At 72.5% G+C, this 112,724-nt stretch carries 105 protein-coding genes, 1 pseudogene and 2 riboswitches (2 of these 108 running past the window's edge); of the genes and pseudogenes, 51 read left to right on the top strand and 55 right to left on the bottom strand.

Translation table 11 applies throughout. The annotated features are described in order from the left end of the window. Positions 1–547: the 5' portion of a methyltransferase gene (locus ACIRNI_RS10955; RefSeq protein WP_403550320.1), read on the bottom strand. Its footprint begins 212 nt before the window's first position; only the first 547 of its 759 coding nucleotides appear in the window; the start codon lies at positions 545–547; its stop codon lies off the left edge, out of view. A gap of 65 nt (positions 548–612) precedes the next feature. Next, on the bottom strand, positions 613–1,104 hold the full coding sequence (locus ACIRNI_RS10950; RefSeq protein ID WP_403550318.1) for an SAV_6107 family HEPN domain-containing protein: 492 nt from the start codon (positions 1,102–1,104) through the stop codon (positions 613–615). Between the two features lie 335 nt (positions 1,105–1,439). Between ACIRNI_RS10950 and ACIRNI_RS10945 the strand changes: the two genes are divergently transcribed. From ACIRNI_RS10945 to ACIRNI_RS10930, 4 genes are all read left to right on the top strand, one after another. After that, entirely contained in the window at positions 1,440–2,135 is a 696-nt protein-coding gene (locus tag ACIRNI_RS10945) for an ATP-binding cassette domain-containing protein (protein ID WP_403550845.1), read from the top strand. Beyond that, the gene (locus ACIRNI_RS10940; RefSeq protein WP_356643448.1) at positions 2,107–4,194 is read left to right on the top strand and encodes a YhgE/Pip domain-containing protein; all 2,088 of its coding nucleotides are present in this window, start codon (positions 2,107–2,109) and stop codon (positions 4,192–4,194) included. The genes ACIRNI_RS10945 and ACIRNI_RS10940 overlap by 29 nt, the downstream gene beginning before the upstream one ends. A 23-nt stretch (positions 4,195–4,217) precedes the next feature. Then, positions 4,218–4,829 (top strand): TetR/AcrR family transcriptional regulator, encoded by a 612-nt coding sequence (locus ACIRNI_RS10935; protein ID WP_403550315.1) that lies wholly within the window; start codon positions 4,218–4,220, stop codon positions 4,827–4,829. 374 nt (positions 4,830–5,203) lie between these two features. Further along, on the top strand, positions 5,204–6,721 hold the full coding sequence (locus ACIRNI_RS10930; protein ID WP_403550313.1) for a phytoene desaturase family protein: 1,518 nt from the start codon (positions 5,204–5,206) through the stop codon (positions 6,719–6,721). 9 nt (positions 6,722–6,730) lie between these two features. On the opposite strand, the gene ACIRNI_RS10925 is transcribed toward ACIRNI_RS10930, so the two are convergent. From ACIRNI_RS10925 to ACIRNI_RS10905, 5 genes are all read right to left on the bottom strand, one after another. Beyond that, positions 6,731–7,588 (bottom strand): hypothetical protein, encoded by an 858-nt coding sequence (locus ACIRNI_RS10925; RefSeq protein ID WP_403550311.1) that lies wholly within the window; start codon positions 7,586–7,588, stop codon positions 6,731–6,733. A gap of 51 nt (positions 7,589–7,639) precedes the next feature. Continuing rightward, on the bottom strand, positions 7,640–8,557 hold the full coding sequence (gene metF / locus ACIRNI_RS10920) for a methylenetetrahydrofolate reductase [NAD(P)H] (protein ID WP_403550310.1): 918 nt from the start codon (positions 8,555–8,557) through the stop codon (positions 7,640–7,642). 120 nt (positions 8,558–8,677) lie between these two features. Next, positions 8,678–9,328, bottom strand: coding sequence for a thiamine phosphate synthase (thiE, locus tag ACIRNI_RS10915; protein ID WP_403550308.1), 651 nt, complete (start codon positions 9,326–9,328; stop codon positions 8,678–8,680). 97 nt (positions 9,329–9,425) lie between these two features. Further along, complete coding sequence (locus ACIRNI_RS10910) at positions 9,426–9,791, bottom strand: Rv2175c family DNA-binding protein (protein ID WP_355366961.1); 366 nt, start codon at positions 9,789–9,791, stop codon at positions 9,426–9,428. A 135-nt stretch (positions 9,792–9,926) separates the two neighbouring features. Continuing rightward, the gene (locus ACIRNI_RS10905) at positions 9,927–11,147 is read right to left on the bottom strand and encodes an NAD(P)/FAD-dependent oxidoreductase (protein ID WP_403550306.1); all 1,221 of its coding nucleotides are present in this window, start codon (positions 11,145–11,147) and stop codon (positions 9,927–9,929) included. Between the two features lie 112 nt (positions 11,148–11,259). Beyond that, positions 11,260–11,372, top strand: a riboswitch (TPP riboswitch). Here ACIRNI_RS10905 and thiO point away from each other — a divergent pair. From thiO to ACIRNI_RS10875, 6 genes are all read left to right on the top strand, one after another. Further along, positions 11,370–12,623, top strand: a complete 1,254-nt coding sequence (gene thiO / locus ACIRNI_RS10900; RefSeq protein ID WP_403550304.1) for a glycine oxidase ThiO — start codon at positions 11,370–11,372, stop codon at positions 12,621–12,623. It overlaps the preceding riboswitch by 3 nt. Next, positions 12,620–12,820 (top strand): sulfur carrier protein ThiS, encoded by a 201-nt coding sequence (gene thiS / locus ACIRNI_RS10895; protein WP_355366970.1) that lies wholly within the window; start codon positions 12,620–12,622, stop codon positions 12,818–12,820. The genes thiO and thiS overlap by 4 nt, the downstream gene beginning before the upstream one ends. A gap of 3 nt (positions 12,821–12,823) precedes the next feature. Next, a complete protein-coding gene (locus ACIRNI_RS10890; RefSeq protein ID WP_403550302.1) occupies positions 12,824–13,618 on the top strand; it encodes a thiazole synthase in 795 nt (264 codons plus the stop codon). 121 nt (positions 13,619–13,739) lie between these two features. Next, positions 13,740–15,668 (top strand): Stk1 family PASTA domain-containing Ser/Thr kinase, encoded by a 1,929-nt coding sequence (gene pknB / locus ACIRNI_RS10885; RefSeq protein WP_403550300.1) that lies wholly within the window; start codon positions 13,740–13,742, stop codon positions 15,666–15,668. Positions 15,669–15,674: 6 nt separating this feature from the next. Beyond that, the gene (locus ACIRNI_RS10880) at positions 15,675–16,523 is read left to right on the top strand and encodes a deoxyribonuclease IV (protein WP_355366979.1); all 849 of its coding nucleotides are present in this window, start codon (positions 15,675–15,677) and stop codon (positions 16,521–16,523) included. Positions 16,524–16,604: 81 nt separating this feature from the next. Continuing rightward, positions 16,605–17,162 (top strand): DUF4396 domain-containing protein, encoded by a 558-nt coding sequence (locus ACIRNI_RS10875; protein WP_403550298.1) that lies wholly within the window; start codon positions 16,605–16,607, stop codon positions 17,160–17,162. A gap of 29 nt (positions 17,163–17,191) precedes the next feature. Here ACIRNI_RS10875 and ACIRNI_RS10870 read toward each other — a convergent pair whose 3' ends face one another. Then, on the bottom strand, positions 17,192–17,824 hold the full coding sequence (locus ACIRNI_RS10870; protein WP_403550296.1) for a sulfite oxidase-like oxidoreductase: 633 nt from the start codon (positions 17,822–17,824) through the stop codon (positions 17,192–17,194). Between the two features lie 174 nt (positions 17,825–17,998). On the opposite strand from ACIRNI_RS10870, the gene bfr reads away from it, so the two are divergent. Then, positions 17,999–18,478, top strand: a complete 480-nt coding sequence (gene bfr / locus ACIRNI_RS10865; RefSeq protein ID WP_403550294.1) for a bacterioferritin — start codon at positions 17,999–18,001, stop codon at positions 18,476–18,478. Between the two features lie 39 nt (positions 18,479–18,517). Here the strand turns inward: bfr and ACIRNI_RS10860 are convergent, their stop codons facing one another. Both ACIRNI_RS10860 and ACIRNI_RS10855 read right to left on the bottom strand, forming a co-directional pair. Then, entirely contained in the window at positions 18,518–18,766 is a 249-nt protein-coding gene (locus tag ACIRNI_RS10860) for a (2Fe-2S)-binding protein (protein ID WP_355366988.1), read from the bottom strand. A gap of 228 nt (positions 18,767–18,994) precedes the next feature. Continuing rightward, positions 18,995–20,341 (bottom strand): class II 3-deoxy-7-phosphoheptulonate synthase, encoded by a 1,347-nt coding sequence (locus tag ACIRNI_RS10855; RefSeq protein ID WP_403550843.1) that lies wholly within the window; start codon positions 20,339–20,341, stop codon positions 18,995–18,997. A gap of 90 nt (positions 20,342–20,431) precedes the next feature. Between ACIRNI_RS10855 and ACIRNI_RS10850 the strand changes: the two genes are divergently transcribed. Next, the gene (locus ACIRNI_RS10850) at positions 20,432–20,497 is read left to right on the top strand and encodes a trp operon leader peptide (protein ID WP_355367039.1); all 66 of its coding nucleotides are present in this window, start codon (positions 20,432–20,434) and stop codon (positions 20,495–20,497) included. A 93-nt stretch (positions 20,498–20,590) separates the two neighbouring features. Then, positions 20,591–22,498, top strand: a complete 1,908-nt coding sequence (locus ACIRNI_RS10845; protein ID WP_403550292.1) for an anthranilate synthase family protein — start codon at positions 20,591–20,593, stop codon at positions 22,496–22,498. Here ACIRNI_RS10845 and ACIRNI_RS10840 read toward each other — a convergent pair. From ACIRNI_RS10840 to ACIRNI_RS10820, 5 genes are all read right to left on the bottom strand, one after another. Continuing rightward, on the bottom strand, positions 22,485–23,498 hold the full coding sequence (locus ACIRNI_RS10840) for a 2-hydroxyacid dehydrogenase (RefSeq protein ID WP_403550290.1): 1,014 nt from the start codon (positions 23,496–23,498) through the stop codon (positions 22,485–22,487). The two genes, ACIRNI_RS10845 and ACIRNI_RS10840, sit on opposite strands and share 14 nt — an antisense overlap. A gap of 92 nt (positions 23,499–23,590) precedes the next feature. Next, complete coding sequence (locus tag ACIRNI_RS10835; protein WP_403550841.1) at positions 23,591–24,619, bottom strand: 6-phosphofructokinase; 1,029 nt, start codon at positions 24,617–24,619, stop codon at positions 23,591–23,593. 138 nt (positions 24,620–24,757) lie between these two features. Next, positions 24,758–25,429 (bottom strand): response regulator, encoded by a 672-nt coding sequence (locus tag ACIRNI_RS10830; protein WP_403550289.1) that lies wholly within the window; start codon positions 25,427–25,429, stop codon positions 24,758–24,760. Further along, the gene (macS, locus tag ACIRNI_RS10825) at positions 25,429–26,649 is read right to left on the bottom strand and encodes a MacS family sensor histidine kinase (protein WP_403550287.1); all 1,221 of its coding nucleotides are present in this window, start codon (positions 26,647–26,649) and stop codon (positions 25,429–25,431) included. The genes ACIRNI_RS10830 and macS overlap by 1 nt, the downstream gene beginning before the upstream one ends. A 50-nt stretch (positions 26,650–26,699) precedes the next feature. After that, on the bottom strand, positions 26,700–27,458 hold the full coding sequence (locus tag ACIRNI_RS10820; RefSeq protein WP_403550839.1) for a lysophospholipid acyltransferase family protein: 759 nt from the start codon (positions 27,456–27,458) through the stop codon (positions 26,700–26,702). A 206-nt stretch (positions 27,459–27,664) separates the two neighbouring features. Here ACIRNI_RS10820 and ACIRNI_RS10815 point away from each other — a divergent pair, with 206 nt between their 5' ends. Beyond that, complete coding sequence (locus ACIRNI_RS10815) at positions 27,665–28,444, top strand: alpha/beta hydrolase (protein WP_403550285.1); 780 nt, start codon at positions 27,665–27,667, stop codon at positions 28,442–28,444. Beyond that, positions 28,437–29,066, top strand: coding sequence for a hypothetical protein (locus tag ACIRNI_RS10810; RefSeq protein ID WP_403550283.1), 630 nt, complete (start codon positions 28,437–28,439; stop codon positions 29,064–29,066). The genes ACIRNI_RS10815 and ACIRNI_RS10810 overlap by 8 nt, the downstream gene beginning before the upstream one ends. A gap of 17 nt (positions 29,067–29,083) precedes the next feature. Here ACIRNI_RS10810 and ACIRNI_RS10805 read toward each other — a convergent pair whose 3' ends face one another. The 6 genes from ACIRNI_RS10805 to ACIRNI_RS10780 all read right to left on the bottom strand — a co-directional run bounded on the left by ACIRNI_RS10805 (position 29,084) and on the right by ACIRNI_RS10780 (position 33,917). After that, positions 29,084–29,839, bottom strand: a complete 756-nt coding sequence (locus ACIRNI_RS10805; protein WP_403550281.1) for an endonuclease/exonuclease/phosphatase family protein — start codon at positions 29,837–29,839, stop codon at positions 29,084–29,086. A gap of 68 nt (positions 29,840–29,907) precedes the next feature. Next, entirely contained in the window at positions 29,908–30,849 is a 942-nt protein-coding gene (locus tag ACIRNI_RS10800) for an ROK family glucokinase (RefSeq protein ID WP_361414476.1), read from the bottom strand. A gap of 65 nt (positions 30,850–30,914) precedes the next feature. Then, entirely contained in the window at positions 30,915–31,370 is a 456-nt protein-coding gene (locus ACIRNI_RS10795) for a DUF5304 domain-containing protein (protein ID WP_403550279.1), read from the bottom strand. Between the two features lie 52 nt (positions 31,371–31,422). Further along, the gene (locus tag ACIRNI_RS10790) at positions 31,423–32,598 is read right to left on the bottom strand and encodes an ArsA family ATPase (protein ID WP_403550277.1); all 1,176 of its coding nucleotides are present in this window, start codon (positions 32,596–32,598) and stop codon (positions 31,423–31,425) included. 35 nt (positions 32,599–32,633) lie between these two features. After that, positions 32,634–33,086: an SRPBCC family protein gene (locus ACIRNI_RS10785; protein ID WP_403550276.1), complete on the bottom strand. Its 453-nt coding sequence runs from the start codon at positions 33,084–33,086 to the stop codon at positions 32,634–32,636. Positions 33,087–33,140: 54 nt separating this feature from the next. Beyond that, positions 33,141–33,917, bottom strand: coding sequence for a metallophosphoesterase (locus ACIRNI_RS10780; protein ID WP_403550274.1), 777 nt, complete (start codon positions 33,915–33,917; stop codon positions 33,141–33,143). Positions 33,918–34,174: 257 nt separating this feature from the next. Between ACIRNI_RS10780 and ACIRNI_RS10775 the strand changes: the two genes are divergently transcribed. Then, complete coding sequence (locus tag ACIRNI_RS10775; RefSeq protein ID WP_403550272.1) at positions 34,175–35,971, top strand: AMP-dependent synthetase/ligase; 1,797 nt, start codon at positions 34,175–34,177, stop codon at positions 35,969–35,971. Between the two features lie 210 nt (positions 35,972–36,181). On the opposite strand, the gene ACIRNI_RS10770 is transcribed toward ACIRNI_RS10775, so the two are convergent. Beyond that, positions 36,182–37,324 carry a glycosyltransferase family 4 protein gene (locus tag ACIRNI_RS10770; protein WP_403550270.1) on the bottom strand — a complete coding sequence of 381 codons (1,143 nt, stop codon included), beginning with the start codon at positions 37,322–37,324 and terminating at the stop codon, positions 36,182–36,184. 98 nt (positions 37,325–37,422) lie between these two features. Between ACIRNI_RS10770 and ACIRNI_RS10765 the strand changes: the two genes are divergently transcribed. Both ACIRNI_RS10765 and ACIRNI_RS10760 read left to right on the top strand, forming a co-directional pair. After that, a complete protein-coding gene (locus ACIRNI_RS10765; protein ID WP_403550268.1) occupies positions 37,423–38,688 on the top strand; it encodes a glycosyltransferase 87 family protein in 1,266 nt (421 codons plus the stop codon). A gap of 22 nt (positions 38,689–38,710) precedes the next feature. Then, positions 38,711–39,766, top strand: a complete 1,056-nt coding sequence (locus ACIRNI_RS10760) for a S66 peptidase family protein (protein ID WP_403550266.1) — start codon at positions 38,711–38,713, stop codon at positions 39,764–39,766. Positions 39,767–39,795: 29 nt separating this feature from the next. Here the strand turns inward: ACIRNI_RS10760 and ACIRNI_RS10755 are convergent, their stop codons facing one another. The 5 genes from ACIRNI_RS10755 to ACIRNI_RS10735 form a co-directional block, all read right to left on the bottom strand. After that, the gene (locus ACIRNI_RS10755; RefSeq protein ID WP_403550264.1) at positions 39,796–40,947 is read right to left on the bottom strand and encodes a hypothetical protein; all 1,152 of its coding nucleotides are present in this window, start codon (positions 40,945–40,947) and stop codon (positions 39,796–39,798) included. Between the two features lie 15 nt (positions 40,948–40,962). Beyond that, positions 40,963–42,045: an NlpC/P60 family protein gene (locus ACIRNI_RS10750; protein ID WP_403550262.1), complete on the bottom strand. Its 1,083-nt coding sequence runs from the start codon at positions 42,043–42,045 to the stop codon at positions 40,963–40,965. Positions 42,046–42,247: 202 nt separating this feature from the next. Next, complete coding sequence (locus ACIRNI_RS10745) at positions 42,248–43,273, bottom strand: NlpC/P60 family protein (protein WP_403550260.1); 1,026 nt, start codon at positions 43,271–43,273, stop codon at positions 42,248–42,250. 292 nt (positions 43,274–43,565) lie between these two features. After that, on the bottom strand, positions 43,566–44,930 hold the full coding sequence (locus tag ACIRNI_RS10740; protein ID WP_403550258.1) for an NYN domain-containing protein: 1,365 nt from the start codon (positions 44,928–44,930) through the stop codon (positions 43,566–43,568). 46 nt (positions 44,931–44,976) lie between these two features. Further along, entirely contained in the window at positions 44,977–45,219 is a 243-nt protein-coding gene (locus ACIRNI_RS10735; protein ID WP_355367223.1) for a hypothetical protein, read from the bottom strand. Between the two features lie 160 nt (positions 45,220–45,379). On the opposite strand from ACIRNI_RS10735, the gene ACIRNI_RS10730 reads away from it, so the two are divergent. The 7 genes and pseudogenes from ACIRNI_RS10730 (at position 45,380) to ACIRNI_RS10700 (ending at position 51,766) form a co-directional block, all read left to right on the top strand. Beyond that, positions 45,380–46,075: a rhomboid family intramembrane serine protease gene (locus ACIRNI_RS10730; RefSeq protein WP_403550256.1), complete on the top strand. Its 696-nt coding sequence runs from the start codon at positions 45,380–45,382 to the stop codon at positions 46,073–46,075. Then, positions 46,072–46,353: an Lrp/AsnC family transcriptional regulator gene (locus ACIRNI_RS10725; RefSeq protein ID WP_403550254.1), complete on the top strand. Its 282-nt coding sequence runs from the start codon at positions 46,072–46,074 to the stop codon at positions 46,351–46,353. Before ACIRNI_RS10730 ends, ACIRNI_RS10725 begins: the two co-directional genes overlap by 4 nt. A 269-nt stretch (positions 46,354–46,622) precedes the next feature. After that, the gene (locus ACIRNI_RS10720) at positions 46,623–47,009 is read left to right on the top strand and encodes a small hydrophilic protein (protein WP_403550253.1); all 387 of its coding nucleotides are present in this window, start codon (positions 46,623–46,625) and stop codon (positions 47,007–47,009) included. Next, on the top strand, positions 46,972–48,426 hold the full coding sequence (locus ACIRNI_RS10715; RefSeq protein ID WP_403550251.1) for a sensor histidine kinase: 1,455 nt from the start codon (positions 46,972–46,974) through the stop codon (positions 48,424–48,426). The genes ACIRNI_RS10720 and ACIRNI_RS10715 overlap by 38 nt, the downstream gene beginning before the upstream one ends. Continuing rightward, positions 48,423–49,082 (top strand): response regulator transcription factor, encoded by a 660-nt coding sequence (locus ACIRNI_RS10710; protein WP_403550249.1) that lies wholly within the window; start codon positions 48,423–48,425, stop codon positions 49,080–49,082. The genes ACIRNI_RS10715 and ACIRNI_RS10710 overlap by 4 nt, the downstream gene beginning before the upstream one ends. Positions 49,083–49,179: 97 nt before the next feature. Beyond that, positions 49,180–50,586, top strand: coding sequence for an SLC13 family permease (locus ACIRNI_RS10705; protein ID WP_403550837.1), 1,407 nt, complete (start codon positions 49,180–49,182; stop codon positions 50,584–50,586). Continuing rightward, positions 50,583–51,766: pseudogene (locus ACIRNI_RS10700) on the top strand (glycerate kinase). Before ACIRNI_RS10705 ends, ACIRNI_RS10700 begins: the two are co-directional and overlap by 4 nt. On the opposite strand, the gene ACIRNI_RS10695 reads toward ACIRNI_RS10700, so the two are convergent. From ACIRNI_RS10695 to ACIRNI_RS10670, 6 genes are all read right to left on the bottom strand, one after another. Beyond that, a complete protein-coding gene (locus tag ACIRNI_RS10695) occupies positions 51,724–53,091 on the bottom strand; it encodes an aminotransferase class V-fold PLP-dependent enzyme (RefSeq protein WP_403550248.1) in 1,368 nt (455 codons plus the stop codon). The pseudogene ACIRNI_RS10700 and the gene ACIRNI_RS10695 sit on opposite strands and share 43 nt — an antisense overlap. Positions 53,092–53,254: 163 nt before the next feature. Next, a riboswitch (SAM riboswitch) is annotated at positions 53,255–53,372 on the bottom strand. A 93-nt stretch (positions 53,373–53,465) separates the two neighbouring features. Next, a complete protein-coding gene (trpD, locus tag ACIRNI_RS10690; RefSeq protein ID WP_403550246.1) occupies positions 53,466–54,530 on the bottom strand; it encodes an anthranilate phosphoribosyltransferase in 1,065 nt (354 codons plus the stop codon). A 138-nt stretch (positions 54,531–54,668) separates the two neighbouring features. Next, positions 54,669–56,300 carry a cytochrome bc complex cytochrome b subunit gene (locus ACIRNI_RS10685; RefSeq protein WP_403550244.1) on the bottom strand — a complete coding sequence of 544 codons (1,632 nt, stop codon included), beginning with the start codon at positions 56,298–56,300 and terminating at the stop codon, positions 54,669–54,671. Next, positions 56,297–57,346: a Rieske 2Fe-2S domain-containing protein gene (locus tag ACIRNI_RS10680; protein ID WP_403550242.1), complete on the bottom strand. Its 1,050-nt coding sequence runs from the start codon at positions 57,344–57,346 to the stop codon at positions 56,297–56,299. The genes ACIRNI_RS10685 and ACIRNI_RS10680 overlap by 4 nt, the downstream gene beginning before the upstream one ends. Continuing rightward, the gene (locus ACIRNI_RS10675; RefSeq protein ID WP_403550240.1) at positions 57,343–58,152 is read right to left on the bottom strand and encodes a c-type cytochrome; all 810 of its coding nucleotides are present in this window, start codon (positions 58,150–58,152) and stop codon (positions 57,343–57,345) included. Before ACIRNI_RS10675 ends, ACIRNI_RS10680 begins: the two co-directional genes overlap by 4 nt. Positions 58,153–58,228: 76 nt before the next feature. Continuing rightward, positions 58,229–58,849, bottom strand: a complete 621-nt coding sequence (locus tag ACIRNI_RS10670) for a heme-copper oxidase subunit III (RefSeq protein ID WP_355367190.1) — start codon at positions 58,847–58,849, stop codon at positions 58,229–58,231. Between the two features lie 175 nt (positions 58,850–59,024). Here ACIRNI_RS10670 and ACIRNI_RS10665 point away from each other — a divergent pair, with 175 nt between their 5' ends. Then, the gene (locus ACIRNI_RS10665) at positions 59,025–59,426 is read left to right on the top strand and encodes a hypothetical protein (protein WP_403550238.1); all 402 of its coding nucleotides are present in this window, start codon (positions 59,025–59,027) and stop codon (positions 59,424–59,426) included. Positions 59,427–59,429: 3 nt separating this feature from the next. On the opposite strand, the gene ACIRNI_RS10660 is transcribed toward ACIRNI_RS10665, so the two are convergent. From ACIRNI_RS10660 to coxB, 4 genes are all read right to left on the bottom strand, one after another. Continuing rightward, positions 59,430–60,686, bottom strand: a complete 1,257-nt coding sequence (locus tag ACIRNI_RS10660) for an Ig-like domain-containing protein (protein WP_403550236.1) — start codon at positions 60,684–60,686, stop codon at positions 59,430–59,432. A 128-nt stretch (positions 60,687–60,814) separates the two neighbouring features. Continuing rightward, positions 60,815–61,213 (bottom strand): cytochrome c oxidase subunit 4, encoded by a 399-nt coding sequence (locus tag ACIRNI_RS10655; protein ID WP_403550234.1) that lies wholly within the window; start codon positions 61,211–61,213, stop codon positions 60,815–60,817. Beyond that, a complete protein-coding gene (ctaD, locus tag ACIRNI_RS10650) occupies positions 61,210–62,961 on the bottom strand; it encodes a cytochrome c oxidase subunit I (protein ID WP_403550232.1) in 1,752 nt (583 codons plus the stop codon). The genes ACIRNI_RS10655 and ctaD overlap by 4 nt, the downstream gene beginning before the upstream one ends. Beyond that, the gene (coxB, locus tag ACIRNI_RS10645; protein WP_355367175.1) at positions 62,958–63,926 is read right to left on the bottom strand and encodes a cytochrome c oxidase subunit II; all 969 of its coding nucleotides are present in this window, start codon (positions 63,924–63,926) and stop codon (positions 62,958–62,960) included. The genes ctaD and coxB overlap by 4 nt, the downstream gene beginning before the upstream one ends. 227 nt (positions 63,927–64,153) lie before the next feature. On the opposite strand from coxB, the gene ACIRNI_RS10640 reads away from it, so the two are divergent. Further along, positions 64,154–65,536: a cysteine desulfurase/sulfurtransferase TusA family protein gene (locus tag ACIRNI_RS10640; RefSeq protein ID WP_403550229.1), complete on the top strand. Its 1,383-nt coding sequence runs from the start codon at positions 64,154–64,156 to the stop codon at positions 65,534–65,536. Between the two features lie 18 nt (positions 65,537–65,554). On the opposite strand, the gene ACIRNI_RS10635 is transcribed toward ACIRNI_RS10640, so the two are convergent. Next, positions 65,555–66,529, bottom strand: coding sequence for a carbohydrate kinase family protein (locus ACIRNI_RS10635; RefSeq protein WP_403550227.1), 975 nt, complete (start codon positions 66,527–66,529; stop codon positions 65,555–65,557). Between the two features lie 125 nt (positions 66,530–66,654). Between ACIRNI_RS10635 and ACIRNI_RS10630 the strand changes: the two genes are divergently transcribed. Together ACIRNI_RS10630 and ACIRNI_RS10625 are read left to right on the top strand one after the other, a co-directional pair. Continuing rightward, entirely contained in the window at positions 66,655–66,879 is a 225-nt protein-coding gene (locus ACIRNI_RS10630) for a hypothetical protein (protein ID WP_403550225.1), read from the top strand. Between the two features lie 110 nt (positions 66,880–66,989). Further along, the gene (locus ACIRNI_RS10625; protein WP_403550223.1) at positions 66,990–68,411 is read left to right on the top strand and encodes a hypothetical protein; all 1,422 of its coding nucleotides are present in this window, start codon (positions 66,990–66,992) and stop codon (positions 68,409–68,411) included. A gap of 94 nt (positions 68,412–68,505) precedes the next feature. Here ACIRNI_RS10625 and erpA read toward each other — a convergent pair whose 3' ends face one another. Next, on the bottom strand, positions 68,506–68,862 hold the full coding sequence (erpA, locus tag ACIRNI_RS10620; RefSeq protein WP_355367160.1) for an iron-sulfur cluster insertion protein ErpA: 357 nt from the start codon (positions 68,860–68,862) through the stop codon (positions 68,506–68,508). 263 nt (positions 68,863–69,125) lie between these two features. Between erpA and nadA the strand changes: the two genes are divergently transcribed. Further along, positions 69,126–70,313 (top strand): quinolinate synthase NadA, encoded by a 1,188-nt coding sequence (gene nadA, locus ACIRNI_RS10615; protein ID WP_355367157.1) that lies wholly within the window; start codon positions 69,126–69,128, stop codon positions 70,311–70,313. A 64-nt stretch (positions 70,314–70,377) separates the two neighbouring features. Here nadA and ACIRNI_RS10610 read toward each other — a convergent pair whose 3' ends face one another. The 5 genes from ACIRNI_RS10610 to ACIRNI_RS10590 form a co-directional block, all read right to left on the bottom strand. Next, positions 70,378–73,485, bottom strand: a complete 3,108-nt coding sequence (locus ACIRNI_RS10610; RefSeq protein ID WP_403550220.1) for an efflux RND transporter permease subunit — start codon at positions 73,483–73,485, stop codon at positions 70,378–70,380. 120 nt (positions 73,486–73,605) lie between these two features. Further along, positions 73,606–74,277 carry a response regulator gene (locus ACIRNI_RS10605; protein WP_403550218.1) on the bottom strand — a complete coding sequence of 224 codons (672 nt, stop codon included), beginning with the start codon at positions 74,275–74,277 and terminating at the stop codon, positions 73,606–73,608. Next, a complete protein-coding gene (locus ACIRNI_RS10600; protein WP_403550216.1) occupies positions 74,274–75,500 on the bottom strand; it encodes a sensor histidine kinase in 1,227 nt (408 codons plus the stop codon). Before ACIRNI_RS10600 ends, ACIRNI_RS10605 begins: the two co-directional genes overlap by 4 nt. 96 nt (positions 75,501–75,596) lie before the next feature. Beyond that, positions 75,597–75,875: a hypothetical protein gene (locus ACIRNI_RS10595; protein ID WP_403550214.1), complete on the bottom strand. Its 279-nt coding sequence runs from the start codon at positions 75,873–75,875 to the stop codon at positions 75,597–75,599. Between the two features lie 12 nt (positions 75,876–75,887). Continuing rightward, positions 75,888–76,682: a PspA/IM30 family protein gene (locus tag ACIRNI_RS10590; protein WP_403550212.1), complete on the bottom strand. Its 795-nt coding sequence runs from the start codon at positions 76,680–76,682 to the stop codon at positions 75,888–75,890. A gap of 256 nt (positions 76,683–76,938) precedes the next feature. On the opposite strand from ACIRNI_RS10590, the gene ACIRNI_RS10585 reads away from it, so the two are divergent. The 4 genes from ACIRNI_RS10585 to ACIRNI_RS10570 all read left to right on the top strand — a co-directional run bounded on the left by ACIRNI_RS10585 (position 76,939) and on the right by ACIRNI_RS10570 (position 81,333). After that, positions 76,939–77,535, top strand: a complete 597-nt coding sequence (locus ACIRNI_RS10585) for a DUF3043 domain-containing protein (RefSeq protein ID WP_403550210.1) — start codon at positions 76,939–76,941, stop codon at positions 77,533–77,535. Positions 77,536–77,606: 71 nt separating this feature from the next. After that, on the top strand, positions 77,607–78,329 hold the full coding sequence (locus ACIRNI_RS10580) for a class I SAM-dependent methyltransferase (protein WP_403550208.1): 723 nt from the start codon (positions 77,607–77,609) through the stop codon (positions 78,327–78,329). A gap of 127 nt (positions 78,330–78,456) precedes the next feature. Further along, complete coding sequence (locus ACIRNI_RS10575) at positions 78,457–80,217, top strand: ABC transporter ATP-binding protein (RefSeq protein ID WP_403550835.1); 1,761 nt, start codon at positions 78,457–78,459, stop codon at positions 80,215–80,217. A gap of 66 nt (positions 80,218–80,283) precedes the next feature. Next, positions 80,284–81,333 (top strand): S1C family serine protease, encoded by a 1,050-nt coding sequence (locus ACIRNI_RS10570; RefSeq protein ID WP_403550206.1) that lies wholly within the window; start codon positions 80,284–80,286, stop codon positions 81,331–81,333. A gap of 42 nt (positions 81,334–81,375) precedes the next feature. On the opposite strand, the gene ACIRNI_RS10565 is transcribed toward ACIRNI_RS10570, so the two are convergent. Next, positions 81,376–81,591: a hypothetical protein gene (locus tag ACIRNI_RS10565; protein ID WP_403550204.1), complete on the bottom strand. Its 216-nt coding sequence runs from the start codon at positions 81,589–81,591 to the stop codon at positions 81,376–81,378. Positions 81,592–81,682: 91 nt separating this feature from the next. Between ACIRNI_RS10565 and ACIRNI_RS10560 the strand changes: the two genes are divergently transcribed. The 3 genes from ACIRNI_RS10560 to ACIRNI_RS10550 all read left to right on the top strand — a co-directional run bounded on the left by ACIRNI_RS10560 (position 81,683) and on the right by ACIRNI_RS10550 (position 84,794). Beyond that, positions 81,683–82,882, top strand: coding sequence for a bifunctional adenosylcobinamide kinase/adenosylcobinamide-phosphate guanylyltransferase (locus ACIRNI_RS10560; RefSeq protein WP_403550201.1), 1,200 nt, complete (start codon positions 81,683–81,685; stop codon positions 82,880–82,882). Positions 82,883–82,899: 17 nt separating this feature from the next. After that, positions 82,900–83,946 carry a nicotinate-nucleotide--dimethylbenzimidazole phosphoribosyltransferase gene (cobT, locus tag ACIRNI_RS10555; RefSeq protein WP_403550199.1) on the top strand — a complete coding sequence of 349 codons (1,047 nt, stop codon included), beginning with the start codon at positions 82,900–82,902 and terminating at the stop codon, positions 83,944–83,946. A gap of 113 nt (positions 83,947–84,059) precedes the next feature. Then, positions 84,060–84,794, top strand: a complete 735-nt coding sequence (locus ACIRNI_RS10550; RefSeq protein ID WP_403550197.1) for a hypothetical protein — start codon at positions 84,060–84,062, stop codon at positions 84,792–84,794. Here the strand turns inward: ACIRNI_RS10550 and ACIRNI_RS10545 are convergent. Then, positions 84,709–85,485, bottom strand: a complete 777-nt coding sequence (locus ACIRNI_RS10545; protein WP_403550195.1) for a hypothetical protein — start codon at positions 85,483–85,485, stop codon at positions 84,709–84,711. The genes ACIRNI_RS10550 and ACIRNI_RS10545 overlap by 86 nt on opposite strands. A 52-nt stretch (positions 85,486–85,537) precedes the next feature. Between ACIRNI_RS10545 and cobS the strand changes: the two genes are divergently transcribed. Both cobS and ACIRNI_RS10535 read left to right on the top strand, forming a co-directional pair. Then, positions 85,538–86,323, top strand: a complete 786-nt coding sequence (gene cobS, locus ACIRNI_RS10540) for an adenosylcobinamide-GDP ribazoletransferase (protein ID WP_403550834.1) — start codon at positions 85,538–85,540, stop codon at positions 86,321–86,323. 60 nt (positions 86,324–86,383) lie between these two features. Next, entirely contained in the window at positions 86,384–86,587 is a 204-nt protein-coding gene (locus ACIRNI_RS10535) for a cold-shock protein (RefSeq protein ID WP_403550193.1), read from the top strand. A gap of 18 nt (positions 86,588–86,605) precedes the next feature. Here ACIRNI_RS10535 and ACIRNI_RS10530 read toward each other — a convergent pair whose 3' ends face one another. The 5 genes from ACIRNI_RS10530 to ACIRNI_RS10510 are packed head-to-tail and all read right to left on the bottom strand — an operon-like array spanning position 86,606 to position 93,086. Further along, positions 86,606–87,403, bottom strand: a complete 798-nt coding sequence (locus ACIRNI_RS10530; RefSeq protein WP_403550191.1) for an endo alpha-1,4 polygalactosaminidase — start codon at positions 87,401–87,403, stop codon at positions 86,606–86,608. Next, positions 87,400–88,020 carry a spherulation-specific family 4 protein gene (locus ACIRNI_RS10525; protein ID WP_403550189.1) on the bottom strand — a complete coding sequence of 207 codons (621 nt, stop codon included), beginning with the start codon at positions 88,018–88,020 and terminating at the stop codon, positions 87,400–87,402. The genes ACIRNI_RS10530 and ACIRNI_RS10525 overlap by 4 nt, the downstream gene beginning before the upstream one ends. A 19-nt stretch (positions 88,021–88,039) precedes the next feature. Further along, complete coding sequence (locus ACIRNI_RS10520) at positions 88,040–89,494, bottom strand: hypothetical protein (protein ID WP_403550187.1); 1,455 nt, start codon at positions 89,492–89,494, stop codon at positions 88,040–88,042. Then, entirely contained in the window at positions 89,495–91,006 is a 1,512-nt protein-coding gene (pelF, locus tag ACIRNI_RS10515) for a GT4 family glycosyltransferase PelF (protein WP_403550185.1), read from the bottom strand. A gap of 37 nt (positions 91,007–91,043) precedes the next feature. Further along, positions 91,044–93,086: a hypothetical protein gene (locus tag ACIRNI_RS10510; RefSeq protein WP_403550183.1), complete on the bottom strand. Its 2,043-nt coding sequence runs from the start codon at positions 93,084–93,086 to the stop codon at positions 91,044–91,046. A gap of 348 nt (positions 93,087–93,434) precedes the next feature. Between ACIRNI_RS10510 and ACIRNI_RS10505 the strand changes: the two genes are divergently transcribed. The 6 genes from ACIRNI_RS10505 to ACIRNI_RS10480 all read left to right on the top strand — a co-directional run bounded on the left by ACIRNI_RS10505 (position 93,435) and on the right by ACIRNI_RS10480 (position 103,511). Then, a complete protein-coding gene (locus ACIRNI_RS10505) occupies positions 93,435–94,958 on the top strand; it encodes a leucyl aminopeptidase (RefSeq protein ID WP_403550181.1) in 1,524 nt (507 codons plus the stop codon). Positions 94,959–95,466: 508 nt separating this feature from the next. Continuing rightward, on the top strand, positions 95,467–96,855 hold the full coding sequence (gene lpdA / locus ACIRNI_RS10500; RefSeq protein ID WP_355366566.1) for a dihydrolipoyl dehydrogenase: 1,389 nt from the start codon (positions 95,467–95,469) through the stop codon (positions 96,853–96,855). Between the two features lie 58 nt (positions 96,856–96,913). Then, on the top strand, positions 96,914–98,698 hold the full coding sequence (gene sucB / locus ACIRNI_RS10495) for a 2-oxoglutarate dehydrogenase, E2 component, dihydrolipoamide succinyltransferase (RefSeq protein WP_403550179.1): 1,785 nt from the start codon (positions 96,914–96,916) through the stop codon (positions 98,696–98,698). A gap of 168 nt (positions 98,699–98,866) precedes the next feature. Next, the gene (locus ACIRNI_RS10490) at positions 98,867–99,490 is read left to right on the top strand and encodes a GntR family transcriptional regulator (protein ID WP_355366572.1); all 624 of its coding nucleotides are present in this window, start codon (positions 98,867–98,869) and stop codon (positions 99,488–99,490) included. Between the two features lie 298 nt (positions 99,491–99,788). Next, positions 99,789–102,482, top strand: a complete 2,694-nt coding sequence (aceE, locus tag ACIRNI_RS10485) for a pyruvate dehydrogenase (acetyl-transferring), homodimeric type (protein ID WP_403550177.1) — start codon at positions 99,789–99,791, stop codon at positions 102,480–102,482. Positions 102,483–102,542: 60 nt separating this feature from the next. After that, positions 102,543–103,511: a helix-turn-helix transcriptional regulator gene (locus ACIRNI_RS10480; RefSeq protein ID WP_403550175.1), complete on the top strand. Its 969-nt coding sequence runs from the start codon at positions 102,543–102,545 to the stop codon at positions 103,509–103,511. Here ACIRNI_RS10480 and ACIRNI_RS10475 read toward each other — a convergent pair. Further along, positions 103,502–104,440, bottom strand: coding sequence for an SDR family oxidoreductase (locus ACIRNI_RS10475; RefSeq protein ID WP_403550173.1), 939 nt, complete (start codon positions 104,438–104,440; stop codon positions 103,502–103,504). The genes ACIRNI_RS10480 and ACIRNI_RS10475 overlap by 10 nt on opposite strands. A gap of 111 nt (positions 104,441–104,551) precedes the next feature. Between ACIRNI_RS10475 and ACIRNI_RS10470 the strand changes: the two genes are divergently transcribed. After that, positions 104,552–105,073, top strand: a complete 522-nt coding sequence (locus tag ACIRNI_RS10470) for a DUF4240 domain-containing protein (RefSeq protein ID WP_355366617.1) — start codon at positions 104,552–104,554, stop codon at positions 105,071–105,073. 21 nt (positions 105,074–105,094) lie between these two features. Here ACIRNI_RS10470 and ACIRNI_RS10465 read toward each other — a convergent pair whose 3' ends face one another. After that, positions 105,095–105,865, bottom strand: a complete 771-nt coding sequence (locus ACIRNI_RS10465; protein ID WP_403550171.1) for an SDR family NAD(P)-dependent oxidoreductase — start codon at positions 105,863–105,865, stop codon at positions 105,095–105,097. Positions 105,866–105,939: 74 nt separating this feature from the next. On the opposite strand from ACIRNI_RS10465, the gene ACIRNI_RS10460 reads away from it, so the two are divergent. Next, positions 105,940–106,575: a TetR family transcriptional regulator gene (locus ACIRNI_RS10460; RefSeq protein WP_403550169.1), complete on the top strand. Its 636-nt coding sequence runs from the start codon at positions 105,940–105,942 to the stop codon at positions 106,573–106,575. On the opposite strand, the gene ACIRNI_RS10455 is transcribed toward ACIRNI_RS10460, so the two are convergent. Further along, the gene (locus tag ACIRNI_RS10455) at positions 106,576–107,097 is read right to left on the bottom strand and encodes a GNAT family N-acetyltransferase (protein ID WP_403550168.1); all 522 of its coding nucleotides are present in this window, start codon (positions 107,095–107,097) and stop codon (positions 106,576–106,578) included. A gap of 44 nt (positions 107,098–107,141) precedes the next feature. On the opposite strand from ACIRNI_RS10455, the gene ACIRNI_RS10450 reads away from it, so the two are divergent. Both ACIRNI_RS10450 and ACIRNI_RS10445 read left to right on the top strand, forming a co-directional pair. Beyond that, a complete protein-coding gene (locus ACIRNI_RS10450; protein ID WP_403550167.1) occupies positions 107,142–108,026 on the top strand; it encodes a TIGR01777 family oxidoreductase in 885 nt (294 codons plus the stop codon). Positions 108,027–108,276: 250 nt separating this feature from the next. Then, a complete protein-coding gene (locus ACIRNI_RS10445) occupies positions 108,277–109,659 on the top strand; it encodes an NAD(P)/FAD-dependent oxidoreductase (RefSeq protein ID WP_403550165.1) in 1,383 nt (460 codons plus the stop codon). A gap of 19 nt (positions 109,660–109,678) precedes the next feature. Here the strand turns inward: ACIRNI_RS10445 and ACIRNI_RS10440 are convergent, their stop codons facing one another. Then, a complete protein-coding gene (locus tag ACIRNI_RS10440; protein ID WP_403550163.1) occupies positions 109,679–111,133 on the bottom strand; it encodes a regulator in 1,455 nt (484 codons plus the stop codon). Between the two features lie 257 nt (positions 111,134–111,390). Between ACIRNI_RS10440 and lipB the strand changes: the two genes are divergently transcribed. Both lipB and lipA read left to right on the top strand, forming a co-directional pair. Beyond that, positions 111,391–112,203 (top strand): lipoyl(octanoyl) transferase LipB, encoded by an 813-nt coding sequence (gene lipB / locus ACIRNI_RS10435; RefSeq protein WP_403550162.1) that lies wholly within the window; start codon positions 111,391–111,393, stop codon positions 112,201–112,203. A gap of 130 nt (positions 112,204–112,333) precedes the next feature. Further along, positions 112,334–112,724, top strand: the start of a protein-coding gene (gene lipA / locus ACIRNI_RS10430) for a lipoyl synthase (RefSeq protein WP_355366605.1). 563 nt of this gene lie beyond the right edge of the window; 391 of the gene's 954 nt are visible here — the first part of the coding sequence; the start codon lies at positions 112,334–112,336; its stop codon lies off the right edge, out of view.

The following is a 112,724-nucleotide window of genomic DNA, read 5'->3' as shown; positions in this document are numbered from 1 at the left end:
CGACGGTGAAGCGGCGGGGCACCGGGTCACCCTCGCCCCAGCGGCCGGCCGGGTCGGTCAGCGCGTGGCGGGCCTCGGTGAAGTGGCCGGCGAGCGCGCGGGCCACGACGGCGCCGCCGAGGCCGGCGGCGAGGAGGCTCAGCGCACCGCCCGGGCGCAGGGCCTCGACCACGTGGCGCACGCCCTCCGCCGGATCGTCGACGTACTCCAGGACGCCGTGGCACAGCACGGCGTCGTAGCCGCCGCGCTGGACGACGTCGAACAGGCCGTGGATGTCGCCCTGGACGCCCTTGACCCGGTCGGCGACCCCGGCCTCGGCGGCGCGGCGCTCCAGCGCGAACAGAGCGTTGGGGCTGGGGTCGACGACGGTGACGCGGTGGCCGAGGCGGGCGACGGGCACGGCGAAGTTGCCGCTGCCGCCACCGGTGTCGAGGACGTCCAGGCTGTCCTTCCCGGCCGCCTTGACCCTGCGGTCAAGGGCGTCCTCGAGAACGTCCCACACCACGGCGGTACGAAGGGAGGCGCGGGGGCGCTGCGGGTCCGACACGGCAGTTGACTCCTCGGGAGGGTTGCGAACGCATCCCACCCTATGGCCTCACGTGCCGTCTCCGGTCACCCCCGGGCATCCTCCTCCCCCGGCTTGCCCGCCCGCGGGCGGGGCAGCGCGGGCGAGAGCACGAGCAGGCGCTCCACCAGGCGTATGAACACGGCGACGTCGCGGATCAGGTCGTCGGCGTCCCGGGCGGCGGCCGCGCCCGGTATCCCCGCTTCGGCGCGCGCCCGGCGGGCGGCTCCGGCGGCGAACAGGGCGCTCCACTCGGCCAGCTCGGGCGCGATCTCGGGCAGCACGTCCCAGGCGCTGCGGATCTGTTGCCGCTTGCGCGGGGTGGACTCGGGCCGCCCGCGCGCGGCGAGGACCGCGGCGGCGGTGCGCAGGGCGGCGAGGTGGGCCGTGGCGTACCGCTCGTTGGGGATGTCGAGGGAGCTCGCCTCGTCGAGTCCGGCCCGAGCCTTGGCGAGCAGGTCGAGGGCGGCGGGCGGTGCGGAGGAGCGCCGCGGCACGGGGTGGACGTCGCGCGCCGCCGCGTGGGAGCTGCCGGGCATGACGAACCTCCTGTCGTCGTGTGACGGCGCTGTGGCCGTATGTGTCCATCGTGCAGGCCACCACTGACAATCGCGCTGACCTGGGATTTTGCCTCGCGCGCACGTTCGGAGTAGTTTTTGCACTGACTGGTCAGTTCAAAAACTCTGGGGGAGGCTGCGTGGACAACGACGACGACCACGTCGACGACCGGGACACGAAGGACGAGGCCGAGGGCAAGGCCGAGGAAGCGGCCGAGGAAAAGGCCGCCGAGCCTGCCGAGGCCTCCGAGCCCGCCGAGGCCGTCGAGGCCCCCGAGCCCGCGCGCGGAGCGGCTCTCCTCGTCGAGGGCCTGGGGATGAAGGGTCCCCGGGGGTGGGTCTTCCGGGGGGTGTCCGTGAAGGCCGAGCCCGGTGCGCTCGTCACCATCGAGGGGCCCTCCGGCTCCGGCCGCACCTGCCTGCTGCTGGCCCTCACGGGCCGCATGCGCCCCACCGAGGGCCACGCCGAGGTCGGCGGCCTGCCCCTGCCCCGCAAGATGGCCGCCGTCCGCCGCGTCAGCGCGCTCGGGCACGTCCCGGGCGTCAGCGACCTCGACCCGGCGTTCACCGTCGCCGAGCACCTGCACGAGCGCGCCCTGCTCCAGCGCCGCTTCGGCACCTCGCCGCGCGCCCTGCTGCGCCGGCCCGCCGAGCGCGCCGCCGCCTCCCGCGCCCGCATCGAAGCGGCCCTGAAGGCCGCCGGACTGGACACGGCCGCGCTTCCCAAAGGTGAGCGCACCTCCGTACGGGACCTGGAGCGGCTGGAGGCCCTGCGCCTGTCCGTCGCCCTCGCCCTCATCGGCGAGCCGCGCCTGCTCGCCGTCGACGACACCGACCTCAAGCTCTCCGACGCCGCCCGCGCCGAGGCCTGGTCGATGCTGCGGTCGATAGCCGCCGGCGGCACCACCGTGCTCGCCGTGTGCAGCGAGGCGCCCGGGAACACGATCACCATCCGCACCACCGAGACCGAGGAGGGGGCGGCCGATGCGCTCGCCGAAACTGGCCGCGCTTGAGCTGAAGCGGTTCGGCAGGGGCAAGCTGCCGCGCGCCGCACTCGTCGCGATCCTGCTGCTGCCCCTGCTGTACGGCGCGCTGTACCTGTGGTCCTTCTGGGACCCGTACGGCAGGCTCGACAAGATCCCCGTGGCGCTCGTCAACGAGGACAAGGGCGCCACCGCCGACGGCAAGAAGCTCAACGCCGGCGACGAGATCACCAAGAACCTGCGCGACAGCAAGGTCTTCGACTGGCACGAGGTGAGCGACGCCGAGGCACGCGAGGGCGTGGAGGAGGGCACGTACTACCTGTCCCTGACCATGCCCCGGGACTTCAGCGAGCGGATCGCCTCCAGCTCCGGCGACTCGCCGGAGACGGGCGCCCTCCAGGTGCGTACGAACGACGCCAACAACTACATCGTCGGGCAGATCTCGCGGACGGTGTTCTCCGAGGTGCGCACCGCCGCCTCGACGAAGTCGTCCCGCTCCTTCCTGGACAAGATCTTCATCTCCTTCTCGGACATCCACGACGCCACGGAGAAGGCCGCCGAGGGCGCCGACCAGGTGAAGGACGGCGTCGGCAAGGCGAAGAAGGGCTCCGAGGACCTGTCCAAGGGGCTGACGGACGCCAAGGAGGGCAGCGGCAAGCTGGCCGGCGGCCTGAAGGAGCTCGACAAGGGCGCGGGCCGGGTGGAGAACGGCGCCCGGGAGGTGGCGCAGGGCACCCAGCAGCTGGCCGACAAGGTCAACGGCGTGGCCGCCGACGTCCGCCCGTACCTGAAGGACAACGGCAAGAAGATCGGCGACTCGGCCCGGCTGGTCTCGGACCTGTCGCAGGCCATGCGCCACAACCTCGACCTCATCGTGAAGACCGGCCCCACCGCGCGCGAGGGCGCCCACAAGGCGGCCGACGAGCTGGCGGCCATCCACAAGGAGCGCTGCGAGGACGCGCCGCTCCCCGACGCCCAGCTGTGCCCGGCCATGGAGCGCGCGAAGGTCTCCGCCGCCGATGTGGCGAAGATCGCCGACGACCTGCACGAGCTGTCGAAGGACGGCAACGGCGACCTGAAGAAGCTGGACGCGCAGCTGGTCGACCTCCAGAAGAAGGCCGACGCCCTCGCCAAGCGGGCACCGAACCTGGACAGCGACCTGGCGGACGCCGTCAAGAAGATCAACGAGCTCAACAAGGGCGCCCACGCGGTCGCCGAGGGCGCCGACAAGGTGCACTCCGGTGTGACGAGCGCCAAGACGGGCTCCAGCGATCTCGACACGGGCGTCGGCAAGCTCAAGAAGGGCGCCGGGGAGCTCAGCGGCGGCCTGTTCAAGCTCGCCGACGGCTCCACCGAGCTCGCCGCCGGCCTCAACGACGGCGTCGACAAGATCCCGGACTACGACAAGGAGGACCGGGACCGCCGCACCGAGGTGATGGCCGACCCGGTCAAGCTCGCCGCCCAGTCGCTGCACAAGGCGGACAACTACGGCACCGGCTTCGCCCCGTACTTCATCCCGCTCTCCCTCTGGGTGGGCGCCATGGTGGCGTACATGCTGATCCAGCCGCTCAACCGGCGCGCGCTCGCCGCCGGTGCCTCCGCCTGGCGGATCGCGCTGGCCGGCTGGCTGCCGGTCGCCGCCATCGGCCTCCTCCAGGTGGCCGCCCTGATGTCGGTACTCCACTGGGGGCTGGGTCTGAAGATGGCCCACGCCGCGCTGACGGTTGCCTTCCTGGCCCTGGTCACCTGCTGCTTCGCGGCGATCATCCAGTGGCTGAACGCCCGCTTCGGCGCGGCCGGCCGGATCCTGGTGCTGGCGCTGCTGATGCTCCAGCTGACCTCGGCCGGGGGCACGTACCCCGTTCAGACCAGCCCGGGCTTCTTCAACGCGATCCACCCCTTCCTGCCGATGAGTTACGTGGTCGAGGCGCTGCGCCGGCTCATCACGGGCGGCGGTCTGGGCCCGGTCTGGCAGGCCTGCGCGGTCCTGGCGGCCTTCACCCTGGGCGCGCTGGCGCTGACGGCCGTCTCCGCCCGTCGCAAGCAGGTGTGGAGCCTGGACCGGCTCCACCCGGAGCTGACCCTGTGACCGGTCCTGTGAGAATCGACGCCATGGACACCCAGAGCAGCAGACGGCAGGCCACGCGTACGAAGCTGTACGAGGCCGCCGTGACCCTCATCGCCGAGCAGGGGTTCTCGGCGACGACGGTGGACGAGATCGCGGAACGGGCCGGGGTGGCCAAGGGCACCGTCTACTACAACTTCAAGAGCAAGACGGAGCTCTTCGAGGAGCTGCTGCGGCACGGGGTCGGCCTGCTCACGGCCTCGCTGCGGGCCGCCGCCGACGAGACGGCGGCCCGTGGCGGGACGCGGGTCGAGGCGCTGGACGCGATGATCCACGCGGGTCTGGTCTTCATCGACCGCTACCCGTCCTTCACCCAGCTGTACGTGGCCGAACTGTGGCGCACCAACCGGGCCTGGCAGTCCACCCTCCTGGTGGTACGCCAGGAGGCGGTGGCCGTCGTCGAGGGGGTGCTGCGGGAGGCCGTGGCGGCCGGTGAGCTGAGCGAGGAGATCGACGTCTCGCTGACGGCGGCCGCGCTGGTCGGGATGGTGCTGGTGGCGGCGCTGGACTGGCAGGCGTTCCAGAGCGAGCGCTCCATCGACGACGTCCACGCGGCGCTGTCCCGGCTGCTGCACGGGCGCGTGAGCGGACGCGGATAGGACGGGGATAGGACTCGGACGGGACGCGGATAGCCGGTCCGGATGGGCTCGATCCCCCCGAGCCCGTCCGAACCGGCGTTTCCCCCGTTCCCCCGTGTCCCCCGCTCCCCCGTTCCCTTCCCCCGTGTCCCCCGTTTCCCCGTTCCCCCGTGCGTCCCCCCGCCTCCCCGTTCGTCAGGTGCGCGGGTGCCGTTCCGCCGCCCCGTGTCGGCGGTGCCGGACCCGCGCCCCTTCCGTGGTCTCCACTCTTCCGTCCCGGCAGTCCGGGGCCCATCCGCGTCCCTACTCATCTCGCCGCCTAGGTACGGGTACTCAGACCTCCGCGTTCCTGCCCAGACGCGGCGCTGTCAGTGGGGCCGGATATCGTCCCTGACATGGCACGGATTGCGGTGATCGGCGCCGGGATGGGCGCCATGGCGGCGGCGGCCCGGCTGGCTGTGGCGGGCCACCGGGTGACGGTGTACGAGCGAGCGGCGACGTACGGCGGCGGGGTGGGCAGGTTCGAGCGCGACGGCTTCGCCTTCGACACCGGCCCCGGTCTGCTGCACCTGCCCGCGGTGTACCGGGACCTGTTCGTCAAGACCGGCAAGGAGCCGCTGGAGCGGTGCGTCGAGATGGCCCAGGTGGACCCGGCCGTCCGGCACGTCTTCGCCGACGGCACGGCGGTCTCCCTGCCGAACGCGTCACGCGCCGGTGTCGTCTCGGCGCTGGACGCGGCGCTCGGTGCGGGGGTGGGCGAGCGGTGGGGCGACTTCCTCACCCGCGCGCGGGACGCCTGGGACCGCTCGCGCCGCCCGCTGCTGGAGGAGCCGTTGCCGGCCGACGTGTCGCCGCTGCGCCGCGACCCGTACCCGGCGCTGAAGACCGGCCTGCTGCGCCGGACGGCGACGACGCTCGCCGAGGTGGGCCGCCGGGAGCTGCGCGACCCCCGGCTGGCGGCGCTGCTGGAGAGCTACGCGCTCGCGTACGGCTTCGATCCGGCCACCGCGCCGGCGTCCGCCGCCGTCCTGCCCTACATGGAGCAGACCTTCGGCAGCTGGTACGTGACGGGCGGCATCCGGGCGCTGGCCGACGCCGTGTACGAGCGCTGCCGGGCCCGCGGGGTCGCGTTCGTCTTCGGCGCCGAGGTGACGGGGGTGGTGGCGGAGGGCGGCCGCGCCACGGGCCTGGAGCTGGCCGACGGGACCCTGGTGGACGCGGACCAGGTGGTGGCGGGCGCGCCCGTGCCCGCGCTGTACCGGGAGCAGGTGCTGGAGTGGGAGAGCCAGGACGAGTGGCCCCGCTACCAGGAAGCGCTGCGCACCGGGCGGGTGACCCTGTGCCTCGCTGTGCGCGGCGCGCGGCCCGCCGACGCCGTGCACCGGACGGTGGTGCACTCCACCGACCGTGCGGACGAGCTGGACGGCCTCGCGCACGCCCGGCTGTGCGACCGGCCGACGGTGACGGTGCTGCGCCCCGACGACGAGCGGCTGCGTCCGGACGGGGGCCACGAGGCGATCACGGTGACCGCGACCGTCCCCGCGGGCGGTGCCTGGTCGTCGGAGAACCTGTGGGGCGAGGGCCCGGGGGACGCGGCGGCGGGCGCCTTCGCCGACCGGATGCTGGAGGCGGCGGAGGCGGCCGTACCGGGGCTGCGAGAGCGGCTGCTGTGGCGGGAGGTGCGCACCCCGGCGGACACCTTCCGGGAGACGGGCGCGTACCAGGTGCCGGGCCCGGCGCTGGCGGGTGCGGGCGGCACGCTGCTCCCGGCGGCCAATCCGGCGCCGCTGCCGGGGCTCCACTTCGCCGGCGGCTGGGCGCACCCGGGCGGCGGCCTGGCGCACGCCGGGATGTCGGGCGCCCTGGTGGCGGGCCTGATCGTGGAGGGCGCCGCCTTCCGCGGGTCTCAGTAGCGGTAGGCCTCAGTAGCGGTACTGGGGGTCGTTCGGGTCGTAGCCGTAGGGGGACGGCTGCCCGGGCGGCGGCGGGGGGTACTGCCCCTCGGCGTCGCGCTGCTGCGGCACCCACACACCGCCGGGGGGCGTGTCGCCGCCGTACTGCCCGGCGAAGGGGTCGGCGTAGGGCTGCAGGCCGTCGTAGCCGTCGTACGCGCCGTACGGCTGGGTTCCGGGTGCGGGCCCGGCGGCGCTGGGGCCGATGTACGGGTCCGAGTAGGTGGCGTACTGCTGGTGGCCGGTGCCGTAGTCGTAGGACGCGGTGTACGTGTAGGCGTCCTGCTGGTCGTAGCCGGCCGGGGAGGGGCTCCCGAAGCCGGTGTCGTACGCGGCGGTGCGGTCGGCGGCCCCGTCCGGGTCGTCGGCCCGGTCGGCGCCGTAGCCGGTGGGGCCCGTGTAGACGCCGTACTGCCCGGTCTCGTCCGGGAGCGGCTGCGGCTCGTAGACGGCCGTGGTCTCGGCGGGCCCGGCCTCGGGCGCCGGTTCGGGCGTGTCGTACGCCAGGTCCGTGACCTCCAGCGTGGGCGCGGCGGCGCTTCCCCCGCCCCGGCGACGGCGGCTCGCGCCGGGGCGACCGCCGAGCGCCCAGCCCGTGGAGAAGCCGCGCCGGAAGGAGAGCGTGACGTACGTCTGGCCGACGGCGAACGCCAGCGCGCCCCCGATGATCACCGTGACGGAGGGCAGCAGGACGCCCAGCACCACGCCCAGGAAGCCGGCGAAGGCGAGCAGGCGCCACCGCAGCCGGGCCTTGTACTGCAGGAGCACTTCACCGAGCAGCCACAGCGCGACGATTCCGAACGCGATGTAGAGGACCGTCCAGCCCATGCCCGCCCCTCTCGTACGGCCGCCGCCCCGGGACGTGGCGGGTACGGCCGGTCAGGACTGCGTGTGCAGTCCGAGATTTTCGTAGATCTCGAGCGTCGCAGTGGAGTTGTTCAGCGTGATGAAGTGCAGCCCGGGGACACCCTCGGCCAGCAGACGAGCGCCGAACTCCGTTGCGAACTCGATGCCAATGGAGCGTACAGCGGCCGGATCGTCCTTGACGGCGAGGATGCGCTCTTTCAGGGCGGGCGGGAAGTGCGCATTGCTCAGCCGGGCGAATCGCTCGATCTGCTTGACGTTCGTCACCGGCATGATCTCCGGGATGATCGGCGTCTCGCAGCCCTTGGCCGTGACCCGGTCGCGGAGCCGCAGGTAGTCCTCCGGGTTGAAGAACATCTGGGTGATGGCGTAGTCGGCGCCCGCCCGGCACTTGTCCACGAAGTGGCGGATGTCCGTGTCCCAGTCGGTGGAGCGGGGGTGCATCTCCGGGAAGGCGGCGACGCCCACGCAGAAGTCGCCGGACTCCTTGATCAGCCGGACGAGGTCGGCGGCGTACCTGACGCCCTGCGGGTGCGGGACCCACTCGCCCATCGGGTCGCCGGGCGGGTCGCCCCGGACGGCGAGGATGTTGCGGATGTCGGCGTCGGCGTACTGGCCGATCATGTTGCGCAGCTCGGCGATGGTGTGGTCGACCGCGGTGAGGTGCGCGACGGGCGTGAGGGTGGTGTCGGCGGCGATCTGCTCGGTGGCCTTGACGGTCCCGGCACGGGTGGAGCCGCCGGCTCCGTAGGTCACGGAGACGAAGCTCGGCGCCACCGCCTCGACCCGGCGCAGCGCGTTCCAGAGGTTCCGCTCGCCCTTCTCGGTCTTGGGCGCCCAGAACTCGAAGGAGTACGTCGTCTTGCCGGTCGCGAGCAGATCGCGCACGGTGTGGGCGCGATCTGTCCTGGTTGAGGGTGTGCCAAGGGCCATACGGGCAGGTTAACGACGGCGGGTCCGTCACCCAACCGGAGCAGGTGAATTCGTCCGTTTTGCCGGGTTGTTGTCCACCCATCGGACAAATCGGGGCCCGCGCCCCCTCGGAGGACCGGTTCAGGCGGCCCGCTCGCGCACCCGCTTGGCCAGCGACGCCGCCGCGGCCGCCGGGTCGTCGGCCTCGGTGATCGCGCGTACGACGACGATCCTGCGCGCACCGGCGTCCAGGACCTGGTCCAGGTTGTCCGCGTCGATGCCGCCGATCGCGAACCAGGGCCGCCGCTGGTCCAGCGACGCGGCGTACCGGACGAGGTCCAGCCCCGGCGCGTACCGCCCGGGCTTGGTGGGCGTCGGCCAGCAGGGCCCGGTGCAGAAGTAGTCGACGCCGGGCTCGGCGACCGCCGCGTCGACCTCCGCCTCGCCGTGCGTGGAGCGGCCTATCAGCACCTGGTCGCCGAGGATCGCGCGCGCGGCCGGAACCGGCAGGTCACCCTGGCCCAGGTGCAGCACGTCGGAGCCGATGGCGTGCGCCACGTCGGCCCGGTCGTTCACCGCGAGCAGCTTGCCGTGGCGGCGGCAGGCGTCCGCGAACACCTCCAGGTGCTCCAGCTCCTCGCCGGCCTCCATGCCCTTGTCCCGCAGCTGGACGACGTCCACACCGGAGGCGAGCACGGCGTCGAGGAACTCGGGGAGGTCCCCCTGGCGCTTCCGGGCGTCCGTGCACAGGTACAGCCGGGCGTCGGACAGGAGCGCGCGTGCGGTGGCCATCAGAGGTTCCCCCCGTTGGTGCGGTGGTGCACGGACCGGCCGCGCGCGAGCGCGGGCCGGCCCGTACACCACCTGGTGTCGGTATTCGTTCGGTTCGTCAGACGGCGAGCGCCTGGGCTCGGCGCTTCACCTCCGTGCCGCGATTCTCGCTGAGCGCCTGCGCGGGCGTGCCCGGCAGGGACGGGTCGGGGGTGAAGAGCCACTCCAGCATCTCTTCGTCGGTGAAGCCGTCGTCCCGCAGCAGCGTCAGGGTCCCGGAGAGGCCCTTGAGGACCTTGCCGTCCTTGATGAAGGCGGCAGGGACCTGCAGCGTCCGGTTCTCACCGCGGCGCACGGCGATCAGCTGGCCCTCCTTGACCAGCTGCCGCACGCGCGTCACCTCGACATCCAGCATTTCCGCGATGTCGGGCAGGTGGAGCCAGGCGGGGACGAGAGCATCGATCTTTGCGTCAATCTCGGTCACGGGACAAGCGTGCCATCCCGGACTGACACGCGGTACCCGGGCTGGGCCGAGGGCGCGTCGCAAGCGCCACGGAGCCACGGAGCCACGGAGCCACGGAGCCACGGAGCCACGGAACCAGCGAGACACGACCTGCACCTACGCCAGAGCCGCGGCCTTCAGGGCTACGGACGGGTCGGCGACACGCTCCGCGTCGAGCGGTGTGCCCGCCTCGATCAGCTTGCGGCCCTGCGCGAGGTCCCGGGGGCGGCCGACCGCCAGCAGGGCGACCAGGACGTTCTCCCGCAGCCACGCCACGGACCAGGAGGCACCGGCCGGATCGCCGCGCCACACCATCGCGTCGGCGGCCCCGTGGTGGCCCGCGTACTGCACGAAGCGGCCGAACTGCTCGGACCAGAAGTACGGCACCGGGTCGTACGGGTGCGGCGCCTCGCCCACGATCCCGGCCGCGACCGTGCGCGGCCCCTGGAGGGCGTTGTCCCAGTGGTGGACCAGCAGCCGCTCGCCATAGCGGGCGGAGGGGAAGGAGGCGCAGTCGCCGACGGCGTACACATCGGGCACGGAGGTGCGCAGGTGGTCGTCCGCGAGGACGGCGCCGGCGGTGCCGAGGGCGATGCCGGAGCCGGTCAGCCAGTCGGTGGCGGGCCGGGCGCCGATCCCGACGACCACCGCCCCGGCGGGCAGGATCCGGCCGTCCTCCAGGGCCACCTCGCCCGGTTCGACGTGCCCCACGCGCGCGTCGGTCAGGAGTTTGGCGCCGGCCTCCTCGTACCAGTCGGCCATCGGAGCGGCGACCTCGGCCGGCAGGGCGCCCGCCAGCGGCCGTTCCGCGGCCTCCACGACCGTCACCGCGCAGCCCGCCCCGAGGGCGGCCGTGGTGAACTCGGCGCCGATCCAGCCGGCGCCGACGACCACGATGTCGTGCTGCTCGGCGAGGACGGGGCGCAGCCGCTCGGCGTCGTCGAGGGTGCGCAGCAGATGGACGCCGGGGACGCCCTCGGAGCCGGGCAGCGCCAGGGGCACGGCGCCGGTCGCGACGACCAGCACGTCGTAGGGAACGGGTCCCTCCTCCGTGTCGATCTCGTGCGCGAGGGGGCGTACGCCGGTCACGGACAGGCCCAGGCGCAGGTCGATGGAGAGGGCCTCGAAGTCGACCTCGAAGGCGGAGCCCTCCGCCGTGCCGAGCAGCACCGCCTTGGACAGCGGCGGGCGGTCGTACGGCTGGTGCGGCTCGGCGCCGATCAGCAGCACCGGCCCCGTGAAGCCCTGTTCGCGCAGGGCCACCGCGGTCTGTACGCCGGCTATTCCGGCTCCGACGATGACGACGCGCCGCTCGGCCGCGGGCCGCTCTGTATGCATCTCTGTATGCATCCGCTCGCTCACGCGATCACCATACGTAGGTGACGCGTTGTCGGGCCAGAGTGAAGACACCCTTACTGCCCGTTGAGCGGTCGGGTTAGGCTGGCCGCCGTAGAGCACTCGCGGGAGCCCGGACGCACCGGGCTGAGAGGGAGGCTGGACGGCCTCCGACCGTACGAACCTGATCCGGGTCATGCCGGCGAAGGGAGGGGCTGGACGCCCATGCATCCACGTGGATCGACACGTACGGAATCGACACGTACAGGCTCGGCCGTCTCGGATGTCCTCGTCATCGGGGGCGGGATCATCGGCCTGGTCACGGCCTGGCGGGCGGCGCGGCGGGGGCTGTGCACCGCCGTCGTCGACCCCGAGCCGGGCGGCGGGGCCGCCCAGGTCGCGGCGGGCATGCTCGCCGCGGTCACCGAGCTCCACTACGGCGAGGAGACGCTCCTCGCCCTCAACCTCGCGTCGGCGCGCCGCTACCCGGACTTCGTCGCCGAACTCCGGGAGGCGTCGGGCGGCCTCGACGTCGGCTACCGCGCGTGCGGCACGCTGGCCGTCGCGCTGGACGCCGACGACCGCGCCCATCTGCGCGAGCTGCACGCGCTGCAGAGCCGCTGCGGCCTGGAGTCCGAGTGGCTCAACGGCCGCGAGTGCCGCCGCCTGGAGCCCATGCTGGCGCCCGGCGTGCGCGGCGGGCTGCGGGTGGACGGCGACCACCAGGTCGATCCGCGGCGGCTCGCGGCGGCCCTGGTCGCCGCGTGCGAGCGGGCCGGGGTGGTCTTCCACCGCGGCTGGGCGGAGCGGCTGACGGTGGTACGGGAGCGGGCGGCCGGGGCGGCCTTGCAGGACGGCACGGAACTCGCCGCCGATCAGGTGGTGCTGGCCGCGGGGAGCCTCAGCGGCCGGCTCGGCGGCGTACCGGACGATGTGCTTCCGCCGGTACGGCCCGTCAAGGGGCAGGTGCTGCGCCTGACGGTGCCGCGCGCGTACGCGCCGTTCCTCTCCCGCACGGTACGGGCGGTTGTGCGCGGCAGCCATGTCTACCTGGTGCCGCGCGAGAACGGCGAGCTCGTCGTAGGCGCCACGAGCGAGGAGCTCGGCTGGGACACCACGGTCACCGCGGGCGGGGTCTACGAGCTGCTGCGCGACGCGCACGAGCTGGTGCCGGGCATCACCGAGCTGCCGCTGGCCGAGACCCGCGCGGGGCTGCGCCCGGGCTCCCCCGACAACGCGCCGCTGCTGGGCCCGAGCGCCCTGCCGGGCCTGCACCTGGCGACCGGGCACTACCGCAACGGGGTGCTGCTGACGCCCGTCACGGGGGACGTGATGGCCGAGGTGCTGGTGAGCGGTGAGCTGCCGGAACAGGCGCGTCCGTTCGCCCCGGACCGCTTCTCCACGACCGCCTCCTCCCCCGCTTCTGCCCCCTCTTCCGTCTCTTCCGTCTCTTCCGTCTCTCCGGTTGGAGTGTCATGAACGTCTCCGTGAACGGCGAGGCCCGCGAGCTCGCCGCCCCGACCACGCTCGACGCGCTGGTCGCCACCCTCACCACAGCGCCGTCCGGTGTCGCCGCCGCCGTCAACGAGACCGTCGTCCCGCGCAGCCAGTGGGCCGGGACGCTGCTCGGCGACGGCGACCGCGTCGAGGTCCTGACCGCGGTCCAGGGGGGCTGAACCATGGCGGACGACCGTCTCACCATCGCCGGGACCGCCTTCGACTCCCGGCTGATCATGGGTACGGGCGGGGCGCCCAGCCTCGACGTACTGGAACGCGCCCTCGCCGCCAGCGGCACCGAGCTGACGACCGTGGCCATGCGCCGGCTCGACCCGACCGTCCGGGGCTCGGTCCTGTCCGTCCTCGACAAGCTGGGCATCCGTGTCCTGCCGAACACCGCGGGCTGCTTCACCGCGGGCGAGGCGGTCCTGACGGCCCGGCTCGCGCGGGAGGCGCTCGGCACGGACTGGATCAAGCTGGAGGTGGTGGCCGACGAGCGGACGCTGCTGCCCGACCCCGTCGAACTGCTCGACGCGGCCGAGACGCTGGTCGACGACGGCTTCACGGTCCTGCCGTACACCAACGACGACCCGGTGCTCGCGCGCAGGCTGGAGGACGTCGGCTGTGCGGCGATCATGCCGCTCGGCTCGCCGATCGGCTCGGGGCTCGGCATCCGCAACCCGCACAACTTCCAGCTGATCGTGGAGCACGCGCGCGTGCCGGTGATCCTGGACGCGGGCGCCGGTACGGCGTCGGACGCGGCGCTCGCCATGGAGCTGGGGTGCGCGGCGGTGATGCTGGCGTCGGCGGTGACGCGGGCGCAGGAGCCGGTGCTGATGGCCGAGGCGATGCGCCACGCGGTCGAGGCGGGCCGCCTCGCGTACCGCGCCGGGAGGATCCCGCGCCGGCACTTCGCGGAGGCGTCGTCCCCGCGGGAGGGGCGCGCGGTCCTGGACCCGGAGCGGCCGGCGTTCTGACCTGCGCGTGTGACACCGCCGGGCCCGTGGGCCGTCGGCGGTGTCACAGCTCGGCTGCAGTCGCGCCGGGGGTCCGTACGGGGCGGCGGGGGTGTCGGTGCGGGCTCGTAGACTCGGGCGGGTGGATACGACCCTGCACGACCCGCTCGTGGGCCAGCTGCTCGACGGCCGCTACCGAGTCGAGGCGCGCATCGCCGTCGGGGGCATGGCCACGGTGTACCGGGCCCTGGACACCCGGCTCGACCGGGTGCTCGCGCTCAAGGTGATGCACCCCGCCCTCGCGACGGACGCGACCTTCGTCGAGCGCTTCATCCGCGAGGCCAAGTCCGTGGCGCGGCTCTCGCACCCGAATGTGGTGGGGGTCTTCGACCAGGGCGCCGACGGGGCCTACGTGTACCTCGCCATGGAGTACGTCGCGGGCTGCACCCTCCGCGACGTGCTGCGCGAGCGCGGCGCACTGCGCCCGCGGGCCGCGCTCGACATCCTGGAGCCGGTGCTCGCCGCGCTGGGCGCCGCCCACCGGGCGGGCTTCGTCCACCGGGACATGAAGCCGGAGAACGTCCTGATCGGGGACGACGGCCGGGTCAAGGTCGCCGACTTCGGGCTCGTACGGGCCGTCGGCGCCGCCACCAACACCACCGGATCGGTGCTCGGCACCGTGTCGTACCTGGCGCCGGAGCAGATCGAGGACGGCGCCGCCGACACCCGTACCGATGTGTACGCGTGCGGTGTGGTCCTGTACGAGATGCTGACCGGCGCCAAGCCGCACTCCGGCGACACGCCCGCCCAGGTCCTCTACCAGCACCTGAACGCCGACGTGCCGGCCCCGTCCGCCGCCGTGCCGGGGCTCGCGGTGGAGCTGGACGAGCTGGTGGCGCTGGCCACGGCCCGCAACCCCGAGGCCCGCCCGTACGACGCCGTGGCGCTCCTCGCGCACGCCCGCGAGGCCCGGGCCGCGCTCGGCGACGAGCAGCTGGATCTGGACCCGCCGCAGACGCACACGCCGGCAGGCGCCGGGAACGGCGGCGACGGCGGTCCGGAGGACGTCACCAGCGTGATCGCGCGTCCGCTGCCCGAACCACAGGAGCCGGTCCAGCACACCAGCCGCCTGGAGGTGCCGCCGCCGGCCCCGCGGCCCGAGCGGCCGGCGGCGGTGCGCACCCCCCGGCGCGGGATGATCGCCGCCCTCGTGGCCGTCCTCCTCGTCCTGGGTGTCGGCGCGGGCGTCTGGTACATCAACTCGGGGCAGTTCACCCGCGTCCCGACGCTCCTGGGCCAGACCCAGGCGCAGGCGGAGCAGCGGCTGACGGACGCCGGCCTCGACGTGAAGGGCGTCAAGCGGGTCTACAGCAGCGCCTACGAGCGGGGCACGGTCATGGCCAGCGACCCCGCCCCGGGCGAGCGGATCCGCGACAACGGCTCCGTGACGCTCACCATCTCCCGCGGCCCCGAGATCGTGAAGGTCCCCGGCCTCGAGGGCAAGCCGCTCGCCGAAGCGAAGCGCGAGTTGACCAAGGCCGGTCTCGCGCCCGGCGTGGTCACCAAGGCATTCAGCCGGGAGATCGAGCAGGGCGCGGTGATCAGCACCGACCCGGCACCCGGCACGAAGCGCAACCCCGACTCCGCCGTCGCCCTCGTGGTCAGCCGGGGCGCCCCGGTCGACGTTCCGGACGTCACCGGCGACCCGGTCCGGGATGCCACCCGTACGCTGGAGGCGGCCGGGTTCGCCGTGAAGGTCGCCCCCGAACGGGTGCACTCGGCCCAGGACGCGGGCGCCGTCGCCAGCCAGTCCCCCGCCGACGGCCGCCAGGCCGCCAAGGGCGACACGGTCACGCTCACCGTCTCCAAGGGCCCCCGCATGATCGCCGTGCCCGACGTCACGGGCGACAGCGTCGACGACGCACGGCGCGAGCTGGAGGCCGCCGGTTTCCGGGTGGAGGTCGAGAAGGCCTTCCCCTTCCTGAGCGACACCGTGAGCGGCCAGTCGGTGCCGGGCGGCGAGAAGGCGCCCGAGGGCAGCACCATCACCATCAAGACCAAGGGAATCTGAGCACCCATGCGCAACCCCGTCGGCGGCCATGTCCCCGTGGCCGGCGGCCTCGCCAAGACCGGCCTGTCGTACGCCCGCGAGCTCGGCGCCGAGACCGTCCAGGTCTTCGTCGCCAACCCCCGCGGCTGGGCGACCCCCGCCGGGAACCCGGCGCAGGACGAGCTGTTCCGCGCCGAGTGCGCCGCCGAGGGGATACCGGCGTACGTCCACGCGCCGTACCTGATCAACTTCGGCTCCCACACCGAGGCGACCGTCGAGTACTCGGTGGCATCGCTCCGCCACTCGCTGCGCCGCGCCCGGCAGATCGGCGCGCTGGGCGTGGTGGTGCACACCGGTTCGGCGACCGGGGGCCGCCCCCGCGAGGAGGCCCTCGCGCAGGTGCGCACGCACATGCTGCCGCTGCTCGACGAGCTGACGCACGACGACGACCCGTTCCTGCTGCTGGAGTCGACGGCCGGGCAAGGTGCCTCGCTCTGCTCCCGGACGTGGGACTTCGGCCCGTACTTCGAGGCGCTCGACGCCCACCCCAAGCTGGGCATCTGCCTCGACACCTGCCACATCTTCGCGGCCGGGCACGACCTCACCGGCGAGCACGGCATGCGGCAGACGCTCGACCTGCTGGTCGAGACGGTCGGGGAAGGACGGCTGAAGCTGATCCACGCCAACGACTCCAAGGACGTGGTGGGCGCCCACAAGGACCGCCACGCGAACATCGGCGCCGGCCACATCGGCGAGGAGCCGTTCCGTGAGCTGATGCGCCACCCGGCGACCGAGGGTGTGCCCCTGATCATCGAGACACCCGGCGGGAAGGAGGGCCACGCGGCGGATGTGGAGCGGCTGAAGAAGCTCCGATGACATGACCCCTTGAGGGAATACCCCCGGGGGGTATACGGTTCTTGCTGTCGGCAGGAACCGCTACCGGACGTTGGGGATCTCATGCGACACGACAGCCACGCGGAGCACAGCGAGCACGCGCACCACGAGAACCACGAGCAGCCCGCGAACCACGAGCAGCACCAGCATCACGAGCACCACCAGCACCACACGGGCGGCGGCAAGGTCAGCTGGTCCATGGCGGCCCAGGCCACGCTCCACTGCCTCACCGGATGCGCCATCGGCGAGGTCCTGGGCATGGTCATCGGCACCGCCCTCGGCTGGGACAACCTCCCCACCATGGCTCTGGCGATCGTCCTCGCCTTCACCTTCGGCTACGCGCTCACCCTGCGCGGCATCCTCAAGGCGGGCGTCGACTTCAAGACCGCCTTCAAGGTCGCCCTCGCCGCCGACACGCTCTCCATCGCCGTCATGGAGATCATCGACAACGGCGTGCTCGCCCTCTGGCCCGGCGCCATGGACGCCCACCTGACGGACGCGTTCTTCTGGGGAGTGCTCGCCTTCGCCCTCTTCGCCGCCTTCGTCATCACCACACCGGTCAACAAGTGGATGATCGGCCGCGGCAAGGGCCACGCCGTGGTGCACCAGTACCACCACTGACCAGCGCGGCCGCCTACCCGGGAGGGGTATTACAGCTCCGGGCCGTCCCCCGGCTCCTCCTGGTACGAGTACCGCTGCTCCCGCCACGGGTCGCCGATGTTGTGATAGCCGCGCTCTTCCCAGAAGCCGCGGCGATCGGCGGTCATGTACTCCACGCCCCGGACCCATTTGGGCCCCTTCCAGGCGTACAGATGCGGCACGATCAGCCGCAGGGGGAAGCCGTGCTCGGCGGTGAGGAGCTCACCGTCCTTGTGGGTGGCGAAAATCGAGCGGTCCGATGCGAAGTCCGAGAGCCGCATGTTGGCGCTGAAGCCGTACTCCGCCCACACCATCACATGACTGACACCGGCGGCCGGCGGAGCCAACTCCAGGATCGTACGGGCGGGGACGCCACCCCATTCGGCCCCCAGCATGCTGAATTTCGTCACGCAGTGCAGGTCGGCCACGACCGTGGAGAACGGCAGGGCCGAGAACTCCTCATGGGTCCAGCTGCGCTTCTCGCCGTCCGCCGTGGCGCCGAAGACCTGGAACTCCCAGCGGTCCGGCTTGAACTTGGGGACGGGGCCGTAATGGGTGACCGGCCAGCCGCGCTGCAGTCGCTGGCCCGGCGGAAGCTCGGACTCCCCTGCCTCCCGGTGTTCCTCGCTCCCTGGGTGACCCATGCCTCAATGGTGACAGACCGGGAGGGGTGGTCATGACCAGGGACGGGACGGTACAGGGCCGGATTCGGGCAACTCCCACTAAGCCTGTACTTACTGGACGACCTCCCTCGGCGATGCGAGGATGCGCGGCATCGGCACGTGCCCCCGATCACACGCGCGGAAGGAGCCTTTGCGATGCAGGGCGACCCCGAGGTCATCGAATTCCTCAACGAGCAGCTGACGGCCGAGCTGACGGCGATCAACCAGTACTTCCTGCACGCGAAGATGCAGGAGAACAACGGGTGGAAGAAGCTCGCGAAGTACACCCGTGCGGAGTCGTTCGACGAGATGAAGCACGCCGAGGTGCTCACCGACCGGATCCTCTTCCTGGACGGCCTCCCGAACTACCAGCGGCTCTTCCACGTCCGCGTGGGCCAGACCGTCACGGAGATGTTCCAGGCGGACCGCCAGGTCGAAGTGGAGGCGATCGACCGGCTCAAGCGCGGCATCGAGGTCATGCGCACCAAGGGCGACATCACGTCGGCGAACATCTTCGAGTCGATCCTCGCGGACGAGGAGCACCACATCGACTATCTCGACACCCAGCTGGACCTGATCGACAAGCTCGGAGAGGCGCTGTACATCGCCCAGCTGATCGAGCAGCCGGACAGCTAGGCGCGGGACGGCCAGGCGTCCGGGCGTCCGACCCGACTGTTACGCGGCCTCGACCAGCGGTTCGGCGGTCTCCGCGACGTCGGCCGTGAGGGCGGGCCTGCCCTGGTCCACCAGCTCGCGCCGCGGGCAGTTGCCGCGGCCGAGGATGGCCTGGATCCGGCGTACGCACGAGCCGCAGTCGGTGCCGGCCTTGCAGGCCGAGGCTATCTGGCGGGGCGTGCAGGCGCCGGCGTCCGCGTGTTCCTTGACCTGCTTCTCCGTGACACCGAAGCACGAGCAGACGTACACGCGGTCACCTCCCTGCGGATCCGGAAACGGGTCGGACGGCCAATGGTTCTGGAAGCCCTTCCCGATTCCTCGGTGAGGCTAACCTAACCTTACCCCGCACCCCCGGAGCGCAACAGCCGGGAAGCCGACGAAAAAGCCGATGGGGCGCGGATCACATGGATCCGCGCCCCATCGGCACGTCAAGGCTGTTTTCAGCCAAGATCACCCGTCAACAACCTTCATCCGGGATCACTGGTCGCGGTACATCTCCGCCACCAGGAACGCCAGGTCCAGCGACTGGCTGCGGTTGAGCCGCGGGTCGCAGGCGGTCTCGTAGCGCTGGTGCAGGTCGTCGACGAAGATCTCGTCGCCGCCGCCCACGCACTCGGTGACGTCGTCGCCGGTCAGCTCCACGTGGATGCCGCCCGGGTGCGTACCGAGCTCCTTGTGAACCTCGAAGAAGCCCTTGACCTCGTCGAGCACGTCGTCGAAACGGCGCGTCTTGTGGCCGGAGGCCGCCTCGAAGGTGTTGCCGTGCATCGGGTCGGTCACCCAGGCCACCGTGGCGCCGGACGCCGTGACCTTCTCGACCAGCTCGGGCAGCTTGTCGCGGACCTTGTCGGCGCCCATGCGGACGATGAAGGTCAGCCGGCCGGGCTCGCGCTCCGGGTCGAGGCGGTCGATGTACGTCAGCGCCTCGTCGACCGTCGTCGTCGGGCCGAGCTTGATGCCGATGGGGTTGCGGATACGCGACGCGAACTCGATGTGCGCGCCGTCCAGCTGGCGGGTGCGCTCACCGATCCAGACCATGTGGCCGGACGTGTCGTACAGGTGCCCGGTCCGCGAGTCGACGCGGGTCAGCGCCGACTCGTAGTCCAGCAGCAGCGCCTCGTGCGAGGCGTAGAACTCGACCGTGCGGAACTCGGCCGGGTCGGTGCCGCAGGCCTTCATGAAGTTCAGCGCGTTGTCGATCTCGCGCGCCAGCTGCTCGTAGCGCTGCCCGGACGGCGACGACTTCACGAAATCCTGGTTCCAGGCGTGCACCTGGCGAAGGTCGGCGTAGCCGCCGGTGGTGAAGGCGCGCACCAGGTTCAGCGTCGAGGCCGACGCCTGGTACATGCGCTTCAGCCGCTGCGGGTCCGGGACGCGGGCCGCCTCGGTGAACTCGAAGCCGTTGACGGAGTCGCCGCGGTAGGTCGGCAGGGTCACGCCGTCGCGGGTCTCGGTCGGCTTGGAGCGCGGCTTCGAGTACTGGCCGGCGATCCGTCCCACCTTCACGACGGGCACGGAGGCGGCGTAGGTGAGGACGGCGCCCATCTGGAGCAGCGTCTTGAGCTTGTTACGGATGTGGTCGGCCGACACGGCGTCGAAGGCCTCGGCGCAGTCGCCACCCTGGAGCAGGAACGCCTCGCCCCTGGCGACGGCTCCCATCCGGGCGCGCAGCTGGTCGCACTCGCCTGCGAAGACGAGCGGCGGATACGACTCGAGGTCCGCGATCACATCGCGCAGAGCCTCGGCATCCGGGTACTCGGGCTGCTGCGCCGCGGGCAGGTCTCGCCAGGTGTTGCCACCGGTAGCGGTGGTCTTAGCGTTCACGGTCACCTGACCAACCTTACGGGTTCTTCCGATACGTCCATCTGTGAGCTCACCTGATGAGACAAGAAATCATGGGGTAGTGTGCGGCGCATGTACGCGCAGAAGACCCAGACGATCCAGAACTGGTGGTGGACCGCTCATCCGGCGGCCCACTGATTCGCGTACGCACCGACACCGCGAAGGCCGCCCGAGGGGCGGCCTTCTCCCGTTTCACGGGCCGTTCCTCTCCTCCTGGAAGGAACGCACCGCATGAACCTCGACCGACTGCTCGACGACGAGTCGCCCTGCCCGCCCTTCGCCCTGCTGCGCCGCCGTACGCCCGGCCGTGACCATGACACCGTCGAGGTGTTGATCGGCGCCGTCCACGAGGCGGAGCGGCTCGCGGACATCCCCGTCGGCCCGCGGCCCACGCTCGCGCTGGTGCCGTTCCGGCAGCTGCGGGAGCGCGGCTTCGACGTACGCGACGACGGGACGCCGCTGTCGGTGCTCGTCGCCGACGAGACGTACGAGCTGCCGCTCGCCGAGGTGCTGGAGCGGCTGCCCGCGCACGACGTGGTGGTGGAGGGCGGGGGCTTCGACGTCTCGGACGAGGAGTACGCCGCTACCGTGCGGCGGGTCATCGAGGACGAGATCGGGCGGGGGGAGGGTGCGAACTTCGTCATCCGGCGTACGTACCGGGGCGCGATCCCCGGGTTCGGGCGGCGGGACGCGCTGGCGCTGTTCCGGCGGCTGCTCACCGGTGAGCGGGGCGCGTACTGGACCTTCGTCGTCCACACCGGCGAGCGCACCCTGGTGGGCGCGAGCCCGGAGGTACACGTCCGCATGTCCGGCGGCACGGTCGTGATGAACCCGATCAGCGGCACGTACCGCTATCCGGCGGGCGGGCCGACGGCCGAGGATCTGCTGGCCTTCCTCGCCGACCGCAAGGAGACCGACGAGCTCTCCATGGTCGTGGACGAGGAACTGAAGATGATGTGCACCGTCGGCGACATGGGCGGGGTGGTGATCGGGCCGCGACTGAGGGAGATGGCGCACCTGGCGCACACCGAGTACGAGCTGCGGGGCCGCTCGTCGCTGGACGTGCGGGAGGTGCTGCGCGAGACGATGTTCGCGGCCACGGTCACCGGGTCGCCGGTGCAGAACGCGTGCCGGGTCATCGAGCGCCATGAGCCCCTCGGGCCGGACGGTGGCGGCCGGGGCTACTACGCGGGCGCCCTGGCGCTGCTCGGTACGGACGCGAGCGGGGCGCAGACGCTGGACTCGCCGATCCTGATCCGTACGGCGGACATCGCGGCCGACGGCGGGCTGCGCGTGCCGGTCGGCGCCACGCTGGTGCGGCACTCGGTTCCGGAGAGCGAGGTCGCCGAGACGCACGCCAAGGCGGCGGGGGTGCTGGCGGCGCTGGGCGTGCGTCCGGGGCGGCCGGAGGAGGAGTCCGTACGGCCCGCGCGGCTGGCGGACGACCCGCGGGTGCGGGCGGCGCTGGACGCGCGGCGCGCCGACCTGGCGCCGTTCTGGCTGAAGATGCAGGACCGGCCCGCCGCCCCGGCCGCCGGGCACGCGCTGGTGGTGGACGCGGAGGACACCTTCACGTCGATGCTCGCGCACCTGCTGCGCGCGTCGGGGCTGGAGGTGACGGTCCGCCGCTTCGACGAGCCGGGGCTGCGGGAGGCGGTGCTCGCGCACGAGGGTCCGGTGGTGCTGGGGCCCGGGCCCGGCGATCCGGGCGACCTGGCCGATCCGAAGATGCGGTCGCTGCGGTTGCTGGCCGCCGAGCTCGTCCGCCGGGCCGGCGGCCACCGGCACGGCCTGGTCGGGGTGTGCCTCGGCCATGAGCTGATCGCGGCCGAGCTGGGGCTGCCGATCGTGCGCAAGGAGGTGCCGTTCCAGGGCGCCCAGGTGCGGATCGACCTGTTCGGCACGCCGGAGACGGTGGGGTTCTACAACAGCTTCACGGCCCGCTGCGACGACGGGACCGTCGCCGAGCTGGCGGCGCACGGCGTCGAGATCAGCCGCGACGCGGCGACGGGCGAGGTGCACGCGCTGCGCGGGCCGGGCTTCGCGGGCGTGCAGTTCCACCCGGAGTCGGTGCTGACGCTGCGCGGCGCGGCGGTCGTGCGGGAGCTGCTGCGGGCGCTGGAGGTCAGCCCGCGATGAGGTCGCCGGGCGGCGGGACCAGGACGTTCTCGCTGCGGCGGCCGGCCACGTAGTCGGTGATGTTCCGCACCGTCGTCGCGATGATCTCGGTCACCGCGTCGACGGTGTAGTACGCCTGGTGGGAGGTGACCAGGACGTTCGGGAAGGTCATCAGCCGGGCGAGGGTGTCGTCGGTGACGGGCTCCAGGGACTTGTCGAGGTAGAAGAGACCGGCCTCCGCCTCGTAGACGTCGAGGCCGACGCCGGTGAAGCGGCCGGCGCGCAGCTCGGTGACGAGGGCGTCGGTGTCCACCAGGCCGCCGCGGCTGGAGTTCACCAGGATGGCGTCGTCCTTCATGGCCTTGAGCGCGGCGGCGTCGACCAGGTGGCGGGTCTCCGGCACGAGCGGGACGTGCAGGCTGAGGACGTCGGAGGCGGCGAAGAGCTCCTCCTTCTCGACGTACCGCATGCCGAGCGCGACGCAGGCGGGGTTGGGGGCCAGGTCCCAGCCGAGGAGGTTCATGCCGAAGCCGTGGGCGATCCGGGCGAACGCCTCGCCGATCCTGCCGGTGCCGAGGACGCCGGCCGTGCGGCCGTGCAGGTCGTGGCCGAGCAGTCCGTCGAGGCGGAAGTCGAAGTCGCGGGTGCGGATGGCGGCGCGGACGAGGCGGCGGTTGACGGCCATCGCGAGCGCCCAGGCGAATTCGGCGACGGAGTGGGGCGAGTAGGAGGAGACGCGGGCGACCGTGAGGCCGAGCTGCCGGGCGGCGGTGAGGTCGATGTTGTTGAAGCCGGTGGAGCGCTGGGCGATCATCCGCGTGCCGCCGGCCGCGAGGGCGCGCAGCACGCGGGCGTCGAGATCGGCGTTGACGCTGGTGGAGACGGCTTCGTACCCCGCGGCGAGGGGGGCGGTGTCCTCGGTGAGGAAGACGTCCAGGCAGCGGAGGTCGTGGTGGCCCGCGAAGGCCGCCTCCATCAGCGGCTTCTCGTCCGTTTGGACGCCGAAGGCCAGGACTTCCACGATATGTCTCCCTTCGCGCGGATAGCGCGAATATACGACCGCTGCCCCGCCCGCGCCGGTCGGGCGGGGCAGCCGATCGGCCGGTCAGCCGGTCAGCCGAAGAAGACTCCGACCTCCTCGTACAGCTTCGGGTCGACCGTCTTCAGCCGGGCCGTCGCCTCGCGGATCGGGACGCGCACGATGTCCGTGCCGCGCAGGGCGACCATCATGCCGAAGTCGCCGTCGCGTACGGCCTCGATGGCGTGCAGCCCGAAGCGGGTGGCCAGCCAGCGGTCGAAGGCGCTCGGTGTGCCGCCGCGCTGGACGTGGCCGAGGACGGTGGTCCTGGCCTCCTTGCCGGTGCGCTTCTCGATCTCCTTGGCCAGCCACTCGCCGACGCCGGAGAGCCGGACGTGACCGAAGGAGTCGAGCGTCCCGTCCTTCAACACCATGTCGCCGTCCTGGGGCATGGCGCCCTCCGCGACGACGACGATGGGCGCGTACGAGGCCCGGAAGCGCGAGGTCACCCAGGCGCAGACCTGCTCGACGTCGAAGCGCTGCTCGGGGATGAGGATGGCGTTGGCGCCGCCGGCGAGGCCCGAGTGCAGGGCGATCCAGCCCGCGTGACGGCCCATCACCTCGACGACGAGCACCCGCATGTGGGACTCGGCGGTGGTGTGGAGGCGGTCGATGGCCTCGGTGGCGATCTGGACGGCGGTGTCGAAGCCGAAGGTGTAGTCGGTGGCGGACAGGTCGTTGTCGATGGTCTTGGGCACGCCGACGCAGGGGACGCCGTACTCGTCGCTCAGGCGGGCGGCGACGCCGAGGGTGTCCTCGCCGCCGATCGCGACGAGCGCGTCGACCTCCTCTTTGGCGAGGTTCTGCTTGATGCGGCGGATGCCGTCCTCCACCGTGAGGGGGTTGGTGCGCGAGGAACCGAGGATGGTGCCGCCGCGCGGCAGGATGCCGCGCACGGCGGGGATGTCGAGGCGCACGGTGTCGCCCTCCAGGGGGCCGCGCCAGCCGTCCCGGAAACCGGTGAACTCGTAGCCGTACTCCTGGACGCCCTTGCGGACGATGCCCCGGATGACCGCGTTCAGGCCGGGGCAGTCACCGCCTCCGGTCAGTACTCCCACCCGCATGGACCGTTTCCCTTCGTCGTCGCCGAGGGGCTGCACGGCCACGGTAAGGGTGACCCACGTCACTCCGGGATGGTACGAAAGGTGAATTCCGGGCGGGCGTAGCGAAGTTACGCCCGCTTACGCCCTCTTACGCTTGGTTCACGCGTCGTCCAGGCCGCGCTCGATCGCGTACCGCACGAGCTCGACGCGGTTGTGCAGCTGGAGCTTGCCCAGCGTGTTCTGCACGTGGTTCTGGACGGTGCGGTGGGAGATGACCAGGCGCTCGGCGATCTGCTTGTAGCTCAGGCCCTTGGCGACGAGCCGCAGCACCTCGGTCTCGCGCTCGGTGAGCTGCGGCGCCTTCGGCTCGTCCCGCCCGGTGACGGGCGCCGGCTCGGAGGCCAGCCGCCGGTATTCCCCGAGGACGAGCCCGGCCAGGCCCGGCGTGAAGACCGGGTCGCCGACGGCCGTACGGCGCACGGCGTCGATCAGCTCCTCCGTGCTGGCCGACTTCAGCAGGTAGCCGGTCGCGCCGGACTTCACCGCCTCCAGGACGTCGGCGTGCTCACCGCTCGCGGACAGCACCAGCACGCGCAGCGCCGGGTTGGCGGCGACGAGCTCCTTGCACACCTGGACGCCCGGCTTGGCGGGCAGGTTCAGGTCGAGGACGAGGACGTCCGGGGAGACGGCCTGGGCGCGGCGGACCGCCTGCTCCCCGTCCCCCGCGGTGGCGACCACGTCGAAACCGGCCTCGGCCAGGTCGCGGGCGACCGCGTCCCGCCACATCGGATGGTCGTCGACGACCATCACCTTGGTCTGCTGCTCCGTCATTATTTCCCTGCGCCTGCCTTCCCCCGTGGAACCTTCAATTCGACTTCCGTGCCCTGGCCGGGGACCGAGATCAGCTCGGCCGTCCCGCCCAGGTCCCGGAGCCTGCCGCGGATGGAGAGGGCCACCCCCATGCGTCCCTCTCCCTCCGCCTGCGCGAGCCGGCCCTCCGGGATGCCCGGCCCGTCGTCCCGTACCGTCACGATCACCTCGTCGGGCCAGTCCTCGACGAGGATCCACGCCTGGGCGCCGTCGCCCGCGTGTCTGCGGACATTGTCCAGGGCGGCACTGACAGCGGCCGCCAGCTCCTTCGCCGCGGCGGGCGGCAGCAGCACCGGAGCGCCCGGTTCCGAGAAGGTGACGCGCGACCCGGCGTGCGGGGCGAGCAGCGTGCGCAGGTCGACGGGGGCGCCGGCGGCGGTGTCGTCGTCGTCCGGCTCCTCCACGACGCGGACGACGGCGCCCTGGGACTCGTCCTCGGAGACGTACGAGGTGGGGGTCAGGCCGCCCGCCACCAGGGTGCGCAGCGCCACCTCCTGCTCCCCCGCCATCCGGCCGAGCTCGGCGGCCTCGCCGCCCAGGGCCGTGCCCCTGCGCTGGACCATGGCCAGCACCTGGAGGACGGAGTCGTGGATGTCGCGGGCCAGCCGCTCGCGCTCGCGGGTGGCGGCCTCGATCTCCAGGGCGCGGGCGAGGGTGCGCTCGGAGGCGCGAGCCACCTCCACCACGTAACCGATGGCTATGGAGGCCACCCACACGAGCAGGACGTTGTGGAGGGTGTCCCGGCTGGGATGGCCGCGTTCGACGATGTTGGCGGCGGCCACGAGGGACGAGGCGAAGGCGGCCCAGCGCCAGCCGCCCTTGATGGCGTACGCGAGGACCGAGCCGGCGGTCCAGATGGTCGGCAGCGTCGAGCCGTCGAACGTCTGGGCGTGCACGTCGGCGAGCGGCGTCAGCAGGATGCCGGTGAGGGCGATGGCGAGGTCGGCGATGAGGAACCGCTTGGTGCAGCCGGCGGCGCCGGCGACCTTCGGGAGGGTGGCCAGCGTCCACACGGACATCACGGCGAGGAAGGCGACGGCCACCCAGGGGCGCTCGAACGTGTCGCGGGTGAAGACGAACAGCAGCACCGCGTACGCCATGGTGAGGACGCGGTACGCGGTGAGGGCCCGCCACAGCGGCTGCTCGACGGACATGCGCACGACGCGCTCGCGCTTGGCCAACTTCCCCACCCCTGGATGTACGGCTCTGTACAGCTGGACGTACGGCGCCGTCAGGCGCCGGGCTGCTCCCGCTCGGCCTTGGCGGCGTCCTTGGCAGCTTCCTTCGCCGCCTCCTTCGCCGCTTCCTTCGCCGCCTTCTCCGCGTCGGCGATCTGGCGCTTGGCGGCGGTCGCGTAGATGTCGACGTACTCCTGGCCGGACAGCTTCATGATCTCGTACATCACCTCGTCGGTGACCGAGCGCAGGATGAAACGGTCGCCGTCCATGCCGTGGTAGCGGCTGAAGTCCAGCGGCTTGCCGATCCGGATGCCCGGGCGCATGAGCTTGGGGACGACCTTGCCGGGCGGCTGGATCTTCTCGGTGTCGATCATCGCGACCGGGATGACCGGCGCGCCCGTGGCCAGCGCCACACGCGCGAGGCCGCCGGGCTTGCCGCGGTAGAGGCGGCCGTCCGGCGAACGGGTGCCCTCGGGGTAGATGCCGAACAGCTCCCCGCGCTCGATGACCTCGATGCCGCTCTTGATCGCCGCCTCGCCGGCGCCCCGGGCGCCCGAGCGGTCCACCGGCAGCTGGCCGACGCCCTTGAAGAACGCGGCCGTCAGCTTGCCCTTCAGGCCGGGCGAGGTGAAGTACTCGGCCTTGGCGATGAAGGTCACCTTGCGGTCCAGGACCGCGGGCAGGAAGAAGGAGTCCGAGAAGGAGAGGTGGTTGCTCGCGAGGATCGCCGGCCCCTCGGCGGGAATGTTCTCGAGGCCCTCCACCCAGGGCCTGAAGGCGAGCTTCAGCGTCCCTCCGATGGAGAACTTCATTGCGCCGTAGATCAAGTTTCGAGTGCCTCTCCTGTGTTCCGTCGAACAGACCATAACCCGTGCGGCGCCTGGCCCCTTCCTGATGGGCTGACGGGTGGGGCGACGGCTCTGGTCGGTGTCAGTCCGGTCGCGTACGGTGAAGTACACCTCCTTCCAGAGATCCACCCCCACCCCACCGATCACCCTTTCCCGAACAGGAGACCCCCGTGCCGGTCGTCCCCGGAGCCGAGCCGTACCGCCACGAGGGCGGCCGGGTCGGCGTGCTGCTCTGTCACGGTTTCACCGGTTCGCCGCGGTCCCTGCGGCCCTGGGCCGAGTACCTGGCCGCGCGCGGCCTGACGGTGTCGCTGCCGCTGCTGCCCGGGCACGGCACCCGCTGGCAGGACATGCAGGTCACCACCTGGCAGGACTGGTACGCGGAGGTGGACCGCGAGCTGCGGGGGCTGCTGGCCCGGTGCGAGCAGGTCTTCGTCTTCGGGCTGTCCATGGGCGGGGCTCTCACCCTGCGGCTCGCCGCGCGGCACGGCGACGCCGTGCGGGGCATCGTGCTGGTGAACCCGGCGAACAAGATCCACGGGCTCGCCGCCCACGCGCTGCCGGTCGTGCGCCACCTCGTCCCGTCGCGGCCCGGCATCGTGGACGACATAGCCAAGGAGGGCATGACGGAGGCCGGGTACGACCGGGTGCCGCTGCACGCCGCGCACTCGGTGCGGCGGTTCTTCAAGCTGGTCGACGGCGAGCTCCCGCAGGTCACGCAGCCGGTGCTGCTGCTGCACAGCCCGCAGGACCACGTGGTGTCGCCCGCCGACTCGGCCCGCATCCTGAGCCGGATCTCCTCGGTGGACGTCCGGGAGGTCCTGCTGGAACAGAGCTACCACGTGGCGACGTTGGACCACGACGCGGAGCGGATCTTCGAGGAGAGTTACGCGTTCATCGGCCGGCTCGCTCCGAGCGTCGGCGAGAAGGGGAGCACCACCGGTGGCTGAGCAGCACGACTCGGACAAGCGGGACGAGCAGCCGTTCGACGAAGAGGCGGCATGGGCGGCGATCGTCGCCGGGTACGGCGAGGAGCCGGCGGACCCGCCGGGCGTCAAGCCGTTCACGTTCAAGGCCGTGGAGGACCTCGCGCTGCCCGAGGGCGACGTCAACGGCGTCAACGGCATCGATGACGTCCACGGCGTCCGCGGCGCCCAGGACGACGTCGACAACGACCCCGAGGACGACGGCACCCGCGACGCGGGCGGGGCCTCGGACCGGCCGCTGGGCAGCTCGGTGGTCTTCGCCCCCGGCGTCGGGGGCGGCGGCCCGCGCGACTACGCGCTGCCGGAGCCCAAGGAGGAGGACCTCGACGCCTCGGACGAGGGCCACTTCGTCCCCCCTGAGCCGCCGCCGCTGCCGGAGGCGGACACGACCGCGAAGTTCGCGTGGCTCGGCGTGGTCGGCGGCCCGGTGCTGATGCTGGCCGCGGTGCTGCTCCAGTGGGACATGACGTGGTGGCTCACCACCCTGTGCGTGGGCGGCTTCGTCGGCGGCTTCCTCACGCTCGTGGCGCGGATGCGCCACGGCGACGAGGAGGACGACGACCCGGGCCGGGGCGCCGTCGTCTAAGGGCTGGGGGACACCCCCTAGGACCTGCCCGGGACCCTCAGCGCCGCCAGGACCGGGAGGTGGTCCGTGGCCGCGCGGAGGTCCGCGTCCGTGACGCCCGGCAGGCCCTGTGGGACGCCGCAGCCGAGCACCTCGATGTCCTTCGTGGCGAAGACCGCGTCGATCCGCTTGCGCGGCTCGCCGGGCGCCCAGGTGTGCTCGCCGCCCCAGGGCCGTACCGACCAGCAGTCCTGGAGCTCGGCCGCGAGCCGCCGGAACGCGCTCCCGTCCGGCTCGTCGTTGACGTCGCCCGCCAGGATCGCGTGCGGCGCGCCCAGGGCGGCCAGCCGGTCCAGGGCCATCCCGGCCTGGGCGTACCGCTCGTCGGAGCTCAGGCTCAGATGGCAGCCGACCAGCCCGAGCCGGGTGCCGCCCGCGCGTACCACCGCCGTCGCCAGGCCCCGCCGGTGCAGGCCGGGCGTGAGCGGCAGCAGGACGTCCTCTGTGCGCTCGACCGTCATCCGCAGCGAGCACAGCAGCAGCGGCCCGGACGCCGTCGCGCCACCCGTCAGCACCACCAGCTCGCTCTTCGCGGCGAGCCGCGCGGCGTGCTTGCGCCACCGGAAGAAGCGGGGCGCCTCCTGGACGAAGACCACGTCGGGCCGGCACGCCCGGATCACCCGCGCGAGCGCGTCCTCGTCGTCGCGCATCGAGCGGACGTTGTACGAGAGCACCCGAATCACGGCCGAACCGTCCGGCTCGGTGCGGGAGTTGGGCAGGTCGTCGAGCGTCATACCAGCACGATATGACGGTGCCCGCCGCATCCGGGTGAGGACGCGGCGGGCACCGTGATACGTGAAGATCAGCCCTGGCGGGCCAGGTCGGCCGCGCCGACGAGCCCGGCCTTGCCGCCCAGCTGGGCCGCGAGCACCTGGGCGTGCGGGCGGTAGCGGCCGCCCACCAGCCAGCGGCGGAAGGACTTGCGGATCGGGCCGAGGACCAGCTCGCCCTCGTCCGAGACGCCGCCGCCGACGATGAACGCCGACGGGTCGAACAGCGACGCCAGGTCGGCGAGGCCCGCCCCGGCCCAGCGGGCCAGCTCGCGGAACGAGTCGACGGCGACCGGGCAGCCCTGGCGGGCCGCGTCGCTGATGTGCTTGCCCTCGATGCCCTCGGGGGTGCCGTCGCCCAGCGCCAGCAGGATCGTGGCGTTCTCCGGGGTGGCGGCGGCGCGCTGCTTGGCGTACCGCACGAGGGCGCGCCCGGAGGCGTACTGCTCCCAGCAGCCCTGGCTGCCGCAGCCGCACAGCAGACCGTCCGGCACCACCCGGATGTGGCCGAACTCGGCGGCCACGCCGAAGCGGCCGCGGCGCAGCTTGTTGCCGATGATGATGCCGCCGCCGAGCCCCGTACCGAGGGTGATGCAGATGACGTCGTCGTGGCCCTGGCCGGCGCCGAAGCGGTACTCGCCCCAGGCGGCGGCGTTGGCGTCGTTCTCCACGACCACCGGGAGACCGGTGCGCTGCTCGACCTTGTCCTTCAGCGGCTCGTGCCGCCAGTGGATGTTCGGCGCGAACAGGACGGTGGCGCGCTTGTCGTCGACGTAACCGGCGGCACCGATGCCGACCGCTTCGATCTCGTGGCCCTTGCCCGCCTCGGCGACGGCGGCGCAGATCGCGTCGACGATGCCGTCGGCGGTCGGCGGGGTGGGCACCTTGTGGATGTCGAGGATCGTGCCCTCTTCGTCGACCACTCCGGCCGCGATCTTCGTGCCGCCGATGTCGACGCCGATGGTGAGTCCCATGTGTCCCTCAGTTTTCGGTCGAGCCCCGCTACGGCCAACCGTACCCGAGGGCGGGCACGGAGCCCTCAGTCCAGGTCGATGTGCTCGCTCGGGTCCGGGCCTTCACGGTTGTCGCGGTCGTCGCGGCCGGAGCCGTCGTCGCTCTTCCCGGCTCCGGGCCGGCCCTGCGTCCAGCGGCGCTCCTGGCCCTCGACGGCGGAGCGGTACGCGGCGAGCAGTTCGCTGCCGGCGGCGGCGAGGTGGTCGAAGACCTCGGGGTTGCGCTCGATCATCGGCTCCACGGCCGACTTGGCCTGGCTGACGAGCTGCTGCACGGCGTTCTGCGCGCCCGCGCCGAGCAGCGGGGCGCGCAAGCCGGCGACCTTCTCCGCGACCGCGTCGACGAGCTTGCGCAGCTCCTCGGCGGCGGCGCCGGGCGGCGGGCCGGCCTGCCCGCGGCGGCGCGCCCGCTCGTCCTCCAAGTCCTCGGCGCAGGCCTTCGCCCAGGCGTCGGCGTCGGGATGCTGGGTGGCATCGCTCATGGCGTACTCCTGCGGCTGCTGCGGCGGTGCTGTGGCTGGGTCACTGTCGACGTTACCGCGTGCGGGGCCACAAATCCGGGTCGGGTGTGAACCGCACGTTCAGCACGCCGTCCGCGAGGCCCGCGCCCGAGACGGTGCAGCGGCGCAGGGCGGACGGCAGGGCCACGATGCGGCGGAACGGCCCGACCGTGAGCACCAGTTCGTCGCCTCGGCGGACCAGCCCGAGGTCGGGCTTGCGGGCGCCGGGCAGCGGGATCCGCCAGACCAGGACGCCGTCGGGGTCGCGGCGGTCCTCGACGGTCCACTCCGGCGCGGGCCGGACGCTGTCCGGGGCCGCGTCCCGGGTCACGTCCGGTACGCCGAGGAGGGCGAGGTCGTCGGCGGAGCGGGGCGCGCGCCCCAGGTGCGGTACCTCGCCGAGGCCCTCGTGGTCCTCATGGTCCGCGTACAGCGCCTTCAGGTGGTCCTGTTGCTCGGCGGCGAGGCCGGAGAGCCATGGGTCGGCGGAGGCGGCCGGCAGGATCCGGTTGGCGACGACCGTGTCGATGGCGAGGCCGTACAGGGCGAGCCCCGCGCGGGCGGTGCGCAGTGCGGCGGTGGCGGCCGGTCCCGGCTCGGCGACCAGCCGCACCGAGGTCGTCGGGGCCTCGACGAGCGCCTGGACGGCGGCGAGTTCGCCGTCCCAGCGGCCCGCGGTCTCGTACAGCCACTCGGCGGGCATCGGTACGCCGGCGAGCTGGGCGAGCATCGGCCGCAGCGCGCGGGCGGCCTGCCGCTCGGGCGGCAGCAGCCGCCGCAGGTAGCGGCGCAGCTGCGCGGGGAGGGCGAGTACGGCGAGGGCGTCGGGCAGCGGCGGCAGGTCGACGACGACGAGGTCCCAGTCCCCGGCGGCGGCGTCCCGCAGGGCCCTCAGCAGGGCGAACCGGTCGCTGCCGGGCAGCTCGGTGAGCTCCTCCTCCGCGAGGGGAGTGGCGCCGAGCAGACCGAGGGCGGTCGCGGCGCGCTCCTGGAAGGCCAGCATCTCGGCGCGGAAGTACGCCCCGGAGTCGATACGGCGGACGACGGGGCCGTCACCGTCCGGGAAGGTGTCCCGGAACCACTCGGCGGGTTCCCGGTCACTGGTGAGCAGCAGGACCCGCTGCCCCTGCCGGGCGCTGCCGAGGGCGGTCGCGGCGGCGAGGGTGGTGCGGCCGGCGCCGCCGGGGCCGGTGACGAGGAGGGTGCGCATGGGCCCACGCTACCGGGGCGGTTTGGCCCCCCGGCTCAGGCCTGGGAGGCGGTCGACTCGACGCGCTTCTTCAGGCCGTCCAGGGCGCGGTCGATGATGACCTTCTCCGCCTTGCGCTTGATCATGCCGAGCATCGGGATCTTGACGTCCACCGTCAGCCGGTACGTCACCTTGGTGCGAGTGCCGCCCGCGAGCGGGGCCAGGTGGTACGTGCCGTCCAGCGCGCGGAGCATCTGGGACTTGACCAGCGTCCAGCTGACCTCGTCGTCGCCGGTCCAGGTGTACGCCAGGGTGTGCTCGTCCCTGATCGCGCCCGCGTCCAGCAGCAGCCGGACCTTCTCGGCGCGGCCGGCGGCGTCCGTCGAGAGGACCTCGGCCTCCTTCACCTCGCCCGTCCACTCGGGGTAGCGCGCGAAGTCGGCGATCACGCCCATGACGTCGGCCGGCGCCGCCTCGATCTCAATGCTCGAGCTGGTGTGTTCCGCCATCGCTGTGGCTCCTTGGGTGAGTCTGAGGGGGGAAGGTTATCGCGTGGCCGCGCTTCACCATTCCAGGGCCCACGGCGTCCCGGTCGACGCGAAATGGCCGACGTTCACGCACTCCGTCGCCCCCACCCGCATGCGCCGCACCAGCGGCTGGTGGACGTGCCCGAACAGCGCGTACCGCGGCTTCGTCCGCCGGATCGCGTCGAGCAGCGCCCGGCTGCCGCGCTCGAAGCGGCGCGCGACCGTGTCGTAGGTCAGCTCCGGCAGCTCCGGCGGGATGTGCGAGCACAGCACGTCCACCTCGCCCAGCGCCTCGACCTTCGCCGCGTACTCCTCGTCGGAGATCTCGTACGGGGTGCGCATCGGGGTGCGCAGCCCGCCGCCCACGAAGCCGAAGACGCGGCCGCCGATCTCGACGCGCTCCCCGTCCAGGACGGTGGTGCCGGGGCGGGCGTACTCGTGCCAGAGGCCGGGCATGTCGACGTTCCCGTACGTCGCGTACGTCGGGGTCGGGAAGGCGGCGAAGAGGTCGGCGTACTGCTTGCGCACGGCCGCCTCGATGGCCGTCTCGCGGTCCATGTCCAGCTCGGCCCAGAGCCGGCGGCCCAGCTCACGGGCCTCGTCGAAGCGGCGGTCGGTGCGCAGTTCGACGAGCCGGTCGGCGTTCTCGACGCCGAAGAGGTCGGGGAAGATGCCGCGCGAGTGGTCGTGGTAGTCCAGGAAGAGGACGAGGTCGCCGAGGCATATCAGGGCGTCCGCGCCGTCCCCCGCCCTGGCCAGGTCCTCGGCGTTCCCGTGTACGTCACTGATCACGTTGACCCTCGTGCCTCGCATAGCTCCCCACCCTAAGCGCTCGGACCTGCGGTTACTTCCGAGTCGTCACGACTGTGGACTACTGTGCGCGAAGCACCCCCGAACACGTGTGACGCAGCGAACATTCGGCCGGGGCCCCTATCGGGAACCTAGTACCGGTCGGTAACGTCCGGGCAGTCCAGTCGTGCTCACCCCCACCGAGCACCTGCCCGATCATGGACCGCAGCCGGTGCATCACACAGAGCCGTGGCGCCGGCGCCCGATGAGGAGCAGCAGTCTTGCGCGAGTTCAGCCTTCCGGCCCTGTACGAGGTCCCCACGGACGGCAATCTGACGGATCTCATCCGCCGCAATGCCGCGCAGCACCCGGACGTGGCTGTCATGGGCCGCAAGGTGGCCGGTGCCTGGACGGACGTGACCGCCACCCAGTTCCTCGCCGAGGTGCGGGCCGCCGCCAAGGGCCTGATCGCGCAGGGCGTGCGGCCCGGCGACCGGGTGGGCCTCATCTCCCGCACCCGCTACGAGTGGGTGCAGATGGACTTCGCGATCTGGAGCGCGGGCGCGGTGACCGTGCCGGTGTACGAGACCAGTTCGCCGGAGCAGGTGCAGTGGATTCTCGGCGACTCGGGCGCGGTCGCGGTGATGGTCGAGAGCGACGCGCACGCGGCCGCCGTCGCGTCCGTACGCGACCGCCTGCCGGAGCTGCGGCACGTCTGGCAGATCGACAAGGGCGGGATCGACGAGCTGGTCGCGGCCGGCGCGGACGTCTCCGAGGAGACGGTCGACGAGCGCAGCGCCAGCGCCAAGGCCGACGACATCGCCACCATCGTCTACACCTCGGGCACCACCGGCCGTCCCAAGGGCTGCGTGCTGACCCACCGCAACTTCTTCGCCGAGTGCGGCAACGTCGTGGAGCGCCTCAAGCCGCTCTTCCGTACCGGCGAGTGCTCCGTGTTGCTCTTCCTGCCCGCCGCGCACGTCTTCGGCCGGCTGGTCGAGGTGGCATCGGTCCTCGCGCCCATCCGCCTCGGCTGCGTTCCCGACATCAAGAACCTCACCGACGAACTGGCCTCCTTCCGGCCGACCCTGATCCTCGGCGTCCCGCGCGTCTTCGAGAAGGTCTACAACTCGGCGCGCGCCAAGGCGCAGGCGGACGGCAAGGGCAAGATCTTCGACAAGGCGGCGCAGACGGCGATCGCGTACAGCCGCGCCGTCGACTCCCCACAGGGCGCGTCGCTCGGCCTGCGGCTGAAGCACTTCGTCTTCGACAAGCTCGTCTACAGCAAGCTGCGCGCGGTGCTGGGCGGGCGCGGCGAGTTCGCCATCTCGGGCGGCGCGCCGCTGGGCGAGCGGCTCGGGCACTTCTTCCGCGGCATCGGCTTCACGGTGCTGGAGGGGTACGGCCTGACGGAGTCGTGCGCGGCGACCGCGTTCAACCCGTGGGACCGGCCGAAGATCGGCACGGTCGGCCAGCCGCTGCCCGGCTCGGTGGTACGGATCGCCGACGACGGCGAGGTGCTGCTGCACGGCGAGCACGTCTTCTCGGGCTACTGGAACAACGAGGCGGCGACCGCGGAGGCGCTGGCCGACGGCTGGTTCCACACGGGCGACATCGGCACGCTGGACGAGGACGGCTACCTCGCCATCACGGGCCGGAAGAAGGAGATCCTCGTCACCGCGGGCGGCAAGAACGTCGCCCCGGCGGTGATCGAGGACCGCATCCGGGGGCACGCCCTCGTCGCCGAGTGCATGGTCGTCGGCGACGGCCGGCCGTTCGTCGGCGCGCTGATCACGCTGGACGAGGAGTTCCTGGCCCGCTGGGCGGCGGAGCACGGCAAGCCGTCCGGTTCGACGGCGGCGTCGCTGCGGGAGGACGCGGAGCTCCTGGCGGAGGTCCAGCGGGCCGTGGACGACGGGAACGCGGCGGTCTCCAAGGCGGAGTCGGTGCGGAAGTTCCGGATCCTCTCGTCGCAGTTCACGGAGGAGGCGGGGCACATCACGCCGTCGCTGAAGCTGAAGCGGAACGTGGTGGCGAAGGACTTCGCGGACGAGATCGAAGCGATCTACCGGGCCTGACCGCTGCGGGCCGTTGCGCGGTGCTTGCTGCCCGGTGGGCGCGGGTCGGGCGCCGAGACTGATCTGCGTCCGTACGATCCCAAGGCCGCCGACCGCGAGGAGTCGAGCCCGGAGGGGCCCCGCACCGCACCCCGCCGGCGGCAGCCGCCCCCGCGGAAGCGCGACCGCGCCCGGAGGGCAAGCCGCCGCCCCCCGAGCCACCCACGGCCCTCACAGCAAGCGCTGCAGCCGCTCCGCCAGCAAGTCCCAGCGCCACTTCTCCTCGACCCAGGCGCGGCCCCGCTCCCCCATGCGCCGGCGGAGTTCGGGATCCTCCAGGAGGGTGACGATGCGGTCGGCGCACTCCGCGGAGGAGGAGCCGCGCACGACCCAGCCGGTCTCGCCGTCGAGGACGGCGTCGGGCGCGCCCCCGGAGTCGCCGGCGACGACCGGGAGGCCGGTGGCCGAGGCCTCCAGGTAGACGATGCCGAGGCCCTCGACGTCGAGGCCGCCGCGCCGCGTACGGCACGGCATGGCGAAGACGTCGCCGGCGCCGTAGTGCGCGGGGAGCTCCTCCCACGGCACCGCGCCGGTGAACCGCACGGATCCGGCCACGCCCGTCTCCGCGGCGAGGCGGCGCAGGTCCTTCTCGTACGGGCCGCCGCCCACGATCAGCAGGACCGCGTCGGGCACCCGTGCGAGGATCGCGGGCATGGCACTGATGAGGGTGTCCTGGCCCTTGCGCGGGACGAGGCGCGAGACGCAGACCACGACCGGCCGCTCGGCGAGCCCGAGGCGCTCGCGCACGGCGTCGCCGCCCGAGCCGGGGTGGAAGGTCTTCTCGTCGACGCCCGGCGGCAGCTGCGTCATCCGTGCGGCGGCCTCGGGCGTCAGCGCGGCGGCGATGCGCGAGCGCGTGTACTCGCCGAGGTACGTGAGCGTGTCCGTGCCCTCGCCGATGCGCCGCAGCAGCTGCCGCGCGCCGGGCAGCTGGGCCCAGCCGGCCTCGTGGCCGTGGGTGGTGGCGACGATCCGCTTCGCGCCCGCCCGGCGCAGCGCGGGCGCCATGAGGCCGAGCGGGGCCGCCGCCCCGAACCACACCGACTCGCAGCCGTGCTCCCGCAGCAGCGCGACCGCGCGGGCGGTGACCCGGGGGGTGGGCAGCAGCATCGTCGTACGGTCGCGGACAACCCGGAAGGGCTGTTCCGCGTCGAACAGAGCGGTCGCCTCGGCGCCCTCACGCCCCCGCTTCCAGGTGGAGGCGTACACAACGAGACGCTCGGGATCGAGCCTGAGCGCCATGTTGTGCAAGAACGCCTGAATCCCACCGGGTCTGGGCGGAAAGTCGTTGGTTACGATCAAGGTCTTGTGCATCGTTTGCATCGGTGCCGACAGTACCGAACGGCCCCGCTCCGTCGCCCACGCGCAGTCCCCACCCCCCACCAGAAGACGACGTAGAGGTAGAGGTAGGCATGAAGGGCCCCATCCCCATATGGCTCCTGACCAGGATCCTTCTGCTCCTCCTTGTCTTCAAGGTGATGAAGCTGCCGGGCCCGGACATCACCACCGACATCTCGCAGATCTACCGCGGCTGGTACGACGTGCTGCGGGCAGGTACGTACCCGATGGACGACGTGACCTGGCAGTACCCGCCGGCCGCCGCCCTCGCCGTCCTCTCCCCCGGCTTGCTGCCCTTCCTCGACTACGCCTCCGCCTTCTTCCTGCTCGCCTTCGCCTGCGACGCGGCCGTCTTCGGCCTGCTCCTGTACGCGGGCCGGCGTCCGGGCAAGTGCCTGTCGGGTGCCTGGGTGTGGGTCGCGGGCGTTCCGCTGCTGGGGCCGACCTCGTACGCGCGCTACGACCTGATGGTGACCGCCGTCGCCGTCGCCGCGCTGCTCGCGGGCGTCCGGCACCCCCGGATCATGGGGGCGCTGGCCGGTTTCGGCGCGATGCTGAAGGTCTGGCCGGTGCTGCTGCTCGCGGGGACGCGGCGCGGGCGCGTCACCCTGCGCTCGTGGACCGCCGCGGTGGTGGCGGCGGCCGGGGTGCTGCTGCTCTGTATGGCGGCGATGCCGGGGGCGCTGGCGTTCCTGACGTTCCAGCGGGACCGGGGCACCGAGGTGGAGTCGCTGGGGGCGCTGGTGTTCCACGTGGCGCGGCACTTCGGCTGGGAGGGGCGGGCGACGCTGAACTACGGCTCGGTGGAGTTCCTGGGTCCGTACGTGCCGGTGGTCTCCACGGCGGCGATGGCGCTGACGGTGGCGGCCTTCGGCTGGCTGCTGGTGTGGCGGGTGCGGGTGTGGCGTTCGGGCGCGTTCGGGAAGACGACGCTGTGCGACGCGGCGTTCGTGGCGGTGCTGCTGTTCACCACGACGAGCCGGGTGATCAGTCCCCAGTACATGCTGTGGCTGGTGGGCCTGGCGTCGGTCTGCCTGGTCTTCCCGGCCAGCCGGATGCGCAAGGCGGCCCGGCTGGTGCTGGCGGCGACCGGCGTGACGCTGCTGGAGTTCCCGATCTGGTTCTCGCACGTGGCGGACAGCGATCCCCTGGGGCTGCTGCTCCTGCTGGTGCGCAACGGGCTCCTGGTGGCGGCGACGCTGACGGCGTGCCGCGTGCTGTGGGCGCAGACGGTCACGGAGCCGCGCACGCGTGAGCGGGCCTCGACGGTCCCGGCGCAGGGCGGCGCCGCGTCCACGGACCGGGACACCGACGACCGAAATCGGGTACTGGCCTCCTGAGGGCCTCTGCCACACTCCGATCATGACTCCCTCCGGTACCCCCGCCGCGCCGATCCGCTACCCCCGTCCTCTGCGTCCCGGGGACCGCGTGGCCGTCACCTCCCCCTCCAGCGGTGTCCCCAAGGAGCTCCGCGGGCGCCTGGAGGTGGCCGTCGCGACGGTGGAGGCGCGCGGCTACGAGGTGGTCGTCGGCGACTGCATGGACGGCTCGGGGCACGTCAGCGCCCCGGCGGCGGAGCGCGCGGCGGAGCTCATGGCGATGCTGACGGACCCGGCCGTCAGGGCCGTCGTGCCGCCGTGGGGCGGCGAGACGGCGATCGACCTGCTGCCGCTGCTCGACTTCGACCGGCTCCGCGAGGCCGAGCCGACCTGGCTGGTCGGGTACTCGGACATGTCGACGATCCTCACGCCGCTGACACTCCTGACCGGGGTCGCGACCCTGCACGGCAACAACCTGATGGACACCCCCTACCGGACGCCCGAGGGGCTGCTGTCCTGGCTGGACATCGCCGCCCTGCCCGAGGGGAGCCGGTTCGCCCAGACCCCGCCGGGCCGCCACCGCACCACCGGCTGGGACGACTACAGCGCCTTCCCGGACGTCCGCGAGTACACCCTGAACGCCACCGGCACCTGGACCCGGCTCGACGGCGACGGCGACCTGGAGGTGGAGGGGCGCCTGATCGGCGGGTGCATCGAGACGGTGAGCAACGTGGCGGGGACGCCGTACGGCGACGTCACGGCGTTCGCCCGGGCCCACGCCCCCGAGGGGCTGCTGGTCTACGTGGAGGCGGTGGGCGACGACGACGCGCTGGAGATCTGCCGCAACCTCCACGGGATGCGCCTGGCCGGCTTCTTCGACGCCGCGAACGCCGTCCTGGTAGGCCGGACCACGGCGCCGGACCGGGCCTCGCTCACGCAGGCCGAGGCCGTGCTGGACGCGCTCGGCCCGCTCGGCGTACCGATCGTCGCCGACGTCGAGTGCGGCCACGTCCCGCCGTACCTGCCGCTCGTCAACGGCGCCCGCGGCCGCGTCGTCCTCACACCGACCCGCCAGGAGATCGTCCAGACGCTGGACTGAGAGCATGAGGGCAGGGAGGGCGGAGGGGCTCAGCCCAGCCGCTCCCGCACATAGCCGCGCCACCGGGCGGTGAACTCCTCCGGGGTCGTGCCCAGCACCTCGCGCAGCGCCGTCGCCACGGCCTCCTCCCGGGCCTCGCGGCGCGGGTGCGCGCCCACCGCGCGGTAGAACGCCCGCAGCTCCGGCTCGCCCCAGCGGTCGGCGATCAGCGCGCAGGCCAGCCAGCCGCCCTCGTACGCGCGGGCCAGGGCGCCGGCGTCGCCCGTGAAGGCGAAGTCGGCGTCGGAGGGCAGCGCCGCGGGGGGCCGGCCGGCGCGTACCGCGTCCCGCAGACCGGGCGCCGCCTGGGCGGCCGGGTGGGCCGAGCCCCGGTAGGCCGCCCAGTCGGCGAAGCCCTCGGAGAGCCACATCGGGGTCGCCGCCGAGGTGTGGGTCCGGGTGGCCACGTGGGCCGTCTCGTGGGTGAGCACCATGTCCTGGCCGAAGCCGCTGAGCGCGTTGTACGCCTCGGGGTTGACGACCACCCGGTCCGCCGGCGCGTCCGGGCCGCCCCCGGCCCGGCCGGTCGTCACCGCCGCGATGCCCCGGTACCGGTCGGCCGGCGCGCCGAGCAGCGCGCCCATGCCGTCCAGCGAGCCGGGGACGAGCACCACCACGCGCCGGGCCCACGGCCCGGCCCAGGCGGCCGACACCGCCGGAACCGCCCGGTCCGCCGTGGCCGCGACCGCCCGCAGCCGCTCCGTGTCCTGCCCGGAGCCGAGAACCAGGCTCCGCCGGCCGCGTACGACCTCAACGGCGCCCTGGTCCCACAGCTGCTGGGCGGCGCCCTGCGCGGGCCGGTCGGACGTCACCTGCCAGCGGCCGTCCCGCCGTGCGAGCAGCAGGGCCCGCTCGGTGGTGACGGGGCCGCTGTCGTACCCCTCGATGCGGTAGCCGAGCTCCGCGCGGACGGCGGCCCGGTCGTCGCCGTCCCGCCGCGCCCCGACGATCCGGTACGACCAGGAGGCAAGCGGAACGCCGGCGAGGTCACCGGAGCGGACGGCCGCCGCCCACCGGTCCACCCCCGCCCGGAGCTCCTCGCTGCGCGCCGTCGTCCCCGGAGCCGTACAGCCGGAGGAGATCCCGGAGAACAGCAGGGGGCCCAACGCCGCGACCACCACCGCACGCCTCCGCACCACCACCCGGCGATCGTACGGTCAGACGCGCGTGACGGCCGAGATGGGCATCATGCCCACGGGGTCGTAGCGCACCGGCGCGCCGGGGTAGGGGGCGTGGACGACCTGTCCGTTGCCCATGTACATCCCGATGTGGCTGGCGTCGGAGCGGTACGTCACCAGGTCCCCGGGGCGCGCCTCGGAGAGCGGCACGTGCCGCCCGGCGTTGCGCTGGGCCTGCGACGTGCGCGGCAGGGCGACGCCCGCCTGCGCGTACGACCACTGCGTCAGGCCCGAACAGTCGAAGCCGTACGGTCCGTTGGCGCCCCAGATGTAGGGGCGGCCGACGGCGGAGCGGGCCGCCCGGACCGCGGCGGCCGCCCGCTCGGACGCGGCCTCGCCCGCGGGGCCCTCCGCCCCTTCGAGCGGCGGCACGTCGTCGCGCCCGGAGCGCGAGGCCCGGTCGAGGCTGTCGCGCTCCTCGGCGGAGAGGGAGTTGAGCAGCGTCCGCGCCTCGGCCAGCTTGCGCTCGACGACCCGCTTGTGGCGGGCGACGGCGTCCCGGCTGCGCTCCAGCTCGGCCAGCTGCCGGGTGGCCTCGGCGCGCTGCTGGCCCAGCAGGCGCTGGGCGCGCCGCAGTTCGGTGAGGGCGCGGCTCTGCCGCTCGCTGATCCGGTCGAGGGTCGCGGCCTTGTCGAGGTAGGTGTCGGGGTCGTCGGAGAGCAGCAGCGCGAGCGCCGGGTCCATGCCGCCGGAGCGGTACTGGGCGCCCGCGACCGTGCCGAGCGCGCCGCGCATGCGGTTGATGCGCTCCTGGCCGCGGGCGACGGCGTCCTGGGTGCGGGAGACCTGCTCGCGCAGCGCGTCGGCGCGCTCGTCGGCCTTGTTGAACCCCTCGGTGGCCTTCTCGGCCTCCTCGAAGAGCCGGTCGACCCTGGCCCGGGTGGTCTCCGTGGTGTCGGCCGGCTCACCGGGAGCCGCGCCCGCGGGGGCCGCGCCGAGAGCGGCCGCCGCGGTGGCCGCCGCGGTGGCCGCCGCGGCGGAGAGGACCGTGACCGTCGCGCTCCGGGTGACCTGGGTGAGACCCGAGAGACCCGACGGCGAGGACCGGCGATGGGACGCCACGAACCGCGCTCCCTTCAGCTGTGTGCGTTGCGCGCCAGACAGTAGCCGGACGGCTACGCACAGGCCAAAGGCCGTCCGCGGCCCCGGAGGGCTCGAACAGCGGCGCCCCGCCGGTAGACCACAAGGTCACCGGCGGGGCGGAGCGTCAGCTGGGAGTGTTGCGATTCCCCCGATCAGGGGAGTGTACGGGCGCGTCCCGGGGTCAGATGCGGACGCCGAACTGGAACGTGCCCAGCCAGTCCATCGACTCGTACCGGACGACCGTCCCGGGCTTCGGCGCGTGCAGGACGGTGTTGTTCCCCGCGTACAGGCCCACGTGCGACAGGCCGTTGAAGAAGACGAGGTCGCCGGGCTTGAGCTGGCTGCGGCCGATCTTCACGCCGTCGTTCTGCTGGGTGTACGTGGTGCGGGTGAGGCTGACGCCGGCCTGGCGGTAGGCCCACTGGGTCAGGCCGGAGCAGTCGTAGGCGTTGGGGCCTTCGGCGCCGGAGATGTACGGCTTGCCGACCTGGGTGTCGGCGGCCGCGAGGGCGGCGGCGCCGCGCGCGGAGGCGGGGACCTCGTTGCCCAGCTCGACGCGGTCGCTCGCGGCGCGGCTGGCGCGCTGCTCCTCCTCCTGCATCTTGGCGCGCTCTTCGGCGGTGAGCGTGTTGAGGAGCTTCTGGGCCTCGGCGAGCTTGCCCTGGAAGGCCTTCTTCTTCTCGCCGAGCGTCTTGCGGACGTCCTCGAGGTCGGCGAGCTTCGCGGTCGCCTCGGCGCGCTCCTGGGCGAGGGTGCGCTGCTTGGCCTGGATGGTCTCCAGGACCTCGGCCTGCTTGGCGCTCAACTGGTCGACGGCGGAGGCCTTGTCGAGGTAGCTGTCCGGGTCGGAGGAGAGGAAGAGCTGGAGGGAGGGGTCCATGCCGCCGGCGCGGTACTGGGCGCTGGCCACCGAACCGATGCTGTCGCGCAGCGTGTTGAGCTCCTCCTGGCCGCGCGCCACCTTGTCCTGGAGGGCGCTGATCTCCTTCTGGAGCTTCTCGCGCTGCTCTTCGGCCAGGTTGTACTGCTCCGTGGCCTCCTCGGCCTCGTGGTGGAGCTTGTCGACCTTGGCCTTGACCTCGCTCTTGCTCGGCTTGGGTTCTGCCTGAGCGGCCTGGGAGGACAGGGCGACGGCAGCGGCGGCGGTCGCGGTGAGCACGGTCACGCGGGCACGGCTCGGCTGCTTGGGACGACGGTGGGACGCCACGGAGGCGAGCTCCTTCTCCTTCGAGAGCCGCCTCGACCACTCGGGTGCTGCGCGGGGGACTGCGCGGGCGAGACGGTTCCTTCACTGTCACCCCGGGTGGGCGATCAACTGCGCGAAGGTTCGAGCAGACCCTAGTGACCATGCTGTGATCAGTTCAAATCCTCATACGGAAAATCTCGCTCAGGAGCCCCATTCTTTACACACATTCCACACTGCGTCATGAGCAGTTGACGGTACGTTGGCGCAAGGTACTGCTCAGAGTGGGACGAATTCGGGCAAGGGGCCCGGCACTTCACGAGAGCCGCGAAAGGCGCTTCAGCAGCAGCGCGGAGGAGACGGGCCGCGCGCCCGACTTGGCGACGCCGTCGGCGACCTCGCGGTCGGTGGAGACCACGACCACGGGCCGGCCCGACGGCTCCGCGCGCACCAGCTGGCGGATCAGCTCGTCCGCCGTCACGCCCGGCTTGGAGAACAGCACCCGCACCCCGCGCGGCGGCGCGAGCAGCACCGGCGCGGCGAGCTCGGCGCCGTCGAAGACACAGGTGACCTCCGCGCCCGTACGGGCCGCCAGCGCCGAAAGGCCGCCGAGCAGCCGCAGCCGCTGCTTCTCCAGCGGCATGGTCGGATAGCCGGTCTTCGTGACGTTGTAGCCGTCCACCACCATGTGCGCCTGCGGCAGCGCCAGCAGCTGGTCGAGCAGCGCCGGATCGGTCTCCGACAGGGCGCGCGCCGCGATGTCCTTGGGCGACATCCGGCCCGGCGCGACCGCGTCGACGGTGTCCGCCGGGTGGACCGAGGCCGGCGGCAGCGCCAGCTCGCGGCGCAGGCCCTGCGCCGACTCCAGGACGGTGTCGAGCAGCAGCCGCAGCCGCATGTCCTCCACCGAGCGCCCCTCCCGGGCGGCCCGGCGGCTGGCCTCCAGGGCGGCCTCCGTCTCACCGAGCCGCGCCTTGAGACGGCGCGTCTCGCTCTCGGCGGCGGAGACCTGCGCGGCCGCCTCGGCCCGGATCGCGTCGATGTCCGCCTGCGTACGGCGCAGGGCGGCCTCGCCCCGCTTGACGTCACTCTGCGCGCTGCGGAGCTTGCGCTGAAGCGATTCGGCTTCCTTGCGGGCCGCGTCCAGCTCGGCGCGCAGCCGCTCCGTCTCGTTGCGCGTCTGCGTCCGCGCCTCGGCGAGCTCCGCGCGCAGCCGCTCCAGCTCGCGGCGGCCCTCCTCGTCGGCGCGCTCGGCGTCCGCCCGCTGGGCCTCCTCGCCGGCCGCGGCGACCAGCTTCGCCCAGCCGGCGGGGCGCAGCACATAGGCGGCCGCGGCGACGTCGACCGGGTCGGCGGCCGCCGGCGGCGCACCCGACTCGACCGCGCCGGCCAGTTCCGGCTGCGCATCCTTGAACCGCTCGCCGATCCGCTGCCGGAAGACCGGGTCGCCCTCCAGGGCGGCGGCCATGGCGTTGCCCGCGAACTTGACCCGGCGGGACGGGGTGAAACGGGCGTACTGCCGCAACTGCGCGGGCAGTTCCGCGACGGTCAGACCGCCGAAGGCGTCCGACACCAGCGCGACGACCCGGCGCCGCACCCCTTCGGGCAGCGGGCGGTCGAGCGCCTCGGCGGCGTCTCCGGCCGCGCCGGCCGGTTCAGCACCGCTTGCGGGCTGCTCCACGTTCTCACCCCACTACCCGTCGTCCTCGCCCCCGCCGGGCCTCCTGTCAGGAGGCGGCGTCCGGCCTGTCCACCAGCTCGATCTGGTCCACCGCGTTGCACCAGCGGCAGCGGACCGACTCGATGGTCTCACTGACCACCTCGCGCTCCTCGACCTTCGGCTCACCGGCAAGGTCCAGATGGACGTACTCGACGACCTTGGAAGACCTGGTCACGTCGAAGCGCGTCAGATTGCCGCAGAGCGCGCACCGCCAGCGGGTCGTCGCGGTCGGCATGGGAACCGTCGTCATGGGTTGCCGTCCTCTTTCGTGCCGGTCGTGCCGGGTGCCGAGCCCGCGGTGCGCCATCGAACTGCGGATGTACTGCCCGTAACCCTACGGCCTCACGGGTACCCCTGTGGCCCGGCGAGGCACCCTGTCCCACTCCCTCCCTTTACGTCATGATCTGTGCATGATCGAGCGGGGTCCGGTGGTGACGTATGGCGTGATGGCGGCCTCCTGTCTGATCTTCCTGATCAGTCCGGTGTCCGGTCTGAACCACGAGTACGGCACCAGTGACGCGCTGCTCGCGGCGCAGAGCGCGTACTTCCGGCGCTGGGGGGTGATCCCCGCCGAACTGCTGACCGGCACCCCCGGCGCGCTGCCGTCCCCGCTGACGGCCCTCTTCGTCCACGGCAGTTGGCTGCACCTCCTCGGCAACATGCTCTTCCTCTACGTCTTCGGCGCCATGGCCGAGGAACGACTGGGGCACCTGCAGTTCGCCCTCTTCTACCTCGGCTGCGGCTACCTCGCGCTCGTCGGGTACGCGGTGGCCCACGCGCACTCCGCGCAGACCCTCGTCGGAGGCTCGGGAGCGATCTCCGGAGTGCTCGGCGCCTTCCTGTACCTCTTCCCGAAGGCACGCGTCACCAGCCTCTTCCCCTTCCTCTTCTTCCTGCCGCTGCGGTTCCCCGCCTGGATCGTGCTGATCTTCTGGTGCGTCCTCCAGTGGCTGGCGGCCCGCGGCGCCGGCAGCGGGCCCGGCGTCGCGTACCTGGCGCACCTGGTGGGCTTCGGCCTCGGGTTCCTCTACGCGTGGGTCCGGTACGGGGGGAGGGCTAGAGTGAAAGCCCAGACAGCGGGCCCCGAGGGAGAAGGACAGCCGTGATCACCGCGATCGTGCTCATCAAGACCAGCGTGGACCGCATCCCCGAGATCGCCGAGTCGATCGCCTCGCTGGAGAACGTCAGCGAGGTCTTCTCCGTCACCGGCACGTACGACCTGATCGCCATGGTGCGCGTGGCCAAGCACGACGACCTGGCGGACGTCATCCCCGGCCGCATCAGCAAGATCCCGGGCGTCGAGGCGACGGACACGCACGTCGCGTTCCGCACGTACTCGCAGCACGACCTGGAGGCGGCGTTCGCGATCGGCCTCGACGCGTAGGTTGCTCGCGCGGGGGGCGTGGTCGCTGCCCGGTGGGCGGCTTTCCGCTGCGCAGGGCCTGGCGCTGGTGGCGATTGCTTGCTACCCGGTGGGCGCGGGGCGTCAGCCCCCGCGTACAACCGTCAACCTCGCGTAACGCTTCCCTCGTGAGGGGGGTGGGGCCGAAGCCCGGGGGCTCGTGGGGGCGCGGTCCGGGAGCATGCGGTTCATGAAGGAGCCTTCATCTCGCGCTCATTCGCGGCGGCGTACGCCGCGCTCAGGATGGGTGCATGGCCTTCACCCACCGCATGGCTACGCTCGCCGCCGTCGTCGCCATCCCCCTCGGGATCGCGGCGACCAGCTATGTGCTGACCGACTCCCCCGAGGCGCCCCACGTGCCACCCGAGGTGGAGTTGGACGCCACGCCGCGGCCGGGCGGGAGCGTGAGCACCGGCGCCGGCGCCGGGAGCCAGAGCCCCACCCCTACGGCCCCCGCGCCCGCGAGCCCCTCGCCCTCGGCGGTGCCGCCGAGCCGGACGTACGCGCCCGGCGGGACGCCCGGAGGCACGCCGACCGACGCCGTCGTGCCGGTCCCGCCCGCCGCGCCCGCGCCCGCCCCCGCGCCGGGGGACGACGACGATGACGACTTCGGTGACGACGCCCTTGACGAGAACTGACCGCCGCGTCTCCGCGCGCGTACGGATCCTGCTCTGGCTGCTCCTGGTGATGGCGGTGGCGCTCGCCGCCGTGGCGATGACCACGCGGTCGATCCTGCTGCGGGACGTGGACCACCGGATCAGCCAGCTGCTGACGCAGGAGACGCGGGAGTTCGCGAACTTCGTCGACCAGGGCGTGGACCCGGCCGACGGTGCCCGGTTCACCGAGCCGCGCCGCCTGCTCCAGGTGTTCCTGCAGCGCCAGTACTCCGACCCCGACGAGGAGCTGCTGGGCCTGACCGAGGGCACGGGCCCCGCGCCGGACGTGCTGCGCCAGCCGCGGGACATCGCGGAGGACATCGCCCTGTACCGGGACCGCGACGCGCTCGCGCGGATCTTCGCGGCGGACGCCCGCTCCGGCACGCTGGAGCGCCCGCAGGGCGAGGTGCGGTGGGCGAAGGTGCCGATCAGCCCGGCGGGCACGGCGCCGCGCGGCGCGTTCGTCGTGGCGTTCCACGCGGACCACGAACAGGCCATCGCCGCCGAGGCGTTCCGTACGCAGCTGGCGATCTCGGGCGTCGCGCTGCTGATGACGACCGGGATCGGCTGGGTCGTCGCGGGCCGGATCCTCGCGCCCGTACGGATCGTGCGGCAGACCGCCGCGCAGCTCACCGAGCAGGACCTGACGCGCCGGATCCCGGTGCAGGGCCGTGACGACATCGCGCTGCTAGCGGAGACGTTCAACGCGATGCTGGACCGGCTGGAGCGGGCGTTCGCCGCGCAGCGACAGTTCGTCGACGACGCCGGCCACGAGCTGCGCACCCCCATCACCATCGTGCGCGGGCACCTGGAGCTGATGGGCGACGACCCGGCCGAGCAGGCGGAGACCATCCGGCTGGTCACGGAGGAGCTGGACCGGATGAGCCGGATCGTGGAGGACCTGCTGCTGCTGGCCAAGGCCGAGCGCCCCGACTTCGTGGCGCCGGAGCCGGTCCAGCTGGGCGAGCTCACCGCCGACGTGTTCGTCAAGGCGCGGGCGCTCGGCGAGCGGGAGTGGGTGCTGGACGGCGTCACGGACCGCGAGGCCGAGCTCGACCCGCAGCGCATCACGCAGGCGATGGTCCAGCTCGCGCAGAACGCCGTCCAGCACACCGTGCCGGGCCAGCGGATAAGGATCGGGTCGCGGGAGGTGGAGGCCCGCGTCGAGCTGTACGTCGCCGACAGCGGCGTCGGCGTGCCGCCCGACGACGCCGGTGTGATCTTCGAGCGGTTCCGGCGCGGCACCGCCCGGCGGGGCACCCGCACCAGCGGCGGCGCGGGGCTCGGGCTGTCCATCGTGAAGGCCATCGCCGAGAGCCACCGGGGGCGCGTCGAGCTGCGTCCCACCGAGGGCGGCGGCGCCACCTTCGTACTCGTACTGGAGGAAGAGGACGAGTGAACCGCGTGCTGATCGCCGAGGACGAGGAGCGGATCGCCTCCTTCGTCGAGAAGGGGCTGCGTGCCAACGGCTTCACCACCACCGTCGCCGCCGACGGCGACACCGCGCTCGACTACGCCGTCACCGGCGGCTTCGACCTGATGGTGCTGGACATCGGGCTGCCGGGCCGGGACGGCTTCACGGTGCTGCGGGAGCTGCGCGAGGCGCGGGTGACGCTGCCGGTGATCGTGCTGACGGCACGGGACTCGGTGCGGGACACGGTCGCCGGGCTGGAGGGCGGCGCGGACGACTGGATGACGAAGCCGTTCCGCTTCGAGGAGCTGCTGGCGCGGGTACGGCTGCGGCTGCGCACCGCCGCCCGCGCGCCCGAGGTGACGGTGTTGCGCAGCGGCGACCTGAGCCTGGACCTGCGCACCCGGCGGGCGCGCGCGGAGGACCGGACCGTGGACCTGACGGCGCGTGAGTTCGTGCTGCTGGAGCTGTTCCTGCGCCATCCGGGCCAGGTGCTGTCGCGGGAGCAGATCCTGTCCCACGTATGGGGGTACGACTTCGATCCGGGGTCGAACATCGTGGACGTGTACGTGCGCAATCTGCGCAGGAAGCTGGGGGCGCGGCGACTTGAGACGGTACGCGGCATGGGTTACCGCATGCCGTGACGCCGGGCGTAGATGAACTTTCCTTCACCAAGGGCTCATTGAGGGCTCACGGCGGGTGGAAACACTCGATGGTGTGACGCTCTCCCTCAGCCGGGCGATGTGGCTGGGTGCCGCGCTCGGACTGTGCGCGGTGCTGGCCATACCGTCCTACTTCCCCGGTCTCGGCGCCGACGCGCGCCTCACCCTCGGGGTGTTCGTCCTCGCCACCGTCGCCTGGATCGCCACGCCCGTCGACGACACGTACATCGCGCTGGGCGCCGGGCTGGCGCTCACGGCGACCGGCGTGATCAGCAGCGAGACCCTCTTCGCGACGCTGGGCGACGAAACGATCTGGCTGCTGATCTGCGCGTTCGTGCTGGCGGCCGCGGTCACCCGGACGGGGCTCGCGGGGCGGGCGGCGGCCTTTCTGGTCAGCGGGGCCCGTACGGTGCGCCAGCTGGTCCACCTCACCACCGCCGCGCTGGTGGTGACGTCGTTCGCCGTCCCGGCCACCTCGGGGCGGGCCGCGCTCGCGCTGCCGGTGTTCCTGGCGCTGGCGAAGGTGCTGGCGGACCGGGGGCGGCTGGTGGTGATGCTGGCGCTGCTCTTCCCGACCGTCGTGCTGCTGTCCGCCGTCGCGACGCTGATCGGCGCGGGCGCGCATCTGATCACGGTCAACGTGCTGTGGGAGCAGTCGGGGCAGCGGCTGGGATTCGTGGAGTGGCTGCTGCTCGGCCTGCCGCTCGCGGTCGTCTCGTCCCATCTGGCCGCCGAGGCGGTGCTGCTGACCTCCACCTCGCGGGCCGACCGGAGCGGCCCGGTGCACATCACGGCCGCCGACATCGAGGCGCACTCCCCCGCGCCGGTGACCGGGCCGCTGAGCATCGCCGAGGCGCGCTGCGCGCTGCTGCTGGCCACGGTGGTGGTGCTGTGGTGCAGCGAGCCGCTGCACCGGGTGTCGCCCGCGGTCGTCGCGCTGATCGGCGCGGTGGTGGCGTCGTCGCCCGCGCTCGGCACCGTACGGCTCAAGGACGCGCTGCGGACGGTGCCGTGGCCGCTGCTGCTGTTCATGGCGGCGACGATGGCGATGGGTGTGGCGCTCTCGGACTCGGGGGCCGCGGGGTGGCTGGTGGCGGGGCTGCCGGTGGACGCGCCGCCGTGGCTGTTCCTCACCGTGGTCGTGGCGGTCTCCACCGCCGCGCATCTGGTGCTGCAGTCCCGCTCGGCCCGCTCCTCGGTGCTGGTGCCGCTGGTGGTGGCGGCCGCGGCGGCCGCCGGGGTCAATCCGGTCACGGCCGCGCTGGCGTCCACCGCCGCGGCCGGGTTCTGCCACACGCTGCCCGCGTCGGCCAAGCCGGTGGCCCTCTTCGCGGACGTACCGGACGGCGTGCCCACCTACGCGCCGCGCGACCTGCTGCGGCTGTCGGCCGTGCTGGCCCCGCTCACCGCGGGCGTGGTGCTGCTGTTCGCCCTGACCGTCTGGCCGCTGCTCGGCGTGCCCGTCCTCCTGGAGTCCCGCCCATGAGCCACTCGTACCGCATCGCCGTCGCGCCCAGCGGCTTCAAGGAGTCCCTGTCGGCGCGGCAGGCCGCCGAGTCCATCGCCGAGGGGGTGCGGCGGGTCCTGCCGGGCGCGCGGCTGGACCTGATCCCGCTGGTCGACGGCGGCGAGGGTACGGCGGAGGCGCTGGCCGCCGCGACCGGCGGGCGCCTGGTGGAGTGCGTGGCGACCGGGCCGCTGGGCTCACCCGTGAACAGCCACTTCGCGCTGCTGGGCGACGGCTCGGCGGTGGTGGAGATGGCCGCCGTCGCGGGCCTCGCGCTGGTGGGGCCCGGCCGCCGCGACCCCGGCGCCACGACCACGTACGGCGTCGGCGAACTGCTGCGCGCGGCCCTGGACTCCGGTGCCCGCCGCATCCTCGTCGGCTGCGGCGACTCCGGTACGTCGGACGGGGGTGCCGGGGCGCTCCAGGCGCTGGGCGTGCGCCTGCTCGACGCGGACGGCCGCGAACTCCCGCGCGGCGGCGCGGCTCTGGGGCGGCTCGCGGCCATCGACCCGAGCGGGCTCGACCCGCGCCTCGCGGAGGCCGAGCTGCTGGTGGCGTGCAACCCGTACAACGTGCTGTGCGGCGAGCGCGGCGTGGCCCGGGTCTTCGGCCCCCAGAAGGGCGCCTCCCCCGTTCAGGTGGAAGTCCTGTCGGCGGCTCTGGAGCACTGGGCGGCGGCGCTGACGGAGGCGTTCGCCCCGGCCGCCGACCTGCGCGGGGCGCCCGGAACCGGGGCGTCCGGGGGCCTGGGAGCGGGGCTCGCGGCGCTCGGGGCCCGGCTGCTGCCCCGGTTCGAGGTGCTGCTCGACGGGCTGGACCTCGACGCGCGCCTGGCCCGCGCGGACCTGGTCATCACGGGCGAGGGCGCCCTCGACGCGCAGACCGTGCGCGGGAAGATCCCCGGCGAGGTGGCGCGCCGCGCCCGGGAGGCCGGGGTGCCGGTCCTCGCGCTGGCCGGCACGCTGGGCCCCGGCGCCCGCGACGCGGGGCTCGACGCCTACGAGTCGCTCGCGCCCGGGCCCGTCCCGCTCCAGGAGGCCCTGGAGCGGGCGGCCGAGCTGCTGGCGGACGCGGCCGAGCGGGCGCTGCGCACGGTGCTGGTGGGCACGCGACTGGTCAGCCGCGGTCGGGCACACAACGCCCGTCCTCCGTACGGTAGTTCCACTTCGCCCCGTCCCGCACGAGCTCCTTCACGGCCCGAACGAACCGGTCGACGTGCTCATCCGGCGTCCCCGCCCCGAAGCTGACCCGGATCGCGTTGAGCGACTTCTCGCCGGGCGGCGCCGCCTCGGGCGCGCCGCACTCGCCGATCTGCTGCGGGTCGCTGCCGAGCAGGGTCCGCACGAGCGGGTGGGCGCAGAACAGGCCGTCGCGCACGCCGATGCCGTACTCGGCGGAGAGCGCCGCCGCGAAGTGCGAGCTGTTCCAGCCGTCGACCACGAAGGAGATGACGCCGACACGCGGGGCATCGTCGCCGAAGAGCGACAGCACCCGCACCTCGGGAACCTCTGCCAGGCCCTCGCGCACCTTGCCGATCAGGTACCGCTCGCGGGCCACCAGGTCGTCGAAGCCGGCCTCGGTGAGCGCCTTGCAGGCGGAGGCGATGGCGTACGCGCCGATGACGTTCGGCGAGCCGGCCTCGTGGCGGGCCGCGGTGGTGTGCCACTCGACGTCGACGCCGCCGTCGGCGCGCCGGGCCACCGTGCGGGAGGCGCCGCCGCCCGCCAGGTACGGCTCGGCCTCGCTCAGCCAGTCGGCCCGCCCGGCGAGCACGCCGGAGCCGAAGGGCGCGTACAGCTTGTGCCCGGAGAAGGCGACCCAGTCGACGTCCAGCTCGCGCACGGAGACCGGGTGGTGGGGCGCCAACTGGGCTGCGTCCAGCACGATGCGCGCGCCGTGCGCGTGGGCGGCGGCGGCGAGCTCCCGCACCGGCCACAGCTCGCCGGTGACGTTGGACGCGCCGGTGACGCAGACGAGGGCCGGGCCGTAGGGGTCGCGGTCGGCGAGCGCCCGCTCCAGTGTGTCGACCGTCTCGCCCGGCGTGCGGGGCGCGTTGAGGTAGGTGACGCGGGCGTCCCTCCAGGGCAGCAGCGAGGCGTGGTGCTCGGTCTCGAAGACGAAGACCTGGCAGTCGGCGGGCAGGGCGGCGGCCAGCAGGTTCAGCGAGTCGGTCGTGGAGCGGGTGAAGACGATCTGGTCGTCCTCGCGGCAGTCGAGGAACTCGGCGACGGTGGCGCGGCTGTTCTCGAACAGGTCGGTCGACAGCTGCGAGAGGTACCCGGCGCCCCGGTGCACGCTGCCGTAGTACGGGGCGTACGCGGCGACGTCGTCCCACACCCGCTGCAGCGCGGGCGCGCTGGCGGCGTAGTCGAGCGCGGCGTAGGTGACCTCGCCACCGGTGACGAGCGGCACGGTGACATCCCGGCCCAGAACGGGCAGCGGCGTACAAACGGACTGGTCGGCGGCAGCGGTGAAGACAGACATGGCGAACTCCCGTACAGGGCAGGCGAATTCCACGCGTCAACGCACAGGGGTGCGGACGCGACGGAAGGAAAAAGGGGATGCCGAAGAAGGGGCGAGACGCCCTATCGCATTCGCTTGCTCACGAGACTGCTCCCTCGAGGACCAGGACCCCAGGGTGTGCAGGGGTCCGCGCTTGCCGCAGACCTCGCTGCCTGCGACCTGGTCTTCACCCGGGGCACCCCGCCACGGACGGAGGGTTGCCGGACAGCGGGCCGGGGCCGTAGTCGCTGTCACTCATGACCTTGAATGGCATCTTGCCATACGTCTCGGCATGCGCAAGGCGCAGTCCGCCATCCGGACTGCGCCTTGCCTCACACCTACGCCCGCTCGCGCGTTCAGCGGTGACTGGCCTCCACCCACCGGTCGAGGGCCGCGCGCGCCGCGCCGGAGTCGATCGACTCGGCCGCCTTGGCCATGCCCGCCCGGATCTGGTCGGCGAGCGGCGCGTCCGTCGGCTCCAGCGCCACCAGCGCCGCCGCCGAGTTGAGCAGCACCGCGTCCCGCACCGGCCCGGTCTCCCCGGCGAGCAGCCGGCGCGCCACGTCGGCGTTGTACGAGGCGTCCGCCCCGCGCAGGGCCTCGACCGGTACGAGCGCGATGCCCACGTCCCGCGGGTCGAAGGCCTCCTCGCGCACGGCCCCGTCGCGTACCACCCACACCTTCGAGGTGGCGGTGGTGGTCAGCTCGTCCAGCCCGTCGTCGCCGCGGAAGACCAGTGCGGAGGAGCCGCGCTCGGCGAGGACCCCGGCCAGGATGGGCGCCATGCGGGCGTCCGCCACACCGGTGGCCTGGGCCTTGACCCGGGCGGGGTTGGTGAGCGGGCCGAGGAAGTTGAAGGTGGTGCGGATGCCGAGCTCCTTGCGGGCGGCGGCCACGTGGCGCAGCGCGGGGTGGAACTTCACCGCGAAGCAGAAGGTGACGCCGGCTTCCTCGGCGACCTCGGCGACCCGCCGGGGCGTCAGCTCCAGATTGACGCCCAGCTTCTCCAGGACGTCCGAGGCGCCGGAGGCGGAGGACGCGGCGCGGTTGCCGTGCTTGACGACCTTGGCGCCGGTGCCGGCGACGACGATCGCCGACATGGTGGAGATGTTGACGGTCTTGGCGCCGTCGCCGCCCGTGCCGACGATGTCGACGGACGGGCCGGGCACCTCGATCAGGTTGGCGTGCGCGTACATCGTCCGGACGAGGCCGGAGATCTCCTCGACGGTCTCGCCCTTGGCGCGCAGCGCCACCGCGAAGCCGGCGATCTGGGCGTCGGTGGCCTCGCCGCGCATGATGCGGTCCATCGCCCACGCCGTGTCGTCGGCGCTCTGGTCGCGGCCCTCGAGCAGGCCGTTCAACACCACGGGCCAGGAGCGGCCCGCCGAGCTCGGTCCTCCAGCGGGTTGCACAGCGCTCATGGTCGCTCCTGGTGTCCGTGTGTACGGGGATGACCACAGCCTATCGAGCCACGGGCACGGCACAGAGCCCCGTCCGGTGAATGGACGGGGCTCTGTGCGGTGTGGCGACCGTGAGGTCAGGCGGCGAGTGCCGGTCGATCAGTGGTGGCCGTGGCCACTGGTGATCTCCTTGTACTCCTCCACGCTGGCCTTCGGGATCTGGTTGCCGTCGCCGAAGTAGCCCTTGCTGAGCTTGGCGCGGAGCTTCTCCGTGCGGGTCGGCTTGCGCTCGACGCCGTTCTCGTCGACCGTCGGGCCGATCTCGGCCGGCGTGTACTGCTCGTGCGCGGTGAGCGCGTGCAGCTGGGCCTGGCTGAGGGGCTCGTGGATCTCGACGAACTCGCCGTGCGGCAGGCGCTTGATGATGCCGGTCTCCCGGCCGTGCAGCACCTTGTCCTTGTCGCGCCGCTGCAGACCCAGGCAGATCCGCTTGGTGACGACGAAGGCGATGACCGGACCGAGGAAGAAGAAGATCCGGACGAACCACGTGATCGCGTTGATCGACAGGTGGAAGTGGGTGGCGAAGATGTCGTTGCCGCCACCGATCAGCATGATCATGTACGCGGTCACCCAGGCGACACCGAGCGCGGTCCGGGTCGGCGCGTTGCGGGGCCGGTCCAGCAGGTGGTGCTCCCGCTTGTCACCGGTGATCCACGACTCGATGAACGGGTACAGCGCGATCGCGGCGAGCATGATGCCGAAGACGACCAGCGGGATGAACACACCCAGGACGAGCGTGTGACCCCACAGGTTGATCTCCCAGCCCGGCATGACACGGATCAGACCCTCGGCGAAGCCCATGTACCAGTCGGGCTGGGCGCCGGTGGACACCTGGTCCGGGCGGTACGGGCCGAGCGCCCAGATCGGGTTGATCGTGAACAGCGCCGCGATGATCGAGATGACACCGAAGACCAGGAAGAAGAAGCCTCCGGCCTTGGCCATGTACACCGGCAGCAGCGGCATGCCGACGACGTTCTTGTTCGTCCGGCCGGGGCCGGGGAACTGCGTGTGCTTGTGGTAGAAGACCAGGATCAGGTGCGCCACCACGAGGCCGAGCATGATGCCCGGCAGCAGCAGGATGTGGATCGAGTAGAACCGGGCGATGATGTCGTGGCCCGGGAACTCGCCGCCGAACAGGAACATCGAGATGTACGTGCCGACGATCGGCGTGGACAGGATCGCGCCCTGGGTGAAGCGGACACCGGTGCCGGAGAGCAGGTCGTCCGGGAGCGAGTAACCGGTGAAACCGGTGAACATGCCGAGGACGAACAGCAGGAAGCCGAACAGCCAGTTGACCTCACGCGGCTTGCGGAACGCGCCGGTGAAGAAGACGCGCATCATGTGCACGAACATGCCCGCGATGAAGATCAGCGCGGCCCAGTGGTGGATCTGCCGGATGAGCAGACCACCGCGGACGTCGAAGCTGATGTCCAGGGTCGAGGCGTACGCCTCGGTCATGCGGATGCCCTGCATCGGCACGTACGAGCCGTGGTACTCGATCTCGTTCATGCTCGGGTGGAAGAACAGCGTCAGGTACACACCCGTGAGGATGATGATGATGAAGCTGTAGAGGCAGATCTCACCCAGCATGAAGGACCAGTGGTCCGGGAAGATCTTCCGCATGTTGGCCTTGGCCAGGGAGTAGATCCCCAGACGGCCGTCGGCCCAGTCGGCCACCCGCTCGCCGGCGGGCGCCTTCCGCTGTGCGTCTGTTGCGGTCGTGGTGCTCATCCGCGCTCCCAGAATGCAGGACCGACGGGCTCCTCGAAGTCGCCGAGCGCCTCGAGGAAGCCCTCGTCATTGACGCCGATCCGCAGCTGCGGAAGGGCGTGACCGGCCGGGCCGAAGATGACGCGGGCGCCGTCGGAGAGGTCGAAGGTGGACTGGTGGCACGGGCAGAGGACGTGGTGGGTCTGCTGCTCGTACAGGGAGATCGGGCAGCCCACGTGGGTGCAGATCTTGGAGAAGGCCACGATGCCCTCGTGCGACCACTCGAGCTCGCGCTTGTCCTTGATGTCCTCCGGCTGGATCCGGACGATCATCAAGGCGTCCTTGGCGATCTTCGTGTTGAACTCGTGGTCGTGCTCCTCCAGGCCCTCGGGCTTGGCGAAGGTCAGCGAACCCACCGCGACGTCCTCGGGACGCAGCGGCTCGTTCGTGTTCATGTTGATGAGCTGCTTGCCCTTGGCCCACGACGTGTGGAACAGCTTCTTCTCGGGCATCGGGCCCAGCTCGCGCAGCAGCACCACGCCGGAGAGCGGCACCATGGCCAGCGCGCCGAACATCGTGTTGCGGATCAGCGGGCGGCGGCCGATCGCGGACTCCCGCGCGCCGTCCGCGAAGTCGGCCATGACCTTGGCCTTGACCTCGGGCTCGGCCTCGATCGGGTGACGGTCGTCGGCGACCTCGTGGTCGGACATCAGGGTGCGGGCCCAGTGGACCGCGCCCGCGCCGATGCAGAAGAGCGCGATGCCGAGCGTCAGGCCGAGCGACAGGTTGGTCGCGCTGACGTGGCCGAGCGGCCAGACGTACACGATCTTGTCGACCGGGAAGATCACGAACGAGGCGATGAAGCCGATCGTGGCCAGCATCGACAGCGTGAACAGCAGGGCGACCGTGCGCTCGGACCGCTTGGCGGCCCGCTCGTCGATGTCCTGGATGCGCGGCTTGTGGGGCGGCAGCCCCGGGTCGGCGAACGGGTTCTCGGCTACCGCCGTGCCGTGCGCGGCGTCCTGCTTGTGCGGCAGGCTCTCTTCGGAAATGTCTTGGCTACTCATGACTTCTTGGCCTTAGCGGTGTGGGCCGCGACCCAGACGGCAACAGCGATCAGCGAACCCAGACCGAAGATCCAGCCGAACAGGCCCTCGCTGACCGGTCCCAGACCGCCCAGCGCGAAGCCGCCGGGAGTCGGGGTCTCGTCACCGTTCACGGTCTTGATGTACGCGATGATGTCCTTCTTCTCCTTCTCCGGCATGGTCGTGTCGGGGAAGGACGGCATGTTCTGCGGGCCGGTCTCCATGGCCTCGTAGATGTGCTTCTCGCTCACGTCCTCGAGGCTGGGCGCCCACTTGCCGTTGGTGAGCGCACCACCCTCGCCGGTGAAGTTGTGGCACTGGGCACAGTTCGTGCGGAACAGGTCACCACCGCGGGCGATGTTCGCCCCTTCGGGGCTGTACTGCTTCTCGGTCGGCGTGACCGGACCGGGGCCCAGGGACGCGATGTACGCGGCGAGCTGGTCGATCTGCGCCTGCGAGTAGATCTTCTTCTTCTTCGGCACCTGGGCGCCGGGCTGCTGCGCCGGCATGCGGCCGGTGCCGACCTGGAAGTCCACGGCGGCGGAGCCGACGCCGACCAGGCTCGGGCCGTCGGAGGTGCCCTGACCGCCGGTTCCGTGGCAGCTGGCACAGCCGACGGAGTAGAGCTTCTTGCCCTCCTCGATGGCGAGTGACTGGGCGGTTTCGTCGGCCTGCGCCTTGTCCGCGGGTGCGAACGCGGCGTACAGCCCCCCAGTGGCCGCCAGCGCGAGAAGTAGGACGACGACCGCCGCCAGCGGATGGCGTCGTCGTGCGGAGAGCTTTTTCACGGATTACCCCGGTGTCAGGATCTTCTGCGTCGATGCTTGCTGGATGTGTTCGGGCGTACCTGAGGTACGGGCCCGATTACTTGATCATGTAGATCGTGGCGAAGAGGCCGATCCAGACGACATCGACGAAGTGCCAGTAGTAGGACACGACGATGGCGGCGGTTGCCTGCTCATGGGTGAATCTCTTCGCCGCGTACGTCCGGCCGAGGACCAGCAGGAAGGCGATCAGGCCGCCCGTCACATGCAGTCCGTGGAAGCCGGTCGTCATGTAGAACACGGAGCCGTACGGGTCGGACGAGAGCGAGAGACCCGCGTCCTTGACCAGCTCGGTGTACTCGAAGACCTGGCCGCCGATGAAGATCGCACCCATGACGAACGTGATGATGAACCACGTCCGGAGCTTCTTCACATCGCCCCGCTCGGCGGCGAACACGCCGAGCTGGCAGGTGAGGGAGGAGAGCACCAGGATCGTGGTGTTGGTCGCCGAGAACGGGAAGTTCAGGTGTCCCGCCTGCTGGGACCAGAACTCGGCACCCATCACCGAACGAAGGGTGAAGTACATCGCGAAGAGGGCCGCGAAGAACATCAGCTCGGAACTCAACCAGATGATGGTTCCGACGCTGGTGAGGTTCGGCCGATTGACCGACGGGTGCGCGTGCCCGGTTTCTACTGTCGTTGCTGTCGCCACGACCGACATTATGTCGGTCGCTTATCCCGCCCTCACTCCGGGGGGTGCCGTTCGGTGTGTTGATGCGCTCCGTCCAGCCCGAACGGCCCATCCGAACCGGTGTTGACGCGGTGTGGGGAGGAGTAGCATCCGGCCCATCGGTACCTGCCTACCTGCCCTTGCCGCCGACGTACTCGGAGGAACAATGCAGTCGAGCGCCACCGTCCTGGTCTACAGCGACGACGCCAACACCCGCGCGCAGGTGCGGCTGGCGGCCGGGCGCAGGCCCGCGGCCGACGTTCCGCCGGTCGAGTACATCGAGTGCGCGACGCTACCGGCCGTGCTGGAGCGGCTGGACCAGGGCGGGATCGACGTCTGCGTCCTGGACGGCGAGGCGGCTCCCGCCGGGGGCATGGGGGTGTGCCGCCAGATCAAGGACGAGATCTTCCGCTGCCCGCCGGTGCTGCTGCTCATCGGCCGCCCGCAGGACGCCTGGCTCGCCACCTGGAGCCGCGCCGACGCGGCGGTGACGCTGCCGGTGGACCCGGTGGAGCTGGCCGACTCCCTGGCCGCGCTGCTGCGCAGCAGGCTGTCCGTGGAGGCGTGAGGGTCAGAAGGCGACCGGCCGGACGCGCGCCGCGTCGGCGGGGTTGACGCCCGGGCGGGCGGCGTCCACGAGGGCGCTGCCCGTGCGCCACTTGTCCCAGGGGATGTTCCAGTCGCCGAAGCCGTTGCCGAAGGGGTCCATCGGGCTTCCGCCGCTGTTGACGACGGCGACGATGTCCCCCGGACGGACGGTTTTGAAGAACCAGGCGGCATTGCTGGTGGACATGCCCGTGCAGCCGTGGCTGACGTTGGCGAAGCCGTGGGACCCGGCGGACCAGGGCGCCGCGTGGACGTACTCCCCGCTCCAGGTCACCCGGGTGGCCCAGTAGACGGGCAGGTCGTAGGACTCGCTGCTGCCGGCGGCGATACCGACGGTGGTGGACCGCATCCGGACGAACTGCTCCTTGCCGAGCACCACTTTGATGCCGTTGCGGGTGGCGAAGCCCGGTTTGCCGGTGGTCACCGGAATGGTGTTGATCACTTGCCCGTTGCGCTTGACCGTCATCTGGTGGGACGCCGCGTCGGTGATGGCCTCGATGCGGTCGCCGATGGTCAGGCTGAGGGGCTTGACGGGCCCGCCGTACAGGTCGCCGTCTATCCGTACGCCGGCGAGCTTGCCGGTGGCGGTGACGGACGCACCCGTGGGCCAGAAGTCCTTGGGGCGGAAGTGCAGTTTCTTGTCGTCCACCCAGTACCAGGAGCCCTCGACGGCCGGGGTGGAGCGGACCCTCAGGGAGCGTTCGACGGCGGCGCGGCCCGCCCGGGACCGTACGGGGACGTTCAGCTCCGCGGTGATGGGCTGTCCGACGCCGTACGTGCCCGCCTGCGGGCCGAATCGCACGTTCAGGACCTTCTTGGCGGGTGCCGTCTCGAATGTCAGCGTACGGGCGCCAGGAGCGCCGTCGCGGTCCTCCGTGGCGACCTTGACGGTGTAGCGGGCGCCGGCCGTCAGCGACCCCGTGGAGCGCCAGCGGCTGCCGTCCGCGGAGAGCTCGCCCGCCAGGTAGTGGCCGGCCTCGTCGCGGGCCGTGACGTCCGTGATGCGGCCGTCCTCCGCCTTGGCGGTGACTTCGAGCGGCTTGTCCAGCGGAGCCTTGCGGTTGCCGGAGGGGCCGTTGAAGGTGACCTGCTGGGCCGCGTCGTACGGATCCGCGGCGAGGGGGTGGCCCTCGGGGCCACCGCACGCGGTCGCGCTCGCTCCGGTGACGGCGACCAGCAGAGTGCAGCTTATGGCGGTGCGCAAGCGACTCGTGTGGCTCATGAGCACACCGTAGGAAGAGCTGTCGACCGCGGCACGCGGGATGCAACCAAAAGAGGGACCCGGTGACCTCCCTGTGGAGGTCACCGGGTCCCCGGTGAAGCGCTGGAGCGAACCGCGGAACCGTGGAACTACTGGTTCTGGTTCTCGCCCCGGTAGTACTCGAACACCCAGCCCCAGATGCCGATCAGGATCAGCGGCAGGGAGAAGTACAGCAGCCACCAGCCGAGGGCGACGCCCAGGAAGGCGAGGGCGCCACCGATGGCCAGGGAGAGCGGCTGCCAGCTGTGCGGCGAGAAGAAGCCGACCTCACCGGCCTCGTCCGCGACGTCGGCCTCCTTGTCGTCCTGCGCCATGGCGTCCACGCGCCGGGCCGTGAAGGCCAGGTAGTAGCCGATCATGACCGCCAGGCCGAAGGCCAGGAACAGCGCCGTCGTACCGGCCGGCTCCTTCGACCACAGGCCGTACACGATGGCCATGGCGAGGATGAAGATGCTCAGCCAGATGAAAATCTTGCCCTGGACCTTCACTTGCCGACCTCCTTGCCACCGAACAGCGCGGTGTCCTTCTGCCCGTGGTTCTCGAGCTGGCCGAGCGCCGCGATCTCAGGGTGATGCAGGTCGAAGGCCGGGGATTCGGAACGGATGCGCGGCAGCGTGAGGAAGTTGTGCCGCGGCGGCGGGCAGGAGGTCGCCCACTCCAGGGAGCGGCCGTAGCCCCACGGGTCGTCGACGCCGACCGGCTTGCCGTACTTGGCCGTCTTCCAGACGTTGTAGAAGAACGGCAGGATCGACAGGCCGAGCAGGAAGGACGCGATCGTGGAGATCGTGTTCAGCGCGGTGAAGCCGTCGGCGGCGAGGTAGTCCGCGTAACGGCGCGGCATGCCCTCGGCACCCAGCCAGTGCTGCACCAGGAACGTGCCGTGGAAGCCGATGAACAGCGTCCAGAAGGTGATCTTGCCGAGCCGCTCGTCCAGCATCTTGCCCGTGAACTTCGGCCACCAGAAGTGGAAGCCGGCGAACATCGCGAAGACCACGGTGCCGAAGACGACGTAGTGGAAGTGCGCGACGACGAAGTACGAGTCCGAGACGTGGAAGTCCATCGGCGGCGAGGCCAGGATGACACCGGTCAGACCACCGAAGGTGAAGGTGATCAGGAAGCCGATCGTCCACAGCATCGGCGTCTCGAAGGAGAGCGAGCCCTTCCACATGGTGCCGATCCAGTTGAAGAACTTCACACCGGTCGGGACCGCGATCAGGAAGGTCATGAAGGAGAAGAACGGCAGCAGCACACCGCCGGTGACGTACATGTGGTGCGCCCACACCGTCACGGACAGACCGGCGATCGCGATCGTCGCCGCGATCAGGCCGATGTAACCGAACATCGGCTTGCGGCTGAAGACCGGGATGATCTCCGAGACGATGCCGAAGAACGGCAGGGCGATGATGTACACCTCTGGGTGACCGAAGAACCAGAAGAGGTGCTGCCACAGCAGCGCGCCGCCGTTGGTCGGGTCGAAGATGTGCGCACCGAACTTGCGGTCCGCCTCCAGCGCGAAGAGCGCGGCGGCGAGCACCGGGAAGGCGAGCAGGACCAGCACACCGGTCAGCAGCACATTCCAGGTGAAGATCGGCATGCGGAACATCGTCATGCCCGGGGCGCGCATGCAGATGATCGTGGTGATGAAGTTGACCGAGCCGAGGATCGTGCCGAAGCCGGAGAAGGCCAGACCCATGATCCACATGTCGGCGCCGACACCCGGCGAGCGGACCGCGTCCGACAGCGGGGTGTAGGCGAACCAGCCGAAGTCGGCGGCACCCTGCGGGGTGATGAAGCCGGCCACCGCGATGAGCGAGCCGAACAGGTACAGCCAGTAGGCGAACATGTTCAGCCGCGGGAACGCCACGTCGGGCGCGCCGATCTGCAGCGGCATGATCCAGTTGGCGAATCCGGCGAACAGCGGCGTCGCGAACATCAGCAGCATGATCGTGCCGTGCATCGTGAACGCCTGGTTGAACTGCTCGTTCGACATGATCTGCGTACCAGGACGGGCCAGCTCGGCGCGCATGAAGAGCGCCAGCAGACCGCCGATGCAGAAGAAGAAGAACGACGTGACCAGGTAGAGCGTGCCGATCGTCTTGTGGTCCGTGGTGGTCAGCCACTTGACGACGACATTGCCGGGCCGCCTGCGCCGTACGGGGATCTCGTTCTCATACGGCTCGTTCACCGAGCCGTCGGCTGCCGTGGCGGCACCCTGAGGTTCGTTGAGGATGCTCACAGTTGGTTGGTCTCCGAGTTCCTGGCCGGGTCCGTCTGCTCAATGCCCGACGGGATGAAGCCGGTCTGCCCCTTCTCGGCCAGCTCCTTCAGGTGCTGCTGGTAGCGCTCCGGGGAGACCACCTTGACGTTGAACAGCATCCGGGAGTGGTCGACGCCGCAGAGCTCGGCGCACTTGCCCCTGAAGGTGCCCTCCTGGGTGGCGGTCACCTCGAAGACATTGGTGTGGCCCGGGATGACGTCCTGCTTGAACAGGAAGGGGAGCACCCAGAAGGAGTGGATGACGTCGCGAGAGGTCAGGATGAACCGGACCTTCTCGCCCTTCGGCAGCCACAGCGTCGGACCCGGGTTCCCGTTCTGCGGGTTCCGGGTACCGGGGATGCCGTAGTCGTAGACGCCCTCGGCACCCGCCGGGAACTGGTTCTGGTACCGATCCGGAATGGCACCGAGTTCCTTGGAGGACTTGGCGTCCGTGTCGGCCTTGCCGTCGACGTTCTCGACGTAGTTGAAGCCCCAGCTCCACTGGTAGCCCACCACGTTGATGGTGTGCGTCGGGTTCTTGGAGTGCTCAAGGAGCTTCGACTCATCGCGCGCGGTGAAGTAGAAGAGCACCGAGACGATGATGAGCGGGGTCACCGTGTACAGCGCCTCGATGGGCATGTTGTACCGGGTCTGCGGAGGAACCTCGACCTTGGTGCGGCTGCGCCGGTGGAAGATGACGCTCCACAGGATCAGGCCCCAGACCAGCACGCCCGTGGCGAGCGCAGCCGCCCACGAGCCCTGCCAGAGGGAGAGGATCCGCGGAGCCTCCTCCGTCACCGGGGTGGGCATACCAAGGCGGGGGAAGTCCTCCCAGTTGTACGAGCAACCGGAGGCGGTAGCCAGGATCAGGCCCGCAGTCAGCACCTGCGGCAGCTTCCGCCGCATCGGGCGCCGCGACGAGCGGTCGGAGCCGTTGGGACTCACGTAGCGCCTTCCCGAGAGTCTCGCCCGCGCGGTCGGCTGCGGCCGTCTCGCTGGTCGGTCGCCGGCCCTGACGCGGGCAGGGGTTTGGATGTTTATGCGGACCAAACCCTACTGGACGCTATTTGGGGTCGCGCGGGGAGGGTGCCCAACACACCGCCGGGCCCCTCTTTTGAGGGCGCGCCTGGCCTCCGGGGCGCCCCGGAGGGTGCCGGAGTTAGCGTGGGGGCGTGGCCTACTTCGATTCCGCTTCGTCCGCTCCCCTCCACCCCGTTGCCCGGCAGGCCCTGCTCGCGGCGCTCGACGAGGGGTGGGCCGATCCGGCGCGGCTGTACCGGGAGGGGCGGCGGGCGCGGATGCTGCTGGACGCGGCGCGGGAGGCCGCGGCGGAGGCCGCGGGGTGCCGGCCCGACGAGCTCGTCTTCACCCCTTCGGGGACACGCGCGGTGCACTCCGGAGTTGCCGGGGCGCTCGCCGGGCGTCGGCGGGTCGGGCGGCACCTGGTCGTGTCGGCGGTCGAGCACTCCTCGGTGCTCCATTCGGCGGCGGCCCACGAGGCGGACGGCGGCACGGTGACCGAGGTGCCGGTGGGCCGGGGCGGACGGGTCGAGCCGGCCGCGTACGCCGCCGCCCTGCGCGCCGACACCGCCCTCGCGTGCCTCCAGTCCGCCAACCACGAGGTGGGCACCGAACAGCCCGTGGCCGAGGTGGCCGAGGCGTGCCGGGCGGCCGGGGTGCCGCTGCTGGTGGACGCGGCCCAGTCGCTGGGCTGGGGTCCGGTCGCCGGTGACTGGTCGCTGCTGACGGCGAGTGCCCACAAGTGGGGCGGCCCAGCGGGGGTGGGGCTGCTCGTGGTCCGCAAGGGTGTGCGGTTCGCCGCCCAAGGACCGGCGGACGAGCGCGAGTCGGGGCGGGCCGCCGGATTCGAGAACCTCCCGGCGATCGTCGCCGCGGCGGCGTCGCTGCGGGCCGTACGGGCCGAGGCGGACGCGGAGGCGGCGCGGCTGCGGGAGCTGGTGGAGCGGATCCGGGCGCGGGTGGCGGAGTCGGTGCCGGACGTGGAGGTGGTCGGCGACCCCGTGCGGCGGCTGCCGCACCTCGTCACCTTCTCGTGTCTCTATGTCGACGGGGAGACCCTGCTGCACGAGCTGGACCGCGCGGGCTTCTCGGTGTCGTCCGGTTCGTCGTGTACGAGCTCGACGCTGACGCCCAGCCATGTGCTGCGCGCGATGGGCGTGCTGTCGGAGGGCAACGTACGGGTCTCGCTGCCCTTCGGTGCGCAGGAGGCGGACGTCGAGCGGTTCCTGGAGGTGCTGCCGGGCGCGGTGGCGGGGGTGCGGGAGCGCTTCGGCGCCCCGGCGTCCTCCCCCGCGCCGGCGGCCGGGGGCGGGGACCTCGTCGTCGACGCGCTCGGCAAGCGGTGCCCGATCCCGGTGATCGAGCTGGCGAAGGTGATCGGCGACGTACCGGTCGGCGCCACGGTGACGGTCCTCAGCGACGACGAGGCCGCCCGCCTGGACATCCCGGCGTGGTGCGAGATGCGGGGCCAGGAGTACGTGGGCGAGCGGCCGGCGGAACGCGGCAGCGCGTACGAGGTGCGCCGCACGGCCTGACGGCCGGGCGGCCGGGCCTCAGGCGAGGTGCTTGTGGACCTCCGCCGCCGCGTCGTCGCCGTACGCCTTGGTGAAGCGCTCCATGAAGTGGGCCCGGCGCAGCGTGTACTCCTGGGTGCCGAGCGTCTCGATCACCAGGGTGGCCAGCATGCAGCCGACCTGGGCGGCGCGCTCCAGGCTGACGCCCCAGGACAGGCCGGACAGGAAGCCGGCCCGGAAGGCGTCGCCGACGCCCGTCGGGTCGACCTTGGCCTCCTCCTCCGGGCAGCCGACCTCGATGGCCGGCTCGCCGACCCGCTCGATGCGGACGCCGCGGGAGCCGAGCGTGGTGACGCGGTGGCCGACGCGACCGAGGATCTCCTCGGCCGTCCAGCCGGTCTTGGACTCGATGAGGCCCTTCTCGTACTCGTTGGAGAAGAGGTACGTCGCCCCGTCCAGCAGGATCCGGATCTCGTCGCCGTCCATGCGGGCGATCTGCTGCGAGAAGTCCGCCGCGAACGGGATGCCGCGCGAGCGGCACTCCTCGGTGTGGCGCAGCATCGCCTCGGGGTCGTCCGCGCCGATCAGGACGAGGTCGAGGCCGCCGACGCGGTCCGCCACCGCCTGGAGCTCGATCTGGCGGGCCTCGCTCATGGCGCCGGTGTAGAAGGAGCCGATCTGGTTGTGGTCGGCGTCGGTGGTGCAGACGAAGCGCGCGGTGTGCAGGACCTCGGAGATCCGTACCGAGCCGGTGTCGACGCCGTGCCGGTCGAGCCAGGCCCGGTACTCGTCGAAGTCGTACCCGGCCGCGCCGACCAGGATCGGCTGGGCGCCCAGCTGCCCCATGCCGAAACAGATGTTGGCGCCGACGCCTCCCCTGCGGATGTCGAGGTTGTCGACCAGGAAGGAAAGGGAGACCGTGTGCAGCTGATCGGCGACCAACTGGTCGGCGAATCGGCCGGGGAAGGTCATCAGGTGGTCGGTGGCGATGGAGCCGGTGACTGCGATACGCACGGCTGGGCGCTCCTGAGGAAGGTGGAGTTGACGGTTAACGCTACCCGGTCACGGCGCTGCCGACATGCGGAAACTACCCGATAGTAGGTCTTTTTCGACCGGGGGCGGCTGCGTACGGTGCCGATATGACCGACTACATCACTGCATTCGACCGGGGGGAGTCCGCCATGGGCCTGGAGTTCGGCCTCGCCGAGCTGCGCGGCGACAGCGCGCGCATGGCGCCGCACTGGGTGGTGCCGGCGGAGGACGCTCCCCCGCCCGGCCCGGTGTCGCCTTCGCTGATCCACGGGGTGGTGGTGCCGCCCGCGTCCGCGCGGCTGATGGAGGCGGCGGCGGAGTACGGCGCCTGAACCGAACGGGCGTCGCGTCCGGCCGGCCTTCCGGTGGAACCGGGTGCTCCTCCGTTCCGTCCCATGAATGTCTTCCGTAAAGGGAGTACGACGGACGAAGGAGCGTTGCGGTGAGCAGTACGGAACCCGAGCCCACGCAGGACACCCCGCGTCGCGGGCGTTCGCCGCTGGTCGTCGCCTCGGTGGCGGCGGCGGTGCTGCTCGCCGGCGGCGGCGGGGCGTACTTCGCCACGAGCGCGTCGGACGGCGGGCGCGCCGCGCCGGGGACCGGCCGGACGGCGCCGCCGCCGCTGGCGCTGGACGGGCACACCGAGGGGTCGGGGCCGGGGATCGCGCCCGGCGAGCCGGACCCGAACGGCGTGGTCTACCGGGCCGGGGGGGCGCTGCCGGACGGGCCGGACGCGGCCCACGTCCACCGGGCCCGGGGCACGGTCGGCGCGGACGAGGTGGCGCGGCTGGCCAGGGCCCTGGGCATGTCGGGGGCGCCGCGCCCCGACGGTACGGCGTGGAAGGTCGGGCCCGAGAAGGACGGCTCGGGGGCGGTGCTCCAGGTGGAGAAGGAGGCGCCGGGGACCTGGTCCTTCGGCGCGGCGCCGGCGGGCGACGACTGCCGCAAGGGCCCGAGCTGCCCGTCGGGCGGGCAGACGGCCTGGGGCGGGGACCCGGTGGGCGAGGACGCCGCGAAGAAGGCCGCCGCTCCGGTGCTCAAGGCGCTGGGCCAGGACGACGCCAAGCTGGACGCCACCCAGCTGATGGGCGCGGTACGGGTCGTCAACGCCGATCCGGTCGTCGGCGGGCTGCCGACGTACGGCTGGACCACCGGTATCCAGGTCGGTCCCGACGGGCAGGTCGTGGGCGGCAGCGGGCGGCTGAAGGAGCCGGTCGAGGGGGACGAGTACCCGGTGATCGGCGCGGAGGAGGCGCTGAAGCTGCTGAACTCCGGCTCCTCGGACGAGGGGGGCGCCGGCATCGGCGGATGCGCGACGCCCGCGCCGCTGGAGGGCGAGCCGAAGGCGGCCCCCGAGGTCGGCTGCGCGCCGGAGCAGAAGCCCGCCAAGGAGACCGTGACGATCGGCAAGGCCGTCTTCGGCCTGGCCGCGCACACCGTGGAGGGGCGGCCGGCGCTCGTGCCGTCGTGGCTGTTCGACGTGGAGCCGAAGGGCGACGCACGGCCGTTCACGATCACCTACCCGGCGGTGGCTCCGAAGCACCTGGCGCCCGCGCCGAAGCCCTCCCCGACGCAGCCCGCGGTCCCCGAGCAGTCCGCTCGGCAGGTCGAGTCGTACCGGACGGACGGCAGCGGCCGGAAGCTGACCGTCACCTTCTGGGGCGGCGTGTGCAGCACGTACACGGCCAAGGCCGAGGAGAGCGACGCGCTTGTGAAGGTGACGGTGGTCGAGTCGCCGGCGCAGCCGGAGCGGTACTGCATCGCCATGGCGCAGGAGCAGACCGTCACCGTGTCGCTGGAGCGGCCGGTGGGCGAGCGGCGGGTCGTGGACGCGGCGTCGGGCGAGGCGGTGCCGCGGAAGTAGCCCCGGCCGGGCCTGGGCCCGGACACGACGAAGGTACGACGAAGGCGGCGCCCCCGAGGGGGCGCCGCCTTCGTCGTACGGGCTTCGTACAGGCTTAGCTGAACGAGTCGCCGCAGGCGCAGGAGCCCGTGGCGTTCGGGTTGTCGATGGTGAAGCCCTGCTTCTCGATGGTGTCGACGAAGTCGATCGACGCACCGCCCAGGTACGGAGCGCTCATGCGGTCGGTGACGACCTTGACGCCGTCGAAGTCCTTGACGACGTCACCGTCGAGCGAGCGCTCGTCGAAGAAGAGCTGGTAGCGCAGGCCGGAGCAGCCGCCGGGCTGAACGGCGACGCGCAGCGCCAGGTCGTCGCGGCCCTCCTGGTCCAGCAGGGCCTTGACCTTGGCCGCCGCGGCGTCCGTCAGGAGGATGCCGTCGCTGACAGTGGTCTTCTCGTCCGATACGGACATCTGCTTCTCTCCCGGTGTGTACGGAGACTGCTTGCCGACGGTTGCAACCGGCGGGGCCGCGGATTCATTCCGGGCCGAGTGCGTGTTTCCCCTTCATGCTCGCACACGCGCGCGCACGCACGTCGGGCAAGCGCCGACGCGCGGACGGGGCATGTGTCACATCGACACTATGGACATCGTCAAAGTGACGTGAACCGGTTATGATAGATAGCGTCATTTAGACGAAAAGGCTCCTTCGCCGGGCTTACCGAAGAGAAGAAAGGGTGCGTGACGTGACCACCGCCCAGCCCCTGGATGTCCAGCCGACGCCGCTCGCCCTGCTGCTGCTCGGCCGCGAGGCCGACCCCAAGAGCGAGCGGGGCGTCGAGTGCCCCGGCGACCTGCCATCGCCGTCCGACCCGGACCTCGTGGAGCGCGCCCGCGCGGCCAAGGAGAAGCTGGGGAAGAAGGTGTTCGTGCTGGGGCACCACTACCAGCGCGACGAGGTCATCCAGTTCGCCGACGTCACCGGGGACTCGTTCAAGCTCGCCCGGGACGCGGCGGCGCGGCCGGAGGCCGAGTACATCGTCTTCTGCGGTGTGCACTTCATGGCCGAGTCGGCGGACATCCTGACGACCGACGACCAGAAGGTCGTGCTCCCCGACCTGGCCGCCGGCTGCTCGATGGCCGACATGGCGACGGCCGAGCAGGTCGCGGAGTGCTGGGACGTGCTGACGGAGGCGGGCATCGCCGAGCAGGTCGTGCCGGTCTCGTACATGAACTCCTCCGCCGACATCAAGGCCTTCACCGGCAAGCACGGCGGCACGATCTGCACCTCCTCGAACGCCAAGCGGGCCCTGGACTGGGCCTTCGAGCAGGGCGAGAAGGTGCTCTTCCTGCCCGACCAGCACCTGGGCCGCAACACCGCCGTGCGGGACATGGGCATGTCGCTGGACGACTGCGTCGTCTACAACCCGCACAAGCCCGGTGGCGGACTCACCGCGGAGCAGCTGCGCGACGCCAAGATGATCCTGTGGCGCGGGCACTGCTCGGTCCACGGCCGCTTCTCGCTGGACTCCGTGAACGACGTGCGCGAGCGGATCCCCGGCGTCAACGTGCTGGTGCACCCGGAGTGCAAGCACGAGGTCGTGGCCGCGGCGGACTACGTCGGGTCGACCGAGTACATCATCAAGACGCTGGAGGCGGCGCCGGCCGGGTCCAAGTGGGCCATCGGTACGGAGCTGAACCTGGTGCGGCGTCTGGCGAACCGTTTCGCCGACGAGGGCAAGGAGATCGTCTTCCTCGACAAGACGGTCTGCTTCTGCTCGACCATGAACCGCATCGACCTGCCGCACCTGGTGTGGACGCTGGAGTCGCTCGCCGAGGGCAAGCTGGTCAACCAGATCCAGGTCGACCGCGAGACCGAGAGCTTCGCCAAGCTGGCCCTGGAGCGGATGCTGGCGCTGCCGTAACGCTTCCCCGTACGCGCGTGAGGGGCGCCCCGCCGATGCGGGGCGCCCCTCCTGCTGTCTGCGCTTACACCCCGGCCGGGGTCTGCTCCGGCTCGCGCGACGCGGCGCGGGCGGCGCGGGCGGCGCGCTTGGCGCGGCGGCGCTCCTTGCGGAGCTCCACCATCGCGTACAGCGTCGGCACCAGCAGCAGGGTGAGCAGCGTCGACGTCACCAGGCCGCCGATCACCACCACCGCGAGCGGCTGGGCGATGAAGCCGCCCTCGCCCGTGATGCCCAGGGCCATCGGGAGCAGGGCGAAGATCGTCGCCAGGGCGGTCATGAGGATCGGGCGCAGGCGGTGGCGGCCGCCCTCGACGACCGACTCGATGACGCCGAGGCCCTGTGCCCGGTACTGGTTGATCAGGTCGATCAGCACGATGGCGTTGGTGACGACGATGCCGATCAGCATCAGCATGCCGATCATCGCCGGGACGCCCATCGCCGTGCCCGTGGCGATCAGCAGGCCGATGGCGCCGGTGGCCGCGAACGGGATGGAGACCAGCAGGATCAGCGGCTGCACCAGCGACCTGAAGGTCGCCACCAGCAGCATGAAGACGATCGCGATGGCCGCCAGCATCGCCAGGCCCAGGTTGGCGAACGCCTCCTCCTGGTCCTCCGACACACCGCCGATGGTGGCGGTGGCGCCGTCGGGCAGGTCCAGCGCGTTGATCTTCGACTGGAGCGCGGCGCTGACCGCGCCGGTGTTGTCACCGGTCGGCTTCGCCGTGATGGTCGCGGCCCGCGAGCCGTCGATACGGGTCATCGAGACCGGGCCGGGGACCAGCTTCACCTCCGCGATGTCGCCGAGCTTCACCGGGCCGAGGGGCAGCTGCTGGAGCTGGGCCATCGTCCTCGCAGGCGCGGCGGAGGTGATGACGACGTCGCGCTCGGTGTCGTCCAGGATCGCCTTGCCCGCCGGGGTGCCGCGTACCGCCTGGGCGACCGCCATGCCGAGCGCCGCGTCGTTGAAGCCGGCCTCGGCCGCCTTGGCGGTGGCCTTGACCGAGACGCGCGGGACCGACTGCGACAGGTCGCTCTGGACGTCGGTGACGTCGTCCAGCTCGGCGACCTCGGCGCGGACCTGGTCGGCGGCCTTCTTCAGGGTGGCGGCGTCGGCGGCCTTGACCACGACGCTCAGGTCCTGGTTGCCGAAGCCGTCGCCGGCCGCGATGGTCGTGTCGCCGATGCCGTCGAGCTTGCCGAGCTCGGCGTCGAGGTGGTCGCGGACCTTTTCGTACGAGGCCGAGTCCGCGAGCGTCACCTGGTACGAGGCCTGGTTGGCGCCCGTGCCGCCGCCGAAGGCGGCCATGAAGCCGGAGGAGCCGACGGTGACCTGGTAGTCCTTCACCTCGGCGGCGTCGGCCAGGACCTTCTCGACCTTCTTCGCCGCGGCGTCGGCCGCCTCCAGGCTGGTGCCGGCGGGCAGCTCCTGCTTGATGGAGAGGACCTCCTGCTCGCCCTGGTCGAAGAAGTTCGTCTTCAGCAGCGGGGCCATGCCGAACGTGCCCACGAGGACGACGAGGGCGAGGGCCACGCTGGTGAGGCGGCGCCGGGTCGCGAACCGCAGCACCGGCACGTACATGCGCTGCAGGACGCTGCGGTTCTCCTTCTCCTCGGCCTGGCGGCGCGCCTCCTCCGGGTCCGCGGACGTGCCCTTGGGGGCGCGCAGGAACCAGTACGACAGGACGGGCACGACCGTCAGCGAGACGAGCAGCGAGGCGAGCAGGGCGGCGGTGACGGTGAGGGAGAACGAGCCGAACAGCTCGCCCACCATGCCGCCGACCAGGCCGATCGGCAGGAACACGGCGACGGTGGTGAGGGTGGAGGAGGTCACCGCGCCCGCCACCTCGCGGACCGCCGTGAGGATCGCCGCCTGGCGCTCCTCGCCGTAGCCGAGGTGCCGCTTGATGTTCTCCAGGACCACGATCGAGTCGTCGACGACCCGGCCGATGGCGATGGTCAGCGCGCCGAGCGTCAGCATGTTGAGCGACAGGTCCCGCGTCCACAGCACGATCAGGGCGAGGACGACGGAGAGCGGGATGGAGACCGCGGTGACCAGGGTGGAGCGGAGGGACGCCAGGAAGACCAGGATGACGATGACGGCGAAGAGGAGGCCGAGGGCGCCCTCGGTGGTCAGGCCGGAGATCGACTTGGAGACCGCCGGGCCCTGGTCGGAGACGACCGTCAGCTCGGCGCCCGCGCCCAGGTCCTCGCGCAGCTCGGGCAGCTTGGCCTTGACGGCCTCGGAAATGGCGACGGCGCTGCCGTCGTTGTCCATGGTGGCCATGACGGCGAGGCTCGGCTTGCCGTTCGTACGGGTGAGGGAGACCCGGCGGGACTCCTCCTGCCGCACGGTGGCGAGGTCGCCGAGGCGTACCGCGTCACCCTTCGCGGGCTTGATCCGCAGGTCCTGGATCTGCTCCAGCGAGGTGAAGCCGCCGCCGACCTGGACGGTGCGGCTCTGGCCCGCCTCGGAGAAGGAGCCGGCCGGGACGGTCGCGCCGCCCGCCTTCAGCGCCTCGGCCAGGGTCATCGCGTTCAGGCCGGCCGCGGCGAGCTTGCGCTCGTCGGGCGTGACCGAGACCTGGAGGTCCTGGACGCCGTCGATGGAGACCTGGCCGACGCCGTCGATGTCCTCCAGGGTTGGGACGACGGTCCGCTCCAGCTGGTCGGCCAGCGCCTGCTGGTCCTTGCCGGAGGTGACGGCGAGGACGACGGTCGGGATGTCGTCGGTCGAGCCGGCCACGACCTGCGGCTCCACGGTGTCGGGCAGCTGCGCGCGGGCGCGGTTCACGGCCTGCTGGACGTCGGCGACGAGCTGCTTGGTGTCCGCGTCGCCGTAGTCGAAGGTGGCCATGATGAGGGCGTTGCCCTCGCTGGCCGTGGAGGTGACGCCCTTGATGCCGTCGACGGCCTCGAGGGTGCTCTCGAGCGGTTCGACGACCTGCTTCTCGACCACGTCGGGGGACGCGCCCTGGTAGGGGGCGAGGACCGACACCATCGGCAGCTCGATGGAGGGCAGCAGCTGTTGCTTGAGCTGCGGGATGGCGATCGCCCCGAAGACGATCGCCACGATCGATATCAGCCCGACCAGGGCCCGTTGCGCGAGGCTGAATCTGGACAGCCAGGACATGGGGTCTCTCTTCTGTGGCGGATCGGCAGGTCTTTCACACGATCAGCCATGGAGGGGAGGGTTCCGTCGCCCCCAGGTCCCGTTTGCTTACGCCCGGCATACACCGGATGGAGTACTCGCTCACTCCGCCCTGGGGCGTACCAGGCCGGATTCGTACGCGGTCACGACCAGCTGGGCGCGGTCGCGCGCGCCGAGCTTGGCCATGGCGCGGTTGACGTGGGTCTTGACGGTGAGGGGGCTCACTTCGAGGCGGTCGGCGATCTCGTCGTTGGAGCGGCCGCCGGCGACGAGGACCAGGACCTCCCGTTCCCGTACGGTCAGGGCGGCGAGGCGGTCCGAGTACGTGGACGGCTCGGTGTCCTTCTGGGTGAGGAACCTGGCGATCAGGGCCTTGGTCGCGGCGGGTGAGAGCAGCGCCTCCCCGGCGGCGGCGATCCGGATGGCGCTCAGCAGCTCGTCGGGCTCGGCGCCCTTGCCGAGGAAGCCGGAGGCCCCGGCGCGCAGCGACTGGACCACGTACTCGTCCACCTCGAAGGTCGTCAGCATGACGACGCGCACGCCGGCCAGGTCCGGGTCCGCGCTGATCATGCGGGTGGCGGCGAGGCCGTCCGTGCCGGGCATCCGGATGTCCATCAGGACGACGTCGGCCCGCTCCGTGCGGGCGAGGGCGACCGCCTCGGCGCCGTCCGCCGCCTCGCCGACCACCTCCATGTCGGGCTCGGAGTCCACCAGGACCTTGAACGCGCTGCGCAGCAGCGCCTGGTCGTCGGCGAGCAGCACCCTGATGGTCACGTGGCCTCCCCTGTGGTCGCGGTGAGGGGAAGTATCGCGTGGACGCGGAAACCGCCTCCGTAGCGGGGGGCGGCGGTGAGGCTGCCGCCGAGGGCGGTGGCGCGTTCCCGCATGCCGATCAGGCCGTGGCCGCCGCTCTCCTCGGCGGAGGGTGCCGGTACGCCGTTGTCGAGGACCGTCACCTCCAGCGTCCGGCCCACCCGGACGACGCTGACCTCGGCCGTGGCGTCCGGACCGGCGTGCTTGCGGACGTTGGTCAGCGCCTCCTGGATGATCCGGTACGCGGCGAGGTCGACGGCCGCCGGGAGCGCGGTGCCCTGGTCCGTGCGGGCCAGCTGCACCGGGAGGCCGGCGTTCCGGAAGGTGGCGAGCAGGTCGTCGAGGACGGCGAGGCCGGGCGCCGGTTCGGTCGGGGCCTCCGGGTCGCCGGACTGGCGGAGCAGGCCGACGGTGGCGCGGAGCTCGTCGAGGGCGGAGCGGCTGGCCTCGCGGACGTGCGCGAGGGCCTCCTTGGCCTGGTCGGGGCGCTTGTCCATGACGTGGGCCGCGACGCCGGCCTGGACGTTGACGAGCGCGATGTGGTGCGCGACCACGTCGTGCAGGTCGCGGGCGATGCGCAGCCGCTCCTCGGCGACCCGGCGGCGGGCCTCCTCCTCGCGGGTGCGCTCGGCGCGTTCGGCGCGCTCGCGGATGGCGTCGACGAAGGCGCGGCGGCTGCGCACGGCGTCGCCCGCGGCGGCGGCCATGCCGGTCCAGGCGAAGACGCCGAGGTTCTCCTGGCTGTACCAGGGCGCGGAGCCGGACAGCATCGCCGTACCCGTCAGCACCGTCATCGTCAGCAGGCCGACCCGCCAGGTGGTGGGGCGGTCGGTGCGCGAGGCGACGGTGTAGAGGGCGACGACGGCGCTCATCGCGACCGGGGCCGGCGGGTCCTCGGCGATGTGCTCCAGGAGCGTGACCGCGCCGGTGCACAGCAGGACGCCCAGGGGGTTGCGGCGGCGCAGGACCAGGGCCGCGGCGCCGACCAGCATGAGGAGCACGCTGACCGCCCCGGGGGTGCGCCCGCCGAAGTCGGGCCCGCCGTGCGGGCCACCGTGCCGGTCGACGAACGAACCGGCGACCATGCACACCAGCACGGCGAGGGCCAGGGCGCCGTCGAACGCCAGGGGATGCGCGCGCAGCCAGCACCGCCCGCGCGCGAGCGGGGTTCCGAGGGTGGTCACGGGAGAGAACCGTACGGCCTGGCACGGCGTCGAGAAGCACCCGTGCCCCGACCCGGTCGTCCGGGGCGGGGCACGGGTGGAGTGCGGGGGTGGCCGTCAGCCGGGGATGAGGCCGTCGTCGGAGAGCATCTCGCGGACCTCTTCGAGCGTCGCGTCAGGGGCGGGCAGGATCAGTTCGGAGGGTTCCAAGGAGTCGTCCGGCAGCGGCTCGCCGAGCTGGCGCACCGTTTCCAGCAGGGCGTGGAGCGTGCGGCGGAAGCCTTCGCCGTCGCCCTTCTCCATCTCCGCGAGCAGTTCGTCGTCCAGCTTGTTGAGCTCGGCGAAGTGGCTGTCCGCCAGCCTCACCTGGCCCTCCCCCATGATCCTCACGATCATGACGCGCCGTCCTTACTGCTTGTCGAACCGGGTCTGGGACTGCTGCTGGGACTGGTCCTGCGGCGTGGCGCCGCCGCCCTCGATGGCCTGCTGCGAGGAGGAGCCTCCGGCGAGCTCCGCCTTCATGCGCTGGAGCTCCAGCTCCACGTCCGTACCGCCCGACAGGCGGTCCAGCTCGGCCTGGATGTCGTCCTTCTGGAGCCCGGACTGGTCGTCGAGCGCGCCGGAGGCGAGCAGCTCGTCGATCGCGCCGGCCCGCGCCTGGAGCTGCGCGGTCTTGTCCTCGGCGCGCTGGATGGCGACGCCGACGTCGCTCATCTCCTCCGAGATGCCGGAGAAGGACTCGGCGATCCGGGTCTGCGCCTGGGCGGCGGTGTACGTGGCCTTGATGGTCTCCTTCTTCGTACGGAAGGCGTCCACCTTGGCCTGGAGCCGCTGCGCCGCGAGCGTCAGCTTCTCCTCCTCGCCCTGGAGGGTCTGGTGCTGCGTCTCCAGGTCCGACACCTGCTGCTGGAGCGCCGCCTTGCGGGACAGCGCCTCGCGCGCCAGGTCCTCGCGGCCCAGCGCCAGCGCCTTGCGGCCCTGGTCCTCGAGCTTGGCGGACTGGGACTGGAGCTGGTTCAGCTGGAGCTCCAGTCGCTTGCGGGAGGTCGCCACGTCGGCGACGCCGCGGCGCACCTTCTGGAGCAGCTCGAGCTGCTTCTGGTACGAGTAGTCGAGGGTCTCGCGCGGATCCTCGGCCCGGTCAAGGGCCTTGTTGGCCTTCGCGCGGAAGATCATCCCCATACGCTTCATGACACCGCTCATGGGCTTCGCGCGCCCCCTTCGTGACGGACTTCGGCTCCAGCACTCCAACAGAACCCACAGTACGGGCCCTGCATCCATTACCGCACTGTTCGAGCGGGGATGCGCTCATCCCCAAGGACGACTGCGGACGGCTCGTGATCCGGCGCAAGGAGTAGGGGTTCCGGCAGGATCCCTTGTACGGGTGGACGCAGGCCGTTGCCGGATCGTTCCCCGCGGGGGTGGGGCGCATGCCGGGTACCCCGTACCCTTGGGCTTTGTGTTCCGTAGCCGTTCGAAGGATGAGAAGGCCCCCACCGACAAGGTGACGGCGGACCTCTCCAAGCAGCCCCGCGACCCCCAGGCCCCCAAGGGCCGCCCGACCCCGAAGCGGAGTGAGGCCCAGACGCAGCGCCGTCGTGCGCAGACCGTACCGACCGACCGCAAGGAGGCCATGCGCCGCCAGCGCGAGGCCCGCCGCGCGGACCTGGCCAAGCAGCGCGAGGCGCTGGCCAGTGGTGACGAGCGCTACCTGCCCGTCCGCGACAAGGGCCCGGTCCGCCGCTTCGTGCGCGACTTCGTCGACTCGCGGTTCTGCGTCGCCGAGTTCTTCCTGCCGCTGGCCGTGGTGATCCTGGTCCTGTCCATGGTCCGGTCCGCGCAGATGCAGAACATCGCCCTGCTGCTGTGGCTGGGTGTCATCGCCATGATCGTCGTGGACTCGGTGGGCATCTGGATCCGGCTGAAGAAGCAGCTGGGCGAGCGCTTCCCCAACGAGCCCAAGCGCGGCGCCATCGCGTACGGCCTCATGCGTACGCTCCAGATGCGCCGGCTGCGGCTGCCCAAGCCGCAGGTCAAGCGCGGAGAGCGGCCCTGAGCACGCAGGTCTCCGGCTTCGGAGGCGCTTCGGGGAGCTGGCTCGACGGGCTCGGCGGACTGCGCAACACGGTGCGCCAGGAGCTCGTCGCCCGCCAGCTGGACGAGCAGATAACCGCCCGCTACCCCGTGGGGCAGCGGCTGCGGATACTCGACGTCGGCATGGGCCAGGGCACGCAGGCCCTGCGCCTGGCCCGGGCGGGGCACACCGTCACCGGGCTGGAGTCCGACCCCGAGATGCTGCGGTACGCACGCGAGGCGCTGGCGACCGAGCCGGCGGGCATCCGGGAGCGGGTCCGCCTCATCGAGGGGGACGGCCGGGAGACCGGCGTGCACTTCCTGCCGGGCAGCTTCGACGTGGTGCTGTGCCACGGCGTGCTGATGTATGTGGAGGAGCGCGACGCCATGCTCGCGGGTCTCGCCCGCATGCTGGCGCCGGGCGGCCTGCTGTCGCTGCTCGTACGGAACGCGGACGCGCTGGCGATGCGGCCGGGGCTGGCCGGGGACTGGTCCACGGCGCTGGCGGCGTTCGAGTCGGACGCCTACGTCAACCGGCTCGGGCTGCCGGCGCGGGCCGACCGGCTGGGGGCGCTGACCGCGACGCTCGCGGGAATCGCGGCGCCGCTGCACGCCTGGTACGGCGTGCGGGTCTTCACCGACAACGTGCCGAACGCAGAGGGCTTGCCGGCCGCCGAGGAGCTGGAGCTCCTGCTGGCGGCGGAGGACCGCGCGGGCCGCACGGACCCGTACCGCCGGGTGGCGGCGCTGCTGCACCTGTGCGGGGTACGGGGCTGATCCGCTCAGGCGGGCACGGGGTTTTCGCGTCCACCCTGACGTGACCCTTACGGAATCGGAATCGGCAGCCGAGCGGAACACCCCGAACGCCGCGGACACCCCGAACGCCCCGGGCGCTCCTCCCAAGCTGCCCGCCCGCGCCACCTGGCGGGCGCTGTACCGGCACTTCCGGCCGCACCGCTGGACCGTCGCGCTCGGCGGTTTCCTGACGCTGATCGGCGCGGCGACCGCCATCGCGCAGCCGCTCGCCGCCAAGACGCTGGTCGAGCGGCTCGGGCAGGACCAGCCGGTCACCGCGATCCTGCTGGGGCTCACCGCGCTGGTGGTGCTCGGCACCGGGATCGAGGCGGTCGGCGCGTACGTCCTGGAGCGCACCGCCGAGTCGGTGGTGCTCGCCGCCCGGCGCACCCTGATCGGGCGGCTGCTGCGGCTGCGCCTGCCGGAGGTGGAGCGCACCCAGCCCGGGGACCTGATGTCGCGGATCACCTCCGACACGACGCTGCTGCGTGCGGTGACGACCGACTCGATCGTCTCGGCGGCCATCGGCGGGCTCGGCTTCGTCGCCACGCTCGCGATGATGGCGGTGATGGACCCGGTCCTGCTGGGTGTGGCGCTGGCCGTGATGGCGGTGGTCGGAGGGGCTGTGGCCCTGGTCATGCCGAGGATCTCCCAGGCGACCAAGCGCTCCCAGGAGGCGGTCGGCGAGATTTCCACGCGGCTGGAGCGGGCCTTCGGGGCGTTCCGTACGGTCAAGGCGTCGGGCGCGGAGGAGCGCGAGGCGGCCGTCATCGACGAGGCCGCGCGGGACGCCTGGCGGCACGGGCTGACGGCGGCGAAGTGGCAGTCGGCGGCCTGGTCGTCGGTGGGGCTGGCCGTGCAGGTGTCGTTCCTGGCGGTGCTGGGGATCGGAGGGGCCCGGGTGGCTTCCGGGGCGATCTCGGTGGCCACGCTGGTGGCCTTCCTGCTGTACCTCTTCTATCTGATCGACCCGGTGACGAAGCTGGTGGGGGCCGCGACGCAGTACCAGGTGGGGGCGGCGGCGATCGCCCGCATCGAGGAGGCGGAGCGGCTGGAGACCGAGCCGGAGGAGCCCCCCGGCACCGGCGCGGCCGTCGTCGGCGGCGGCGGTCCGGCGTCCGTCGTCTTCGAGGACGTCACCTTCCGCTACCGCGACGACCTTCCGTACGTCCACCACGGCGTCTCCTTCGAGGTGCCGGGGCCCGGGATGACGGCGTTCGTGGGCCCGTCGGGCGCGGGCAAGACGACGGTGTTCGGGCTGGTCGAGCGGTTCTACGAGGCAACCGGCGGCCGGGTGCTGGTCGACGGCGTGGACGTACGGGACCGGCCGGTGGCCGAGCTGCGCGCCGCCATCGGGTACGTCGAGCAGGACGCCCCGGTGCTGGCGGGCACGCTGCGCGAGAACCTCGTCTTCGCCGCGCCCGACGCGACGGACGAGCAGATCCGCGAGGTGCTCGTCCGGGCCCGGCTGGACACGGTGGTGGAGCGGCTGCCGGACGGCCTGGACACGGTGGTCGGACACCGGGGTTCCAAGCTGTCGGGCGGGGAGCGGCAGAGGGTGGCCATCGCCCGGGCGCTGCTGCGCCGGCCCCGGCTGCTGCTGCTCGACGAGGCGACCTCGCAACTCGACGCCGTCAACGAGCTGGCGCTGCGGGACGTGGTGGCGGAGGTCGCGCGCGAGGTGACGGTGCTGGTGGTGGCGCACCGGCTGTCGACGGTGACGCTCGCCGACCGGATCGTGGTGATGGACGCGGGGCGGGTACGCGCGGTGGGCACCCACGCCGAGCTGGTGGCCTCCGATCCGCTCTACGGCGAGCTGGCGGCGACGCAGTTCCTGGCCTCCGCACCTGACGGACCCTACGGTCCCTGAGGAGGCACCCCCTGATCGGATGCGCTGGGCGGGCCGTGGCGGGTGGTTCCGACGGACACTCGCGGCATGAGCGTGACCGCTGCCGTACGCCTGCTGGTGCCGCTGCTGCCCGTGACCGCCGCCGCCGTGCTGCTGGGCGGCTGCGTGGCCCCGGCGCCGCCGCCCGCGGCGCCCGCCCCGGCGGCGCGGGCGGCCGGGGAGCTGGAGGAGGACTACCGCAACGTCATCCGGGACGTCCTGCCGTCGGTGGTGCAGATCGAGGCGGGGCAGGGCATCGGTTCCGGGGTGGTGTGGGACAAGCGGGGCCACATCGTGACGAACGCTCACGTGGTGGGCGGGGAGCGGTCGTTCCGGGTCACCGTCGCGACGGGCGAGGAGGCGCTGGCCGCCCGGCTGGTCTCCAGCTATCCCGAGCAGGACCTCGCGGTCATCCGGCTGGACGCGCCGCCGCCGGGGCTGAAGCCGGCGAGGTTCGGCGACTCGTCGAAGGTCGAGGTGGGCCAGATCGTCCTCGCGATGGGCTCGCCGCTGGGCCTGTCCGGCAGCGTCACGCAGGGCATCGTGTCGGCGACCGGCCGCACGGTGAGCGAGGGCGGCGCGGGCGGCGGGACGGGCGCGACCATCGGGAACATGGTGCAGACGTCGGCGGCGATCAACCCGGGCAACAGCGGGGGCGCGCTGGTCAACCTGGCGGGCGAGGTCATCGGCATCCCGACGCTGGCGGCCACCGAGCCGGGCCGGAGCGGCGGTACGGCGCCGGGCATCGGTTTCGCGATCCCGTCCTCCATGGTCCGGACGATCGCGGACCAGATCGTCCGCACCGGCCGGGTCACGCACTCGGGCCGCGCGGCCCTCGGCATCGCCGGCCGCACCGTCCTGGACGACGAGTACCGGCCGGCGGGCGTGGCGATCGTCGAGGTGGCGCGGGGCGGCGCGGCGGCGGGCGCGGGGCTGCGGGCCGGCGACATCATCACCCGCGTCGGTGACACGGACATCACCACGATCACCTCGCTGCTGGAGGCGCTGGCGTCCGCGAAGCCCGGTGACCGGGTGCCGGTGGCGTACGTCAGGGACGGGCGGCGGGGGACGGTGACGGTGACGCTCGGCGAGATGTAGTACCTCGCCCCCGTACGAAGCCCCCCGCGCGCCCTGACGGGCTCAGCCCGCGGCCTCGGCCTCGCGCAGGCTCATCGGGCCGTAGATCTTCGTGTCGTCCTCGAAGAGGTGGACCTGCTCCACGCCCTCGTCGAGGAGGTCCTTCCAGGTCTCACCAAGCCACGACTCCGCGTCGCCCTGGGTGGTGAACTCCTCCGGCTGGGTTGCCGGCTGGACCTCCGTGCCGTCGGACCTCTCGAATCGCCACGTCCATGCCATGTGCGCCTCCCGGGTTCACCAGGTGATCGGTTTCCTGCCCGCAGCGTAGCCGGGCGCGCACCCCGTGCGGGGACGCGGAAGGATCATCCCTGTGGAACTGACTCTCCTCGGCACCGGCGCCCCCGACGGGCTGCCCCGCCCCGACTGCCCCTGCGCCCGGTGCGCCGTCGCCCGTGGCGCGGACGCGCGCGCCGCGACCGCGCTGCTCCTGGACGGGGCGCTGCTGCTCGATCTGACGCCCGGGGCCGCGCTGGCCGCCGCACGGGCCGGGCGGTCGCTCGGCGGCGTACGGCAGGTGCTGCTGACGCACCCGCACGACGGGCCGGCCGTGGAGCTGCCGGCCGGGCTGCCGGCGGCCGGGCGGGTGCCCGACGGGCGGGAGCTGACGCTGATCAGCGGCCACCGGGTGCGGGCCGTGCCGATGGACGCGCCGGGGACCGGGTACGAGGTCACCTCACCGGACGGGCTGCGGCTGCTGTACCTGCCGCCCGGCGGCGCCCCGGCGGGCGTGAGCGAGGCCGGGAACGCGTACGACATGGTCGTGGGCGACGTGGTGGGGCGGCCGGACGGGGTGGCCCGGCTGCGCGGCGCGGGAGCGATCGGGGCCTCCACCGACGTCGTCGCCGTCCACCTGGACCACGACGTACCGCCCGGGCCCGAGCTGGACCGGCGGCTGGCCGCCGCCGGGGCGCGGGCCGTGCCGGACGGGACGACGCTGATCGTCGGCGACTACCAGGACGTCCCGGACATACCCCGCCGCACCCTCGTCACCGGCGGGGCCCGCTCCGGCAAGTCGCTGGAGGCCGAGCGGCGTCTGGAGGCCTTCCCGGAGGTGGTGTACGTCGCGACCGGCGGCACCCGCGACGGCGACGCCGAGTGGGCGGCCCGGGTGAGCCTGCACCGCAACCGGCGGCCCGGGTCCTGGCACACCGAGGAGACCTGCGAACTGGCCCCGCTGCTGCGCGGCGAGGGGCCGCCGCTGCTGATCGACTGCCTGTCGCTTTGGCTGACGGACGCGATGGACCGGGTCGGGGCGTGGGACGACGCCACCTGGGCGGGGGGCGGGGAGCGCGCGCTGCGCGAGCGGGTCGCCGAGCTGGTCGCGGCAGTGCGCGCCACGCGCCGTACGGTCGTCGCGGTGACCAACGAGGTGGGCGCGGGGGTGGTGCCCGCGAACGCGGCCGGGCGGCGCTTCCGCGACGAGCTCGGACGGCTCAACGGGGCCTTCGCGGACGAGTGCGAGCACGTCCTGTACGTCGTCGCCGGTCAGGCACTCGTGCTCCGCGGCTGACGGGTACTGTTCGGCGAATGAGCAGGCTGAATCTCGACGACTTCTCCGAACTGATCGAGCGCCCCGACAGCGCCACGCGGCGTGACGCCGAGGAACGCCGGGAGCGCCTCGCCGTCCCGCCCGGTGCGCTCGGCCGTCTCGACGAGCTGGGCGAGTGGCTGTCGGCCGCCCAGGGGGCCGTCCCGGTGCGGGCGATCGACCGGCCGCGCGTGGTGCTGTTCGCCGGTGATCACGGAGTGGCCGGGCTGGGCGTGTCGGGCCGGCCCGAGGGCGGCGCGCACGCGCTGGTGCGCGCCGTGCTGGACGGCGCGAGCCCCGTGGCGGTGCTCGCGCGGCGGATGGACGTCCCGGTGCGGGTCGTCGACGCGGGACTGGACTGCGACCCTGAGCTGCTGCCCGAGGACGTCGTACGCCACCGGGTGCGGCGCGGCAGCGGCCGGATCGACGTCGAGGACGCGCTGACGCCGGAGGAGGCCGAGCAGGCGGTGCGCCTCGGCATGGCGATCGCCGACGAGGAGGCCGACTCGGGCACCGACCTGGTGGTGCTGGGCGACCTCAGCGTCGGCGGCACCACCCCGGCGAGCACGCTCATCGCCGCCCTGTGCGGCACGGACGCCTCCGTGGTGACGGGCCGCGGCGGCGCCGGGATCGACGACCTGGCGTGGATGCGCAAGTGCGCGGCGATCCGCGACGCGCTGCGCCGGGCGCGGCCGGTGCTGGGCGACCAGCTGGAGCTGCTGGCGGCGGTCGGCGGCGCGGACCTGGCGGCGATGACGGGCTTCCTGCTCCAGAGCGCGGTCCGGCGGATGCCGGTGATCCTGGACGGCGTGGTGTCGGCGGCGTGCGCGCTGGTCGCGCAGCGGGCGGCGTTCCGGGCGCCGGACTGGTGGCTGGCGGGCCAGGTGAGCGGCGAGCCCGCGCAGGGCAAGGCGCTGGACCGGATGGCGCTCAACCCGCTGCTGGACCACGGCGTGACGGTCGGCGAGGGGACCGGGGCGCTGCTGGCGCTGCCGCTGGTGCAGGCGGCCGCGGCACTGGCGGCGGAGCTGCCCGAGCGGGACTGAGCTCCCGGCCCCCGGGCGGAGAGATGGGGATCACGCGGCGGCCGGACAACTTCCCGGCCGCCGCTTCGGTCTTCGCACGTGCTCGACGCCGTGCCGATCCCCCTGGAGCCCCGATGCCGTTCGTCCGCCGTGCGCTGCGCCGTGAGTGGGGGCCGCTGTACGCGGCGGTACGCGCGGGGCTCGTCGCCCGCGGGTGGCGGGCGATCCCCCTGACGCTGTGCGCGGTCACGCTGACCGGGCTCTTCCAGCTCGTGCAGAACCAGTCCTGGGGCTACGGCCTCGTCCAGGGCATCGGCTCGGTCCGGGCCGAGGACCCGCTGTGGCTCGCGCTGCTGCGTACGCCCCTCTCCCTCTTCGTACCGGCGCTGCACCTGCCGGTGTGGGGCGCGCTGGCGCAGGTGCTGCTGGTGTTCGGGATCGCCGAGATCTGCCTGGGGCGGGCGCGCACGCTGCTCGTCGCGTACGCCGCGACGCTGGCCGGGACGATGTACGCGCGGATCGGCATCGCGCTCGGGCCGGACGCGCCGCTGGGGCTCGGGCTTCCCGCGTCGGACGCCCAGGTGGTCGACACCGGCCCGTCGGCGGCGGTCGTCGGTCTGGCGGTCGTCGTGTGCCGGCGCCACCGGGCCTGGCTGACGGGCGGGCTCGTGGTGGTGGCGATGATCGTCGAGGTGATCTTCAAGAACAACCTCGCGGGCAAGGAGCACCTGGCGGCCATCGCCGCGGTGCTGGTGGCGTGCGCGGTCCGGGAGGTGCTCGCGCTCAGCGGCGCCGGTCGTCGTGCGGACGGCGCAGTTGCTGGACGCGGTCGGGGGCCCCGGCGATCAGGTCCTGGAAGCGGTTCCTGACGCCGTTCCAGCGGCGGTCGTGGTGGTAGGCGCGCAGGCCCGCCCGGGCGCGGGCGCGGGGCCGGCGGCGGTAGAGGCGGCGGGCCCACAGGGAGTCGGGGCGGGCCAGCCGGAGGGCGCCGAAGATGGCGACCGGCAGCACGAACAGGCCGATGATCGCCATGCGGAACTTCCCCTTGAAGAGGGTGACCAGGACGAAGAGGAAGTTGAGCCCGAAGTTGAGCAGGAGGCTGCTGCGGCTCTGCCTCTCCTCCGGGGTCACCTCGTCCACGCCGAGCGGTGAGAAGCCGAGCAGCACGAGCAGGAGCAGCGCGGTGGTGAGGACCACGACCTCCACGCTCTTGCGGCCCTCCTCGGTCCAGTAGACGTCGTCCAGGTGGACGATGAGCGCGAACTCGTCGAGGACCAGGCCCGCGCCGATGCCGAAAAGCACCGCGCAGACGATGGACGCGACGCCGCGCCGGTCGACGGCGACCGCGCCGAAACCGCCGATCAGGGTGAGGACCACCCCGGGAATCACGTGGTGGATGTGGAGGCCGCCCGGAGTGACGTTGCGGAAGGGTCCCTTCCCTGCCCGGATCAGCCGGGTGACCACCCGGGTGAGCAGGAAGGTCAGCACGAAGGAGGACAGGGCGAGGAGCAGGGGCAGCTTCCCCGGCTCGACGATGTTGCGGTAGAACCAGTGACCCATCCCGCTCCCTCCATGATCGCGCCTCCTAGCGACTACCCTGCGCCCGGTGACCATGCGCCGCACCCGTACACGCCTCGATGGCATACGTTTCGCCTTCGGCACCCTCACCGTGCTGCCCGTCCACGTCTCCCGCTGGGACCGCGAGGCGGCCCGCTCGGGGATGCTGGCCGCGCCCCTGGCCGGGCTGGTGGTGGGCCTGTGCGCGGCGGCGGCCGGCGGGGCGGCCCTCCTGGCCGGCGCGGGGCCACTGCTCGCCGCGGTCGCCTCGGCGGCCGTTCCGGCCGTACTGACGCGGGGCCTGCACCTGGACGGGCTCGCGGACACGGCGGACGGTCTCGGCAGCGGCAAGCCCGCCGAGGACGCGCTGCGGATCATGAAGCAGTCGGACATCGGGCCCTTCGGCGTCATCACGCTGCTCTTCGTGCTGCTGGCTCAGGTCGCCGCCCTGCACGAGCTGTACGGGGAGGGCTGGGCGTACGGAGCTGCCGCGGCCGCCCTGAGCGGCACGGTCGCCCGGCTCGCGCTCACCCTCGCCTCGCGCGCCTCCGTCCCGGCGGCCCGACCCGAAGGCCTGGGCGCGGTGGTCGCGGGGACGGTGCCCGGGCGGGCCGCCCTGGGCGTGGTGGCGCTGGTCGGGTGCGCGGCCGCCGGGGCCGGGGCGCTGTCCGGGCCGTACGGCGCCGTGCGTCACGTGCTGGCGGTACTGGTGGGCCTGGTGGTGGCTGAGGTGCTGCTGCGGCGTTGTGTGCGGCGGTTCGGCGGGGTGACGGGGGACGTCTTCGGGGCGGTGGCGGAGACGGCGGCGACGGTGGTGCTGGTGGTGCTGACATTGGGCTAAGGGGTGTTTGAGCCACGCCGGAACCTGGTATTCGGGGATCGAGGAAGAAGGAGAATGATCATGGCAACTGGCACTGTGAAGTGGTTCAACGCGGAAAAGGGCTTCGGCTTCATCGAGCAGGACGGCGGCGGCCCCGACGTGTTCGTCCACTACTCGGCCATCACCGCCACCGGGTACCGCGAGCTCAATGAGGGCCAGAAGGTCCAGTTCGACGTCACGCAGGGCCCGAAGGGGCCGCAGGCGGAGAACGTCACACCGGCCTGAGAAACCGCTGCCGAGCACTCAGCAGGGGTCGCGCCAGGCGCCGAGCTCGTACCGCTTCAGTATCGAGCTCGTCCCCAGCCGCTCGGCCTGAGGGCAGAACGCCCGCGTCGGCAGCTCGTACTCGACGTGGAAGACGGCCTTGCCCGCCGTCAGGAAGGGGCGCAGGCGCTCGCACTCCCGGAACTGGGCGCACTGTTCGTTGACCGCGAAATCGAAGTCCTGGACCAGGTCGCCGACCTGGTCCAGGTCGTTCTTCAGGCCGACGGCGAGTCCGCGCTCGTGGGCGAGGCGGGCGATGAGGCGGTTGTAGCGGAGCTGGTCGGCGGCGGTGAGGGGGAAGCCGGTGTCGTTGGCGTACCCGTCCATGTTGTCGGGCTCCACGGCGTCGAAGCCCTTCTCCCGGCACATGTCGAGGCGGGCGGCCATCAGCGGTTCGAGGACGTCGGTGCGGCGGATGTCGAGCCAGCGCTCGCCCTTCCAGCCGTTGCCGCGCCCGACGACCTCCTTGGGGAACCGCGCGGCGTCGGGCCGCCAGTCCTCCCAGGCGCCGGTGGAGAGGTAGCAGATCACCTTGCGGCCGCGCCGGTGGAGGTCGGCGACCGTGGCTTCGGTGTGGTCGAAGCCGTCGATGTCGTACACCGGTACGTCGACGGTCGGGTCGAGGCGGCCGCTGAGCTGCCACTGCCAGGGCTGGCCCGGCTTCGGCTGCCAGCGGCGGCCCTCGTGCGGCGTGGGCGGCTCCGGGTCCGACGGGCTCGTACACGCCGTCGCGAGCAGCAGCAGCGCGGCCACCAAGATCAGGACACGGCGCGTCATGCGCGCCCCCTCCCGCCGACCAGGGCGTGCGGCAGCGTGCCCCACGGGTGCGCGCCCGCGCCCGGGACGGCGCACCGGACGCGGGTGATGACGCGGGCGTCGGGCGGGGCCGCGTAGACGAGGTGGCAGTAGTGGTCGGCGAGCGGGAGGTCCTGGGCGCGGTAGGCGTCCCAGGGGCCCTCGAAGGTGACGAGCAGGTCGGCCAGTTCGGCGTACGCGGGGTGCGGGTGAGCCCCGTGGTTGAGGACGAGCGTGGCGGCGCCGGCGGCGCGGGCGGCCACACCCAGGCGCCGGTAGTGCGGGGCGAGGTGAGGGTCGGTGGGGACCTGGTCGAGGAAGGCGCCGTCGGCGCCGTACCAGTCGCGGTGGCGGACCAGGTCGGTGAGGACGTCGGCGTGCGGGCGGCGGCCGTAGTCGGTGTCGGTGTAGCCGAGGACGCACACCCCGGCCGCGCGCAGCCGGTCGGCGACCGTCACGAAGGCGGGGTCGGGGGCCGCGCCCGCGCCGCTCGCGGGGTTGAGCACGACGCCGTAGAGCAGCGGCGCGGCGGCGATGAGGGCGTCCCATTCGGCGGGGCGGTCGGCGGGGTGCTCGTAGTAGGGCACCAGGAGGTCCACGGGCGTTTCCTTACGTCGTTCAGGCGCGGTGGGTGGTCGCCCGTCCGAGCAGTACCCATCCGAGGGCGGCCATTACCGCGGCCGCCGTCCCGGCGATGACCGCGCCGGCCGCCCTCGGGTCGCCCGTGCCCGTCGCCAGGGAGACCGTCTGGGCCCCGGTCGCCGCCACGCACACCAGCGCCGCGCTGAGTGCCGCCCCGAAGGACTGCAGCAGCAGGGCGGCCCACAGGACGCTCCCGATGAGCAGCAGAGACACCAGCCGCAGCCCGCCCAGCTCAGGCGCCCCGGGCCACAGCAGCGTCCCGGCGAGGGCCAGAGCCGACAGCACGGTGAGGTACGCGGTGAGGCACAGCGCCAGCGTGGTCGCGGTGGTGCGGCGGAAGGCGCGGGCGCTGGTGCTGGCCCGCAGCCCGGCGAGGCTCTCGCTGCGGAAGCGGTGCAGCAGCCACTCGGCGGGGCCCATCGAGAGGGTGAGCGCCACGGCGGAGGGCGCCGCGACCACGGCGCCGGGCCCGTCGGCGAGGACGTCGCCGAGCGCGGCGTACAGCACGAGCCCGCCGGTGCCGAGCCCGAAGAGGCCGTACGGCAGCGACGCGGCGAGCCGGGGCGCGGCCCTCCCGGGCACGCCGGGTGCCGCGAGCGGCACCAGCACCCGCAGCGCGAGCGCCACGGCCGCGACGAGCGACGCGAGCAGCAGGGCGGTGCGCACGGCGAGCGGCGGGTCGTACCAGAACGCGACGGGGGCGCCCGCCGCGAGCGGCAGCAGCGCGCCCAGCAGGGCCTTCTCGCGGTCGAGGACCAGCAGGACGGTCGCGGCGGCCAGGTACAGGGCCTGCCCGGCGGCGAAGGCGGCCGCGCCCCACTCCCCCGACCCGGTGGCGGCGACGGCGACGACCGCGCCGGCGAGGGCTCCGGCCGGGGTACCGGTGAGCAGGGTGCGGGCGGCGGCCTGGCGGTCGCCGAGGCCGAGCCAGGAGTAGGCGCGGTGGGAGAGGGCCTGGTTCCACACCCAGCCGGTGACGGCCCCAGCGAGCAGCGGAACCGTTCCGGCGGGCAGGCCGAGCGCGCCGGGCGGGCCCGCGAGGAAGGGCGCGCCGAGGACGTACGCGAGGCCGGGCAGGGCGAAGACCAGGCCGCGCAGCAGGCAGCCGCCGAGGCCGGTGTGCCAAGGATCGGTGGGCGGGCCGTCCGGTTCGGGGAAGCGCCGTTCCACGCGGGCGTAGAGGTCCTCGGCGAGGGCGAAGGAGTCCGGGCGGCCGTACGTGAGCCGTATGTGATCGTCGGTCATGCCGTCGGATTCGAGGATGGCGGCTATCTCGTCGGGGTGGACGGCGGCCGCTATCAGGTCCTCCAGGCGGTGGGCGAGTTCGTCGACCGGATCGGGCGCGGCCCAGCTGGGGCGGGGGCGCGGGATCGCCGGAAGGGTGCCGGTGGCGCCCGGGGCGGGCGGGGTGAGCCAGAGGGAGCCGCTCATTCACGCCGTCCGATCGAGTTCGCGGTACCAAGGGTCCGGGATGCGGAGCTGGAGGGTCCAGCCGTCCGGCTCGGCCACGGGGGGCTCGGGCACTTTGGCCAGCTCCCGGTAGATGCGGCGGAAGCCGTCGACGGAGCGGTGCAGCGTGAACCGGTCGATCACGCGCTGCCGGGCCCTGCGGCCCAGCTCGGCCCGCCGCTCCCCGTCGCGCAGCAGCGCCATGACGGCCTCGGCCATGACGGCGGGTTCGCGCGGCGGGACGACGAGGCCGGTGTCGCCGACGGCCTCCCGTACCCCGCCCACATCGGTGGAGACGGTGGCGCGGCCGCAGGACATGGCCTCGATGAGCGAGAAGGGGAACCCTTCGCTGATGGAGGAGAGCATCACCACGCTGCCCGCCGCGTAGGCGGAGGCCACATCGGAGATCCGGCCCTCGTAGGCGATGCCGTCCGTGACGCCGAGCTCGGCGGCGAGCTTCTCCAGCCGGGTGCGGTAGTCCTCGTTCCCGGCCGGGACGGGCCCGAACAGCCGCAGCCGCAGCTCGGGCAGTTCGGCGCGGGCGATGGCGTACGCCCGGATCAGGGTCTCCAGGTCCTTGATGGGGTCGACGCGGCCGCACCAGCTGAGGGTGGGCACGGCGGGCTCCGGGCCGGCGAGCGGGAAGGCGTGCGGGTCGACGCCGTTGTAGACGGTGCGGATGCGGTCGGCGGGGGCGCCGCCGCGCTCCTCCCAGCGCCGGTTGTACTGGTTGCACGGGGTGATCAGGTCGGCCTTGCGGTAGCCGAGGGAGTTGAGCTCCCGGTAGAAGCCGAGCATCAGGGCCTTGACGGGCCACCGCTGGGCTTCGGTGCGGTAGCCGAGGTAGCGCTCGCGGAGGTAGATGCCGTGCTCGGTGAGGAGGAACGGTACGCCGTCGACGTGCTGGGCGGCGAGCGCGGGGAGGGTGGCGAGGCCGCTGGAGACGGCGTGGGCGACGCTGTCGACGGGGACGCGGGCCGCGAGCGGCCGCAGCGCGTGTTCGAGGAGGTCGGTGGCGGTCAGGGCGTCGTGGACGGTGGGGCGGGCGGCGGCGGTCGGCAGGTGCGGCATGGTCCATATCCACATCAGCGACCGCAGCACCGACTCGGACCGCAGGGTGGAGGAGAGCCGTCCGCGGCGGGCGAGCGCGGCGAGGGCGTACAGGCCCTCGCCGAAGTCGCAGCCGGCGGACGGGTCGAGTATGGAGAGCAGGAACCGCTCGTAGGTGTCGGTGAAGCGGCGCCGCTCGCGTCCGATCAGCGGCCGCCCGCGCCCCGGCGCCGGGCCCCACAGGGGGAAGGCGGTGTGGCGGCGGACGTTGGGCGGCAGCTCCCAGGTGACGGGCTCGCGGCCGCTGCCGGTGAGGGCGAGGATCTCGAAGTCCACCTCGGGCATGCCGCGGACGAGCTGGTCGCACCAGGTACTGACGCCGCCGTGGACGTGCGGATAGGTGCCTTCGGTGAGCATGGTGACATGGCGGCCTGTGGTCGGCATGCGGTTCCCCCCCGGGAGTGAGCTCGTCAGGCGCTGGTCAGGCGGTGGGCAGCGTGAGCGTGATCGCCGTCTGGAAGGTGTCGGGAGCGGTCCAGGCGGAGCGGGCCCCGGCGTAGGGCGTGCCGAACGCCGTCGAACCGAGCAGCTGCTGCTTGCGGGTCCCTTCGGGCGCGGTGACCGGGGTGGTCACGCCGGCCGGCGCCTTGACGGTGACGGTGGTGCCGATGCGGTACGCGGTGACCTTGCCGTCCGCGAGGGCCTGCTCCCAGGCGGCGCGGCGCGCCAGTTCGGTACCGATGTCACGGTGACGGGGGTTGACGAGAGGGGTGCTCTCCGCGAACAGGGCGCGGTAGTCGGCGAGGACCTTGTCGAGGACGGGGTAGAGGAGCCGCTCCTCGGCGAGGTTGGACTGGTGGACGTAGTGGGGCCGCGGGTCGTTGGCCATGACGTGGCCCAGCGCGATGCGGGCCTCCTGCGGGACGATGTGCCCGGCGTACCCGGTGCGCACGTCGAGCGGCTCGTCGAGGCAGGTGGAGGCGGGGTTGGTTGCGCAGACGCCGCTGCCGCCGTCCTCCTTCGAGGTGTAGATCCAGTTGTACTCGTCCGTCATCTCCTCGGCCGTCCCGACGTTGTAGTACACGTTCATCGGGTGGCGCGGCACGGTCTTCGCGGCGCCCACGGCCCGCTGCCGCGGCTCGCGGGAGTTGTCGCTCGCGATCCAGCGGACCCCGGTGTCGGAGAGCGCCCCGGCGAGGTTCGGGTTGTCGGCGGGCTGCTGCGGCAGGGTCTTCAGGCCCGAGTGCTCGCCCGTGACCAGCTCGGTGCGGTCGACGGCCAGGCCCTTGCCCACGGCCCAGGTGTGGTTGTCGCGGATCTGGGCGGCGATCTGGGCGCGGCTCATCCAGCGCGTGGCGCCGTACGCGTCGGTGGCGCAGCGCCACGGCACGGTGGAGGTGTCCTGGACGCAGCCGAGGAAGGGGTGCGTGTAGGTGTGGTTGACCCACCGGTACCGCGCCCGGTCCGCGAGCAGCTGGGTGGTGAGCGGGTCGCTGCCGCCGTGCTCGGCCTTCCACTCCTCGCCGGAGCCCGCGTTGTAGACCATGTCGAGGGTGAAGCCGCTCGCCCGCTGCCACTGGGCGGCGTACTGCGCGTCGGCCGCCGTCATCCGGATCGGCGGCGTGCCCTCGCCGTCACCGCCCACGCAGTCGAAGTCGCCGGGCGTGCAGTTGCGTGCGGTGTCCCAGCGGGCGTCGGGGGCGAAGACGTCGTCGACATGGACCGAAAAGTAGTTCCGGCTCTGCCCGAGGTGTACGCCCTGAGTCAGCCATTCCACGATGCCCCTGGCCAGGGCCCGGAACTGCCGCTGGTGCCGGTTGTAGGCGAAGGTGACGACCAGCTCGCGCCGCCCGTCGTGCGCGTACTCGCCGAGGAGGCTGGCCCGGCCGCCGCCGTCGCCGGTCTCCACGTCCAGGTAGCTGGTGTAGCCGGCGCGGGGGCGTCCCGCGTACCCGTAGCTCTCGGAGACGGTGGGGTCGTTGTCCTCGAAGACGACCGGCCCGTCGAGGTACCGGAAGGGCCCGGTCCTCCCGGCGGCGGTGAGGGCGGTCTCCACGCCGTCGAACACGCCGGAGCGGCCGCCGTCGTCCGTGTACTCCAGGCCGACACCGGGGTGGGCCCAGGTGTACGCGTCGACCTGCGGGATCGCGTACGTCCGCTCGTACGCGGCGAGCGCCTCCCGCTCCGCCGCGGACAGCCCCTGGGGCGCCTCGTCGGGCAGCACCACGCCCTGGTACTTGGCGCGCGGGCGCCCGTCGACCGTGTCGGCGAGGAACGCGGCGTCGATGACGGGCCGGCCCGGGTCGCCGAGGCGGACCGCGCGGTACGGCGTGCCGGAGCCTTTCAGTTCGGATGTGAGGGCCTCCACCGCGCCGCCGCCGTCGTCCACGACGAGCACCGTGAGGTCGATGCGGGGCGCGGGCTCGGCCGCCGTCGCGCGGGCCGCCGGGAGCGCGCCGGTCAGCAGCGCCGCGGCGAGCAGCGCGGCCGCCGTGCGCCCGGCCCGGAATCCATGGACGTGCATGTGTTTCCCCCCTCGCAGGACCCGCCGGTGCGCGTGGGGGCGACCGGAGGATCTGTGGAGATGATGCAAAGGGCCGGATCGCTCCCTTGCATGATTGAGCAGAGTGTGACCGACCTCTCACCCATATGGGGTGGCAAACGTGAAAGAGACACCACGGATGAGTGAACCGCCGTCGCCGTGAGCGGGACGGAACCGCGCGCGTAGGCTCGTCCCCGGCGTTCCCCGGGCCGAATTACGATGCGACGGGCAAGGTCGGCCCACCCCTCGACCGCACTCCGGCCGTGCCACGGCCGTACGCCAGCCGCACACGCCGCCCGACCACTCAAACGGAAGCGAGAATTCACCACCGTGACTGCTCTCACTCTCAGCACCGCCGGCGCGGCGACACTGCGCGCCGACACTCTCGTCGTCGGCGTCGCCAAGAGCCCGCAGGGCGGCAAGGGGCTCGTCGTCGCACCCGGCGCCGAGGCCGTCGACCAGGCGTTCGACGGCAAGCTCGCCGGCGTCCTGGAGACCCTCGGTGCCTCCGGCGCCGAGGGCGAGGTGACCAAGGTGCCGTCGCCGTCCGGCCTGAAGGCCCCGGTCGTCCTCGCCGTCGGCCTCGGCCAGGCGCCCGAGAAGGACGACGAGACCTACACCGCCGAGACCCTGCGCCGCGCCGCCGGCGCCGCCGCCCGCGCGCTCGCCGGTACGAAGAAGGCCGGCTTCGCGCTGCCCGTCGACGCCGTCGAGGACGCCGAGGCCATCGCCGAGGGCGCGCTGCTGGGCGCGTACGCCTTCACCGCGTACCGCGAGAAGGGCAAGGACGCCAAGGGCCCCCTCGCCGAGGTGGCGCTGCTGGGCGCGAAGCCCCGCGACAAGGCGTACAAGGCCGCGGCCGAGCGCGCCGTCGCGCTCGCCGAGGAGCTCAACCGCGCCCGCGACCTCATCAACACCCCGCCCAACGACCTCACCCCCGAGGCCTTCGCCGCCCTCGCCACCACGGCCGGCAAGGAGCACGGCCTCAAGGTGCAGGTGCTCGACGAGCGCGCCCTCGCCAAGGGCGGCTACGGCGGCATCCTCGGCGTCGGCGCCGGCTCCGCGAACCCGCCCCGGCTGGTGAAGCTCGCCTACACCCACCCCAAGGCCGAGAAGACGCTCGCGCTGGTCGGCAAGGGCATCACCTACGACTCGGGCGGCATCTCCCTGAAGCCCGCGGGCCACAACGAGACGATGAAGTGCGACATGAGCGGCGCCGCCGCCGTGTTCGCCGCCGTCGTCACCGCCGCCCGCCTCGGCCTCGAGGTGAACGTCACCGGCTGGCTGGCGCTCGCCGAGAACATGCCGTCCGGCTCCGCCCTGCGCCCCGGCGACGTCCTGCGCATGTACAGCGGCAAGACGGTGGAGGTGCTCAACACCGACGCCGAGGGCCGGCTCGTGCTGGGCGACGCCCTCACCCGCGCCTCGGAGGAGCACCCCGACGCCATCGTCGACGTCGCGACGCTCACCGGAGCGATGGTGCTGGCGCTCGGCAACCGCACCTTCGGCGTCATGGCCAACGACGACGCCTTCCGCACCGCGGTCCACGAGATCGCGGAAGAGGCGGGCGAGCAGTCCTGGCCGATGCCGCTCCCCGCCGAGCTGCGCAAGGGCATGGACTCCCCCACGGCCGACATCGCCAACATGGGCGAGCGGATGGGCGGCGGCCTGGTCGCCGGCCTGTTCCTGAAGGAGTTCGTCGGCGAGGGCATCCCGTGGGCCCACCTCGACATCGCGGGCCCCGCCTTCAACGAGGGCGCCCCCTACGGCTACACCCCCAAGGGCGGCACCGGCTCGGCGGTCCGCACCCTGGTGAAGCTCGCGGAGCGAGTGGCCGCCGGCGACCTCGGCTGATCCCCCCTTTTTTGGGGCTCGGTTCGGCTCCGGGGCGCTAGGGGGTGTCTTGTCGATCAGCCCGGCAAGATCGGCAAGACGCCCCCTAAAGCCGGTGTCGACGGTCGATCGTGCTCGGTCGCTCGTTCCTCGCGACCTCCGCGCGTTCTCCCTGTCGACACCGGCGGCGCCCCTTCGCCTCACTCGCCATAGGCCCGGGGGGTGAGGCGAGGGCGCACGGCTCCGGGGGCCTGCTCCCGGGGTCGTACGCCGTCGGGGCGGGCCCGGCTCCGGGGCGACGAAATCCGTAGGTTCGTACGCCTCGGCGGCCCGGGCGCGTGGACGATCAGCCGTCTCAGAGCCTGGCCCGGCGTCTCTTGTTCCGGCAACAAGTGCGAAGATGGGTTCTCGGCAGGACAGGGCCCCCACCACAGGGCCGAAGAATCAGCGGCCGAACACCAGCCGACCGGCCGGTCATCCCCCGAGGAAGGGGGCCCGGCGACCGGCGCACATGCATGGAGGACGTGACGTGGCGAACGACGCCAGCACCGTTTTCGACCTAGTGATCCTCGGCGGTGGCAGTGGCGGTTACGCCGCGGCCCTGCGGGGTGCGCAGCTGGGCCTGGACGTCGCACTGATCGAGAAGAACAAGCTCGGCGGCACCTGCCTGCACAACGGATGCATTCCCACGAAGGCCCTGCTCCACGCCGGTGAGATCGCGGACCAGGCCCGCGAGGCCGACCAGTTCGGCGTGCTCACGACCTTCGAGGGCATCGACATCAAGGCCGTCCACAAGTACAAGGACGACGTGATCGCCGGCCTGTACAAGGGTCTGCAGGGTCTGGTCGCCTCCCGCAAGGTGACCTACATCGAGGGTGAGGGCCGGCTCTCCTCCCCCACCTCCGTCGACGTGAACGGCCAGCGGGTCGAGGGCCGCCACATCCTCCTCGCCACCGGTTCCGTACCGAAGTCCCTCCCCGGCCTGGAGATCGACGGCAACCGCATCATCTCCTCGGACCACGCGCTGACCCTGGACCGGGTCCCGGAGTCCGCGATCATCCTGGGCGGCGGCGTCATCGGCGTCGAGTTCGCCTCCGCGTGGAAGTCCTTCGGCACCGACGTCACCATCATCGAGGGCCTGAAGCACCTCGTCCCGGTCGAGGACGAGAACAGCTCGAAGCTTCTTGAGCGCGCGTTCCGCAAGCGCGGCATCAAGTTCAACCTCGGCACCTTCTTCCAGAGCGCCGAGTACACCGACAACGGCGTCAAGGTCACCCTGGCGGACGGCAAGACCTTCGAGGCCGAGGTGCTGCTCGTCGCCATCGGCCGCGGCCCGGTCTCCGCCGGTCTCGGGTACGAGGAGCAGGGCGTCGCGATGGACCGCGGCTACGTCCTCGTCGACGAGTACATGCAGACCAACGTGGAGACGATCTCGGCCGTCGGCGACCTCGTCCCGACCCTCCAGCTCGCGCACGTCGGCTTCGCCGAGGGCATCCTGGTGGCGGAGCGGCTGGCCGGCCTCAAGCCGGTCCCGATCGACTACGACGGCGTGCCGCGGGTGACGTACTGCCACCCCGAGGTCGCCTCCGTGGGCATCACCGAGGCCAAGGCCAAGGAGATCTACGGCGCGGACAAGGTCGTCGCTCTGAAGTACAACCTCGCGGGCAACGGCAAGAGCAAGATCCTCAAGACGGCGGGCGAGATCAAGCTCGTGCAGGTCAAGGACGGGGCCGTGGTCGGCGTCCACATGGTCGGTGACCGCATGGGCGAGCAGGTCGGCGAAGCGCAGCTGATCTACAACTGGGAGGCGCTGCCGGCGGAGGTCGCACAGCTCATCCACGCCCACCCGACGCAGAACGAGGCGCTCGGCGAGGCTCACCTGGCGCTGGCCGGCAAGCCCCTCCACTCCCACGACTGATCCGCTCAGTCCGGGCGCGACGACCACTTACCGCAATTCGTTAGGAGCAACTGAAACCATGTCGGTTTCCGTAACCCTGCCGGCGCTCGGCGAGAGCGTCACCGAGGGCACTGTCACCCGCTGGCTGAAGGCCGAGGGCGAGCGCGTCGAGGCCGACGAGCCGCTGCTCGAGGTGTCGACCGACAAGGTCGACACCGAGATCCCCGCCCCCGCGTCCGGCGTTCTGGCCTCCATCAAGGTCGCCGAGGACGAGACCGTCGAGGTCGGCGCCGAGCTGGCCATCATCGACGACGGCACGGGTGCCCCGGCCGAGGCTCCGGCCCCGGCCGCCGCCGAGGCCGCCGCTCCCGCCCCGGCTCCCGCCGCGGAGGCTCCGGCCGCCGAGGCCCCCGCCGCGGAGGCTCCGGCCCCGGCCGCCGAGGCTCCCGCCGCCGCCCCGGCCGCCGGTGGCGCCGAGGGCACCGACGTCGTCCTGCCCGCGCTGGGCGAGTCGGTCACCGAGGGCACCGTCACCCGCTGGCTGAAGCAGGTCGGCGAGGAGGTCACGGAGGACGAGCCGCTGCTCGAGGTCTCCACGGACAAGGTCGACACCGAGATCCCGGCCCCGGCTTCCGGTGTGCTGCTGGAGATCGTGGTCGGCGAGGACGAGACCGCCGAGGTCGGCGCCAAGCTGGCCGTCATCGGCGCCGCGGGTGCCGCTCCTGCGGCCGCCCCGGCCGCTCCCGCCGAGGCTCCGGCCGAGACCGCCGCTCCGGCCCCGGCTGCCCCCGCGCCCGCCGCCGAGGCCCCGGCCCCGGCCCCGGCTCCGGCCGCCGCTCCCGCGCCCGCCCCGGCCCCGGCTCCGGCTCCGGTCACCCCGGCTCCGGCCGCTGCCGCCCCCGCCGCGCCCGCACAGCCGGCGGACGAGGGCGCGTACGTGACCCCGCTGGTCCGCAAGCTCGCCGCCGAGAACGGCGTCGACCTGTCGGCCGTCAAGGGCACCGGCGTCGGTGGCCGCATCCGCAAGCAGGACGTCCTGGCCGCCGCGGAGGCCGCCAAGGCCGCCGCCGCTGCCCCGGCCCCCGTCGCGGCCGCCCCGGCCGCTGCCGCCCCCAAGGCGCCGGTGCTCGAGGCGTCGCCGCTGCGGGGTCAGACGGTGAAGATGACCCGGATGCGCAAGGTCATCGGCGACAACATGATGAAGGCGCTGCACTCGCAGGCCCAGCTGACCACGGTCGTCGAGGTCGACATCACCAAGCTGATGAAGCTGCGCGCCCGCGCCAAGGACGCGTTCGCCGCCCGCGAGGGCGTCAAGCTGTCCCCGATGCCGTTCTTCGTCAAGGCCGCCGCGCAGGCGCTGAAGGCCCACCCGGTCATCAACGCGCGGATCAACGAGGACGAGGGCACCATCACGTACTTCGACTCGGAGAACATCGGCATCGCCGTGGACTCCGAGAAGGGTCTGATGACGCCGGTCATCAAGAACGCCGGTGACCTGAACATCGCGGGCATCTCCAAGGCCACGGCCGAGCTCGCGGGCAAGGTCCGCGGCAACAAGATCACCCCGGACGAGCTGTCCGGCGCCACCTTCACGATCAGCAACACCGGCTCGCGCGGTGCGCTGTTCGACACGGTCATCGTGCCGCCGAACCAGGTCGCCATCCTGGGCATCGGCGCCACCGTCAAGCGCCCGGTGGTCATCAACCACCCGGACCTCGGCGAGACCATCGCGGTGCGCGACATGACCTACCTGGCGCTCTCCTACGACCACCGCCTGGTGGACGGCGCCGACGCCGCCCGCTACCTGACGGCCGTCAAGGCCATCCTGGAAGCAGGCGAGTTCGAGGTCGACCTCGGCCTGTAAGGCACAGGACGGGCATACGACGACGGCGCCCCCGGCCGGAGCTCTCCGGCCGGGGGCGCCGTCGTCGCGTGACGGCCGCGTGACAGGTGTCTCCCGCCCCGGGGCAGCCACAGGCCCTGACCGGGCGGAATAATGGCGATCGACCGCCGCAGCCGCGAAGGAGCCCCCATGACCCCGCCCGTCGTCCACTCGCTGCGCGACCAGATCCGCGAGCACATCGTGGAGGGCATCGTCAGCGGCCGCTGGAAGCCGGGCGAGCGCATCGTGGAGCGGCGCATCGCCACGGAGCTGGAGGTCAGTCAGACGCCCGTCCGCGAGGCGCTGCGCGAGCTGGAGAGCCTGCGGCTGATCGAGTCGGCGCCCAACAAGGGCGTACGGGTGCGCAACCTCACGGCGGCGGACCTGGAGGAGAGCTACCCCGTACGGGCCGGTCTGGAGCAGATCGCCGCCGAGCTGGCGGCCGACCGCCTGGGCGAGGACTGCTCGGCCCTGGAGCCCCATGTGGCGGCCCTCTACGAGGCGGACGCGCGGGCCGACGGGACCGCCCAGGTGCGGCACACGGTGGCGTTCCACCGGGAGTTGGTGCGCGCCGCGCGCAACAGCGTGCTGCTGCACACCTGGGAGGGGCTCGGCATCGAGGTCTTCACGGCGCTGTCGATCCGCTGGCTCGGGACCGTACAGAAGTCGTACGCGGAGGAGCACGACGAGCTCGTGCAGGCCTTCCGGCGCCGCGACCCGCAGATCGGGGTCCTGGTGAAGCAGCACGTCCTCGGCTGCGCTCCCCGGGCCTGACACAACCCCCCGCGACGCCCGCGTACGCCCCCTTTCGCGCCGGCGTGCACGCCCCCGCTCATTTGCAGGCGTGCGCGCTCATTCACCCTGCCTACCTGCGAAAACAAGGCACCGGGTGCCCATTTTTGTGGCACCCGATGCCGACTTTGGCGTTCTGGGCAAGATTTTTCGCCGAACACTTTGATCGATCATCGATCACGGTCGTACAGTCGTCCGCGGACTTCAACAGAGGTCCGCCTCGCCCTGTCCTGCCAAGACCAAGGGCTCCACACCCCTTCGACTCCGGAAGGCGGCGATTATGACGACCGACCCGAACCGCATCCAGCCGAGCGAGCTCGACCAGCTGCCGGACCGCGACCCCGAGGAGACCGCCGAGTGGCAGGCGTCCCTCGACGCCGTCGCCAAGGCCGCCGGGCCGCACCGCGCCGCGTACCTGATGCGCCGCACCCTGGAGCGCGCCGAGGGCGCCGGTCTCGCGCTGCCGAAGCTGCTCGAAACCGATTACGTCAACACCATCCCGACCGCCGCCGAGGCCGCGTACGGCTTCGACGGCGACGAGGCGATGGAAGCGAAGATCACCGCCTGGAACCGCTGGAACGCCGCGGCCATGGTCTCCCGCGGCGCGAAGTACGGCGTCGGCGGCCACATCGCCACCTTCGCCTCCGCCGCCTGGCTCTACGAGACCGGCTTCAACCACTTCTTCCGCGGCAAGGAGGGCGACGGCTCGGGCGACCAGCTCTACATCCAGGGCCACGCCTCCCCCGGCATCTACGCCCGCGCCTTCCTCGACGGCCGCCTCACCGAGCAGCACCTGGACAACTTCCGCCAGGAGTCCGGCGGCAACGGCCTGCCGTCCTACCCGCACCCGCGGCGCCTGCCCTGGCTGTGGGAGTTCCCGACGGTGTCGATGGGCCTCGGCCCGCTCTCGGCGATCTACCAGGCGCGCTTCAACCGCTACCTGACCAACCGCAACATCAAGGACGTCTCGAACTCCCACGTGTGGGCGTTCCTCGGTGACGGCGAGATGGACGAGCCCGAGTCGACGGCGGCCCTCGCGCTCGCCGCCCGCGAGGAGCTCGACAACCTCACCTTCGTCATCAACTGCAACCTGCAGCGCCTCGACGGCCCGGTCCGCGCCAACTTCAAGATCGTGCAGGAGCTGGAGGCCCAGTTCCGCGGCGCCGGCTGGAACGTCGTGAAGTCGCTGTGGGGCACCGCCTGGGACGAGCTGTTCCAGCTCGACACCACCGGCGCGCTCGTACGCCGCCTGCGCGAGGTACCGGACGCACAGATCCAGACGTACCAGACGCGTGACGCGGCCTACATCCGCGAGGACTTCTTCGGCAAGGAGCCGGCGCTCGTCGAGATGGCGAAGCTGCTCTCCGACGACAAGATCATCGAGTGCTTCCACCACTCGCGCGGCGGCCACGAGTCCCGCAAGGTCTTCGCCGCGTACAAGGCGGCCCTCTCCCACAAGGGCGCGCCGACGGTGATCCTCGCCCAGACGGTGAAGGGCTTCACGCTCGGCAAGGGCTTCGAGTCCAAGAACGCCAACCACCAGATGAAGAAGCTGTCGGTGGAGGAGTTCAAGGACATGCGGGACCTGCTGGGCCTGCCGATCCCGGACTCCGCGTTCGTCGACGGCCAGGTGCCCTACGGCCACCCCGGCGCCGACTCCCCCGAGGTCCGCTACCTCCAGGAGCGCCGCGCGGCCCTCGGCGGCCCGGCCCCGGCCCGCCGCGTCCACCCGGTGGCGCCGCTGCCGGCCCCGGCCGACAAGGCCTTCGCCGCGTTCGACAAGGGCTCCGGCTCCCAGTCGGTCGCGACGACCATGGCGTTCGTCCGCCTGATGAAGGACCTGATCCGCGACAAGGAGACCGGCAAGCGCTGGGTCCCGATCGTCCCGGACGAGGCCCGCACCTTCGGTATGGAGTCGCTGTTCCCGTCGCTCGGCATCTACTCGCCGAAGGGGCAGACGTACGAGCCGGTCGACCGCGACCAGCTGATGTACTACCGCGAGGCCAAGAACGGCCAGATCCTCAACGAGGGCATCACCGAGGCCGGCTCGATGGCCGACTTCATCGCCGCGTCGACCGCGTACTCCACGCACGGCGAGCCGATGATCCCGTTCTACATCTTCTACTCGATGTTCGGCTGGCAGCGGACCGCCGACCAGATGTGGCAGCTCGGCGACCAGCTCGGCCGCGGCTTCCTCGTCGGCGCCACGGCGGGCCGTACCACCCTGACCGGTGAGGGCCTGCAGCACGCCGACGGCCACTCCCCCGTCATCGCGGCGACGAACCCGGCGGCGCTGACGTACGACCCGGCGTTCGCGTACGAGGTCGCGGTCATCGTCAAGGAGGGTCTGCGCCGGATGTACGGCGAGACCGCGCCGGGCGAGGACCAGAACGTCTTCTACTACCTGACGGTCTACAACGAGCCGATGCCGCAGCCCGCCAAGCCGGAGGGTGTGGACGAGGGCATCATCAAGGGCCTGTACCGGTTCAAGGAGGGCACCGCCCCCGCCGCCGACGCGCCGCGCATCCAGCTGCTGTCGTCGGGCACGGCGATCCACTGGGCCCTTCAGGCCCAGGAGCTGCTGGCCGCCGAGTGGGGTGTGACCGCCGACGTGTGGTCCGCGACCTCGTGGTCCGAGCTGCGGCGCGACGCGCTGGAGGCCGACGCGGCGCTCCTGCGCGGCGAGGAGCGGGTGCCGTACGTCCGCCAGGCGCTGGCCGACGCCCCCGGCCCGGTGCTCGCGGTCACCGACTACATGCGCCAGGTCCCGGACCAGATCGCGCAGTGGGTCGAGCAGGACTACAGCTCGCTCGGCGCCGACGGCTTCGGCCTGTCGGACACGCGTGAGGCGGCCCGCCGCCACTTCGGCGTGGACGCCCAGTCCATCGTGGTCGCGGCCCTGGCCCAGCTGGCCAAGCGCGGCGAGGTCCCGGCCTCGGTCGTGAAGGACGCCCGCGAGCGCTACGGCCTGTAGGACTCCGTGTGCTGAGGAAGCCCCCCGCTCCGGCGGGGGGCTTCTTGCATGATGGGGGCCATGCGCGCTGCCCGGCTGATCAAGATGGTGCTCCTGCTCCAGTCCCGCCCCTCCATGACGGCCGCCGAGCTCGCGCGCGAGCTGGAGGTGTCGGAGCGGACGATCACGCGGGACGCGCTGGCGCTGTCGGAGGCGGGGGTGCCCGTGTACGCGGACCGGGGCCGCACGGGCGGCTACCGGCTGATCGGCGGCTACCGGACGCGTCTGACGGGCCTCGCGCGCAGTGAGGCGGAGGCGCTGTTCCTGTCGGGCGTGCCGGGGGCGCTGCGGGACATGGGGCTGGACGACGCGGCGTCGGCGGCCCGGCTGAAGGTGTCGGCGGCGCTGCTGCCGTCGCTGCGGGACGCGCCCGTCTCGGCGGCGCAGCGCTTCCACCTCGACGCGCCGGGGTGGTACCAGGAGCCCGAGACGCCGGAGCTGCTGCCGGCGCTCGCGGAGGCGGTGTGGGACGACCGGCTGGTCTCGGCGCGCTACCGCCGCGGTGAGGTCGAGGTGGACCGGGAGCTGGCGCCGTACGGGCTCGTGCTCAAGGCGGGCGTCTGGTACCTGTGTGCCCGCGCCGAGGAGGCGGCCTTCCGCGTGTACCGGGTGGACCGGTTCACCGCCGTGGCGCTCGGCGACGACCGGTTCGTACGGGACGAGGAGTTCGACCTGCCGGGCTTCTGGGAGGAGCGGGCGGCCGAGTTCGCCCGCTCCCTGCTCCGTACGGAGGTGGTCGTACGGCTCGGGGAGGCGGGCGCGCGGTGGCTGCCCCGGGTGACGGACCGGGCCGCCGCCGAGGATGCGCTGGCGGCGGCCGGTCCGCCGGACGCGGAGGGCCGGGTGACGGTCACCCTCCGGGTGGAGTCGGAGGAGGTCGCGTACAGCCAGCTCCTCCAGCTGGGTCCGGAGGCGGAGGTGCTGGAGCCGGCCTCGCTGCGGGAGCGGTTCGCCGAGGCGGCGGACCGGATGCGCCGCCTCTACCGGTAGTCGTCGACGGTCGCCTCCTTGCCGCCGTGGACGACGTCGATGAAGTATCCCCAGGCGTCGGGCTGCGAGCCGTCCGTGTCGGTGAAGCCGTACACCTTGGCCAGCTGGCCGCTGGAGAGCGACTGACCGTTCCACCGGTGCCGGTCGGGGTCGGCGGCGAGGGCGGCGGCGGCCCGGCCGACGTACGCGGGCGACTCGGCGATGGCGAAGTGCGGGTCCTTCTTCGTGCCGTCGCGCCAGTTGTCCTCCCGTACGCCGAAGGCGTCGAGCATCTCCTCCGAGCGCAGGAATCCCGGAGTGAGCGCCACCGCCGTCCCTCCCACGTCCTCCAGGTCCGCGGAGAGGGCGAACGCCATGCGGAGAGGGGTGGTCTTGGCGAGGTCGTAGAAGAAGTTCTCGCGGAAGCGCGGGGTGTTGTACTCGGCCGTTCCGTCCGTCATCTCGACGACCAGCCCGCCCGGGTGGCGCACGAGCAGCGGCAGTGCGCAGCTGCTCGTGATGGCGTGGCTGCGGATGCCGAGGTCCAGCATGCGCAGCCCGGCCGCCAGATCCGTGTCCCACATCTTGACGCCGAACTTCAGCAGGTGGTCGCCGCCCCAGAGGCTGTTGACCAGGATGTCGAGCCGTCCGTGCTCCTCGTCGATGCGCGCGACCAGCGCCCGGACCTGTTCGGGGACGAGGTGGTCGGTGGGTACGGCGATGCCCTCGCCGCCGGCCGCGGTGACCAGTTCGGCGGTCTGCTCGATGGTCTCCCCGGCCCGGCCGACCTCGCTGACGTTCGTACGGGTGGTGCGACCGGTGACGTACACGGTGGCGCCCGCGGCGCCGAGTTCGACGGCGACGGCGCGGCCCGCGCCGCGCGTGGCGCCCGCGACGAGGGCGATCTTCCCGGCGAGCGGCTTGTCGTTGTCCTTGTGCGTTGTCGTCATACGTCGACGGTGACAGCGAAAGGCGACACCTGCTGTCCGGATTCTTTTCGGCCGTTCCTTTCGGCCGTTCGGCGTGCGCCGCCGTCCGCCGCCCGGGATGCTGGTCCCGTGATGGACGAAACGGAGTTCTGGGAGATCATCGACACCACCCGCGAGGCCGCCGAGGGCGACCCCGAGGACCACGCGGAACTGCTGGTGGAGAGACTGCTGCAGCTCGACCCCGACTCCGTGCTGGACTTCGCCCGGCACTTCGAGGCGCGCTACAACCGCGCCTACACCTGGGACCTGTGGGGCGCGGCCGCCGTCCTGCTGGGCGGTGCGAGCGACGACGCCTTCGACTACTTCCGCTGCTGGCTGATCGGCCAGGGCCGGGAGGTGTTCGAGGGCGCGGTGCACGACCCGGACGCGCTCGCCGAGCTCCTCGACGAGTTCGACGAGGAGATCGACGGGGACGGCGAGGAGCTGGGGTACGCGGCGGACGAGGCGTACGAGCAGCTGACCGGGACGGTCGCTCCGGACCTGGGCACTCCGCCCCAGCCGCCGGAGCCGGAGGGCACGCCGTTCGACTTCGACGACGACGCGGCGCTGGAGGAGCGCTTCCCCCGGCTCTGGGAGCGCTTCGGCGGCCTGTGAGCCGCGCCGCCGGCCCGCGGGTCAGAAGTGGGTGCCGCCGTCGATGCGGATCTCGGTGCCGGTGATGAAGGCGCCGTCCTCGGAGCCGAGCATCGCGACGACCCCGGCGACGGTCTCGGGGCCGGCGAAGCCCTGCCCGATGGCGGGGGCCAGCTTGGCGAAGAGGCTCATGTCGGCGTCGTCGGGCAGGCCGGGGCCGGTGCCGGTGGTCATGCCGGAGGCGATGGAGCCGGGGGCCACGCACACCGCGCGCAGGCCCTGCTTGCTGTACTCGCTCGCGATGGCGTGGGTCATCGACTGGATGCCGCCCTTGGAGGCCGCGTACGCCGCCATGTAGGGGTGGGCGAAGCTCGCCGACGTCGACGAGAAGTTGACGACGACCGGGCGGTCGCCGTCGAGCAGCGCCGGCAGGGCCTCGCGGATCATCAGGAAGGTGCCGGTGAGGTTGACCGCGATGACCCGGTTGAAGCAGTCGAGCGTCGTCTTGTGGGTGTGCTCCGAGCGCAGGATCCCGGCGGCGTTGACGAGCACGTCCAGGCCGCCGAGGGTGCCGGTCGCGGCGGCGACCCCGGCGCGCACGGCGGCCTCGTCGGAGACGTCCAGGAGGGCGGTGGTGAGCCGGTCCGCGTGGCCGGCTCCGGCGGCCTTCGCGTACGTCTCCTTGAGCCCGGTCTCGTCGACGTCCACGGCGAAGACGCGGCCGCCCTCGGCGAGTATCCGCTGGACGGTGGCCCGGCCGATGCCGGAGCCGGCGCCCGTGACGAGGACGCGGCGGTTCTCATAGCGCTTCATGCTGTCACCGTACGCCGCAGTGGCACGTTTTGCCATCACGATGCCGGCGGCGGTCCGACGTACGCTGGCTCCCGATGAGCACCACACCCCCCAGGCCCCTCTCGCTGACCGAGCGCCGCAAGGCCGCGACCCAGCTCGACATCGCCCGCGCCGCGGCGGAGCTCTTCGCCGAGCGCGGCCCGGACGGCACCACGGCCGAGGAGATCGCCCACCGGGCGGGGGTCGCGCTGCGCACCTTCTACCGCTACTTCCGCAACAAGCAGGACGCCGTGGCGCCGCTCCTCGCCGGCGGCGCCGAGCGCTGGCGCGCGCGCCTCGCGGCGGCCGAACCCGGCGCCGTACCCCTGCGGGAGGCACTGGAGCGGTCGATCACCGAGGCCCTGTCCGTACCGGACGAGGCGGCGGCCGAGGGGCTGCGCTGGACGCGCGGGCTGCTGCGCGCGGCCGCCGGGGACCCGGCGCTGCGGGCGGTCTGGTACCGCGCCAACCAGGAGTCCGAGGAGCGGCTGCGGCCCGTGCTGGCCGCGCTCGCGGGCGAGGACGCGGACCCGCTGGAGGTGCGGCTCGCGGCGGCCGCGGCGACGGACGCGATCCGGGTGGCGCTGGAGGCATGGGCGCAGACGGAGGCGCCGCCGCACGAGGCCGCCCCGCTCGCGGCGCGGTGCCTGCGCGAACTGACGGGCGGGGTACGGCTGTTCAGCCCTCGCTGATCAGCGCCCGCCGAGCAGGCCGCGCCCCATGAGGACGTCGTCGACGTACCGCCCGTCCAGGTGGAACTCGCCGGGCAGGACCCCTTCGACGGCGAAGCCCTCCGCCTCGTACAGCCGGCGCGCGGGCGTGTTGTGGCCGAGGACCCGCAGCGTCATGCGGACGGCGCCCTGGCGGCGGGCCTCGTCGAACGCCGCGCGCAGCAGCGCCCGCCCGACCCCGGCACCGCGCGCCCACGCGGCGACGGCGAGTCCCTGGATCTGCCGCACGTGCGCGTTGCAGGCGAGGCGGGTGGGGGGCACGATCCGTATGTATCCGGCCAGGCGGCCGTCCTCCGCCTCGGCGACCAGGTAGTCGTCGGGGCGGTGGTTGGAGTCGAAGAACGGGTCGTACGGCGGCTGCGGCCTCGGCTGTACGGCGTGCAGCGGCGACCAGACGGCCCGGTCCAGCTCGCCGAGCGGCTCGGCGTCGGCCGCCCGGGCGGTACGGATGCGCGGGGGCGTACGGGCGTGCGAGTCGGTCATGGTGGTCACTGTGCCATGCGGCTCTCCCGGGGCAGGATGGGCCCATGCGTATCGCCATCACCGGCTCCACCGGGCTCATCGGCTCCGCCCTCCTCCGCTCGCTGCGCGCGGACGGCCACGACGTCGTCCGCCTCGTCCGCCGCCCGGCGCGCGCCGGCGACGAGGTGGAGTGGGACCCGCGGCGCCAGTACGTCGACGCGGCGGGGCTCGTCGGCTGCGACGCCGTCGTCCACCTCGCGGGCGCGGGCGTCGGCGAGCGCCGCTGGACGGAGGGCTACAAGCGGGAGATCCGCGACAGCCGGGTGCTCGGCACGGCGGCGATCGCCGAGGCCGTCGCCTCCTTGGACACCCCGCCCAGGGTGCTGCTGTGCGGCACGGCGCTCGGCTACTACGGGGACACCGGCACGCGCGCGGTGGACGAGACGGCGCCCGCGGGCGACGGTTTCCTGCCGTCCGTCTGCGTCGAGTGGGAGGAGGCCGCGGCGGCGGCCGAGGAGGCGGGCATCCGCGTCGCCTACGCCCGTACCGGCCTGGTCGTCGCCCGCGAGGGGGGCGCGTGGGGGCGCCTCTTCCCGCTGTTCCGCGCGGGCCTGGGCGGCCGGCTGGGCTCGGGGCACCAGTACTGGAGTTTCATCGCCCTGCACGACGAGGTGGCGGCACTGCGCCACATCCTCGACACCGAGTCGCTCTCCGGCCCGGTGAACCTGACCGCCCCGGAACCCGTCACCAACCGCGAGGTCACCTCCGCGATGGCCCGCGTCCTGCGCCGCCCGGCCTTCCTCCACGTCCCGGCCCCGGCCCTGCGGATCGCCCTCGGCGACTTCGCGGCGGACGTCCTGGGCAGCCAGCGGGTCCTGCCGGGCCGCCTGCTGGAGTCGGGCTTCCGCTTCGCGTTCCCGACGATCGACGGCGCGATCGCGGCGGCGTGAACATCCCGCCTGCTCTCGCCCGTGACCCACTGGCGAGCCCTGCCGCGCCTCCGCCCTTCCCCCGAGCACCAAAGGCGAACCGAGCCCTGCAAAACAAGCCGTGCGACCCCTGTGCACCGGTGAACCCCCGTGCGCGCGACTGACCGGTAGGTGTCGGGGCTCCTACGCTCGGGCCCGACTCGGGCATTCCGTCGCCCCGTTGAGGGCATGAGCCCCCCACGCACCGAACCGCCATCCCGGGGAGGGACACGTGCTCAAGCAGGAGCAGCACGCGGACGTCGTGATCGTAGGAGCCGGGCTCGCGGGTCTGGCCGCGGCTCATCAGCTGGTCAGCGCAGGACTGACGGTCAGTGTTCTGGAGGCCGCCCCTCGGGTCGGGGGACGGATGGGTACCGAGGACGTCGACGGGTTCCGGCTCGACCGGATCGGGCCGCTGCTCAGTACGGCCTGTCCGGAGCTGCGCCGGGTGCCGGGGCTTGACGGCGCCGGGCTGCGGGCGTTCCGGCCCGGGGTCGTGGTGCACAGCGACGGCAGGTTGCACCGGATGGCGTCGGCCCGTGCCGGCGAGGCGCGTGCCGTGGAGCTGCGCACGGCCGAGCTCCTGGACGCGGGGGGCGCCAGGGGTGGTGCGTTCACGCGGGCGCGGGCCCTGGCGAACGCGCCCCGCACGCTGGACCAGGCGCGGCTGGGCGCGGCGCTGGGGCGGCTGGCGACGACGCCGACGTCGCGGCTGCTGGCCCGGCGGGAGTTGTCGGCGGCGCAGGCGCCGGGGGCGGGCGCGGCGGGGCGCGGGCTGCCGCCGCGTACGGTGAACCGGTTCCTGCGGCCGCTGCTCTCGGCGCTGCTGAGCGATCCGGACCTCACGGCCACTTCCAGCAGGGCGGCCGATCTGGCGTTGCGTGGTTTCGCGCGGGGGCGGCTGTGCGTGCCGGCGGGGGGTGCGGCGACGCTGCCGGAGCGCCTGGCGGCCGCGCTGCCGCCGGGCACGGTGAAGACGGGTGTCCACGTCAAGGACGCGTCGATCAACCGGGTGGTGACCGCCGAGCACGGCGAGCTGGCGTGCCGTTCGCTGCTGGTGGCCACCGGCGCCCGCGCCGCCGCCGAGCTGCTGCCGGGTCTGCGGGTGCCGGACTTCCACCCGGTGACGGTGGTGCACCACACGGCGCCCGCGCCTCCGGCGGCCGAACCGGCGGCGCTGCTGCTGGACGCGGACCGCACGGGCCCGGTGGCGTACACCGCGGTGATGAGCGAGGTGGATCCGTCGCGGGCGCCGGAGGGCCGGGTGCTGGTGTCCTCGACGGTGCTCGGTGTGCCGCCGGAGGGCCTGGAGGAGCGGGTGCGCAGCCAGCTGGCGGGGTTGTACGGCGTGGGCACGGCGGACTGGGAGCTGCTGGCGGTGCACCACGATCCGGAGGCCGTTCCGGCGATGCCGCCTCCGCACGATCCGCGCCGGCCCGTACGGCTGCTGGCGGGGCTGTACGTGTGCGGCGACCACCGCGACGCGGGCACCGTGCAGGGGGCGCTGTCGTCGGGCCGCCGCGCCGCTCAGGCGGTGATGCGGGACCTGGGTGTCCCGGGTGGCCGGCCGGGGGACGACCGGCTGGCGGAGGAGGAGAGCCGCGCGGCCGCGTGACACCCCACGAGGTCCGGCCTCAGAGGCCCATGGCGCCGATCCGGTCGCGGTAGGTGCGTACGGCCACGGCGTCCTTGTACGGCTCCAGCCGGCGTTCGAATTCGCGCACGTACTCGACGGCGCGGGCGGAGCGGATCTCCGACGCCTGCTGGGCGGCCTCGGCCCCCAGCGCGCACGCCTGGTCGAGCTCGCCGAGGCCGAGGCGGGAGGTGGCGAGGACGACGCGGCAGAACAGGCGGCTGCGGGCGAAGGCGGGGGCGCGCAGCTGGAGGGCGCGTTCCGCGTGCTGGACGGCGGCGCGGTACTGCTGGAGGTCGCGGTGGCAGTGCGCGGCGTCGTCGGCGAGCTCCGCCTCGTCGTAGAACCGCGCCCAGTACGGCACGTCGTCGCCGGGCCGGGCCCCTTCGAGCGCCCGCTCGGCGCGTACGAGCGCGGCGGTGCAGGCCCGGACCTCGCCGAGGACTGCGTGGCCGCGGGCCTCGACGGCGTGCAGCAGCGCCTGGACGACGGGCGGCGCGGCGGAGCCGACGCCCTGCTGGGCGACGCGCGCGAGCTGCACGGCCTCGCGCCCGTGGGAGAGGTAGACGGCCTGGCGGCTCATGGTGATCAGGACGTAACTGCCGTAGGCGCGGTCGCCGGCGGCCTGGGAGAGCCGCAGGGCCTGCACGAAGTACCGCTGGGCGAGTCCGTGGGCGGCGATGTCGTACGAGGTCCAGCCGGCGAGCCGGGTGAGGTCGGCGGCCGCGGCGAACAGCCGGCGGCCGACGGCCTCGCCGTAGACACCGCGCAGCATGGGTTCGGCCTCGTGCTCCAGGTAGCGGACGAGGGCCTGGCGGGCGTGGCCGCCGCCGTACGCGTGGTCGAGGCTGCGGAAGAGCTCGCCGACGGAGCGCAGGGCGGCGATGTCGCCGCCGGTGACGCGCTGGCCGGGGGCCCGGTCGGTGGTGCGCTGGCGGGGCACGGAGGCGCGCCCCTGGGCGGGCACGCGGGGTTCGTGGGCCTGGGCCTGCGGGGGCTCGCCGCGGGCCACGCGCTCGTCGGCGCGGCCGATGAGCCAGTCGCGGCTGGGGACGACGAGCCCGGCCGGGGTGAAGGCGATCTTGCGGAGCTCGGCGTGACTGCCGGAGTCCTTGCGCCACAGGCCGCTGACGATGTCGACGGCCTCTTCGGGCGTGGCCGCGAACTCCAGCCCGGCGTAGACGGGCGCGCAGGCGTCGAGGCCGAGGTCCTGGGCGGAGAGCCGTCTGCCCAGGCGCCGGGTGAACACCTCGGCGATCAGCGCGGGCGTGGTGCCGCGCGGCTGCTGGCCGCGCAGCCAGCGGGTGACCGAGGTCTTGTCGTACCGCAGGTCGAGGCCGTGTTCGAGCCCGAGCTGGTCGACCCGTCGGGCCAGACCCGCGTTGGAGAAGCCGGCCTCGGCGATGAGGGCGGCGAGCTGCCGGTTGGGGGTGCGCTGCGGGGGGCGATCCGTCATCAGGTGTGCGGTCTCCTGCCTTGCCTTACGGGCGGGGTGCAGACCCCCTTTGGAACGGCGGAACGGCGCGAATTTAACTGCCCAGGACGTCCGTACCGCCACCTTCGCCCCACATTCATCCGATCGTGTGAGGATTGGGCCCGGCACTGACGCCTCACCGCCCGGGATGCGGGCGCGGTGACCTGCCCGACCGCGACGACCGGCACCGCCGTACAGTGGCGAGGGCGCGATCCGCACACAAGAGGGAGGCGTATGCCGTGAGTGAGCTGCGATTCGTCCAGCTGGGATTCGGCGAGGAAGCCGTCGAGTACCAGAAGGCGTGGGACAAGCAGCGTGAGATCCACGCCGCTCGCTTCGCGGACGAGATCCCGGACACCTGCCTGCTGCTGGAGCACCCGCCCGTCTACACCGCGGGGCGGCGCACGGCCGAGAACGAGCGCCCCCTCGACGGGACGCCGGTCGTCGACGTGGACCGCGGCGGCAAGATCACCTGGCACGGCCCCGGTCAGCTCGTCGGCTACCCGATCATGAAGCTGCCGCGCCCGGTGGACGTCGTGGCGCACGTACGCCGCCTGGAGGAGGCGCTGATCCGCACGGCGGCCGAGTTCGGCGTGGAGACCACCCGGGTCGAGGGCCGCAGCGGGGTGTGGGTGCTGGGCGACCCGGTCCAAGAGCGTCCGGCGCTCGGCGGGCTGTCGCTGGACTTCGACCCCCGGCTGCACGACGACGAGTTCGACCCACGGCTGAACGGCCCGGAGTACGCACCGTCCAACGCCGGGCAGCGCCGCGAGGACCGCAAGCTGGCGGCGATCGGCATCCGCGTCGCCAAGGGCGTGACGATGCACGGCTTCGCGCTGAACGTGAACCCGGACAACACCTGGTTCGACCGGATCGTGCCGTGCGGCATCCGCGACGCGGGCGTCACGTCACTGGCGCAGGAGCTGGGCCGGGAGCTGACGATCGCGGACGTCCTGCCGGTGGCGGAGAAGCATCTGCGGGACGTGCTGGAGAACGCGGAGCTGAAGCCGCGCGCCATCGAGCGGACCGACGGGGCCACAGCGGCCGCGTAGGGGCCCGACCGGCGGGAATGCCGCGCCTTGGCCAGAGGTTGGCCAGACGTCACAGCAGTCCCTAAGGGGCCACACTTTTATCGGGCGTACCCTGGTGTTCGCCGAGGAATCGAAGCCGTAGGAGCCAGCCGTGTCCGCAGTCGCACCCGACGGACGCAAGATGCTGCGCCTGGAGGTCCGGAACAGCCAGACCCCCATCGAGCGCAAGCCCGAGTGGATCAAGACCCGGGCGAAGATGGGCCCCGAGTACAACCAGCTCCAGAAGCTCGTCAAGAGCGAGGGACTGCACACGGTCTGCCAGGAGGCGGGCTGTCCGAACATCTTCGAGTGCTGGGAGGACCGCGAGGCGACCTTCCTCATCGGCGGTGACCAGTGCACCCGGCGTTGCGACTTCTGCCAGATCGACACGGGCAAGCCGCAGGCGCTGGACCGTGACGAGCCGCGCCGTGTGGGCGAGTCGGTCGTCGCGATGGACCTGAACTACGCCACCATCACCGGCGTCGCGCGCGACGACCTGGAGG

Source organism: Streptomyces sp. NPDC093546 (assembly GCF_044765045.1).
Taxonomy (GTDB): Bacteria; Actinomycetota; Actinomycetes; order Streptomycetales; family Streptomycetaceae; genus Streptomyces.
Note: the sequence above shows the minus strand (reverse complement) of the source record. Positions and strands in the feature narration are given on the sequence as shown.

Bases quoted from the DNA above. Each gene is read 5' to 3' on its own strand.
- ACIRNI_RS10950 (WP_403550318.1), bottom strand. From the start codon at position 1,104: ATGCCCGGCAGCTCCCACGCGGCGGCGCGCGACGTCCACCCCGTGCCG.
- ACIRNI_RS10945 (WP_403550845.1), top strand. From the start codon at position 1,440: ATGAAGGGTCCCCGGGGGTGGGTCTTCCGGGGGGTGTCCGTGAAGGCC.
- ACIRNI_RS10940 (WP_356643448.1), top strand. From the start codon at position 2,107: ATGCGCTCGCCGAAACTGGCCGCGCTTGAGCTGAAGCGGTTCGGCAGG.
- ACIRNI_RS10935 (WP_403550315.1), top strand. From the start codon at position 4,218: ATGGACACCCAGAGCAGCAGACGGCAGGCCACGCGTACGAAGCTGTAC.
- ACIRNI_RS10930 (WP_403550313.1), top strand. From the start codon at position 5,204: ATGGCACGGATTGCGGTGATCGGCGCCGGGATGGGCGCCATGGCGGCG.
- ACIRNI_RS10925 (WP_403550311.1), bottom strand. From the start codon at position 7,588: ATGGGCTGGACGGTCCTCTACATCGCGTTCGGAATCGTCGCGCTGTGG.
- metF (WP_403550310.1), bottom strand. From the start codon at position 8,557: ATGGCCCTTGGCACACCCTCAACCAGGACAGATCGCGCCCACACCGTG.
- thiE (WP_403550308.1), bottom strand. From the start codon at position 9,328: ATGGCCACCGCACGCGCGCTCCTGTCCGACGCCCGGCTGTACCTGTGC.
- ACIRNI_RS10905 (WP_403550306.1), bottom strand. From the start codon at position 11,147: ATGCATACAGAGCGGCCCGCGGCCGAGCGGCGCGTCGTCATCGTCGGA.
- thiO (WP_403550304.1), top strand. From the start codon at position 11,370: ATGCATCCACGTGGATCGACACGTACGGAATCGACACGTACAGGCTCG.
- thiS (WP_355366970.1), top strand. From the start codon at position 12,620: ATGAACGTCTCCGTGAACGGCGAGGCCCGCGAGCTCGCCGCCCCGACC.
- ACIRNI_RS10890 (WP_403550302.1), top strand. From the start codon at position 12,824: ATGGCGGACGACCGTCTCACCATCGCCGGGACCGCCTTCGACTCCCGG.
- ACIRNI_RS10880 (WP_355366979.1), top strand. From the start codon at position 15,675: ATGCGCAACCCCGTCGGCGGCCATGTCCCCGTGGCCGGCGGCCTCGCC.
- ACIRNI_RS10875 (WP_403550298.1), top strand. From the start codon at position 16,605: ATGCGACACGACAGCCACGCGGAGCACAGCGAGCACGCGCACCACGAG.
- ACIRNI_RS10870 (WP_403550296.1), bottom strand. From the start codon at position 17,824: ATGGGTCACCCAGGGAGCGAGGAACACCGGGAGGCAGGGGAGTCCGAG.
- bfr (WP_403550294.1), top strand. From the start codon at position 17,999: ATGCAGGGCGACCCCGAGGTCATCGAATTCCTCAACGAGCAGCTGACG.
- ACIRNI_RS10845 (WP_403550292.1), top strand. From the start codon at position 20,591: ATGAACCTCGACCGACTGCTCGACGACGAGTCGCCCTGCCCGCCCTTC.
- ACIRNI_RS10835 (WP_403550841.1), bottom strand. From the start codon at position 24,619: ATGCGGGTGGGAGTACTGACCGGAGGCGGTGACTGCCCCGGCCTGAAC.
- ACIRNI_RS10830 (WP_403550289.1), bottom strand. From the start codon at position 25,429: ATGACGGAGCAGCAGACCAAGGTGATGGTCGTCGACGACCATCCGATG.
- ACIRNI_RS10820 (WP_403550839.1), bottom strand. From the start codon at position 27,458: ATGAAGTTCTCCATCGGAGGGACGCTGAAGCTCGCCTTCAGGCCCTGG.
- ACIRNI_RS10805 (WP_403550281.1), bottom strand. From the start codon at position 29,839: ATGACGCTCGACGACCTGCCCAACTCCCGCACCGAGCCGGACGGTTCG.
- ACIRNI_RS10800 (WP_361414476.1), bottom strand. From the start codon at position 30,849: ATGGGACTCACCATCGGCGTCGACATCGGCGGCACGAAGATCGCGGCC.
- ACIRNI_RS10795 (WP_403550279.1), bottom strand. From the start codon at position 31,370: ATGAGCGATGCCACCCAGCATCCCGACGCCGACGCCTGGGCGAAGGCC.
- ACIRNI_RS10790 (WP_403550277.1), bottom strand. From the start codon at position 32,598: ATGCGCACCCTCCTCGTCACCGGCCCCGGCGGCGCCGGCCGCACCACC.
- ACIRNI_RS10785 (WP_403550276.1), bottom strand. From the start codon at position 33,086: ATGGCGGAACACACCAGCTCGAGCATTGAGATCGAGGCGGCGCCGGCC.
- ACIRNI_RS10780 (WP_403550274.1), bottom strand. From the start codon at position 33,917: ATGCGAGGCACGAGGGTCAACGTGATCAGTGACGTACACGGGAACGCC.
- ACIRNI_RS10770 (WP_403550270.1), bottom strand. From the start codon at position 37,324: ATGCACAAGACCTTGATCGTAACCAACGACTTTCCGCCCAGACCCGGT.
- ACIRNI_RS10765 (WP_403550268.1), top strand. From the start codon at position 37,423: ATGAAGGGCCCCATCCCCATATGGCTCCTGACCAGGATCCTTCTGCTC.
- ACIRNI_RS10760 (WP_403550266.1), top strand. From the start codon at position 38,711: ATGACTCCCTCCGGTACCCCCGCCGCGCCGATCCGCTACCCCCGTCCT.
- ACIRNI_RS10735 (WP_355367223.1), bottom strand. From the start codon at position 45,219: ATGACGACGGTTCCCATGCCGACCGCGACGACCCGCTGGCGGTGCGCG.
- ACIRNI_RS10730 (WP_403550256.1), top strand. From the start codon at position 45,380: ATGATCGAGCGGGGTCCGGTGGTGACGTATGGCGTGATGGCGGCCTCC.
- ACIRNI_RS10720 (WP_403550253.1), top strand. From the start codon at position 46,623: ATGGCCTTCACCCACCGCATGGCTACGCTCGCCGCCGTCGTCGCCATC.
- ACIRNI_RS10715 (WP_403550251.1), top strand. From the start codon at position 46,972: ATGACGACTTCGGTGACGACGCCCTTGACGAGAACTGACCGCCGCGTC.
- ACIRNI_RS10705 (WP_403550837.1), top strand. From the start codon at position 49,180: ATGTGGCTGGGTGCCGCGCTCGGACTGTGCGCGGTGCTGGCCATACCG.
- ACIRNI_RS10695 (WP_403550248.1), bottom strand. From the start codon at position 53,091: ATGTCTGTCTTCACCGCTGCCGCCGACCAGTCCGTTTGTACGCCGCTG.
- trpD (WP_403550246.1), bottom strand. From the start codon at position 54,530: ATGAGCGCTGTGCAACCCGCTGGAGGACCGAGCTCGGCGGGCCGCTCC.
- ACIRNI_RS10685 (WP_403550244.1), bottom strand. From the start codon at position 56,300: ATGAGCACCACGACCGCAACAGACGCACAGCGGAAGGCGCCCGCCGGC.
- ACIRNI_RS10680 (WP_403550242.1), bottom strand. From the start codon at position 57,346: ATGAGTAGCCAAGACATTTCCGAAGAGAGCCTGCCGCACAAGCAGGAC.
- ACIRNI_RS10670 (WP_355367190.1), bottom strand. From the start codon at position 58,849: ATGTCGGTCGTGGCGACAGCAACGACAGTAGAAACCGGGCACGCGCAC.
- ACIRNI_RS10665 (WP_403550238.1), top strand. From the start codon at position 59,025: ATGCAGTCGAGCGCCACCGTCCTGGTCTACAGCGACGACGCCAACACC.
- ACIRNI_RS10660 (WP_403550236.1), bottom strand. From the start codon at position 60,686: ATGAGCCACACGAGTCGCTTGCGCACCGCCATAAGCTGCACTCTGCTG.
- ACIRNI_RS10630 (WP_403550225.1), top strand. From the start codon at position 66,655: ATGACCGACTACATCACTGCATTCGACCGGGGGGAGTCCGCCATGGGC.
- erpA (WP_355367160.1), bottom strand. From the start codon at position 68,862: ATGTCCGTATCGGACGAGAAGACCACTGTCAGCGACGGCATCCTCCTG.
- ACIRNI_RS10610 (WP_403550220.1), bottom strand. From the start codon at position 73,485: ATGTCCTGGCTGTCCAGATTCAGCCTCGCGCAACGGGCCCTGGTCGGG.
- ACIRNI_RS10595 (WP_403550214.1), bottom strand. From the start codon at position 75,875: ATGATCGTGAGGATCATGGGGGAGGGCCAGGTGAGGCTGGCGGACAGC.
- ACIRNI_RS10590 (WP_403550212.1), bottom strand. From the start codon at position 76,682: ATGAGCGGTGTCATGAAGCGTATGGGGATGATCTTCCGCGCGAAGGCC.
- ACIRNI_RS10570 (WP_403550206.1), top strand. From the start codon at position 80,284: ATGAGCGTGACCGCTGCCGTACGCCTGCTGGTGCCGCTGCTGCCCGTG.
- ACIRNI_RS10565 (WP_403550204.1), bottom strand. From the start codon at position 81,591: ATGGCATGGACGTGGCGATTCGAGAGGTCCGACGGCACGGAGGTCCAG.
- cobT (WP_403550199.1), top strand. From the start codon at position 82,900: ATGAGCAGGCTGAATCTCGACGACTTCTCCGAACTGATCGAGCGCCCC.
- ACIRNI_RS10550 (WP_403550197.1), top strand. From the start codon at position 84,060: ATGCCGTTCGTCCGCCGTGCGCTGCGCCGTGAGTGGGGGCCGCTGTAC.
- ACIRNI_RS10545 (WP_403550195.1), bottom strand. From the start codon at position 85,485: ATGGGTCACTGGTTCTACCGCAACATCGTCGAGCCGGGGAAGCTGCCC.
- cobS (WP_403550834.1), top strand. From the start codon at position 85,538: ATGCGCCGCACCCGTACACGCCTCGATGGCATACGTTTCGCCTTCGGC.
- ACIRNI_RS10535 (WP_403550193.1), top strand. From the start codon at position 86,384: ATGGCAACTGGCACTGTGAAGTGGTTCAACGCGGAAAAGGGCTTCGGC.
- ACIRNI_RS10530 (WP_403550191.1), bottom strand. From the start codon at position 87,403: ATGACGCGCCGTGTCCTGATCTTGGTGGCCGCGCTGCTGCTGCTCGCG.
- ACIRNI_RS10520 (WP_403550187.1), bottom strand. From the start codon at position 89,494: ATGAGCGGCTCCCTCTGGCTCACCCCGCCCGCCCCGGGCGCCACCGGC.
- pelF (WP_403550185.1), bottom strand. From the start codon at position 91,006: ATGCCGACCACAGGCCGCCATGTCACCATGCTCACCGAAGGCACCTAT.
- ACIRNI_RS10510 (WP_403550183.1), bottom strand. From the start codon at position 93,086: ATGCACGTCCATGGATTCCGGGCCGGGCGCACGGCGGCCGCGCTGCTC.
- sucB (WP_403550179.1), top strand. From the start codon at position 96,914: ATGTCGGTTTCCGTAACCCTGCCGGCGCTCGGCGAGAGCGTCACCGAG.
- ACIRNI_RS10490 (WP_355366572.1), top strand. From the start codon at position 98,867: ATGACCCCGCCCGTCGTCCACTCGCTGCGCGACCAGATCCGCGAGCAC.
- aceE (WP_403550177.1), top strand. From the start codon at position 99,789: ATGACGACCGACCCGAACCGCATCCAGCCGAGCGAGCTCGACCAGCTG.
- ACIRNI_RS10480 (WP_403550175.1), top strand. From the start codon at position 102,543: ATGCGCGCTGCCCGGCTGATCAAGATGGTGCTCCTGCTCCAGTCCCGC.
- ACIRNI_RS10475 (WP_403550173.1), bottom strand. From the start codon at position 104,440: ATGACGACAACGCACAAGGACAACGACAAGCCGCTCGCCGGGAAGATC.
- ACIRNI_RS10470 (WP_355366617.1), top strand. From the start codon at position 104,552: ATGGACGAAACGGAGTTCTGGGAGATCATCGACACCACCCGCGAGGCC.
- ACIRNI_RS10465 (WP_403550171.1), bottom strand. From the start codon at position 105,865: ATGAAGCGCTATGAGAACCGCCGCGTCCTCGTCACGGGCGCCGGCTCC.
- ACIRNI_RS10460 (WP_403550169.1), top strand. From the start codon at position 105,940: ATGAGCACCACACCCCCCAGGCCCCTCTCGCTGACCGAGCGCCGCAAG.
- ACIRNI_RS10455 (WP_403550168.1), bottom strand. From the start codon at position 107,097: ATGACCGACTCGCACGCCCGTACGCCCCCGCGCATCCGTACCGCCCGG.
- ACIRNI_RS10450 (WP_403550167.1), top strand. From the start codon at position 107,142: ATGCGTATCGCCATCACCGGCTCCACCGGGCTCATCGGCTCCGCCCTC.
- ACIRNI_RS10440 (WP_403550163.1), bottom strand. From the start codon at position 111,133: ATGACGGATCGCCCCCCGCAGCGCACCCCCAACCGGCAGCTCGCCGCC.